The sequence below is a fragment of the Micromonospora sp. Llam0 genome (assembly GCF_003751085.1).
Taxonomy (GTDB): domain Bacteria; phylum Actinomycetota; class Actinomycetes; order Mycobacteriales; family Micromonosporaceae; genus Micromonospora_E.
Genome location: NZ_RJJY01000002.1, coordinates 1,875,426 through 1,989,815, shown reverse-complemented (window position 1 = coordinate 1,989,815; position 114,390 = coordinate 1,875,426). Strand labels below are relative to the sequence as shown.

Genomic DNA, 114,390 nt, shown 5'->3' with positions numbered 1-114,390 from the left:
ATGATCTTGTCACGTCCGTCCCGGAGCGAGATCACCGGGACCCCGACTTGCCGGAGATCAGAGTCCCACATATACCCTGTTATCAGTCGAATCTCCTCAAGTCCCTCTAGGGCAAGCTGCCCTTGGAACATGAACTCAAGCGCGGTAGGGGTCGGATAGGTCCGAACGACACCTGACGAGCTGTGGCGCTTGACTCGAAGCCGGTGCTGCCAGCCCACCGTGATCTCTCGTGTCGGTTCGTGGTCGTGGATGTTCACGTTCGGTATCCCATCCAGTTGCACTGTGAGGTGGTCCCACATGCGGTCGTGGATCCAGTTCGCGAGCCCGCGTTCGCTGCCTCGTGCCACCCAGGTAGGGAAGGTTCTGCGGTACAGGCGAAGGTCCTGTGCGGTTCCTGCTGCCGACTTGCTGATGCCCGTCAAGACCTTGTCTCCCAGGGAGTCGCAGACCTCACGGAAGGATGGGTACGAAAACATGCCAGAAAATATACCAGCGAAGCCGCGCGTCGGCCGCCGTACCCGACGGTGACAGCAGGTCCACCGGGTCGGCCATGATCAACTACGACAACGTCGGTACAAACGAGGCCCGAAGCGGCTGCGAGGGGCCGAGAGACATCGAGGAACCCGCCGCAGGCCAGCGAGCCGACCCGCCCGGTTTGACCCGATCCGCAGCCCGGACGCGGGTTAGGGGTTCGAGTCCCCTTGGCTCCACAGAACGCGACAGCAGGCACACGCACCCGTGTCGGTGACGGGGCGGTACCGCCCCGTCACCGGTGCCAGTGGTCAGTCGACGACGACCTCGCATTCGTTCGGGTGGCCGGTCAACCCGGACCGGATGGTGTCGTTGCCGCTGTTGCCGTAGCAGGCGTCGAGTTGTGCGCCGCTGGTCTCGGCCATGTTGATCCCGCCGAAGATGGTGTCGGGCCCATCCCCGCCGTAGATGTCGTCGTTGTCCTCGTTGCCACGCAGGGTGTCGCCCCCGACCTGGCCGTAGATGGTGTCGTCGCCGGTGCCACCCCAGATCTCGTCGGCGCCGCCGGTCACCACGACACCGAGGCCCTCACCCCACAGGAAGTCGGCTCCGCCCTCTCCGAAGATGCGGTCGGCGCCCTGACCACCGTAGACGGCGTCCACCCCACCGCCGGCACAGATGACGTCGTTGCCGCCCCGGCCGTCGATGATGTCGCTGCCGGACGAGCCTCGGATCACATCCCGTCCGCTCGTCCCGTTGATCGTGCCGGAGCCGCTGATGGTAACCGGCTCGCCGTCACAGGTGTGGGTGGCGGCGGCCGGTCCGACTGGACCGACTACCGCGACTGCCGTGGCGACCGCCACCAGGGTTCCGATACCTACGTGCCTTCGCACCGTTCCTCCTTCTGCTCTGCCGGTCGCGCCGTCCGTGACCGGCGTAATCAGGATCGGAACGGCGGTCACGGTCGGCTCAGCGCCGCGTCACAGCCGGATTGTCGACAGAGGTCTTGCCGCCGGCAGCGGGCCCGCGCAGCCTGTTCCTGCCGGAGAGGGACGAGCCCGTCTCTGCCGGAGAGGCAGGTGAGCAGCGGTGCGTTCGTCAGGGCCGGGGCGGCAAGGTCCGGATTGCCGGATCGTGGTCGCCGCCGCCGGTTACGGCAAGACCACCGCGCTGCGCCGCTGGTTTCCGCCGTCGGGCGTGCGCTGGTGGCGCGGGCCGGAGGTGACATCGCAACGGCTGGTCGATGAGATCCGGGCGTTCGTCGAGGACCGCCCGCTGGTCGTCGACGATTTGCCCCGGCTGTCCGCCGAGGCGGTGCAGGCCCTGGCAGCGGCTGTCGACGACCTGCCGTACGCCGCGACGGTGGTGCTGTCCAGTCGCTGGCCGCCGGCTGCCACGGCGCCCGGCTGGGTAGGTCGGTGCGGGTGGCAGGAGCTCGGTCCGGCCGATCTGGCGCTCACCCCGGAGGAGGTCGGCGACCTCCTCGCCGCTGAACACGGACTGTCCGATCCGGCCCTGGCCGACCAGGTGTACGGGGCGACCGGCGGTTGGCCGGCGCTCGTCGCGCTGACCGCCGAGACGCTACGGCTGGACGGGGTGCCGTCGGGCGACCTGGTGCCGACCGTCAGCCAGCCCGGCGGTCCACTACAGACGTACCTGGTGGGTGTGGTGCTGGCCGGACTGCCGTCGGCGGCGGTCCGGCTGCTGCGCTGCGCCGCCGACCTGACACCGTTCAGCGCCGAGCTGGGTCGGGCGCTCGGGCACCGGCAGGCGACGGAGACCGTACGGTTGCTGCGCCGCAGCAGCCGCCGACTCGGCAGGGTCAGTCGGCCCGGCAGCGGCAACCGGCCCGGCGGCACACCGATCTCGCCGCAGCCGCCGCCTGGTACGACCAACACGGACCGCCGGTGGCTGCGGCCCGCGCCTACCTGCAGGCCGGCACCGACGCGGCGGCCGTCCGAGTCCTGACCGAGCATGGCGACCGGATGCTCGCCGCCGGGCAGGCGGGCGAGGTCGTGGAGCTGGTCGCCGCGCTGCCCGAGCCTCGCGTCACCCGGCGACTGCGGCTGCTGCTCGGCGACGCGTTGCGTACCAGTGGCGATCTGACCGCGGCCGAACGGGCGTACGACGCGGTGGCCGCAGCCGGGTCCGACTGGGACGCCGGCCTGGCCTGGCGGGCGGGGCGGATCCACTACCAGCGTGGTGACGCCCAGGCGGCGCTGGAGACCTTCGCCCGTGGCCGGGACCGGCCGTCCCCGCCGGCCGAGATGGCTCTGCTGCTGGCCTGGACCGCGCACGCTCAGCTGCTGGCCGGCGCGGTGCAGACCGCCACCGGGTACGCCCGGCGGGCGGTGACGACGGCCGCTGCTGCCGGCAGCGAGGAACACTTCGCGCTGGCCCAGCCGATCGCCGAGCGTACCGGCGATGTCCTGCTGCTGACCCGGATCCACACCAACCGCACCTACCAGCTGCTGCGCACGGCGCGGTACGCGCAGGCGCTGGCGGCCGCGCAACTGTCCGCCCGGTACGCGGCCGTCGCCGCCTCGCCGAGCCTGCGCGCCATCGCCACCAGCAACGAAGCCGATGCGCTGGCGATGCTCGGGCGCTACGACGAGGCAGCGGCGCGGTACGAGACCGCAATGGCGCACTACCAGCGCAAAGGGTCCCGCCGGTTCGCGAACGCCGTACTGGGACTGGCTGAACTGTATCGCCGTCGGGGCTGGTGGGAGCAGGCCCGCGCCGGGTACGAGGAAGCGGTCCGGGTTGGTGAGGACACCGGTAACACCTATGTCCTGGTGCCGGCGCTGGCCGGGCTGGCGCTGGCGGTACTGCCCGACGACGTCAAGGCGGCCGCCGTCCACGCCGAACGGGCCAGGGACCTCGCCGCCGAGGAGATCATGGTGCCGGCCCTGCTGGCGCAGGGCTGGGTGGCGCGGTACGACGGCGACACCGCCGGCGCCGCAGCGTTCGCGGACGAGGCGGCCCGGGTGGCGGGGGCACAGCGGGACCGCGCCGGGCTGGCCGACGCGTTGGAGTTGCGCGCCGCCGCCGAGACCGAGCCTGCCCGGGTACGCGACGCGCTGCGCGAGGCGTACGCGATCTGGACCGGTGCCGGGGCGGAGGTGGAGGCGGCCCGCCTCCTTGTCGCCCTCGGTCAGCTGCCGGCCGTCAGCACCGACGACCGGCTCGGCGGGCTGTTGGCGGCGGAGCGGCTGGCGGCGGCCAGCGCTCGGGCGGACCGGCCGGCGATCCTGGCCGCGACCTACGCCCGGCCAACCCCCGGTGCCGGCTCGACCCCCGGTACCGGGCCGACCGCAGTCGGCGAAGTCGTCGTCCGGGCACTGGGCCGGTTCGAGGTCCGGCTCTCCGGACGACCCGTGCCGGTTTCGCGGTGGCAGTCCCGCAAGGCCCGGGACCTGCTTCGGATCCTGGTCGCGAGACGCGGCCGGCCGGTACCCCGCAGCGAGTTGAGCGAGCTGCTGTGGCCGGCGGACGACCCGGAACGCACCGGACACCGGCTGTCGGTGCTGCTGTCCATCGTCCGTGCCGTCCTCGACCCGGCGAAGGACTTCGGTTCCGACCGGTTCATCGTCGCCGATCAGGGCAGCATCGCCTTGGACCTGACGGCCGTGCGGGTCGACGTGGAGGACTTCCTGGCACAGGTGGGCCACGGCCGCCGGCTCCTGGAGCGGGGGATGACGGCGCAGGCGCGGGCGATGTTCCTCGCCGCCGACCGGGAGTACCGCGCGGACGTTTTCGAGGACGAACCATACGACGACTGGTCCCGTCCGTTGCGGGAGGAGGTGCGGGCGGCGTACCTGAGTCTGCTGCGCATGCTGGCCCGGACGAGTCGGACCGTCGCCGGACCGGCCGCCGCGACCGGCTACCTGCTGCGGGTGCTGGAGCGGGACCGTATGACGAGCCGGCCCACTGCGCGCTGGTCCGCGCCCTGGTCGCGGCGGGTCAGCACGGCGAGGCCCGCCGTGCCTTCGACCGGTACGCCGAGGCGATGCGGGCGATCGGGGTGCGGCCACCGGACCGGACCCTGCTGGTGCCGGCCCGGCCGCAGCCCCGCGTCGCTCGGTGAAACGTGGCACGGACGCAGTGGAATGTGGGACAGACTCAGTGAAAGGTGGGATGGAGCAGGATGCCGTAGCCGGTCAGCTCGCCCTCCGCATCGTCACCGAGCACACCGTCGCTGTGCCTGCCGTCCAGGTCGTGCCGCAGCGGCCCCGCTCCGGCCGGACCGGTGCCCCGGTCGGCCCGCGCACCGGCCAGGTTCCGCAGCGGGTCGGGGACGAGCGCGGTGAGGAACAGCACGCCCTGGCCTCGGACCGACGCGCCGACGCCGTACACCCGCTGGTCGGTGCCGGAGGCGTCGACGATGGCCGTCTTCGGCCAGGCGCCGTCGGTCGCGGTCGTCGCGGTCAGTCGGGTGCCGAGCGAGCCGTCGACTGCGGTCGGGCGTTTGCAGATCGCGTACGCGACGACCCGGGTCGGCGTACTGCCGCCGGCGTGTACCCGGACTCGGCGCAGATCCCGGTCGGGTGCCACCTCGTCGACGTACGACAGGTCTACGTCGGCGTCAACCCGGAAACCGGTACCGGTAACCTGCGTCCGGTCGGGGCAGGTGGCGGTGGCGGTGGCGCTGTCGACGGCGGTCGCCGCCGTACGCTCCGGCGGCTCGGACGAGACGTCGCAGACGGCGTACGCGGACACCGACCAGGCACTGTCGTGACCGGTCCGAGCGGCGGCCGCGACGGTGACCGACGACAGCGTCTGGTCGGGGGCCATCGCGGTGAGTACGACGCCACCAGCGCCGCCGATGATCCGGGCACCCGCTCCGTAGACCGACTGCCCCGGGTCAGGGCAGTGCGCGGTGACGGTCTTGACCCTGCTGCGGTCGTGGTCGCTGGTGAGTACGGCCAGGACCGGCAGCTCGCCCGGCCGGGCCGCTGCCGCCGGGCTCCCGGTTCCGCCGGTCAGCGTCCCGCCGGTCAGCGTCGTACCGGTCAGCGTGACTGCCGTGGCCGACAGGACGGCCATCCGCCGCCGCCACACCCTGCTGATCATGTTGCGCTCCTCGTGATCGGATCTCCGCTCGGGTGTGACCATGGTGCGGAGCTGCGTCACGGTGGCGTCATCAGAGTCCTTCCGTGGATACTCCGGCGTTGCGGCCGGGGAGGAAACGGAACTCCTGCGGAGCAGGGCAGGGAAAGCCGATCCGCCGCCAAGGCGGATCGGCGTCCACCCCACACGCCACCCCACGGCTCACGACCGAATCGCTAGACTGTGGACTGTGTCCAGGACCGTGAAGCGGGCGTTCAGGTACCGCTTCTACCCCACCCCCGGGCAGGCCGCCGAGCTCGCCCGGACGTTCGGCTGTGTCCGGCTGGTCTACAACAAGGCGCTGGCCGCCCGCACCGAGGCGTGGACCCAACGCCGGGAACGGGTCACCTACAACGCGACGTCGGCGATGCTCACCGCGTGGAAGAAGACCGACGACCTCGCGTTCCTCAACGACGTCTCCTGCGTCCCTCTGCAGCAGGCGCTGCGGCACCTGCAGACCGCGTTCACCAACTTCTGGGCGAAACGGGCCCGGTATCCGACGTTCAAGTCGAGGAAGCGGTCGCGTCGGTCGGCGGAGTACACCGCCAGCGCGTTCCGGTGGCGCGACGGCCGGCTGACCCTGGCGAAGATGTCCGAACCGTTGGACATCGTCTGGTCCCGACCGTTGCCGGAGGGTGCGGCGCCGTCGACGGTGACCGTGTCGCAGGACCCGGCGGGCCGCTGGTTCGTCTCCCTGCTCTGCGACGACCGGATCGAACCGGCCCCGGCCACCACCGCCGTGGTGGGGGTCGACGCCGGCCTCGACAGCCTGTTCACCCTGTCCACCGGGGAGAAGATCCCCAACCCGAAGCACGAACGCCGCGACCGCGATCGGCTGGCCCGTGCCCAGCGGAACCTCGCACGCAAGGCCAAAGGTTCGGCGAACCGGGCCAAGGCCCGCCTGACGGTGGCCCGGGTTCATGCCCGGATCGCCGACCGCCGCCGCGATCACCTGCACAAGTTGACCACTCGGCTCGTTCGTGAAACCCAAACGATCGTGATCGAGGACCTGACCGTCCGCACCATGATGGCCAACCACAGTCTGGCCCGCGCCGTCTCGGATGCGGCCTGGCGGCAGTTCCGCAGCATGCTGACCTACAAGACCGACTGGTACGGCCGCGATCTGGTGGTCGTGGACCGCTGGTTCCCGTCGACCCGACTGTGCTCCGCGTGTGGCGTACTGGCCGAGCGGATGCCGTTGGCGGTCCGGTCGTGGACCTGCCGGTGCGGGCAGGCCCATGACCGGGACGTGAACGCGGCCCGCAACATTCTCGCGGAGGGGCTCTCCGTGATTGCCTGTGGAGGCGGTGTAAGACCTCACCGGGAGTCCTCCTCTCGGACAGGGCGGTCGTCGGTGAAACAGGAACCCCCTGGGGCGACCCAGGGAATCCCCGTCCCTTAGGGCGGGGAGGAAGTCAAGGTGGAGGTGGACGCAGCCTACGCGGCCGCCGGCGATGGTCCGGCGGCCGGTAACGGGGTGCTCAGATCGCGAGCCTGGTCCGCCTGAACGACACTCCGGTATCCCGTCGCGGAGACCGCCAATCCGGTGCCGTTGCCCGGCGCGGCGGTGCCTCTGCTGGACGGTGCTCCGATGCCGCCGGACAACGATCTGATGTTCACCACGGACATCGGGCAGTCCAACGCTACCCAGGCCTGCCGGCGGGTGGGCCCGGGGAACCACGTGGTGTCCGTGGTCTGGCAGGTGGTTGACCAGGCAGCGGCGAACGTACTGACCGGACTGATCGACGACTACCAGTTGACTGTCCAGCTCAGCGCCTGAGCCGTGCGGCCCGGCGACAGTCTTGGGCAGGACAGCTGTGCCCACCGCGCGGTTGAGCGCGGTGGGCACAGCTGTGCGGTACGGAGGTGTCGCGGTCAGTGATCCCGGTTCGGGTAGCGGCGACGTTGGGTCAGGTGGACGAGGATCACTCCGCCGACGATCAGCACCAGGCCGACGACCAGGAAGTTCATGGTGTTCGCGCCGGTCAGTGCCAGCGGACTGGCTGACTCGTCAGCATCCGCTTCGTTTGCCAGGTTGTCCACGGCTGGTGCATTGATTCCACCGGCGGCGGCAGTCGGGCTCGGGTCCGCGCTCGGTTCTGCGGTCGGGTCGGCTTCCTTTTCCTCTTCGGCAGCGGTCTCGGTCGGCTCCGGCGTGGGCTCGGCGTCCTGCGCAGGCGGTGCCGGATCGTCGGTGACCTCCGCCTCGGGGCTGGCCGGCGCCGGTGTCTCCTCAGCCGGTGGTTCGTCGGCTGGTGGTTCCTCAGCGGGCGGTTCTTCCGCGGGCGGCTCTTCGGCCGGTGGTTCCTCTGCCGGCGGTTCTTCCGCGGGCGGCTCTTCGGCCGGTGGTTCCTCTGCCGGTGGTTCGTCGGCTGGTGGTTCCTCAGCGGGCGGCTCTTCGGCCGGCGGTTCCTCAGCTCCGCCGGCTCGCACCTCGATACGGACGGCGTCGATCGCCGGGGTCTGGTTGGCCCGCTGCATCATCGGGATCCGGTGCGATCCATCGCCGGCCCACGATGCGCACTGGGCGATCCCCTCCTGGGGCAGCCCGGGCACCTGGATGGTGACCACATCCGGCTCGGCACCGCCGCCACCGTCCTCGGTCGCGACGAAGAACGCCGGCACCGGCTCCGGATCGAGCGCCTCGGTGGTGCTGGTCAGCATCCGGCAGGCGGTGTGGAAGTGACCGCGGGTCAGCCCGTCTCCGGTCAGCAGCGCGGACTCCACGTAGTACCCGCCCTGAGCCGCCGGCAGGAAGCGGTCCCGGACCAGATTGCGGGTGCTGACTCGCAGTTGGAACGGTTCGCCGATGCCGACCGATTCCGGCGACTCGGTGATCAGCAGCGTCGGGTTCTGCTCTGCCGCACCGACCTCGCCGAACGCCGTCGAGACGCAGCGACTGCCCACCTGGAAACCGTCGTGCGGCTCCAATGAGCTGTCGTCGCAGCCGGTGCCGAGCACCTCGAGTCCGTTGACCTGCTCGCTGGCCTTGCGATCCGTTCCAGCACTGGAGATCTGGCTGACGGCGATCAGGACCCCGAAGGCGGACAGGGTCGCGACCGCGATGACGGCGCGGCGCGCCCGTCCGCCCTTCGCGGGTCTGGCGGCGCGTCTGTGAGCCGGTTGTCCCATGTGCACACCTTCCGAATGCTCACCGTACTGGGATGTCGGTATTAGGCTCGGGCACGACGGTGCCGGCGGGGTTCACCGGGAGCGGACGACTGGTCGCCCCGGGCCATACGCACACGTTAGGGAGCGGTTCAATCAAGAATCAACTTCAGCGCCAGAAATGATGATTTCTTGAGCCGCAAGTAAAGAAAACTTATGGCACCGACCTTGAACGCTCGACATCAGCCGTTCGGCTGATGTCGATGTGGTGACTGTCGGTAGTGGTCGGATGTCACCGGCGGTCGTCGTGCAGTAGCTTCTTCTGTACCTTACCCATCGCGTTGCGCGGCAGTGCGTCCACGATGCGCACGTCACGTGGCCGCTTGTGGGCGGAGAGTTCGGTGGCCACGAAGTCGATCAGCGACTGCGGGGACACGCCCTCGGCCACAACGTACGCGACGACCCGTTGCCCGAGGTCGGCGTCGGGTGCGCCGACGACCGCCGCCTCGCGTACCGCCGGATGGGTCAGCAGCACGTTCTCCACCTCGCCGGCACCGATCCGGTAGCCACCGCTCTTGATCAGATCGGTCGAGGCGCGGCCGACGATTCGGTGCCAGCCGGCCTGGTCGATCGTCGCTACGTCGCCGGTGCGGAACCAGCCGTCCGGGGTGAAGTCGCCGCGCCCGGCGGCGCCGAGGTAGCCGTCGAACACCATCGGGCCGCGAACCTGCAGTTCGCCGATGGTTTCGCCGTCCGCCGGCAACTGCTCGCCGGCCTCACCGGCCAGCCGGGTGTGTACGCCGGCGAGCGGCGTACCTACCCAGCCGGGTCGCCGCTCGCCGTCGGCGCGACTGCTCACCGTGATCAAGGTTTCGGTCATCCCGTACCGCTCGACCGGCGCCTGACCGGTGAGCTCGGCCAAGGTGTGGAAGACCGGGGCGGGCAGGGCCGCCGAACCGGAGACGAGGAGCCGGGCGGCGCGCAACGCCCGGGCGGAGGGCCGGTCGGCGCAGATCCGGGACCAGATCGTCGGTACGCCGAAGTAGAGCGTGCCACCAGCGGCGGCGTACGCCTCAGGGGTGGGCCGGCCGGTGTGCACCAGCCGGCAGCCGACGCGCAGCGCGCCGATGACACCGAGCACCAGACCGTGTACGTGGAACAGCGGCAGGCCGTGGACCAGGGTGTCGTCCGGTGTCCACGCCCAGGCCTCGGCGAGGGCGTCGAGGTCGGCGGCGATGTTGGCGCTGGTCACCGGCACGCCCTTGGGCGCGCCGGTGGTGCCGCTGGTGTAGAGGATCAGCGCGGGGGTGTCGGGCCCGACGGCCGGATGCTGGCCTGGCCCGCCCCGGTCAATGCCGCCTCCGGCCGGCAACGTCGGGTCGGGACCGAGCAGGAGCTGGGCGCCGGAGTCGCGCAGGATGTGGCCGCGTTCGACCGGGCCGGCGTCCGGCGGTACGGGGACCAGTGTGGTGCCGGCCAGCAGGCAACCGGTGAGCGCGACGACCGTGTCGAGGCTGGCGGTGGCGTCGACCGCGACGGTGCCGGCGCCGGCGACCTGCCCGGCGACGGCGGTCGCGGCTTCAAGCAGGTCGTCGCCGGACATCGACTGGTCGCCGACGGTGACCGCCGCCGAGCGGCCGGCCAGTCGCGTGAGGCTCAGCAACGCCATCTTCCCGACTCTCCTTCTGCCGGTGGGTGGACCGGCTCCGGACCATTGTCGGCTCTGTGGTTGAGCGGTGCCGAACCACGGTGGCCCGGAGTCTGCCGGCGCTGGATCGAGCTGGCCGGCCCTCCTGCACCCAGCCGACCAAGCGATTGACCAAACGGATGACTTATGCGTAAGCGACCCGGAACCCACCGCCGCTCTGGACCTGGTGAACGAGAGCCCTGCCGGCCAGGCACGTGGATCGCGGGTCTGCTGATGGGGGCGCCGATGAATCCACCCAGGACTGCGATCCGATGCCGGTCGGCTGCCGTACTCGCCGTGGCCGCGCTCGGTCTGCTCGCCGGCTGTGGCAGCGACCCGGCCGACGACGAAGGTCAGGCCGCGCCGAAGGCGGCGCGGCGGTCGCTCGCAGCACCCTCGCCCCCGGCGCGGTGTTCGCCCAGACCTTGACCGATGAGGAGATCGTCGTCTACAGCGTCACCATCGACGGCGCGGTGACCGAGAACTGGCGGTTCACCCCCAAGGTGTACGCCGACCATCCTGTCCAGGACGTGCTGAGCAGCCTGCTGCGGCAGGAGGACTTCACCCCCGACTACCGGCAGCTGGTGGTGGTCCGCAAGGAGCGCGCCGAGCCGATCGGCTTCGAAACCCGGGTCGGGCTGCACGCACTGGACGGATCCTTCACCGACCTGTCCGGCTACGGCGAGTCCGTACCGGACAAGGCCGTGCAGTCCCAGCCGGCCGTACACCACGGCACCGGGCGGCTCTGGTACTGGCAGTACCAGAACCGGGCGACCCGACTGATGTCGGTCGGGCTGGACGGTGAGGACCGTCGCCACGAGGAGCAGATCCAGGCGAAGATGCCCCGCGCTGTCGTCGGCCAGCCGTTCTACCTCCCCGACTCGGACGTGCCGGTGCCCACCTACGAGGACGGCAAGGTGCTGGTGGTCACCCCTGATGGGACCGTCGGCGCCAAGTACGTACTGGCCGGGGCCGGTGCGCAGATCGGCGACCCGTACCAGATCGCCGATGCGCCCAAGTTCGAGTCGCCTGGCTACGAGTTGGCCTGCTGGATCGACGAGGCGACCCTGCTGGCTACCGGCCAGGACCAGATCTACCGGCTGACCATCACCGGCCAGCGGCTCGCCGAGCAGCCCATGATCGCCGAGCAGACGCCGCCCTGGCGGCGGGCGATCGACGTAGAGGTGGCGACGGCCGACGGCGATCCGGTGCTGGTCGGGCCGGCCTACGGTTACGACCACCGGGTGACGACCGGGTCGGCGCAGCTGCTCGGCTGGAGTGTCGGCGAGGTGGCGCTCGCCCCGGGCGAGTACCGGGTGGCGCTGGCCGACGTCGAGCGGTACGCCGGTGACGGCGTCGCCGGGTTCGCCGTCGGCCCGCTGCCGCCCGAGCCGGATGGTCGGGCCGCCGCCGCAGGGTTGGTCGGCCCGGCTGCCGGACTGCTGGTCTGCCTCGTAACCCTGATCCTCCGGCAGCGGGCGACCAGCCGGGCAGCCCGACCGTGACCGTGAGGCCGTGACCGTGAGTGACCAGACCGGTAGGGGGTGACGTCGATGGATCCGGACAAGCCGCTTCAGGCGTTGAGTGAGTCCGAGCTCAGCAGCGCCCGGTGGGGTGGGCGGGCCGGTGCTGAGCAGGAGACGTACCGGCGCGAGCAGGAACGCCAGCGGCATGAAGATGCACGGCGGCTGGAGGAGCGACAACGGTCCAGCGGCACGCGCCGGCTGGGTGCCGGCCCGGCCAGCGGGGTCGGCATCGGCTGGCTGTGGGGCGGCGGTCCTGCTGGTGCCGGTGGTCTGCTACGTCACCGAGGTGACCGCCACCGCCGACCTTGTCCGGCTGCCGTCATGACGAGCGCCGTACTGAATCTTGTCAACCGGGTACGCCTACCGTTGCGCGGGCTGCTCACCGCCGGATCAGCGGCCGGCGGTGGACTGCTGCTGGTGCTCGGGTCGGTGCTGCCCTGGGTCGCCGGTCCGGACGCCAGCGCGGTCACCTACGGCGCGGTGGAGACCGCCGCTGGCGGGTCGGCGCTGGGTTCGCGGGCCGGACTCTCCGGCGGGGACGCGTTCGTGGCCCTGCTGGCCGGGGCGGGCGTGCTGGCCCTCGCCTGGGCAATGCTGAACCACGCCGAGATCGGCGATGTCGCCGGACCGGACGGTGCCCGCTTGGACATCGGCCCGGGTGTCGGCGTCTACGTCGCGCTGTTCGGGGCGTTGCTCGTCCTCGTCGCGGCCGGGACGGCACCCCGCGACGTCGAGCACGACCTGCGGGTACTGGCCCGCCGTGCCGAGCGGCTGGCTCAGCGGGGTCTGGGCTTCGAGGCGATCGAGAAGCAGCTGCTGCTGCGGGCCCGTCGCCATCCGGGCTGGCAGGATCCGCAGATCACCTTCGAGGTGCTGTTCCTGGCCCGGCTGTACCTGGCGGTCGGGCACGTGGACCGGGCGGTCCAGTTGGTGCACGACGTGATGGGTGACGCGCAGCGCCGGTTTGCCGACGACGAGGAGGGCCAGGCGGCGGCAACGGCGGAGGCGTCGGAACTCATCGGGGAGGCGAACGCCCAGCTCGCCGCCGTGCAACAGCTCGCCCACCCGTGGCAGTCTGGTCGGTGATCGGGACCGGTTCGTCGAAGCGGGGAGGCAGCAGGTGCGGCAGCAGGTTCACTTCGTCACCGTGGCCACCGCCGACCTGGCCGCCGCACGGCGCTTCTACCGCGACGGGCTGGGCTGGCGTCCGACGCTCGACGTACCCGGGCGAGATCATCTTCTTTCAGATCGGGCCGGGCCTGATGCTCGGCCTGTTCGACGCGGACGCCTTCGGTCGCGACATCGACCCGGCTGCGGCGGTGGTGACCCGGCCGGGCGGGTTCACGCTGGCGCACAACGTGCCGACGCCGGACGACGTCGACCGGGTGCTCGCCGAGGCGCGGGCGGCCGGCGGGACGGTCCTCAAACCGGGCCAGCGGGCCGACTTCGGCGGTTACCACGGGCACTTCGCCGACCCGAACGGCACGGTCTGGGAGGTCGCTTGCAACCCGGGCTGGCGGGTCGAGCCGGATGGCACCGTCGTGCTCGGCCCGGTCGCCCCGGACCGCCCGGTTGACCAGATCAACTAGATCGACCAGATCAGCTAGCTAGATCGGCCAGGCCGACCAGGTCGGCCAGGTTCGTTCGTGCCTTCCGTTGTCGACAGGCTCTTTTCTGACTGCTACCGGTCAGTTCTGAAACATGCCGTCGGACTCCTGCCACAAATGTTCGTCGCTGCGTCCGGAAACTCACATGGCTTGTATTTCGGACGTATTTCGCGATGCTTTGGGATAAACGCGACATGAAATCCCTTCTCCTCCGTGGTATTTCCCGCTCTCGTGGCGTCGAAGCGGTTCGGGAGATTTGGATCCAATGATTCTGATGGCCATCCATGCAGTTCAAGCGGCAGGTTTCGCGAGTGTCCGTGATCAGTCTCTTTTCTTCCGTTGTGATCAATAGAGATATGCCCATACGCTGCTAGCGCCCAGATGGGGTACCAAGACAAGGGAGGGTCTCTTGAAATCCACACTGCGCTGGTCGGCGATGGCCGGCCTGGCACTCGCGCTGGTGGTGACCGGCGCGCCGGCCGCCCAGGCGGAGTCGGCGCCGTTCAAGTCGGACGGCAACACGAGTGCCGTCGCCCGCACCCTCGACGGCCGGGCGATCACCAACGCGAAGATCGCGAAGGAGGTCACCGACTACTGGACCGAGGAGCGGATGGCGTCGGCCGTTGACCTGACCTTCGCAAGGTCGGCGAAGGGCACCGAGTCGACGGAGCGGGTCGCCAAGCCCAACGGGCCGGCGGGCGCGGTGGCGCCGGTCGCCCCGAGCATCGACACCGGCGGCGATGTCGGGATGCTGCTCAACGAGTCGCAGGCCGTCGGCAAGGTCTACTTCACCACCCCCACCGGCAGCCGGGCTTCCTGCTCGGCGAGCACCGTCGCCAGCGGCAAGCGTCGACTGGTGGTGACCGCCGGTCACTGCGTGCACCAGGGCTCCGGTGGGCAGTGGTACAGCAACTGGCAGTTTGTCCCGCGGTACCGCAACGGCTCGCGGCCGTACGGCACCTTCGTGGCGTACAGCCTCACCGCCCGTACCGCCTGGGTGAACAGCAGCAGCTTCGCCGAGGACATGGGCATCGCCATCATGAACAACGGCGGCTCCTACGGCCTGAAGGTCGTCGAGACGGTCGGCGGCCACGGACTGCGCTGGAACTACGGCTACAGCGTCTCGGTCACCGCCCTCGGCTACCCGTCCAACCTGGGCGGCGGCGAGAGCCAGTACTTCTGCCAGGGCACCACGTGGAACGCCGGTGGCCAGCAGATCCGGATGTACTGCAACATGACGTACGGTTCCAGCGGCGGACCCTGGCTGCAGGAATACAACGACTCGACCGGCTACGGGTACATCAACAGCGTGGTCAGCCACGGTGACAACCCGGGCAACGGTCAATTCGACGGCCCGTACTTCGACAACGACATCAAGAGCCTGTACGACTACGCCGAAGGCCTCTCTCCGGCCTGATCCGACCCGTCCAACTGATCCGTCCCGAACAAAGGTGGCCTCGGCCGATATGGCCGGGGCTACCCCCGCTCCCGGCGGGCTGGACGCTGTCAATTCGCTGATTGGCGTGGCGTGTCTCGCGCCGCGAACAGACGGTCATTCGCGGACAGCGGCTCGTTGAACGACCTCCTCAGTTGTCAGCGGGCTGCGTGGGTGGTGGCTCAGGCACATCGGTGCCTGGAGCTTGACGAACCGCGCGCCCTCCACCGCCGCGTAGAACTGTCCGGTGCGCATCCTGCCGACGTCAGCGATGTCGGCGCCCTTGGCCCGTGCGACGTCGCGGGCCGCCTCGATCTGCACCGGTGCCGTCAACAGGCCGAAGAACTGAGTGGCAGCGTTGCCGGGGATCTGATTGTGCAACGCCTTCGGGGCCTGGGTCGCGAAAACCAGGCCGAGTCCGTACTTGCGGGCCTGCGACGTCAACGCGAGGGTGCTCTGGGTGCAGGCGGTGACTGAGCCGGACGGTGCGAGGGTCTGGGCCTCGTCCATCACCAACAGCCCACCGAGTGGCCGGTCGCCGGCCGGATTTCGCTTGATCCAGGTGAACAGGGCGAGCTGCAACTGGTTGACGAAGCTCTGCCGCTGCTGGTCGTGCGGCAGTCCGACGAAGCTGATCACCGAGACGCGTGCACGTCGTCCCGGCGGCGGCGTGAGCAAGGTGCTCGGATCGACAGGAGTGCCGTCACCGCCGAACAGCGGATCGTCGATCAACGCGGCCTTCAGTAGTTGTGCCATGCCTGCTGCGAGCTTCGGTGCGCTGTCGAGCTGGCTGACCCCGTCCGGCAGTTCGTTCAACAGATCGGTGAACTCCCGCAGGTCGCTGCCGCCGGTTCGGGCGTACCCGGTCAGCGCCTCGCGCAGCACGGCTCGTCCGAGCCTCGCCTTGTCGGTACCGCCGTCTACCCGGGCATGTGGTGCGAGCGTGGCGACGGCTGAGTCCACGGCGGCGCGGAACCCGTCGGGATCGTCGAGCACGTCACGGAAGTTCGGCAGCGGTCGAAAACTCAGCGGGCGGCCGGCACGACGCCCCGGCGTCCAGACGACCACGTCGGTACCGGCCAAGTAGGCAGCAGCTCGATCCGGATCCGCAGGGCCCCAGCCGGTCGGCTGCTCCGGCCAGGCATCGCCGAGTCGGGCGAGATCGTTGTTCGGGTCCAGCACGATCGCGGACACGCCACGCAGTGCGCACTCCTCGACAAGCCGGCGGATCAGCACTGTCTTCCCGGATCCCGAGCCCGCGAAGATCACCGTGTGCCGGCGAAGTGACTCCAGACCCATCCGGACCGGGTCCGGCCGTCCGGCGACGGAACCGACCACCAACTCGTACGGGTCTATCCCGGCCAGCACCTGAGCCTGCTCAGGCGCTGGCAGCGCCACCGGCTGCTCGGAGGGTCCACCTCGACCAGCGGACGAGTTCTCGCTGGCCGCCGGCATCACCGATACGGAGGCCCGGCCGACCGCGCGCACCGGCGGGCCGACCGGTTGCATGGCCGGATCGGGCTCGGTTGGTGCCGTCGTGTCGTGACTGTCAGCATCGCTGTCCCTGCCGGCGTCGGCACCGCCATCGAGCGCGTCGCGCAGGGCAGCGATAGCGGAGGCCGGCTGCCGGGTGGCGAACCATGGCCGCAGCCGTTCCAACCCGTACTGCTGGATCAGCCGTTCCAGCGCGGCAAGGCGCCTGATGTCCGCTGTGGGGAAGGGAAGCGTCCGCCCGCCAGCTCTGGTGAACGCGTCGAGCAGTTCACGCGTACGCGCACCGGCGGACCAGCCCGCGCTGCGGAGCAGGAAGAGTCGCCGCTTGGTGACCCCTTCGGTCAACCCGGCGGTGGTCATGGCGTTGCGGATCCGGTTGAGCGCCGCGATGTGGTGCGGGGCGCAGACGGCCCGGAACGACCAGTGCTCTTCGTCCTCGGTCTCGTCGTCGAGCGTCCGCCGCAACCGGGCGTGCAGGGCCGGCTTGCCGCTGAACGGCAGCGGGTCGAGGCTGAACTCATCGGCCGATCCGCCCTGGGCGGCGATCCACGCGGTCAACCCGGCCTGTAGCAGCGCCGGCACCCTCAGGTCCTCGCTGGACTGCTGCACCGCGCTTACGGTCTCGGCTGACTCGATCAACTCGGCGTAGCTGATGTCGATCTTGGCGAGCTCGTCGGACTCGGCCGGCACCGGCTGCGTGTCCTCCTGCACCTCGGACTTGTCGGACCGATCGGGTGTGGGAACGGCATCGGACCTCGTGGCCGGGCCGTTGTTTCCGGATTGCGCATGCAGCAGGTGGGTGAGCTCGCGCACTTGCCCGTCGCCCAGGCAGGAGCGCACGTGGGTGTCGATCCGACGGAGCAGTTCGCGCGGCGTGAACTGGACGACCTCAGTGAAGGCTGACGGGTGGATCGGCCACGTCGGGTACGGCGGGGTGAAGCCCAGCTCGTCGAAGACCAGGCCGAACCGCTTCTCCACCAGCTCGCGGCCGATCTCCGGCGACGGGATCTCCTTGAGCCGCACCGCCTCCCGGAACCGGTCCTGCACGGTGTCGGTGGCCTGCACCTTGATGCTCTGCCAGGTCTGTGGCAGGCAGGCGACGATCGACAATGAGCGGCGGGTGTTCTCCCGGAGCGACATCAGCCCGCTGGCGATCTGCTCAAGCAGCAATGATGTCTGCCAGTCGACCTCGCCGCGTACCTCGCGACTGGTGGACTTGACCGACTGCGCGACCATCAGGTCGATCTGGTCGAGCGCGATCACGGTAGGCCCGACCAGGGCGAGCAGCCGGGACGCGTCGCGGACGATTTCCTGCGGTGCTCGCTTGCTACGTCGGATGCCCCAGGCGGCCAGCGCTCCCGGGCTTTCCTCGTCGCTGGATGACAGGAAATCGTGGCCGAGGTCCTGGGCCGTGCCGTCGTCGCTGGCGTACAGCACCAGTGCCCGAGCAGTGTCCTGGCATTCGGTGCCGATCTGGCGATTGGTCTTGCGTACCTGGTCCACGAGGGCATCGAGGGCGTGCCGGGTCAGCTCGGTGTCGCCGGTGATCGACCGACGGACGGCCCGCGGCGCGTCGACCTCGTCGGCCAGTCTGCGCAGGAAGGTGCGCAGCTGAGAGGTCCCGTCCGGTGCCGGTCGGACGAAATCCTCCAGCAGGGACAGCGAGGTGCTCCGCCAGAACGCGCTGGCCTCCAGGAGCTTGACAAGAAAGAAGAAGCCACCGGCGGTCTGTACCCGTTGACGCACCGCGCCGAGCAGGTGCGTCTTGCCGGTGCCGCGTTGCCCCAGGATCGCCAGACCCACCGGGCTGGAGTCGACGCTGTGATCCGCCTCGGCGACGCCCTCCATCACCATTTCGATGATCTGGTGATGCAGTCCTTCGACGTGGAACGGGATCGGCTTCCAGACATCGTCCGGGGTCGGTGCCCAGTTGAATCGTAGTGCGGCCAGCGCCCGCCGCTGCTCATCGGTCATCCCGGTGGGACCGGTCATGAGGGCGAGATCGAAATCAGATGCCGGAGCTGATTGCCGATGCTGACGGCGGCGTCGCGCTCCTGCGTTCTGAGTACCTTCTGGTTGGATTCCGGCACGATCTGCACGTCGGGGTCCTGGTTGAGCTTGATCAGCGCGGCGTCGAGATCGTCGCGAGACAGATCGGCGAGCGCGGCCCGCAGCGCGGCCAGCATGACGTAGTCGCCGGGCTGGTCGATCAGCTCCTGGTACGCCCGCCGGATCCGCGTGGCCACGTCGACCTGGCTCGCTCCGCTGCCGTTGGCCGTCGTCGCGGCCGGCTCTGCCGGGTCGATGGTGGAAGCGATCTCGTTGGGCTTGAACTGCATCCGGAACAGGTCGTCGGCGGGCACGCCCGAGTGGTCGATCAGCCGACGAACGAAGTCGAGCACCGTGTAGAGCGTCGCACCGGCGGTGCCGGCACCCTTCGGTGGCTCGTCCTTGCTCAACTCCGCCTTGGCTGCCTGCCACCCGTTGTCGGTCAGGTGCAGGGTGATCGGCTTCTCCGTCACCTCGATCAGCCCAAGGGTTTCCAGGGTGCGGCGATGGGTCGCCTTGAGCCCGGTGACGCCCGCGACGTTGATCAGGTAGCTCTGCTGCAGCGGAGCGGCCTTGACCATCAGGTTGATGAGTACGCACCGCTCGACGAGGGTGAGTTCCTTCTCCGACATGCGGTGCTCCTCAAGGGGCGTGAGCGGTCGCATCGACATGGCGATGATCAATAGCTCGGGGTGGCCGGGAAGATGAGGTGCCGGGCCGGGGGTGGCCTGGGCACTGGCCGATTCTGCCGATACCGCCGGATCGGCGCAAGGTTCGTCCGTACGGTGCAGATAGCTGACACTCCGCTATGAGTGGATCTTCAATGTCGCAGGGCAGGAGGTCGCCTGAAACACCTGTTCGCAGGGGTCGGAAGGTGATCATGAATAGAACCGTTGCCAAATCTCGTCGGTGAGAGGCAGCATGGCTGGTCGGTGCAACCCGGGTGGCGGTCCGCAAAGCGCGGGCTGCGGTCTTATGCCCGTTTCTGTCGGGCAGCGGAGGTGTGCGGTGCAGTCCGAAGTGGTCCGCTACCAGGTCGACGACAAGACGGTAGCGATGGTCGAGATCGATCCGCCGGTTGGTTTTCAGCCGGCCGGGGTCGGCGACGTCGTTGGCTGGGTACGGGAGTCCGCTGCTCCTGCCATCGCCGCCGCCAGTGTGTTGTTGGACCAGGTCAAGGCTGTCTCCCCGGATGCCGTCGAGGTGAAGTTCGGCATCAAGGCGACCGGAACGGCCAACTGGGTGGTCGCCAAGGCGGCGGCTGAAGGAAATTTCGAGGTCACCCTCGGCTGGTATCCGGGTGGGGCGCCGGACGCCGGCACCACGATGCGGCGCTGACCGGGACGGAGCGGCTGGTGACCGCAGGACCCGACGACTGCTCCTGGCTGGTCGCCCTGCACCGCGGGCAGCAACAGGACACCCCCGTCGGCACCGGCATCGTTGTGGAGAGCAACCTGGTGCTGACCTGCCACCATGTCGTGTTCGGCAACGACGGGCAGCTGCACGACGACCTCTGGATCTCGTTTCCACTGGCCGAGAAGGTCACCTGGTTCGACCGCCGCCGGATCGGCGGCTGCCCGCACGACGGGATGCGGGACGCCAAGGTCGACCTGGTAATGCTTGAACTCGTGGAGCCGGTGCCGGCCTCGGTGACTCCGGCCCGACTTCGTTGTCTGCCCGCCAAGCCACTGGCTGGAACTCCATACTGGACGTACGGATTCCCGACGTACGTGGTCGGCGGCTGCCATGCCGAAGGTAGTGTCGGCCAGCCCGGTGGGTGGGGCCGCGTCATGATCCACACCTCGCCGGCCACCCAGCTGAGCAAAGGGTTCAGCGGCGGTGCGGTCTGGTCATCCGAGTACCAGGCGGTGGTCGGCGTCGTCGTCACCGCCGATGCCCAGGGCGGCGGTCAGGCCGTGACCCTGCACTACGCCGACCAGCAACTACCGGACATGAAGCTGGCGACCTTGTCCGCCTGGCGGGCCGCCGACGCGGACGACGCCGCCCTCGCCGCCTGGGGATGGGCCCTGGCCACCGACGGCGAGGCTGGCCGGCACTGGCTGCCCAGGGCGCGTGGGGTCGCGGTCGACACCGAAGGCGGCGCGCGGTTCCGCGGCCGGGCCGCCGCTCTGCACCGCATCGTCGACTGGATCGACAGCGCCGAACCGGTCAGCCGGCCGTTGATCGTCACCGGGTCGCCGGGGGTCGGCAAGTCGGCCGTACTCGGGCGGATCGTCACCACCGCCGACCAGCAGATCAGCGGGGAGCTGGCCGACACCGACGTGGCCGTCCGAGCTCCGGTCGGTGCGGTCTCCTGCGCGGTGCATGTCAAGGGCAAGACAGCCCTCGAAGTCGCCGCCGAGATCGCCCGTGCCGTCGCCGTCGAGCTGCCCGGCGTACCGGCTGATCTGATGCCTGCGGTGCGCGATCAGCTGAACCACCGGCGGACCAGGTTCACCCTGGTCCTCGACGCCCTCGACGAGGCGACCGACCCGGCGCAGGCGCGCATGGTCATCGACGACATCCTGATGCCCCTGGCCCGTGACTGTGGCCCTCGGGGTCTGCGGATCGTGATCGGCACCCGGCGTTCTGACGACCACGGTGACCTGATCAGCCGCTTCGGCGGTAACGCGGAACTCGTCGACCTGGACGCGCCCGAGTACTTCGCCGAATCCGACCTGGCCGACTACGCCCAGGCGACGCTGCAACTGATCGGCGCCGAACGACCAGGAAACCCGTACGCCGATCCGGCCGTCGCCGCGCCGCTCGCCCGCCGCATCGCCGCTCTCGCCAAGGGAAACTTTCTGGTCGCTGGCCTGGTCGCCCGCGCTCACGCACTGCGCGACAACATCGCGATCGACCCGGACGAGGTGTCGTTCACCGCTACCGTGGCGCACGCCCTGGACACCTACCTGGCCGGGCTGCCGACCGCCGGCCGGACATCGGCCCGGCTGGCGTTGACCGCCCTGGCGTACGCCGAGACGCCAGGACTGCCGCTGCCGTTGTGGCAGACCGCGATCGAAGCCCTCGGCGGGGCGGTCACCGAACCGGAACTCGCCGACTTCGCGCGAACCTCGGCGGCGAACTTCCTCGTCGAGACCGGCGGCGGCGCTCAGCCCGTGTACCGGCTGTTCCACCAGGCGCTCAACGACGCGCTGCTGGCCGATCGGGACGCGCAGGCGGCGCGGCGTGACGACCACGCCCGGCTGCTCGCGAGCTGGACCGCCGCCGCGCGAGCCACCGGATGGGCCACGGCTCCCGACTACCTGCTGCGGTCGCTACCGCAGCACGCGTCCCGCGCCGGCGCCGTCGACGACCTACTCACCGACAACGACTATCTGCTGCATGCCCACCTGGACCGGTTACTCACGGTGGCGGACGCGGCCCAGACGCCGCTCGCGGTTGCCCGCGCCCGGCTCCTGCAACGGACCCCGCTGGCGGTGGCAGCCGCGCCGGCTGAGCGGGCCGCGTTGTTCTCCGTCGTCGACCGGCTCGATGGCCTGGACAACGGGATCACGGCGGCGGCCGCCCCGTACCGGGCAGGCTGGGCGCACACCCCGCCCCGGCAGGAACGCAGCATCCTCGACGGACACTCGCAGGCCGTCTACGACGTCGCGGCGATCGTCATCGACGGGCGTCGGCTGCTCGCCTCGGCCGGCGACGACGGCACTGTGCGGCTCTGGGACCCGCTGACCAACCAGGCCGAGCAGACCTTCACCGGCCACGACGACACGATCCACGGGGTGTGCGCGGTGCGTCTCGCTACAGGCGAGGTGCTGCTCGCCACGGCGAGTCACGACGGCACCATCGGACTGTGGGATCCACGTGCCGGGCACCGCCGGCACGAACTGCGTGGCCACGGCGACTGGGTACGCAACATCTGCGCGATCCCAATGCCCGACGGCGACCTGCTCGCCTCCGCCGGTGACGACCGGACGGTGCGGTTGTGGGATCCGGCCACCGGCAGACCATGCCATGTGCTGAGCAGTCACACCGGTTGGGTGACGGCGGTGACCCACGTGCCCGTCGGGGACCGACAGTTGCTCGCCTCCACCGGCTACGACGGCACGGTGCGGCTGTGGGACCCGGCAACCGGCGAACCGATCGGCGTCCTCACCGGCCACCTCGGCTGGGTCAACACCCTGTACGCCGTTCGTACCCCCGGCCGTACGCTGCTCGCCTCGGCCGGCTACGACGGCACAGTGCGGATCTGGGATCCACTGACCGGGGCATGCGTCCAGGTCCTGCAAACCGGGGGTCCGCTGACTGATCTGTGCACAGTTGACACCAATGATGGCTGCCTGCTGGTAACGACCGGTGAGGACGGGCTGATCCGGATGTGGGAGGTGCCGACCGGCGCCCCGCAGCAGACCTGGATTCCCCGACCGAGCTTGCGTGGGCATGCCAGCTGGATCCGAGCGGTCTGCGAGCTGCCGACGGCGAAGAACCGGATGCTCGCCACCGCCGGCGACGACGGCACCGTTCGGCTGTGGGACCCGGGCGGCGGACCGCCTGGGGCGGTCGCCGAGCGCGACCGGATCGGGGCGGTGACCGCAGTGTGCCCGGTGCCGGGCGCCGAGGGCCGGCTGGTCGCATCCGCCGGATTGGACGGGCAGGTACGGATCTGGGATGCGGTCACCGGTGCCCAACTGCGCGAGTTCCGGGCGTCGGACGGCCCGGTCAATGCGCTGTGTGTCGTACCCGACGAGGAGGAACCGCGCATCCTGACCGCTGGCGATGATCGAGCCGTCAAGCTGTGGGACGCGCGGGACGGGACACTACAGGGGGAGATGAACGGCCACTACGAGCGCGTCGCCGCCGTCTGCCCGGTGCAGCACGACGCGGAGCTGTTGGTGGCCTCTGCCGGCGACGACCAGACTGTCCGGCTGTGGCGTCCGTACTCGGGCGACGTGCGCGGGGTGTTACTCGGGCACGTGACCCTGGCCTGGGTGACGACGCTGGCCACGGTCGCCGGGCCTGCCGGCGAGCTGCTCGCCTCCGCAGACAAGAGCGGCACCATCATGCTCTGGGACACCGACGGCACGCAGCTCTGGACGCAGCAGGGGCATCAGGACGCGGTGAACGCACTCTGCGGGCTCGTGGTCGCCGACCGTCCGGCGCTGGCATCGGCCAGCGCGGACCACACGATCCGGTTGTGGGACGCCGAGCGGGGGCAGCCGATCCACTGGCTGACCGGGCACACGGGGCCGGTGACCGGGCTGAGCCTGGTCCGGGTGGGTGGGCGTGACCTGCTCGCCTCGACCAGCCACGACCGCACCGTCCGGGTCTGGGACCCACCGACCGCTCGCGCGGTACGCACGATCCCCGTGCTCCATCCAGCGCTGGCCTGCTGCACTGTCGACGACACGCTACTGATCGGGCTGGACCAGGGCCTGCTGGCGCTCACGATCACGAGCTGAGTTCATCGAGGACCCCGAGCCGTCGCAGCTCCGCTGCGATCGCGTCGACCTCGTGCAGGCTGCCGTCGGCGACTGCGAGCATGAACGCCTCAGCGCGGTCGACGTCGACGTCCGGGATCGTCGCACCGGTGTTGATGTTGATGAAGACCAGCGCGGCGGCCCAGGCAAGGCGTTTGTTGCCGTCGACGAGTGCGTGGTTGCCGCAGATCGAGTGCAGCAGGCTGGCCGCTTTGCCCGCGAGGTCGGGGTAGGCCTCCTGCCCGAAGACGATCGTGCTCGGTCGGGCGGCGGCGGAGGCGAGCAGCCCGTAGTCGCGGACCTTGGCTGGCGTACCGAAGACGATCGAGCCGATCTCCAGCAGGTCTTCGACGTCGAGATAGACGGTCACTGGGCCAGTCGGTCGAGCAGCTCACGGTGGCGCTCGGCCACATCTGCGGCCAACCCACGCACCTTGGACCGCTTGCTGTGCCTCGCGACGTACTCCTCGATCGCGACGACGATGGTGGCGTTGGCCGACCGGTGCTCGGTCTCAGCGATCTGCTTGAGCTGCGCGTGCAGATCGTCCGGCAGGTTGACTGTGGTAACCATAGGAAAATCATACGACATCCAAGTGCCATCCGTGCCCGCAGCCGGTTCGCACCTTTGTCGAGGTGACGCTGAGATACCTCACGCGTCCGTTTTAGGGTGCGTGGGCGTCACCTCGATGGGCTACGGGCGGATGAGGACGTCGTAGGTGGGGGAGTTCTCCCAGTTGGGGCGAAGCTGGGCGACGGTGCGCCAGCCCCAGGAGGCGTACGCGGCCTGCGCCGGGGCGTTCTTCGGGTCGGCAAGCAGGGTGGCTCGGGACTCGGCGCGGTTGCCGAGCAAGGCGTCGTGCAGCGCGCGGGCGATGCCCTGTCGCCGCCAGGATTCGCGGACCATGAGTTCGCTGATCGCGAAGGTGCGCTGCCCGTCCTCCTCGGTGAAGCCGTCCGGTACGGGCGTGAGCAGCCCGGCCCACCAGCGGTCCGACGACAGCGGGAAGCCGTACGCGTAGCCGACGAGTTCGTTGCCGACTGTGCCGGTGACGAGCTTCCAGCCGGGCAGCGTCATGTGCCCGTTGATCTGCCGGCGGTAGCGGTCCTCGCCGTGGAACGCGTCGGCCGGCTCGTCGTAGATCTCGACGTAGACGGCGACCAGCTCTTCAAGGATTGCCTTCGCCTGGTCGGCGTCGTAGACGTCGAGCTTGAGACCGTCGACCGCCATCAAGTCGCCTTCCTTCGAGTCCAGTCTCTAGTGGGCTAGGCCGCGAGAACCGCCAGCGGGTGGCTGTTGGTCCGCTGCCCCATGATCTCGCCGATGGTCGTGCTCTCCGAGATTCCCAGATCGACGAGAGAACGCGCGTCTTCGTCGAGTTCTTCGCTGTTGGTGAAGTGGAAGGTCCAGATGAAATTGTCTGCCACGCTGCAGACAATTACCGCAGCGTCCCCGGAGGGGTGGAGTTGCGCCGCCAGCTCGCCGAGCGTGTCGGAAGCGACCGCGCTGATGAAAAGAACTTCGCCCGTTCGGGTGCGGGGCGAGCTAAGGAGGTCGTACCGCTGCCGCTCATCCGTCAGTGCTGCCCGGAGACGGTTGGCAGTCGCCGCACGGTCCTTGTGACAAGGATCCTGAGCCACTCGAATGACGTAGTCGGTATCGGTTGATTCGTAGATCTCCTCAACGTGGATCCGGAGGTGCGCAGGCAAATCGACTCCGGCAAAGCGGAGGATTTCGGGTAGATCCTCGCGAAGTTGTAGAAAACTGTCGCGACCGCCCGCCAGCCCGGGGATCTGAGGGCTGTAGATGGCCCAGTCTTCCTCGTCGGTCTGTGGAGAAACCACAATCAGGTCGAGAACGGTCTCAGGCATCCTTCAACACCTCTCTCGCCTCGTCCAGTGACAGCCCTGCCTGCTGTACCAGGATGACTCTAACAGCCCGCGGAGACACGGTTGATCTGTCGTGGAAGGCGAACGTTATCGGGGGGCGACGATCACAAACGAGGCGGCGGTGCGAGCCCGTCTGTCGTTGGACTTCGTATCCAAGGTTGATCAAGATCCGCAGCAATGCACGCGCCTTAAGCGAAGGCCATTCACTTCCCATGGATCGTCAGGCGACCTTGGCGGCGTCGTACGCCTCGATGAAGTCACGAGCTGCCGGCACGTGGGGAGCCGTCCGCCCGAGGTCGGCTCGCAGGGTTGCCAGACGCTTCCGGGTACGTCGAGATTTGAGCGACGCGACAGCGGGCAGAACGTTGAGCGCGATCGAGCCGGATCCCGCATGGTCGCCCTGCTGGTTCAGGGCCGTAGCCATGTTGAGCTTTCCCAGGTACTCGTTCCGTTTGAAGACCGGATCGGGGTGTTCGAGCCGGCCGATGAAGCTGGCTGCGGCCCGGTCGGGGCGGTCGAGCGCCAGGTGGGAGAGCCCTTCGGCGGCATTGACCTCGTGGATGGTGACGAATCCGATGTAGACCGGATCATCGTCGTGCAGACCACGGTCGAACTGGATTTTGGAGTTCACCAACTCCCGTCCGAACCCGGAAACGTCGCCGGCCTGGGCGTGGGCGAGGGCGGAGCGCAGGTGCAGCAGGGTCTTCAAGCGCGGGGTGGCCCATGGTGCGGCAATTCGCTGAGCGGCCTCGGCGTACCGCGAAGCCTCCTGCGGGTCCGTCTCGCGGAGGAGCATCGAGAGCTGCTGGAGCGCACACACCTCAAGTCGAGGATCGTCGCGGAGCCGGGCACGGACGAAAGCTGCGTGGAGGTAGTGGCGCGACTCGTCGTGGCGCTCGGCGTCGAGGGCGAGCCAGCCGGTTTGCGCTTCCAGATCGCCGAGGCGGTCCTGCAGGGCTTCGCCGACCTGGCGGCTGTAGCTTGCCTCACGCTCCCAGCGGGTCAGGCGACGGTACATGGCGATGGCGACGTCGCACAGGCTGTCGCCGCCGACCGCCGCGTCGGCACGCCGGAAGGCCAGGATCGTCTCGGAGACCTGCTGCATGTGCTCCATGCCGAGGTGCTGCGGCACCTGCGGCGATGTGATCCAGTCGCGCAGCGGTGTGGCGATGCCGAGGCCGGCGAGAGCAGTGTTGATCGCGAAAGTACGGCGGTTCACAAGATCACCTCCATCGGTATCCCCAAATGCCACCGTACCGCCGGAATCGGTGCTGTCCAGAGCGAGATTCGTCGGCTCGGCGCTGAGCAGCGCGTCGAGCTGATCAATTGGCAGGTCAAGGGCCTCGGCGAGTCGCGCGCGTACCGCTGGGTGTGGGTCTGTCTCGCCGCGCTCCCATCGCGCGACGGTGGTGCGGTCGATGTACAGGTGCGCAGCCAGCCCCTCTTGAGTGAAACCGACGGCCTTGCGGTGTTGGATGAACCGGTGTCGCCGTGTCGTCACCTGGACGCCCTCCCGTCGCGTCGGATCTATGTCCACGGTGCACGTAGTACACACAGAAGAACAAGATCAATGCAACGGGCTGTGGATAACCTTCTGGCGTTGTGGATTTCGTGGAAGTTCCACGGCTCGATACCGAGGAAAACAAGGTAGTGCAGTTCGGCGCTGGTGCCGCTACAAACGTGCATCACGGTCCGGCGCAGCGTGTACCAAACATGCGCTGTTCTCCGGCCGTGTACGAAGGGCATTGTGATGGCACGGCCCGGGGCGGGTGCCCGGCAACGCGGCTCCCAGGTCTGCAAACTCGGTTGGCGTGATCCCGCCCGCCCCGGCGCCTCTCCACGATTCTCTCCCCCCAAGGAGGCACAACGTGTTCAGGCGCAACGCGGCGACCGTACGGCACCGGTTGGCGGCCGTGACCGGCGGCGACTACCGGAGCAACAGCGGGCGCAACGGCGTACGGCGATCGCGGCTGACCGGGCCGGCGGTGCGCGCCATGCGGTTCCTGCCGCGCCGCTGGCGCGGCGGGCTCGACCCCGACGAGGTGTACGGCTACCTGGAACGGGTCGCCGACGAGGTCGACGAGCTGCGCCGTGAGCTGCGGATGGCCTGGGGCGAGGCGGACCGGGTGCGTAACGCGCTGCGCGAATGGCAGACCGAGCAGTTCGAGGCCCGGTTCGACCCGCAGCGTCAGGTCAACGGCCAGCACCACTACTACGCGGGTGCGCGGTGAGCAGCGGGCCGTCCGTCGGGGAGGCGGTGCCGGTCCGCGAGGACCTCGTCGCCGTCTACCGGGACATGCTGGTCGCCCACACCGACTCGCCAACGCTCAAGGTCTGCGTGTCCTGCCTGCGGAGCCGCTGCGACGACTGGCGCTGGGCGTACGAGCGGCTCGCCGCCGCCGGCCGGCAGCCCGACGGAGTCACCGACGACGGACCCGCACTTCCTCTTCTCGACGGGGAGGAGTAGCTCCCATGAGCTTGTACGACGGCGCGACGTACCCCGGCATCCTGCTGCGCGACGGGCCGGCCGGGCAGCGGGCGGCGCTGGCCGGCGGCCCCGACGTGTGGGAGGTCATCGCCGCGCGACACGCCATCAAGGCCGCATCCCCGGAGCTGGACGGCGACGAGCTGGTTACCGAGATGATGGCCAGCACCGGGCTGACCCGGCACAGCGTCGACGTCGCGCTGCGCTACTACGCCGACCACCGGGCCGAGATCGACGAATGGATCGCCGCCAACGATCACGACGCGATCGGGACCTGCGGCGCCCGTCGAGTCATGGCGGCCGGAGCTGCGGCGCCGGAGAGGTAGCTTTCCAACATCTGGCGTCGCTGCGCGATCAGCTGTTCCTGGTGGGCCAGCCGGTCACGGACCTGTCGGACCCGGTCGACCAGCCCGGAGCAGTCGCCCGTCGGCTGCTCGCCGCCCGTGCAGGGGATGATCTCCCGGATCACCTCCGACGGTAGCCCGGCGCGGTAGAGGTCCTGGATGAAGGCGACCCGGGGCACCGCCTGCTCGTCGTACTCCCGATATCCGTTGCCGAGCCGCGCGGCGGGCAGCAGACCCCGCTCCTCGTAGTAGCGCAGTGCCCGGGTGCTCACGCCGGTGACCTTGGCGAGTTCGCCGATACGCATGCGGGACCCCCATCCGAGCTTGACATTCACGTCAGCGTCAAAGTTTACCGTCGTCTGCATGAGCGAACACAAGACCACCGCGCTGGTCACCGGGGCCGGTGCCGGGATCGGGGCGGCCATCGCCGCACGGCTGGCCAGGGAAGGCATCAACCTGGTCCTGGTCGCGCGTGACCAGGAGCGGCTGGACGACACGGCAGGGCAGATACGGGCCTCGTACGGTGTCGACGTGCGTACCGTATCGATGGACCTGTCGCTGCCGGGCGCGCCTGGCGACCTCGCCGGACGGCTCGGAGAAGCCGGAGTCACGATCGACGTGCTGGTCAACAACGCCGGTATCGCCCTGCCGGGGCCGGTCGCGGGCACCGATCCCGGCAGGATCCGCACGCTGGTCGACCTGAACGCGGGAGCGGTCGCGGAGATCACCGCGTTGTTCCTGCCCGGCATGCTCGCCCGCAAAAGTGGCGCGATCGTGAACATCGCCAGCACCGCCGCGTACTCCCCCGCGCCCAACAACGCGGGGTACGCGGCCTCGAAGGCCTTCGTGCTCTCCTTCACCCAGGCGCTGTGGGCCGAGACGCGGGGAAGTGGGGTGCGGGTGGTGGCAGTGAGTCCGGGGGCGACCGAGACACCGATGAACCCCGGCCACTTCCGGGGAAAGCGACAGCCCGAACAGGTGGCCGACACCGTCATGGCCGCGTTGGCCGGCCGGTCGGCGGCCGTGGTCGACGGCTGGCTCTACACCACCCAGACCTTCCTCTTCCAGCGCGTCCTGCCCACCCGGACAACCTCCCGCATCACCGGCGCGTACTTCGCCAAGGCGGCCGAGCGCAGCCGGTGACGAGGGACGTGACCGGCTGCCGGGCCACGAACCGGTGCCCGGCGCAGGTGGTCAGCTGTGTGCGGAGTAGGCCTGGGCGAGGAGTTGTCCCGCGAGTTCCATGCAGCGCGTCCGAGCCGGAGAGAATCCGTAGGGCATTTTGGTGGCCGCTTCGAAAGCGCTCATCTGCCTGTTCTCCTCCCCTTTCAGGTCGGCGTCGTCGGTCTCAAAGAGCTCCTCCTCGGCCTTGTCCAGCCCTGCTGCCTCGATGGCCCGGTCCAGGGCCAACTGTTGGGCGCATCGCTGTACGGCGAGCTCTTCGACACGCGGGTCATCGGGCTCGACGCCGTCGTCGAGGGCGGCCTCAGCCGCGTCGAGACGGTCCTGCTCGGCCCGCAGCTCAGGGTGCGTGGCCAGCACGATGAACACACTGGCCTGGATGGCGGCGCCCAGCGGCCCGAATATCCGCTCCGTGACCAGCAGGGCTTCCAGGTCCGACGCTCGCAGCACGCCCGGCGGCAGATGGCTGAGCCGGTCCGTGACCAGTTCGGAGAGCAGCCCCAGCGGGCTGCCCACTGCCTGCATGCGCTGGACCGCCGCACGCTGACGTTTGATCTCGGCCTCCTGTGCCGCCAAGGTCTCCTCCAGCCTGCTCAGGATCTCCTCGATGCGCCAGGACTCGTCGAAGGCGGCCCGTATGTCGTCCAGGCTGACGCCGGCCCCTGCCATCTTGCGGATCCACAGGATGCGGATCATGTCCTCGTAGCCGTAGCGGCGGCCGTCCACGCCTCGCTCGGGCTCGGGCAACAGGCCGATCTCGTGGTAGTGGCGGATGGCGCGCGGGGTGGTCCCGGCGAACGCGGCCGCGTCACCGATCTTGACCTGGCGGGGAGGCGTGAGGGAGGGAAACATCGCAGACAGAGCCTTTCGTGCCGTAGTGCCTCCACCACAGCACATGCCGCTACGGCAGGTGCAATACCGGCGCGTCCTGCCGTAGGCTCGACGTGCTCTACCAGCCCGCTGACCTGCTGACCGCCTGGCAACCGGCCGGCGGCTGATCAGTTGCCGGCACCGAGGCGCTGACGGTACGCCTGAAGCTGGTCACCGTCGCGGGTATGCCAGCACGGTCCGAGCTCCCAGCCGAGCCTTTCATAGAAGCCCGTCGCCCCGGCCGACCCGACCGGGGTGACCAGCTCGGCCTCCGCTGCTCCGGCGCGCCGGGCATCCTCGACGAACCGGCGGACGAGTTCCGCCCCGATTCCGCTGCCCCGCCACTGCGGTTGCACCGCCACTGCGACCATCACCGCGACCTGCGGATTCTCGCCCGGCCCATCCGCTGGGGCTGGCTGGCCGGACCGGCGCTGCGCGATCTGCCGTGCCCACGGCAGAGCGCGGGAAGCCAGCTGACGAGCCAGTCGTGGGCGGCGGATCAACGTACCAGCACCGGAGGCTGACAGTGAGGCCAGCGCCCGCCGATCGGCGAACAGCGTCGCCATGTGGGCGGCCTGGTCGGTGGTGCCCAGCAGGAATCCGACAACGTCGTCGTCGGATGTCGTCCGGTCGGTGACCACGTAGCCGACGCCGTGCCGGGGGTCGAGGTAGGTGCGGTGCCAGCGACGAACGAAGCCTGCCCCGAGCGACGGAAACAGCCCGACCGGCAGGAACTCCACATGCGTACGGGCCGTCGCCGCCAGATCGGCATACCCAGCCGGCCGCACGACTGCTTTGCTGCGACCCGACCTCGCCACCACGGCGCGGGACCGCGACAGGGTATTCGAGGTGCCTACCATGACTGAGGAGTACCCGCCGTCAGGGCGGTCATACCGGGGCGGGAACGGCCTGCGTCCGACGAGGTCAGGCCCGCAGGTCGAGGAGCAGGGCGCAGTGGTCGGAGACTTCCGGCTGACGCACGATTTCGAACCGTTCGACGGCGGCGACGTCGGAGACGAGCAGATAGCTCGCGTGCCGGACCGGCTTCGGATAATGCGACGTACGGGTGTCGACCGTGCCGACCAGGTCAGTCAGCCCGATGCCACCCAGTACGTCGAACGTTGCGCTGTCGGGCAGCAGGTTGAAATCGCCGCACACCACCACGAGATCATCCGGGTCGCGTACCCGCTGGACCAGTTCGGCCAGCCGTGCTGCCTGGGCCTGGCGGGCTGGGGTGTCCGCCTTGCCCGCCGGGTCACGCAGACCGTGCACCTGCACCACCCATACCCGCCGACCGGCGGTACGGCCGACGACGCCGACGGCGAGCGCCACCCGGGGACGGTCGCCAACCGTCCACTCGGCGTGCTCGACGAAGGTGCCGTGCACGAAGGCCGAGTCGACACCGACGACGGGCAGCCACTCGGCGGTCATCGTCGCCACGCCGAAGTCCTGTCGATGGCGCTCACCCGTCCCGTCGGTCACCGGCCCGGAGTCACTGGTCAGGAAGAATGCCTGGTGGCGGGGCAGTACGGCGCGGACATCGTCGAACAGGTTCGCGCGCTGCGGCAGGGTACGGTCGCCGTCGTCGAACCGGGTCCACCCGGTCAGGCCCGGCGTCCGGGTCACCTCCTGCAGACAGCGGACGTCCGCCCCGCACCCAGCCAGCCAGGGCAGCAACTCGTCGGCGAGCGCTCCACCCCAGACGTTCACACTCACGATCCGCAGCACGACGCCCCTCCGGGCCGGTGTAGAACCGTAGCAAGGCTTTCAATCCTTGCAACTCTTGCAAGGTTGGGGGCCTCCTGATCGGATGCGCGTCTTCTGACGAGTCGTCGGCGTGTCGAGTCGATGAAGCGCAGTGGATCATTGGCGGTCACCGATGGGGCCAGCGGCGATCCTCGCCGGCCAAAGACACCGGCAGGTGGACGTACAAGCCGAAGTCGAGGTCATCTGGCTCGCTGGCTCGCTCGTTGGAGACCGACATCTGATCAGGTGCCGGGATGACGCTGGGCCGACGCCCGGTACGCGGGTCGATAGAGTCAGCGGCGTGAACGCGGCGTACCTGGTGGTCCTCGGTGAGCGGGCGGCGATCCGCTGGGTGCTGGAGCAGCAGCGGATGGCATTCCCGGCGACCCCGCGGGCCGAGGTGGCCGCCCTGGCCGCCGGGGACCGGCTGCTGCTGTACGCGACCCGGGGCGCCTGGCACAACCCGACCCGTGACCGGGGCCGGGTGATCGGTACGGCGACCGCCACCAGCGCGGTTCGCGCCTTCGACGAGCCGGTCGAGATTGCCGGGATGCGGTTCGTCTCCGGCTGCACCTTGGACGTCGACGGTGTGGTGCCGTACCCGGGCGGGGCGGAGTTGCAGCCGTTGGTGCACCAGTTGGCGGCGTTCCCGAAGCCGCATGCGTGGAGCATCTATCTGCGCCGCCCGCTGCTTCGGCTCACCGCCACCGACGTCGAGTTGCTGGCCGGCGCGCTCCGGCCGATGCTGGCCACCCGGTCGGCGGCGCTGTCGACCTACCCGACGCAGCCGAGCTGAGCCGCTGAGCTGACACCGCCCTCCCGGGCGGCCGCCAGCCACCCTTGTCGATCTTGTCGCGACAACAGGGCCGATGCCGGGTTTGCGGCTGACATCGCCTACTTAACAGCAAAGATGACAACGAGTCGTTGTTACGCCCGGGTAGGGCGGTAATAATTCGGCCTGTGGGCATAGATTCATTTGCGGGACGATTATCCTCAAGTTCGGATTGAACGAGCCGCTGGTTGCTCCTGGGCTAACTTGAAGTATTGACATGCTTGCGCTCTGGTTGGGGCGCTGTTAGCCTTCTGTCCGTGGCCCGGTCAGGGGCCGGTAGGTTGATTTATTTCACCTGAGTTACGCCCGCCAAGACAGTCTCAATCAACCACCCCTTGGGACGTTCATGTCGACGATGTGGCCGAAGTGATGACCGCTGCCTCAACCGCTGATTCAACGCCGACTGATGGAAACCGTAAGAGGGATTTCCGGCTGTACTGGATAGCCGGAGCCGTCGATCAGCTCGGGTCGCAGACCTCCGGAATCGTCTTTCCGCTGGTCACCCTCGCGATAACCGGGTCACCGGCCGCCGCCGGTCTGGTGGGCGCGCTGGCCTTGGCCGGTCGACTCGTCGCCGCGCCGGCGGCCGGCGTACTGGCCGATCGGTTGCCCCGTAAGCGGATGATGGTGGCGTCACTGCTGCTGGCCGCCGCCACGATGGCGGTGCTCTTCGTTTCGGTCGCCAGCGGTACGGCGACCCTGGTGGTGCTCGCTGCCGCCGCCTTCGTCGAAGGGCTCGCCCAGAGCGGCTACGAGGCGGCCGGCGCGGGCTCGATTCGTCGGGTGCTGCCGGCCGACGACAAGAAGGCGCTGTCCCGGCTGGAGGCGCGCAATCACGCCGTACAGATCGTCGGTCCGGTTTTCGGCGGCGCGCTCTACCAGATAGGCCGGTGGGTGCCATTCCTGGTGGACGCCGTGTCATATGTGGTGTCCGCTTTCCTGGTCAGCGCGATCCGCACCGATCTCACCCCGGACCGTGCCGAACGCACGTCGTTCCTCACCGATCTGCGGGACGGCCTGCGCTTCGTGTGGCGGCAGCCGTTTCTACGATTCGTGACCATCTGGGCCGCCGGGATCAATTTTACCTTCGGCGCGCTCATCTACTACGCGATTCTGACCGCCGGGCAGCAGGGCGCGGCCGCAGCGTCGATCGGCCTGGTGCTGACGGTGGCCAGCGTCGGCGGGTTGACCGGCGCGCTGCTGGCTCCCGCCGTGTTCAGCCGGGTCCGGCCGATGACCGTGATCGTCGTGGCCTCCTGGGCGATGGTCGCCTTGGTCGCGGCCATGTCGCAGGCCCGGCAGACCTGGACGTACGGCCTGCTCTTCGGCCTGGTCTTCCTGCTCAGCCCGTTGCTCGGGGTCATCTTCCAGTCGCGGGTCATCGCGTTGACGCCGGACGAGCTGCAGGGCCGGGTCGGCACCGTGATGGGCACCGCCGGCGAGGTGCTGCAGACCCCGGCGCCGCTGCTCGCCGGCCTGCTCGTCGCCTGGTACAGCCCGACCGCCGTCGCGTTGATTTTCGCCGCCGCACTGGCCGGGCTGGCCGTCTACACCACCGTCAACCTGCGCCAACTGCGCGCCGGGGCGGAAGACCCACCAGACGACGCGATGACGACCGAACCCGGCGCGACAGCGACGGAGTCCGAGGCGACGCCGACCGAACCCGTGGCAGAGGAGGCACGCCGATGAGCCGTGAATACCGACTGTTCTATCCGGCGCTTCCGGTGGTCGCCGAGCACGCGCCGCACCGGGTGGTCTACGTCGGCGACGCCGACGGCCGATGCCAGATCCTGGCCTGGGACCGCCGAACGGACACGGTCACCCAGCTCACCGACCGGGCGACCGGAACGATCCGGGCCGCGTTGGACCCGGACGGCGAGACGGTGTGGTGGTTCGACGACGACCTCGCCGGGGTGGGTGTCTGGCGTACCCGCGACTTTCCGACCGGCACCACCGACCAGGCCGAGCCACCGGCTTCGGCTACCGGAGGGTCCGCCTCAGCCTCGGGGTCGGTCTCGGCTCCGGCGCTGCCCGGGGTGCCGCCGGCGCGGCACGCCGGGATCGCGATGGCCGACGACGGCACCGCCCTGGTCGGGCTCGCCGACGACGACGGCCTGACCCTGCACCGGCGCGACCCGCACGGGCGGATCACCGAGCTCACCCGGACCGCCGGGTACGCGTACCTGGTCGACCTGGATCCGACCGGTGAGCTGGCTGCGGTCGGCACCGACCCGGCCGACGCCGACGCCGTGACCGTGGTCGGCCGCGACGGGGCCAGCGTCGGGGTGGTGCCCGGCCGGCCGGATCGGCGGGTCTGGGCGCTCGGCTTCGCCCCCAGCGGCGGTGAACCCCGGCTGCTGCTCGTGCTGGAGCAGGACGACCGGTACTTCCCGGCGACCTGGACCCGGGCCGACGGTCTGCAGCCGCACAGCTGGTGCTGGTTCGACACCGAGATCACCGCGAGCTGGTACCCGGACGGCCGGCGGATCCTGATCCGTCAGGACCGGCACGCCCATACCATCCTGCACGAGGCCGACCTGACGGTGCGGGCCAGCGCGGTGCTGCCGAACCCGCCGGGCAGCGTGCTGGACGCGGCGGTCTGGCCGGACGGCGACGTCGTCTACATCTGGACCGACTCGCTCACCCCGCCGCAGCTGCGGTCGGGCCGCGACGTCCGGCTGCCGGACAGCGGCGGCCCGGACCCGGCGGCGTCCGCCACGGTCGACGATTACCAGCGGCAGGAGCTGTGGGTGCCGGGGCCGGGCGGGCCGATCCACGTGCTGCTGACGACACCGAACGACGACCGGCGTACCCGTCCCGCCGTGTTCCTGGTCCACGGCGGACCGTCGCAGCACGCACGGGACGCGTACGACCCGCTGGTGGAGATTCTGACCAGCACCGGCTGCGCGGTGGTGCGGGTCAACTACCGGGGGTCCAGCGGCTACGGCTCCGCCTGGCGTAACGACTTCAGCTCCGGCGTCGGGCTGACCCAGGTCGCCGATCTGGCGGCGGTCCGCGAGCATCTGGTGACCGAAGGGCTGATCGAGGCGGGACGGGTCGCCCTGTGGGGCACCTCGTGGGGTGGCTACCTGACCCTGCTCGCCCTCGGTGTGCAGCCCCAGCTGTGGCGTCTCGGGGTGGCGATCAGCCCGATCGCCGACTACGCCGCCGCGTTCCATGCGGCGTCCCCGGCGGTCCAGGCGCTCGACGTGATGCTGTTCGGCGGCACCCCGGACCAGGTTCCCGAAACGTACGCCCGGTCGTCGCCGGCCAGCTACGTCGACCAGGTGACCGCGCCGGTGCTGCTCGCCGTCTCCAGCGACGACGTGCGTTGCCCGCCGGCCCCGGTGGAGCGGTACGCCGGTCTGCTGGCCGCCCGCCGCGTTCCGCATCAGCTGGTCCGCCGCCGGGCCGGGCACGACGACTTCGACGCCCGCAGCCATCTGTCGCTGATGCAGACCGTGCTGCTGTTCATGCAGCGGCACTTCGACGGCGTGCAGGAGGAGGGTACGGCGGTCGCGCTCGCCATGGCGCGGCCAGTGGCCTGACCCTGTTCCCCGCACGTTGGCAGGTTCGGTCCGATCGGGAGAGGAGGTGAACGGCATGCGGAAGAACGTTGTCGAGAACGACCCGATCAACGGCAACCGCGACCAGCTTCGCAGCGCGAACATCACGGTCACGGTATCGGTCAAGATCAAGTTCTGATCTGGGTCGTACGGGGTGGAGGCGGGCGGGTCGCGCCCTGGCCGGCATCGCCTGACCGCCTCCATCCCATCGTCGCAGACCGTCACCATCCCACCGGTCGGTGCTGACCGCCTTCATCCCAACGGTCCCGACCGCCTCCGTTCTACCGGCAATTCTTGTCCACCTCCGACATCCGCGCTGACCGGGTTCGTCGGTCGTGGCTCGCATAGAAGGGAAGGGCACATGCGGATCCTGCTGGTCAACATGCCGTGGTCATCGATCGATGTCCCGTCGCTGGCACTGGGCATCCTCACCAACAGCGTCCGCCAGAAGATGCCGGACGCCGAGGTCGAGGTGATGCACGCCAACCTCGATTTCGTCGACTGGGTGGTCGACCGGCGCGAGTTCGGCCTTGGTGACTACTACTACTATTCGCTGTTCACCTACTTCTCCGGCTGCGGTGACTGGGTCTTCTCCTCCGCCCTCTACGATGACCCTGAGTGGCGGGTCAGCGAGTTCAGCAGCCGGGTGCAGGGCCAGATGTCCGAGCGGGACCTGAGCCGCAACGTGGACCTGCACCGGTCCGCGCCGGAGTTCATCGACGAGATCGCCGCCCGCATCGTCGACCGGGCACCCGACCTCGTCGGATTCACCTCGACGTTCCAGCAGAACACCGCAGCGCTGGCGACCGCCCGGGCGGTCAAGAAACTCGACCCCCGGATCCGCACCGCCCTCGGCGGGGCGAACTGCGACGGCGAGCAGGGCGCGGCGCTGCACCGCAACTTCTCCTTCATCGACTTCGTGGTACGCGGCGAAGGCGAAGCGGCGTTCCCCCAGCTGCTCGCCGCGCTGGAGGCCGCACCGGCGGACAGCCATGCCGACTTCTCCAGCATCGAGGGCCTGTGCTGGGCCACCCCGGACGGCCGGCACGTGGCCAACCCGATGAGCACCGCACCACTGCCGCCGGCGCAGATCGTCAGCCCGGACTACACCGGCTACTTCGAGCGGCTGGCCGCCTCCAAGGCGAACCACTGGGTCGAGCCCCGACTGGTGGTGGAAGGTGCCCGCGGCTGCTGGTGGGGCGAGAAGCACCACTGCACCTTCTGCGGGCTCAACGGGTCGTTCATGCAGTTCCGCAGCAAGCATCCCGGCCGGTTCTACGACGAGATCATCGGGCTGGTCGAGCGCCACCAGGTGCTGGACATGTTCGTCGTCGACAACATCCTCGACATGAGCTACGTCAACTCGCTGCTGCCCCGGCTGGCCGAATCCGACTACGACCTGCGGCTGCAGTACGAGATCAAGTCGAACATGCGCGGCCCGCAGGTGCAGGCGCTGGCCGACGCCGGCCTGGTCAGCGTCCAGCCGGGCATCGAGAACCTGAACAGCCGGGTGCTGAAGATCATGGACAAGGGGGTGACCGGCTGCCTCAACGTGCGGATGCTGCGCGACGCGGAGACCAGCGGCATCACCATCGCCTGGAACTACCTGTACGGCTTCCCCGGCGAGACCGACGCCGACTACCAGTCGATCATCGACCAGATGCCGGCCCTGCACCACCTCTGCCCACCCGACGGCAGCACCCGGATCGCCATCGAACGGTTCAGCCCGTACTTCGTCAAGCCGGAACTCGGCTTCACCGACCTGCGGCCGGCCGCCCAGTACCGGCTCATCTACGACCTGCCCGAGTCGGAGCTGATGGACCTGGCGTACATCTTCGACACCCCGACCCAGGGCATCGACGAGGATCTCGCCGAGACGCTCGACCGGGCCGTCACCGGCTGGCAGCACGAGTATGCCCGCAGCCGGTTGACCCACCACGACCTCGGCACCGAGATCGTGCTGGTCAGCGAGCGGCGGCAGTTCGACTGGCATGTGCTGCGGTTGACGGATCCGACCGAGATCGCCGCCTTCCGGCAGCTGGACCAGCCGCACAGCGTCGCCTCACTGGCCCGGCGGATCTCCGCGTCGGAGGAGGCGGTGGCCACACTGCTCGCCCGCTGGAGCGACCTGGGCCTGCTGTTCAGCGACGCCGATCAGTTCATCCAGATCGCCCCGCAGGCGATGAACCAGGACCTGCTCCGCATCGACCACCTGCACCAGGAGCGGGCCGCCGCGCAGGCGGAAGCCGCGTCGGCGGACCCGGCCACGTCCGCCGGGCACCCCACGCCCGAGCCCGCGCTCACCGCCGTCTGACAGGAGCACCGCGTTGATCAGCACCGACATCGAGGCACCGCCGACCGGGCCGGTCGTGGTCCGGCTGCACCGGGACCACGATCCGGCGGTCGCCGACATTCCCGGCATCGACCTGGGCACGGTCGAGTTCACCGGGTCCGCCGCCGACACCGTCGCGGACTGGCTGGACCGAGGGGTACGCAAGGTGGCGCTGCCCGGCACCGTCGATCTCACCGCCGCCGACTCGGTGGCGGCGGCCGACGCGGTCCGCCGGCTCGTCCTGGTCCGCGAACTGACCAGCTACGCCATCGAGGTGGACTGGTCGATACGGCTGCCGGGCGGCGACGGCGACCTGTGGCGGGTGTACGGGCATCTGCGTCCGCCAGCGACGGTCGAGATCGCCGGCGCGGCGGGTTCCGTTGGCAGGGCGGGTTCCGTTGGATCTGCCGGCTCCGTTGATGCCGCCGGCTCCGACCCTGATTCCGATCCGGGGACGGTGGCGGCTGCCGCCTGGCGGGACGCGTTCTACTTCGACAAGTGCACCTACCGGCGTGGCCCCGGGTTCGTCCAGGTCCGGGACCGGCGGGCCGGTCGGCTCAACCTGCTCACCATCGACGACCCGGCGTACCTGGCGGTGCTGGAGCAACTGCTCGACGGTGCCGAGATGACCACTGTCGACCTGGACATCGCCCGCGAGTTCGGCGAAGAAGGGCTGGTCACGAAGGTGGGTGACCGGCTGGTCTGGTTGCCGCACCGGCTGCGCCGCTGGCCGCTGCCGTCGATGGTGGTGTGACCTCGTCACCCATCACCTCCGGCGGGACGCCGGCCCAGCGGGAGTACGCGCTGTCCACGAAGTACGCCTCGCCCGGATCCCAGGTGTGCCCGGTGGGCCGCCGATGGTAGAGGTAACCGAGCGGATGGGTGCGGTAGATGGTGGCGCCCTCCGCCCGGAGCCGCTCGATCAGCCCGAGGTCGACCGAGCGGGGCACCGGGCGCCAGCCGCCGACCGCCTCCAGATCGCTCTTGGCGAGCAGCATCGTGCCACCGGCGACCACTCCGCCGTACGCCTCCGGGATGCCGGACCGTCGGCGGAGGGTGACGCCCTGATCGTCCAGGTGGACGAACTCGGCACCCTTGCCGACCAGGGTGGCCCCGGAGTAGTGCCGGGCCAGCATCAGGTCCCAGACGTGTTCGACGCCGTAGCTGTCGTCGTCGTCGAACTTGGTGATCAGGGTGCCGCGGGCGCGTCGGGTGGCCGCTGCGAGCCCGGCGCCGAAGTCGACCGACTCCGGCAGGTGCAGCACCTCGAACGGGCGGCCCGCGTCGGACAACGCCCGGCGGGCCGACTCCGGCAACTCGATGCCGTGCAGGCCCAGGATGATCTCCATCTCCGGGTAGGTCTGCGCGATGATCGCGGCCAGCGCGGGGGTGACCAGCTCCGGCCGCCGGGTGATCAGAACAGCGCTGACCGACGGCGGTTGGCCGAGTGCCGGCAGCCCGCCGCCGACGAGGCCGGGCAGCCGCAGCGCTACGGCGTGGCCGCGCATCGCGGCCCGGCGCTGCCGTACGCTGCGCGCCTCGACAGCCAACGGCCCGTCCGGCCCGTCCGGCCCGTCCGACCTGGCTGATCCGGCTGATCCGGGCAGCGGTCTGGTGACGAGCATGCGTAGCTGCGGGTCGAGCAGGTCGGCCACGGCCGGCGGCAGGACCGGGGCGTGCACGAGCACACCGGTCGCGGCGAGCTGCACCAGCAGCCCGGCGGTCTGCTCGGGATGTTCACCGGGCACCAGCCGACAGCGCACCGCGCGGACCTGCCGCAGCGCGGCCAGCGCCGCCGCGTCCAGCCCGGGGCCGGTCAGCGACCCGTATCGGGTCGACCCGCTGGCCGGTCCGCGGAACCTGGCCCGGGGCCGGTCGCCGCGGGCGAACTCCAGGGAGATCTCTGCCGCCTCCGGCCGGTACGCGGCCGCCAGCCGGCCACGCGGATTGATCCGCTCGGCGTCGATCAGCACGAGCCGCTCGCCAGCGGGCGTGGTGACCGCGTGCCCGGTGCCGGCCAACCGGACACCGTACGCCGCGTCGCGCCCGCCCTGCGGGCCGGCGGCATCCCGGCCGTCCAGCACCAGGTCGTGGGCGCGGATCTCGTCGCGCTCCGGCAGCGTTCCGGCGGTCAGTACGGTCGCCCCCGCCGGCAGGTATGCCGGCGGGGCACCGAGGGCGGTGACCTCGGCGGTGCCGGGGGACGGCATCGGCCGAGACCCGTCCAACGCGCGCAGCGCCGCCCGTACCGCCGACCGAAGCGGCACCGGGGCGGCGAGCGCCAGCCGGACGGTGGCCGCGCCTCGGCGCAGCCTGGGCAGCCCGACCCGGTGCCGGCGCAGCTGCGGCAACGTGCCGACGTTGCCGGACCAGCCGAGCCCCGGGTACCGCCACCAGACGACGACCACGGTGGCGGCGCGTACCGGCTGACCGGCCGACGGGTGGTGGGGCAGGTCGCGTAGCCGGTCCACGGTGCCGGCGATCACCAATGCCCGACGGGTGCCAGGTAGCCGCAGCACCCGCAACCCCACCGCGCGGCCGAGCCGTTCGGCGGGGTGGGGCGCCGGTAGCCCGGTGAGGCGCCAGGTGACCCGGCTGCCGGCCGGCGCGGAGGCGTCGGAGCCGGCGTCGCGCCTCACCTGATCGCCCCCTCCTCGGCTTCGTCGTCGACCGCACCACCCCGGGCGGGTACGGTGCCGGGCGGTGCCGCCGCTGGCGGCGGTGTCCGACCGGCAGCGACCGGCCGCCCACTGGCTCCAGCGGGGCCGGTTGCCCGGCCGGCCCGGTTGGGCAACCGCTTGCGCAGTGACCAGACGGCCATCAACGTCTGATAGAGAGAATAGGCGTTCGCCGCGACGAGGCGATGCTTGACCGTCTCGTTGCCGTTGCCCGGCACCGGGTACCCGCCGACCGGCCTATGCCGGTGGTAGAGCTCGTAGGCGCGCCGGAAGTAGCGCCGCCGGTGGGACCTGGGGACCCGGTGCGGGTGCCCGAGCACCTGCAGGCAGTGCCAGATCATCCGACCGAAGATCAACGGGCGCAGGGCGGCGGCCCGGCCGGGGTGGGCGTCGAGGTAGGTGAAGACCCGCTGCCACTGGTCGAAGACCTCGAAGTGCCGGTCGCTGACCGTCCGGGTGATCGCGCCGTCGTGATGCTGCCGGTACGCGTAGCAGTCGCGATCCAGCACGGCGATCCGGTCCACGGCGACCAGCAGCGGGATTACGAACGAGACGTCTTCGTACCAGCCGGATCGGAAGGTGATCCCGGTGTCGACCAGCCGGTCCCGCTTGATGATCTTGTTGCAGGCGATCCACAGCACGTCGAGTAGCCCTGGCTCGTCGGCGAAGCGGAAGACCTCCGGAAGTTGGCGGCCCGGCGCGATGCCGGTGACCGGATGTTCTTCCGCCCGGCCGTCGGGATAGACCCGGGAGTATCCGGTGATCAACATGTCCGGGTCGGTGCGGTCGAGCCGGTCGGCGACCGCGGCCAGCGAGCCGTCCGGCAACCAGTCGTCGCTGTCCACACACCATACGTAGCGACCGCTGGCGTGGGCGATACCCGCGTTGCGGGCGGCACCCAGCCCGCTGTTTCGGTCCAGGGTGACCACGGTGATCTCGGGGTGTCGCTGTGCGTAGCTGGCCAGAATGGCGCTGGACCCGTCATCGGAGGCGTCGTCCACCGCCACGATCTCCACGTCCGCCCGATGCTGCGTCAGGACCGAGTCGAGGCACGCTGCGAGGTACTTCTCGACCCGGAACACCGGGATGATCAAGCTCAGCAGTGCCATCCGTGCAGCGCGCCTTCCACGTACGTCGGTGCGTCGGTCCGGCGGCGGGGGTCAACCGTCGGTCCGACATCATCCGTCGGGTAGGGGAAGGGGGCCCTGTCGAAAGGCTAACAGCTGATGACCAGTTGGCGAACGTCCGGGACTTTCCCGCCCATGTCACCGATCGTCGCACACACGACGTCTATGTCAGCAGGGGTCGGACAACGGCAGGTCCACACCGGGGAGGGTGGCCCAGGCATGGGAGTGCAGTGTGTACGGCGCGGCTGAGGTGATCCTGCCCGGGGGGTATGTGGTGGGCAAACCGCGACCCGCCGTCGACCAGGCTGTCTCCGCGTCCACGGCCAAGGACGGGTCGAGGGCGGTGGACCGCGCCCCGGCCGGGGCGGTGGAGGAGGAGTTCGTCGCGTTCGCCTCGGCTGCTGCGCCACGGTTGCGCCGCACCGCCTACCTGATGTGCCGTGACTGGCATCTGGCCCAGGATTTCACCCAGACGGCCCTGGCCAAGATGTACGCCGCGTGGCAGCGGGTGTCCCGGTTCGACAACCTGGAGGCGTACAGCCGCAAGGTGCTGTTACGGGTGGTGCTCGACCACCGCCGCCGGCTCAGCGCGCGGGAGCTGCCGATCGCCAGCCCTCGTGAGGACGGGGATCCGGCCCGGTCCGCGCGGCCCGATCTGCGGGTCACCATGATCGACGCGCTTGGCTGTCTGCCGCCCCGCGACCGGGCGATCGTGGTGCTGCGCTACTGGGAGGACCAGAGCGTCGAGACCGTCGCAGAGACGCTCGGCGTCTCGGTGTCGGTGGTCAAGACCCAGAGCCGGCGTTCCCTGGCTCGGCTGCGGGAACTGCTCGGCGACAGCCGCGCCGACCTGCTGGCCGAGGACTCCTGAAGCAACGGGCGGCCAGACAGCATCAGCAGGCGGCCAACGGGCGGCCAGACAGCATCAGCGGGCGGCCAGTCTGCGCAGCCGTTGGCGGCCCTGGCGGGCCACCCGGACCCCGCGCCGCGCCGCGCGTCCGGCTTGGTAGCGGGCCATCCGGCTCCACCTGGCCGGCGTCGCGGCGGCGGTGAACAGCGGGTCCGAGACCACCAGACGCAGCCCACGGCGGCCGGGTGCGACCCACACGGCACGGCCCCGGGCGGTCAGCGTCGCCCGGGTGCCGGGCGCGCCCGGGGTCGGCGGGAGCACCAGCTCTGCGCCGTCGTCGCGGGCGACGACCCGCAGCGCGTACCGGCCCCGGGACAGCGTGGCCAGCGGTACGTCGACCCGCCAACGGAGCCGGCCGCCGCTGCCGTCGGCCACGGTCAGCGGCAGCCGCAACCGGGTGTCGCCGATCTCCAGCACCAGGTCGTTCCGCTGGTCGCCGGGCGCGCCGCCGGGGCCGGGCAGGCCGCACCACCCGGTCAACCGGACCACCTCGTCGCCGGCCGGGCCACTGCGGCGGACACTGTGCACACCGACGGTCGGCGCGGGTACCCGCAGCAGGTCCCGGTACCGGTCCCAGCGCGGATGGTCGAGGTAGAGCTGTCCACCGCACAGCCGGACCGGGCCGGAGTGCCGGGGCTGGCGTACTCCGTCCGGATCCTGCTCGTAGAGGGCCACCGCGCGTAGCCCGGCGTGCGGGTTCCGGCTGAACTCGGCGGCGACCGGCGCCGGTACGTCGGCCAGCAGCGCCGCCATCCGGCGGGTGAAATCGGCCAGCTGCCCGTCGTCGAGGACCTCGGCGGCCCGCCCGGCGTAGTGCAGCTGCATGTACGCGACCCACCGTCGGACCGCCCCGGCCACCTCGGGTGCGACGTCGGAGCTGCCGGCGACCAGCCGTTCGATGATGTTCAGATGCTGCATGATCTTCGCCGGCCGGAACCGGCCTTCCATGATCGACGAGCCGTTGCCGCGCTGCCGGTAGAGGTAGACCAGTCGCGGGCTGAGCGCGGTCAGCGGGGAGCGGACCAGCAGCGGGACGGTGAACAGGACGTCCTCGAACGCGCTGCCCTCGGTGAACTCGGCCCCGACCTGGTTGACCAGGTCGCGGGCGAACACCTTGTTGCAGGCCGACGGGTTGCCGATCAGCAGCGGCGCCTCGGCGACGGAGCCGATGGTGCGGGCCGGGCCGACGATCTCCGCCCGCCAGGGCGGGCTGGGCCGGGGTGGGAAGCCGTGCATGTCGCCGACCGCCACCTGCGCACCGGCCCGCTCGGCGATGTCGACCAGGTGGTCCAGCCCGCCGTCGGGGTAGAGGTCGTCGGAGTCGAGGAAACCCAGGTAGTTGCCGGTGGCCAGGCGTACTCCATGGTTGCGGGCGGCACCGAGACCGGCGTTGTCCTGCCGGACGTAGCGGACCCCCGGCGCCCGCCGGGCGTAGTCGCGGGCGATCTCGCTCGACGAGTCGGTGGAGCCGTCGTCGATGACGACGACCTCGATCTCGGTCCTTCGCGGCTGACGGTCGATCGACGCCAGGGCCGCGCCGAGCCAGGCCTCGGTGTTGTAGACGGGTACGACGACGCTCGCCCTCGGGGCAGCCACGATCACCTCTCGGCGGGTTGTCCGGCGGTGCCGCGCCGCTCCCGGCGGCGGGCCGGGTACGCGGTGGCGGCGGCGGTCAATCTACCGCGCCCGGGTGGCCGGTGCCCCTCGGCACGGCTCGCCGGCCGCCGGGTGCATGATGGCGGACGTGCTGGGGAAACTGCAGACCGAACCGGTCCGGAGCCGACTCGACCTGGTGGCCGGGCCGGTGGCCGCCGCCGTCGAGCTGTGGTCGGCCGAGGTGCCGGTCGACGTGGATGACGTGTCGGTGGCGCCGATCGATCCCGAACTCGCCGACACGGCCGCCTTCTGCGCCGCGTACGGGGTCGCGCTCGACGAGTCGGCCAACTGCGTGGTGATCGCCGGCAAGCGGGGCGGTGTCGTCCGGTACGCCGCCTGCATGGTGCTGGCCACCACCCGGGCGGACGTCAACGGAACGGTCCGCCGGCTGCTCGACGCCCGTAAAGCGAGCTTCGCCCCGATGGCCGACGCGGTGCAGACGACCGGGATGGAGTACGGCGGGATCACCCCGATCGGGCTGCCGCCGGAGTGGCCCATCCTGGTCGACGCGCGGGTGGTGGCGGTGCCGCACGTGGTGATCGGTTCCGGGGTGCGGGGCAGCAAGATCGTGCTTCCCGGTCCGGCGCTGGGGGTACTGCCCAACGCACGGGTCGTCGACGGGCTCGCGGTCCCAGCCGGCACCTGACCGGCTCGGTCGGGGACGAACCCTGGCGAGGTTCCGCCGGGGGTGAGCTCCGGTGACGCTCCGCCGGGGATGAGCCCCGGCGTCGGTGACGGTACGGTGATCGGCGGGCGTCGGGTCAGCGTGGACACCGGTGAATCAGTCGGCGGCATTCCGGTGACTGAACGGTCGTTCAATTCGGGTCGACACACGGTTAGGCTGGCCAGGTGACGGTAGATCAGCAGGCGGCAACGACGGACGGGGCGGAGCCGGGCGCGCCACGGCGACGCTCACGTCGCGACGAGATTCTCCAGATCGCGGTCGGGCTCTTCGCGGCCCGCGGCTACCACGGCGTGTCGATGGACGACATCGGTGCCGCCGCCGGGGTGACCGGTCCCGCTCTCTACCACCACTTCGCCGGCAAGGAGGCGATGCTCGCCGCCGCGCTCATCCCGGTCAGCGAGGAGCTGCTCGACGGCGGGCGCGCCCGGGTCACGGCGCGGCCCGGCGACGCCACCGCCGCGCTCGCCTCGCTGATCGAGTTCCACGTCGAGTTCGCCCTGGCCAACCCGGCGGTCATCGCCCTGCACCTGCACGAGCTCGACCGGCTGCCGGAGGAGCCGCGCCGGCGGATCCGGCGGCTGCAGCGGCTCTACGTCGAGGAGTGGGTGGCGGTGCTCACCGCGCTGCGCCACGATCTCGACGCGGCCGAGGCCCGGGTGCTGGCGCACGCCGCGTTCGGCCTGATGAACTCCACTCCCTTCCTCGGCGGTGAGGTCGACCGGGAACGGCGGGCCACCCTGCTGCGAGCCGCCACCCTCGCCGCTCTGCACGGCTGACCGCAACCCTGTCGCACCGGGTGTCACGACCGCGAGGAGAGGCATGATCGAGTCGTTGCTGGTGGCCAACCGTGGCGAGATCGCCCGGCGGATCATCCGTACCGCCCGACGGTTGGGGGTCCGGACCGTCGCCGTGCATTCCGAGGCCGACGCCGGCATGCCCTTCGTCACCGAGGCCGACCAGGCGATCTGTGTGGGTCCGGCCAACCCTGCGCAGAGCTACCGCGACACCGAGGCGATCCTGGGCGCCGCCAAGAGCAGCGGCGCCCAGGCGGTCCATCCCGGCTACGGGTTCCTGTCGGAGAACGCCGAGTTCGCTCGCGCGGTCGAGTCCGCCGGGCTGATCTGGGTCGGGCCGGACGGTGACGCGATCGAGGCGATGGGCGACAAGATCAACGCACGGAACCTGATGTCCGCCGCCGGGGTCCCGGTCGCCGCCGGCAGCACCGAGCCCGCCGAGACCGTCGAGGCCGCACTCGACGCCGCCGCGACCATCGGCTACCCGGTGATGGTCAAGGCCGCCGCCGGTGGCGGCGGGATGGGCATGGGCGTCGCGGCCGACGATGCCGCGCTGCGGACCGCGTACGACAAGGTCCGGGCGTTCGCCGCGCGGATGTTCGGCGACGGGTCCGTGCTGATCGAGCGCTACTTCCCCCGGGTACGCCACGTCGAGGTGCAGATCCTCGGCTGGCGTACGGCCGACGGCACCGACCGGGTCGTCGCGCTCGGTGAGCGGGAGTGCTCGGTGCAGCGGCGCAACCAGAAACTCGCCGAGGAGTCGCCGTCGCCAGCGGTGATTGACGAGATCCGGGCCGGGCTGCTCGCCGCCGCCGTGCGGGCCGGGGAGGCGGTCGGCTACCGCAACGCCGGCACGGTCGAGTGCCTGCTCGACCCGACCACCGGCGAGTTCTTCTTCCTGGAGATGAACACCCGGCTGCAGGTCGAGCACCCGGTGACCGAGCTGGTCTACGGCGTGGACCTGGTCGAGGAGCAGCTGCGGGTGGCCGCTGGTCTGGCACCGACGTTCGACCCGGATACCCTGGCGCCGCGCGGGCACGCGATCGAGCTGCGGATCAACGCCGAGGACCCGAAACGCTTCCTGCCCGGACCGGGCGCGATCACCGCCTGGTCGGAGCCGACCGGCGACGGGGTCCGGGTCGATTCCGGGTACGCCGCCGGCACCACCGTGACGCCTTTCTACGACTCGCTGATGGCCAAGCTGATCGTCTCCGGCACCGACCGGGCCGAGGCGATCGCCCGGGCCCGTGCCGCGGTCGCCGCCTTCGAGGTGGCCGGGCCGAAGTGCAACCTGCCGTTCTTCGCCGAGCTGCTGGAGCATCCGGAGTTCGTCTCCGGCGACTACGACACCGGCATCGTCGGCCGGATGCGGTGAGGACCGGCACCGACGGGGTACGGCGCGCGCCGGCGCAGTCCGGCGCGCCGACGCGACGGTGACCTTCACCGGATCCCATTGAGTGGACGGCGCGGGCGCGCGATGCTGGACGGATGGCAGCGACGCCCCTTCCCGAGTCCGTGTCGATCCGCGAGGTCGGGCCGCGTGACGGCCTGCAGAACGAGCAGCCGATCCCGACCGAGGGCAAGGTCCGCCTGCTGGACGCGCTGTCCGGCACCGGCGTACGCCGGATCGAGGCGGTCTCGTTCGTCCATCCGAAGGCGATCCCGCAGATGGCCGACGCCGACGAGGTGTGGCGGCGGGCCCGCCGCGCGCCCGGGGTGCGCTACTCGGCGCTGGTGCCGAACCTGCGCGGTGCCCGCCGGGCGCTCGACGCCGGCTTCACCGAGATCGAAGTGGTGGTGTCGGCCAGCGACACGCACAACCGGCGCAACGTCAACCGGGGCACCGCCGAGTCGTTGGACGACATCGCCGAGCTGATTTCGGTGCTGCACGCCGCCGGGGCGCACGTCGAGGTGATCGTGGCGACCAGCTTCGGCTGCCCGTACGGAGGGGACGTCGACCCGCGCCGGGTCGCTGACATCGTCGACCGGGTGGTGGCCGACGGCGCGGACCGGGTGGCGTTCGGCGACACCACCGGGATGGCCACCCCGCGTCGGGTCCGCGAGCTGGTCACGGCGGTGCGCGACCGGCAGGCGGCGGTGCCGGTGCTGCTGCATTTCCACGACACCCGGGGTACGGCGTTGGCGAACCTGCTGGCCGCCCTGGAGCTGGGGGTCACCGAGTTCGACGCCAGCGTCGGCGGGCTGGGCGGCTGCCCGTACGCGCCGGGGGCCAGCGGCAACGTGGCCACCGAGGAGGTGGTGCACATGCTGCACGACATGGGCGTCGAGACCGGGATCAACCTGGATGCCCTGCTGGTCGCCGCCGAGCTGGCCGAGGAACTGGTCGGCCGGCAGCTTCCGTCCGGGGTGCTGCGCGCCGGCCCCCGTACCCGGCTGACCCCGACCGGCTGACCCGCCGACGTCTCGCCTTCGTTGATCCATTGCGCCTCATCGACGTGACACGCCGGGCACCGGTCCGCTGGAGCGCATCGGATCGACGCCGTCCCGTCACCCGTGCGTGGTGGCGACGCTCGGTTGGTGTCGGGGTCGCGAGGGTGACCGTCGTGCGGTAGCCTAACGATCGTTTAGTACGGGCTGGTGCGAGGGGGCGGCGTGACACTGGACGGTGAGGCGCTGGATCGGCTCGACAAGCGGATCCGGGCCGGCGGCGCGGAGAAGTACCATGCGGCCAACGCCGCCCGGGGCAAGCTGTTCGCCCGGGAGCGGGTCGACCGGCTGGTCGACGCGGGCTCGTTCGTGGAGGACGGCCGGTACGCCAACGCCCTCGCCGACGGGCTGCCCGCCGACGGCGTGATCACCGGCACCGCCACCATCGACGGTCGCCAGGTCTGCCTGATGGCCAACGACTCCACGGTCAAGGCCGGCTCGTGGGGTGCCCGTACCGTCGAGAAGATCATCCGGATCATCGAGCGGGCGTACGACGCCGGCCTGCCGATGGTGTACCTGGTGGACTCCGCCGGGGCCCGGATCACCGACCAGGTCGACCTGTTCCCCGGCCGGCGCGGCGCCGGCAAGATCTTCTGGAACCAGGTCCGGGCCTCCGGCGCGATCCCGCAGGTCTGCGCGCTGTTCGGGCCGTCGGCCGCCGGCGGCGCCTACATTCCGGCGTTCTGCGACGTGGTGGCGATGGTCGAGGGCAACGCCAGCATGTACCTCGGCTCGGACCGGATGGTCGAGATGGTCACCGGCGAGAAGACCACCCTGGAGGCGATGGGCGGTGCCCGGGTGCACTGCGCCGAGTCCGGCGTCGGGCACTTCCTCTGCAAGTCCGAGGACGACGCGCTCGATGTGGTCCGCCGCTACCTGTCCTACCTGCCGGCCAACTGGCGGCAGCCGCCACCGGCGACGGCGGCGGGCGACCCGCCGGCCGGGGTCGACCTGGCCGCCCTGGTGCCGGCGAGCGAACGGCAGGCGTTCGACATGCGCCGGTTCGCCAAAGGACTGCTTGACGAGGGCAGCTTCCTGGAGATCCAGGCGCTGTGGGCCCGTGAGCTGACCGTCGGCTTCGGCCGGCTGGCCGGCCAGGTGGTCGGCGTGGTCGCCAACAACTCGATGTTCAAGGGCGGGGTGCTGTTCGTCGACTCCGCCGACAAGGCGACCCGGTTCGTGCAGCTCTGCGACGCGTTCAACGTACCGCTGCTGTTCCTGGCCGACGTGCCCGGCTTCATGGTCGGCAGCGCCGTGGAGAAACAGGGCATCATCCGGCACGGCGCGAAGATGATCAGCGCGATCTCGGAGGCCACCGTACCCAAGATCTGCGTCGTGGTCCGCAAGGCGTACGGCGCCGGGCTGTACGCGATGGCCGGACCCGGGTTCGAGCCGGACGCCACGCTGGCCCTGCCCACCGCGAAGATCGCGGTGATGGGTGCGGAGGCCGCGGTCAACGCGGTCTACGCCAACAAGATCGCGGCGATCGACGACCCCGAGGAGCGGGCCGGCTTCGTCGCCGCCCGCCGTGCCGAGTACGAGCGCGACATCGACCTCACCCGGCTGGCCAGTGAACTCGTCGTCGACGACATCGTCCGACCCGAACAGTTGCGCGCCGAACTGGTCCGGCGGTACGCGGCGGCGGTCGGTCGGGACCGGCACTTCTCGCGCCGCCGGCACGGCGTCACCCCGGTGTAGCGGCACCTCCCGGCACCGCCCGGCACCTCCAGAAAGGACCTGGACATGGACTTCAGGCTGACCGACGAGCAGGAGGCGCTGCGCGACAGTGTCCGCGAGTTCGCCCAAGAGGTGGTCGCGCCGGTGATCGGCGACTACTACGAGCGGCACGCCTTCCCGTACGACATCGTCCGCCAGATGGGCAAGATGGGGTTGTTCGGGCTGCCGTTCCCGGAGGAGTACGGCGGGATGGGCGGCGACTACTTCGCCCTCTGCCTGGTGCTGGAGGAGCTGGCCCGGGTCGATTCCAGTGTGGCCATCACGCTGGAGGCGGCAGTGTCGCTCGGCGCGATGCCGATCTACCGGTTCGGCACCCCCGAGCAGCGCGAGCGGTGGCTGCCGGAGTTGGTCAGCGGGGCGGCGTTGGCCGGTTTCGGGTTGACTGAGCCGGGGTTCGGCTCCGACGCCGGGGGGACCGCCACCCGGGCGGTGCTCGACGGCGACCACTGGGTGATCAACGGTTCGAAGGCGTTCATCACCAACTCGGGCACCGACATCACCTCGCTGGTGACGGTCACCGCGGTGACCGGGACCAGACCGGACGGGTCGAAGGAGCTGTCCACCATCATCGTGCCGGCCGGGACGCCGGGGTTCACCGTCGCACCCGGCTACTCGAAGGTCGGCTGGTGCGCCTCGGACACGCACGAGTTGACGTTCGACGATTGTCGGGTGCCGGCCGAGAATCTGCTGGGTGAGCGCGGTCGGGGGTTCGCGCAATTCCTCCGGATCCTGGACGAGGGGCGGATCGCGATCGCCGCCCTCGCGGTCGGCCTCGCGCAGGGGTGTGTCGACGAGTCCGTCCGGTACGCGGGCCAGCGCCGCGCATTCGGCCAGCTCATCGGCGGGTATCAGGCGATCCAATTCAAGATCGCGGACATGGAGGTACGGGCGCACACCGCTCGGCTGGCCTACTACGACGCGGCCGCCCGGATGCTCGCCGGTGACCAGTTCAAACGCCAGGCCGCGGTGGCGAAGCTGCACGCCAGCGAGTGCGCCGTGCAGAACGCCCGGGAGGCGACCCAGATCCACGGTGGCTACGGCTTCATGAACGAGTTCCCGGTCGCGCGTTTCTGGCGCGACGCGAAGATCCTGGAGATCGGCGAGGGCACCTCGGAGATCCAGCGAATGATCATCGCTCGTGATCTTGGACTTGCCGACGCTTGATGATCTTGTAAGGGTGCCTCGGACGGCGCCGCACCTCCCCGGTTGTGTCGGAAATCCGTTCCTTTCGGGTCGTCAGCCTGACGGAAAGCTGACCCGGGCACCCCGCAATGCGTACCCTCTCCTGCCATGAGTCCGGATCATGCTCCTGACCAGAGCAGGGTCGGGTTCGACGAACTACTCCGCAGCCGACGGCTGGCCGTCGGCCTGACCCAGGCGGAGCTCGCCGCGGTGGCCGGGGTCGGCGTCCGCACCGTCCGGGACCTGGAACGGGCCCGTACGGCCCGCCCGCAGCGGACCACGGTCGATCTGCTCGTCGCCGCGCTCGGGCTGACCGGAGAGGACCGGGCCGAGTTTCACGCGGCGGCGCGGGGCCGGCCGGCCGAGCCTCGTCCGGTGATCCCTCGCCAGCTGACCCCGGCACTCGCCACCACGGCGTTCCCGGCCGGGCCGCCCGGTGAGGCCGCCGGCGACGTCGAGACGTTGGTCGGGCCCGGCCGTAGCCGGGGCGTTCCGCTGCCCGGCGAACTGATCGGTCGCGACTGCGACGTGGCCGACCTCGTCGGCCTGCTGACTGCGGGATCCAGTGCCAGCGCCGGTGCCGGGGCAGGGCTGGTCAGCCTGGTCGGACTGGCCGGCGTCGGCAAGACCAGCCTGGCGCTCGCGGTCGCTGCCGAGGTGACCGACCGGTACCCGGGCGGCACCGGTGGCATCGTCGTCACCGAAGGTTCGACCGTCAGTGACGTACTGACCGCCACCGCCACCGTCTTCGGCGTCGGGCGGGTCAACGATCTGGCGGCCCGGCTCGCCGACGGCCCGGCACTGCTGCTGGTGGACGCGGTGGAACGGGCACCGGTGGCGATGGCCGACGCGCTGCACTGGCTGACCCGTACCGCGCCGTCGCTGCAGGTGGTGGCAACCGGCCGGCACCCGGTCGGGCTCCCCGGTGAACGGGTCTGGCCGGTCACGCCGCTGGAGGTGCCGCCGGCCGACACCGAGACCGACCTGGCCACGGTGGCCGGCTACCCGGCGGCGCGGCTCTTCCTGGCCCGGCTCCGGCAGGTACGCCGGGAGCCGGTGCACCCCGGGGAGGTCGGCGCGCTGGTCGGGCTCGTCCGGCGGCTCGGCGGGCTGCCGCTGGCCATCGAGCTGGCTGCCGCCCGGGGGCGGGCGCTCGACCTGAACGAGATCTTCAACCGGTACGGCGACCGGCTGCTCGACCTGGCCGTGCCACCACCCAGCAGGGAAGCCGTGGCGGTGACCCTGCGCGACGCGGTCGCGGCCAGCTACGCACTGCTCACGCCCGCCGAGCGGCGTGGCGTACGTCGGCTCTCGGTGTTCCGCAACCGCTGGTCGGTCGAGCTGGCCGAGGGGATGCTCGCCGAAGATCCGGTCCAGCCGGATGTTGGCCAACTCGACATCGGCCAGTCCGACATCGGCCAGTCGGATCAGGACGGTCGGGTCGATCCGGTGCCGTTCCTCGACCGGCTCATGTCGTTGGGGCTGCTCGGCGCCCGGGGCGCGGGTCCGTACCGGTTCCGGCTGATCGACGTGGTGCGGGACCTGGCCACCGAGCGGGCCGCCGCACACGGCGAACTGTCGGCGATCCGGCGTCGGCACGCCGTGCTGTTCGCGCGGCTCGCCGAGCGGTCAGCGGTCGATCTGGCCGGGCCGAAGCTGGTCACCGTCGTCAGCCGGCTCGACGAGGTGGCCAGTGACCTGTGGGCCGCGCTCGCCCATTCCGCCAACGACGATCCGCACACCGCCCTGCGTCTGGCCGCCGGCCTGCCCCGGTGGTGGCGGTTCCGGGGACGCGACGTGGCCGGCCGGCGTTGGCTGCGCCGGCTGCTCGACGACCCACGGTTGGCCGACGCGGACCCGGCGATCCGGGCCTGGGCCCAGATCGGCGTGGCCCAGCTCGCGCTGGAGCACGACGCCGGTCCGCAGGAACTGCCGGCCGTCCGGTCGGCGCTGGCCACGTTCATCGAGCTCGGGGAGGCGTCGGGTGAGCTGGCCGCGCGTACCGTGCTCAGCGCCGCCTGCCTGGCCGCCGGTCGGTTCGACGAGGCGCGGGCGCACTCCGAGGCGGTGCTCGCCCTGGCCGGCCGGATCGGCCGGATCCGGGAGATGACGCTCGCCCAGCACGCGTTGGCCCGGCACGAGATCCGGTCGGGTGATCTCCGGGCCGCCCGGCGCCGGCTGGCTGCGGTCGACCGGCTCGCGGCCAGGTCCGGCGAGGACCGGTTGCGGCTGCTGGCCCGGGCCAACCTGGCCGAGGTGGCCAGGCTGGAGGGCCGGTACGCGCGGGCAGCCGACCTGGGACGCCGGGTGTTGGCGGCGTTGACCGCCGTCGGTGATCCGAGTCATCGGCGGCAGGTGTTGGGCATCGTCGGGCTGGCGCTGGCCCAGGACGGCCGCCTGGCGGAAGCGGCCGACACCCTGACCGAGCTCCGTGGCCAGGTGATGCCGGTGGAGATGGTGGACCGGCCGGTCCACCATGCCGATCACACTGGGCCGGGCGACGATCCCCGGTGCGCGTTGATCGAGGCGACCCTCGCGGCGCGGCGCGGGGAACGGGAGCTGGCGATGGAGTGGTACGCCGTGGCGGCCCGTTCGCTGGGCAACGGCCCGGAGCCGCGGGACGCGGTGGAGGCGATGGTGGGGCTGGTGGTGCACGCCGAGACGACGGCATCGCGGGCGGCGGCCCGGGACCGGCTGGCGGCGGCCTGCCGCAGTGCCGGGATCACCTTGCTGCCCCGGGAACGGGAAGCGGTGGGTCAGGAGTGAATCAGGTCAGGACGCGGACGTCCGGCGGGGCCAATGACTGGCCACCCGCCGGACGTCGACACGCCCCCCGGGTTGGCGCGGAATCGCCCCCCGGCCTGGACCACGGTCCTGGCCTTCGCGCCGCACCCCCCGTTACGTTCCCGGTCGCCAGTACGCTATCCGGCCCATCCGAGCTCTTTGCGGCTTTCAGGGCCTTATGTCGTTGATCGAGGGTGCTTTCTGCCGGTCGTTCTGCCGGTGCCGGCGTCGGTCAACGGACGGACGCGGTCGCTTCGTCACTGCCGGCGGTCGCCTGCGGATGCACCGCGTCACGAAGGCGCCGGAGGGTGTCGAGTAGCGTCGTCAACTCCGCAGGCTCGAACTGACCGGTGAACCACTGCTCGATCAGCTGCAGGTGACCGGGGAGGGTGTCGTCGAGGCGTTGCTGACCGGCCCGAGTGAGCACCGCGTACGAGCTGCGCCGGTCGGACGGGCAGGCGCGCCGGCAGACCAGCCCGTCGCGCACCATCCGGTCGACCACCCGGGTCGCGCCACTGGTGGACAGCGCCGCCTGCGCGGCCAGGTCGGTCATCCGCAGCTGGTGACCTGCGGAACGACGTAGCCGCATCAGCACCTCGAACTCGACCGTCGACAGGCCGTGCTCCTCGAACTGCGCCGCGAAGCGGGCCGCGAGCCCGGTGTGGACTTCGAAGAGGAGGCCGATCGCGGTGATCCGGTGATCGTCGGCGAGGTTCTCGGTCACCAGGCCATCGTAGCAGTACTTGACATGAGGAATATTGCCTAGTCTATTGTTGCTGTCGCACATGTTCCCGTTCAACCGGATGTCCCGCGAGAGGCAGCAGCCATGAGCACCGACCAGACCACCCGCGAGTGGAACGGCATCACCATCCCCACCGCTGGCACCTACGAGCTCGACCAGGCCCACCGGCGGGTCGGGTTCGTCGCCCGACACATGATGGTCAGCAAGGTCCGTGGTGAGTTCACCGACGCCACCGCCACCATCACCGTCGCCGAGGACCCGCTGCAGTCGTCGGTCACCGCGGTGCTGCAGGCGACCAGCATCAACACCGGGCAGGCCGACCGGGACGCCCACCTGCGCGGCGGCGACTTTCTCGACGTCGAGAAGTTCACCACCATCGAGTTTCGCAGCACCGGGATCGCGTCGCACAGCGGCAACGAGTTCGTGCTCGCCGGTGAGCTGACGATCAAGGACGTGACCCGGCCGGTGGAGCTCGCCGTCGAGTTCGAGGGTGCCGGCCGCAGTCCGTTCGGCCAGGACATCTTCGGCTTCACCGCCAGCACCGAGATCGACCGCGAGGAGTTCGGCCTGACCTGGAACGTCGCCCTGGAGACCGGCGGCGTGCTGGTCGGCAAGAAGATCAAGATCGAGATCGAGGGCGAGGCCATCCGTCAGGGGTGAGCCCCGGCGCCCGTACCCGGCGCGACACAGCGGCACCCCGGTCACCTCGTCGGTGACCGGGGTGCCGCTGTCTGTAGTAACCCCAGTAGAAGACGCCCGTCGGATGTGAAAAGGTGAAACCGAGCGCTTCGGTCCGCTCACTTTGGGGCGATCAACGCCTGTCCCGGCTGGGGGAGCCGGCGACAGCCCGCGGTCGAGCAGGGTTGCATCACCACACAGTCGGAACGGTTCTGCCGCGCCGCTCGGCCAGCGAGCGTGGCGGCGGTCGTTCGGGGCGCGCCGGGGAGGGCATTATGGGTAGGGATGTCGGTTCACGCGCGTCGTTCAGTCGGGAGGATCGCGTACGCTACCGGCAAAAGGTTCGCCGCTGCCTCGACGTCTTCGCGCTGATGCTCGACGACTTCAAGTTCGACGCCGACCGGCCGACGACCGGGCTGGAGATCGAGCTGAACCTGGTGGATCCGTACGCGGAGCCGGCGATGCGCAACGCGGAGATCCTGGCCAACCTCGCTGACCCCACCTTCCAGACCGAACTGGGGCAGTTCAACCTGGAGCTCAACGCGCGCCCTCGGCTGATCGAGGCCGACGGGTTCGCCGACTACGAAGCCGACCTGCAGGCCAGCCTCGCTCGCGCCGGTGACCGGGCGGCGAAGGCCGAGGCGGCCATCATCCTGATCGGCATCCTGCCCACCCTCACCCCACAGCACCTGGTGCTGAACAACATCTCCACCAACGGGCGCTACCGGGTGCTCAACGAGCAGATCGTCGCCGCCCGTGGGGAGGACATCCGGCTGGACATCCGGGGTGTGGAGCGGCTGCAGGCGTACACCGACTCGATCGCCCCGGAGGCCGGCTGCACCAGCGTGCAGTTCCACCTGCAGGTCTCCCCGGACAACTTCGCCAACTACTGGAACGCGTCCCAGGCCATCGCGGCGGTCCAGGTGGCGCTCGGTGCCAACGCACCGTACTTCTACAGCAAACAGCTCTGGGCGGAGACCCGCATCGTGCTGTTCGAGCAGGCCACCGACACCCGGCCGGACGAGCTGAAGGCGCAGGGCGTACGGCCCCGGGTGTGGTTCGGTGAACGGTGGATCACCTCGATCTTCGACCTGTTCGAGGAGAATGTCCGGTACTTTCCGCCGTTGCTGCCGATCTGCGCCGACGAGGATCCGGTCGAGGTGCTGCAGGCCGGCGGCGTTCCCGAGCTCAGCGAGCTACGGCTGCACAACGGCACCGTCTACCGGTGGAACCGGCCGGTGTACGACATCATGCACGGTCGACCGCACCTACGGGTGGAAAATCGGGTGCTGCCCGCCGGGCCGACCGTCGTCGACATGCTCGCCAACGCCGCCTTCTACTTCGGCCTGGCCAGGGAGCTCGCCGAGGCGGACCGCCCGGTGTGGAGCCAGCTGAGCTTCGGCGCGGCCGAGGAGAACTTCCACCAGGCGGCGCGGCGTGGGATCGCCGCACACATGCACTGGCCGCAGCTCGGCGAGATCCCGGTCACCGATCTGGTGCTGGACGTCCTGCTGCCCAAGGCGTACGCCGGTCTGGACCGGTTCGGCGTCTCGGCACAGCAGCGCGACCGGCTGCTCGGCATCATCGAACAACGCTGCCGGTTGAGGCGCAACGGCGCGGTCTGGCAGACCGAGTCGGTCTGGCGGGCCGAGCGGGAGCAGGGCCTGGCCCGACCCGACGCGCTGCACCAGATGCTGCAGCGCTACGCCGAACTGCAACGCAGCAACGAACCGGTGCACACCTGGCCGGTCGACTGAATCGCGTCTGAATCGCGTCGTTCAGTTGCCGTCGGGGGTGGTTGGCGCGGGCCGGCCAGCGCCGGTGACCGAAGCCGTGCCGCGGGCCGGCGCGTCGGCCACCTGGCCACTGGTCGGCTGCTCCGGCACCGGCGCGTCGCTGCCTTCAGCGGCGGAGCCGGAGCCGGTGGCATCGTCCCGGCCACCGGCAGACCCGCCGGTAGCCGGGGCATCGGTGGGAGACGCGCCGTCGTGGTCGGTGGCGGCGGGCTGGCGGCGGGACATCTCCAGCCGCTGCGCGATCGCGGTGACCAGCACCGACCCGGCCAGGCCGGCGATCACCGCGTACGGGGCGAGCAGATGCGCCGAGAGCTGCTCCGCCCGCGGTCCCACCAGCCGGGGGGCGGCCAGGAAGTACGCGGCGGCGATCAGCACCGGGCCGACACCGCCGGAGATCGCGGCACCCACCCGGCGACGCGCGTCGCGGGCGGCCGGCCAGGCGGAGACCGCCCCGATGATGAACGCCGAACCCAGCGACAGCGCCGCCCCGGGCAGGTAGATGTTGCGGAACCAGTACTGTTCGCTGTCTGTGGTGATCTGCCAGACGCCGAGTTGGGCGCTGGTCAGCCCGGTGCCGGAGATCACCGAGTCGATCACGGCGACCACCGCCAGCAGCCATAGCCAGCCGACGGTGGCGATGGCGTTCGTCGCCGCCGCCCGGGAGGCGACCGCCCAGATCGCCATCAGCAGTCCGACGACCGCGCCCACCATCGCGTACCCGGCGGCGATGGTCTGCGGGGAGAAGGTATCGGCCCGGGTCGCGCTGCGCGCGGGTACGGCGATCAGGGCGACCGTGAGCATCCCGCCGATCGCGGCTGCTGCGGCCAGCGCGAGGCGCCACAGGCTCGCGGTGAGCAGGCTCTCCGGCGCTCGATCCGGATCGGCGCCGGCCGACAGTTCCGGGTTGGGACGTGACGGCGCGAGCCGGTCCGCGACGACGGCACCGATCACCACCGAGGTCGCTGTGATCCACGTCGCCCAGGCGAGGCTGGCGACCCAGGACGCCTCTCCTTCGCCGTCGACTGACGGTAACCAGGCGACTATGCCGAGGCCGTAGCCCAGACCAAGCTGCGCGGCACCTGCGCCCGCAGCGATGCCGGTCGCCGTCGCGACCGATCTTCCCCAGCCTCGTACGGCCATGCCGGGCACTGTAGCGGTAGTGGCGAAGTCCGGCGACTCGTGGGCGTGGGGCGCGCTGTCCGGCGGCCGGGTCGATATCTTGAGCCCTACCGAAAGTCACGCCCGGTGGTACGTACCGGTGGTACTGAGAGGACGAGTCATGGCCGACAGACCGAGGGATCCCGCGGAGGACGGCTCGGCAGGGCGTGACGCCGGGGACTACACCAGCCAGCTGCCCCGGCCGGTCGACCCCTGGGCGACCAGGGCCGGTGGGCCAGGTGACCAGGCCGGCGAGCCGACCGGTGGGTCCGACCAGTCGCCCGGTCGGCCCGGCCCGCCGGGTGGCGACCCCGGCGCGACGGTCGCCGACCAGGGCGGGCACCCGGGCTCGACCGCGCCCGACCTTCCGGCGGGTTCCGCCGCCGGTGGCGCCCGGGAGCCGGCGTGGTCCGGCCGGGCCGGGGTACCGGTGCGTCCGGCGGCGGGTGGCGGCGGCACCGGCGACTGGCCGGGACCGGGCGGTACGGCCGGCGGCGGCCGGCCGTGGTGGCTGCCGATCCTGATCGGTGTTCTGGTGCTGCTGCTGGTCGCGTTGGTCGGCCTGTTGATCTGGTGGGCCAGCACGCTGGACGACTCCACGGATCCGGGCGGGCCGACGCCGACGGCGGCGCCGACCGCGACCGTGCCGACCTCGCAGCCGGAGACGGAGCAGCCCGAGCCAACCGAGGAGCAGCCGGAGCCGACCGAGGAGCAGACCAGTGAGGCGCCGCTGGTGGTCGTACCGACGCTGACCGGGCTGCCGCTGGCGGACGCCCGTGCCGAGCTCGACGAGCGCGACCTGGTCTACCGGCTGGAACAGCGCGGCTCGGACCAGCCGGCCGGCACGGTGCTCGAGACCGACCCGCCGGCCGGGACGGAGGTGCCGCCCGGCACCGAGATCCTGCTGGTGATCGCCGCGACCAACACCGAGCCGACGGGTCCGGCTGACCCGACCGGGGCGGCCGAGCCGACCGGGGAGCCGGGCGACGGAGACGAGGACTGAGCCGGGGTCAGCTGGCCCGCGCCGACATCACCGCCGAAGCCGGCCGCCGGGCGGCTGCCCGACCCGGCCGGTCGGCCACCACCCGGAGCTGGCGTAGTCCGTCGATCTGGACGAAAATGGAGCGTCGGTCGACGGCCTCGCCGCTGGCGTTGAGTTCGTAGCCGTCCAGCCAGACCCAACCCTGGTAGGTCGGCCAGTCGTGGACCCGGATAACCCGGAATAGGAGCGGCTCGAGGAACTGCACGCTTGCCGCACGGGTCACGTGGAGGACGTCTCCTGAGCGGGGTAGTAGCACCGCTACTCCTGTTCCGAGCTGCCGTTGTCCGATTGCTGCCGGGCATGCGGATCCGCACCGGGCACTGTCGGATGCTCCACCGGTGGAGCCGGTGGTCAGACGGGCACGGCGTTGTGGGTGTCCGGACAGCAGACACCGTCGCGGTACGGCGCAACCGCGGCGGATACGATCTTGGGTGAACGCTGAGTGACCTTGGGCCTACGCAAAGAGTGCACCACTGTCGCCGCTGATGCAAGTTGCAAAGTGGTTTTGGCGTAGTGCGAAAATCGCTCGGTCGATTGCTGCTTGAAGTCCTACATGTACGGGCGGCAGACTGAACAGGCTTTCTTCCGCATCGGCCTTCCTCCCCGTCCACGCACGACCGCTCGCGACGTAACCCCCGTCGCCCCTCAACCGCGTGCGCGGGGTCCGGCCGACTGCCCCATACACCCCTGACCGGAGGTGACCGGTGACCGAGCGCCGAAGCCCAACCGTCCGTCGCCGCCGTCTCGGCGCCGAACTGCGCCGGCGGCGGGAAGCCGCGAAAGTCACGATCGATTCGGTGGCCGAACGACTGGAGTGCTCCGCCTCCAAGGTCTCCCGGATCGAGACGGGGCACACCACCGCGACTCCCCGGGACGTCCGCGACATGCTGGAGATCTACGGCGTGACCGGCGAAGAGGCCGAGGAGCTGGTGCAGATCGCCCGGGAGGCTCGGCAGAAGGGCTGGTGGCATCCGTACTCCACGGTACTCACCGGCGCGTACGTCGGGTTTGAGGCGGCGGCCCGGTCGGTCCGGGCGTATGAGCAGCAGGTGGTCCCCGGTCTGCTGCAGACCGCCGACTACGCCCAGGCGATGATCCGCTCGGCCCGGCCCGACATCACCGACGAAGAAGTTGCCCACCGCGTCCATGTCCGACTGAAGCGTCAGTCGTTACTGACACAGGAAGATCAGATCGATGTATGGGCGGTGCTCGATGAGGCTGTGTTGAGTCGGCCGGTCGGCGGCGACGCGGTGATGCGCGCTCAGCTGCACCGCCTCGTCGAGGCGGCGGATCTGCCGAACGTGACCCTGCAGGTCCTTCCGTTCGAGGTGGGGGCACACGCGGGGATGGACGGGACGTTCGCCATCCTCGACTTTCCGGAGCCCAGCGACGCGGACGTGGTCTACGCGGAGAACGCCACCGGTGGGCTCTTCCTGGAAAAGACCGAAGAACTACGCAAATACATATTTATCTTCGATCACATACGCGCGGCGGCGCTCACTCCCGAGGAGTCCGTCGCCATGATCGCGAAACGCGCAAAGGAGCCATTGTGGACATCGAGGTCAAGGGGCTTCGGGTAGACCTGACCCGTGCGGCCTGGCGAAAGAGCTCGCGCAGCGGGCCGAACTGCGACAACTGTGTGGAGATCGCGTTCGTCGACCAGGCCATCGCGGTTCGCGACTCGAAGAACCCGACCGGGCCGGTCCTGATCTTCACCTCCGACGAGTGGGACGCCTTCCTCGGCGGTGCCCGAGACGGCGAATTCGACCTGGACTGACCAACGGTTGAGCCCCGGGTGCGTCCCGGGGCTCAACCGTGCCCGGCCTCGACCGTCCCGCCAGCCTCACCGTCCCCCCGGAACGGCCGCCGGACCAGCCCAGCTCAGCTACTCGGCAGCCGGCCGACCAAGGCGTGCTCAGCCAGCGCGCTGTGCCGCAGCGCATGCCGCACCCCGACCGCGACCAGCAGGATCACCGCCACGGTCAGCACCAGCCCGTCGGCCACCACCCCCAGCACTGGCACACCACCGAAGTACCGCGCCGCCACCGCCACCAGCGTCACCGTCGTCACCTGCACCGGCAACGCCACCAACGGGTGCGCCGCGCGGGCCAGCAGCCCCGGCGGACTCGGCGCGGCGGGCGCGGTGACGAACGCCGCCGATCCGCCGTACAGCCGCCGTAGGCGCGGCAGGGTCACTACCGCGACCGCCACCGCCGGCACGGCGACCAGCAGCACCTGGGCGCTGGCCGCCCCGCCACCGATCAACCCGGCGATCCCGCCCAGGCCGGCCAGCACGAACGCGGTCAGCCAGCCGACCCGGCGCCGCAGGGCCGCCGGGCTGCCCGCCGACGGCAGCGATTCGGCGATTACGGCGGCGGCGAGCCAGCCACCGGTCAACGCCACCCAGCCGACCAGAGCGATGTCCATGCCCGAATCCTGCCGGCCGGTCGACGTCGGCGCCTCCGGGCGCAGCCCTGGTCGACCACCCATCGGTCACCCGTAGGGGTGCCGGCGGGCTGAAGCGTCCGCTGGCTACAGCGTCCGCAGGTGGAAGCCCCCGTCGACGTCGATCACCTGACCGGTGCTGAACGGCAGCAGATCGGTGGCGACCGCCACCACGGCCCGCCCGACGTCGTCTGGCTGACCCCACCGGCGGATCGGCGTGAGCCCCTGGTTGAAGATCAGCTCGTCGTACTTGGCCTGGACTGGGCCGGTCATGTCGGTGGCGACAATCCCGGGCCGGATTTCGTAGACGTTGATGCCGTGTTCGGCCAGGCGGGCCGCGTACAACTGGGTGGTCATCGCCAGGCCGGCCTTGGCCACGCAGTAGTCGCCCCGGTTGACGCTCGCCGTGTAGGCACTGATCGACGAGACAATGACGATCTTCGGAGCATCGACCACCCCGTCGGCCAGCTGGCCGATCATCGTCCGGCCGACCAGCTGGGTCAGGAAATAGGGACCCTTCAGATTGATGTCGATCAGCCGGTCGAAGGACTCCTCCGTCGCGTCGAGCAGGTCCGCCCGTACGTCCGGGGCCACACCGGCGTTGTTGACCAGCAGGTCGATCCGGCCGAAGGTCGCCACGGTCTGATCGACCAGCCGGTGGCGGTCGGCCGCGACCGACACGTCCGCGCCGACCAGCAGCGCCCGGCGGCCCATCGCCTCGATCTGCTCGCCGACCTGGCGGGCGGCGTCGGCGTTGCGGGCGTAGTTGACCACGACGTCGTAGCCAGCGGCGGCCAGCGACAGCACGATCCCACGCCCGATGCCCCGGGAACCGCCGGTGACGATGGCGACCCGCGCGGGGGCGGTCACCGTCCGCCCCCGATGGTGCCCACGCTGTCGGTGCTGTCGGTGCCGGCCGGGCCGAAGAACGTGTAGTACGGCTCGTCACGCGCTACCCGCTGCAGGTAGAGCGCCAGCTCACGGGCGTGGTAGTCGCCCCACATGCTCGACTCGCCGTTGGGCACCCGGCTGCCGGCCGGCACGTGGTCCCAGCCGTTGGGTCGGTGGTAGATCGAGTGCAGGATCAGTCCCTGGTGGCGGGTGTCGGTGCTCAGGTACGGCTCGCCGAGCAGCGTGCCGGCCACCGTCAGCCCGGCCTGCCAGTAGCGCCGACCGGCGTCGGGCTGCCCGGCGTCGGTCAGGTAGCGGCCGAGTCGCAGCAGCCCCTGAGCGCCGATGCAGGCCGCCGACGAATCGACCGGCTCATGATCGTTATACGGGTCCGCCGGCCGATCGAGGTAGTCGCCGAGGGCGGCCAGGCCGGGTGCGCCGGTGTCCCAGTACGGGATGCCGTCGGTCGGCGTATGTTCGAGGTAGAAATCGCAGGTGGCGGTGGCGGCCCGCAGCATCATCGCGGTCACCTCGGCCCGCCCGCCGTACGGTTCGAGGTCGGTGTCCGGCAGCACGGCCAGGTATTCCAGCTGCTCCGGGAAGCCCAGCATCGCCCAGGCCAGCCCGCGCGTCCAGGTGGTGAACGGCGAGTAACCCTGCTGGGTGCTCGGGCAGCGGAACCGGCCGTCGTTGACGTTGAAGATCGACTCGTGGGCGGTGCGGCCCCGGATGTCGTAGCTGTCCCGCCCCTCGCCGTAGAAGACGTTGTACCGGGCGGTGTTGGTGGCATGCTCGATCAGCCGGCCGAGCAGCGAGATCCGCTCGTCCTGCTCGCCCATCAGTGCGTGGCCGAGCAGGTGGGACACGGCCAGCGCCCGGCAGGAGCGGATCGTGTCGACGAACAGCGACTGCGGCCCGTTGAACGAGTAGATGTAGCCGCTGCCGTCGGCGGTGTCCCGCCAGCGGGCCGCCTGCACCGCGCCGGTCAACTTGAGCGCCAGCTCGTAGAAGTCACGCTCGGCGCGGTCGTGCGGGATCCGGCCCTCGGCCATCAGCCGCCACAGGTTGCCGTACGTGCTGACGTTGTTGAAGCCGTGGTCGTGCACGCCGATGTGGCTGACGTGGCTGGCCATCACGGCGACGGTCAACTCGCGGGCGGAGTCCAGGAACCGCTGCTCGCCGGTGGCGTCGAACTGCAGCAGCGCCGAACCGTACTGGAAGCCCTGGGTCCATTCGGTCCAGCCACGGGCGGCGTACCGGCCATCGACGGTGAAGACCGGCGACGGCGACCCGGGCGGGCAGGTCTTCTCGATCGAGTCGATCTTGTGGGCGGAGGCTTCCCAGAGGCGGTCGATCCTGGGTTGCAGGCTGGCCGGGGTCAGCGCGTCGTCGATCCGAATCATCGGATCAGCATAGGAAAGCGCTTGCCTAGGCGGAAGACCTTGGCCGTGGCGGAAGATCAGGCCGCCGAACCCGCGTCCCGCTACGCGACGAGTTCGACCCGGCAGTACGCGCTCGCCGCTCGGGCGAGTTTGCCGTCGGCGGTCACCAGCGTCAGTGCGCGGCGCTCCGCGAGGGCGACGTAGGGGGCGTCGTACGCGCTGATGTTCGCCTTGACCTGCCACATTCGCGTGAGCAGGTCGTCGATCGGGACGGTGTCGACGCCGAGGCGGCTGATCCGGTCGACCGCCCGCGCCGCCGTCTCGTTGGTGATCTTTCCGCCGAGGGCGAGCCCTCGCATGACGGAGAAGACCTCGACCTTCCAGTGCTCCGGTGCCGCCCACTCGGGATCGCAGCCCAGGACGGCGCGGGCCTTGCGGCCGCGGTCGTCGCTGTAGACGAGCACGCTCGCGATGACCGAGGCGTCGACGACGATCATGCGACGTCCCGCCCGGATGGCGCGGAGTCCGGGAAATCCCGTTCAGCGCGGGAACGGGCGAGCAGGTCGGCGGCGTCAGATGCGGTCGGTCCGGCTCCGCCGCTGCCGCCGTCGAGTTCGTCGCTGAGCTCAGCGAGGAGCTGCCGGTTGCGGCAGAAGTCGGCCTGCCGGTTGAGGACGGCCAACAGGTACGCCTGCAGCGACTGGCCGCGTTCGCGGGCCTGCTGAGCCAGCAGGTCCCGCACCTCCTCCGGCACGTCGCGGATCGTGAGCACCACAGCCATGACTGCATTTTGACTGCGCTACGACTGCAGAGTCAAGTCAACTCCTCGACTGGTCTGCGGCGGCCGCCGTACCGGCTCTTGGGCGCGGGGCACCTGTCACCGGCGGCGGGTATCGGTCTGCTTGGGATGGCCGGTGCCCGCCCGGGTGATCCAGAGCGTCCGACGCTCGTCGTCGATCGCGTACCAGATCCGACCACCGCCGGTGACCTCGTACTGCCACTGTTCGAGCGCCGCGCCGCCGACCTTGACCACGCCGAGCGCCCCTTTGAGTGGATGCTGGCGCTGGTCGACGTGCCGGGGATCGCTGGTCAACGCGACCCAAGCCCGGTCGAGGTTCTCCGGCACCATGGCCAGCAGCCGCTGCCACCCCTGGTACGCCTGCCGGTCAGCGGCCCGCACCAGCCAGGGCCGTGGCCGCAGGATCTGCTCACCCCGGCCGGTCACGCCGCCTCCGACATCGGCTTGTCGATCACCGGGCCGTCACCGTCGAACGGGCCCTGCAGGTCACGGGCGAGGCCCGGGTCGGTCCACGCCTCGGCCGTGGACCGCCACGAGGCAAGGTTGCGGGCAAACGGCGTCAACAGCCCGGTGTCGGCACCGGCGACCAGATCGGCGAGTAGTTCCCGTACGCAGGCCACACGCTCCTCCGGCGGGAGCCAGGTCAGCCACGGCAGCTCCTCGGCCAGCAACTCCTCGGCGAGATCGCGCTGCCGGCGGGCCAGCAGCGCCAGCGACCGGGCCGCGATCCGCAGCCCGGCCGCCACCGCGTCGAACCGCTCGGCCCGCATCAGTACGAGGTTCTCCTCGTCACGGCGCTCCAGGATCACGTCGGCATCCGCCAACGACGGCAGCACGTGCGACGGGCCTCGGAGGAAAGCGCTGTATGGAAAGCTCTGCACACTCACCCTCTCAGTGTATCTGAAGTAGTTCAGATCAACGCAGTGATGCGGAACCCGGACCGCCGAACGGCCAATGGTGGGATCAGCAGCTTGTGGTGTGGGTCCCGTCGGGGTGGATGCGGACGGTGGCGGGGGTGCCGGGGTGGCTGGCGGCTTGGTGGCGTACCTCGGTGATGAAGCTGGTGGTGTCGGGTGCTGGGCCGGCGGTCGCGGGCCGGCGGGGGACGGACATGGGCTTTTCGGGGTCGGTAGGGATGGTCGCGCGCAGCGCGCCGTAGAGGTAGCGGTGGCAGAGGGCGACAGCTTCGGGCAGGGCGGCGCTGGTGGGGACCGGGTCGACGGTCGGCGGGGTGGCCGGGTCGGCGACCTGGACCGACCAGGTGTGGCCCTGCATCAGCTCCGGCCGGCCGGTGCTGTGGCGGTGGTTGACGGCGGTGACGTCGAGGGCGAGACCGAGTCCGGTGACGAGTCGGGCCAGCTGGTCGAGGGTAGGGCCGGGCCAGTTGGTGGCGCGGGCGATGATGCGGGCGCCATCGTGGGCAGCGGCGGCTTCGGCGAGGTACGCGGCGAGCGGGTCGCGGCCGTGGTGGATCTGGCTGACCCCGTTGCGCAGGTGCTGGTCGATGACGTGTTCGCCGTCGATGTCGGTCAGGTCGGTGGGCTGTACGCCGAACTCGGCGGCGAGGGAGCCGATCCGGTAGTGCTCGGGGAGCTGCCACACGCTGGTGCCGGACGCCTGGTCGGTGTGCACCAGCGTTGGCGAGGTCGGGCCGTCATCGGGTCGCCAGTTGCGGTGCACGGTGCGGCCGCGCAGGTCGGTGACGGTGACGACGGCGCCGTGGCGGACCCGGCGGGTGCCGTAGCAGTCGGTGCAGTACGGCGGATCTGCCACATTGGTGCATTGTGGGCAGGGATGGGTGGGGATCGGCTCGCCCCAGTATCTCGGCGCTGGCGGCTCCCAGCCGCGCCGGAACCTGCCGCCGACCCCGCCCGGTTCGGTGTCGTCGGGTCGCAGGCTGGTGTGCCACCAGTGCCGGTTCCGCCAGATCGCCTGCGCGCCGCCGTGCTGCTCGGCGTCGGCGATCATGCGTCGTTCGAGTTGGTCGAGGTCATGGCCGCCGGGGTGACCGTCGAGCCCGACCGGCACCGGGTGCGGGGTGAGGGCAGCCTCGGTGAGGTAGTGGGCGGGCAGGTTCCAGTCGGCGACGGCCAGCCCGGACGCGGCCCGTTCCGGGCTGATTGAGGTGATCGCCGCCGGTAGGTGGGCTACCCAGCGGTGCGGGTAGTCGGGCACTTTCCCGCCGGCGAGTTCGTACCGGATGTCCCAGCTCAGCCCGCTCGGGGTCGACGCTGGTCGGGCTTCGAGGATCAGGTCGACGTGAAGTTGGTCGGCGAGCGCGCACAGCCGGCCGAGCAGCCGGGCCGGGTCGCCCGGTGGCGGCGGATCGCTGCTGCGGCCGATCAGGACCAGCCACGGCGCGGTGAGCCGGTTGGCGAGCGCCGACGCCTCCCACCGGTGGCGGTCCCGCTCCGGTGCACCGGGCTGCCACTGGATCGGCAGGGTCAGGCCGGACGACGGGAGCCGGCCGGGTTCGTCGGGGAAGTCCGGGTCGCACAGTGTCGCGGCGGCGACGCCGGCGCGGGTGGCGAGGTCGGTGACGATCGGCGCGTACGGCAGCCACCAGGTGCCGTTTGGTGTCGGTAGCGGCGTGAACGATCCCGGCACGAGGTTGGTCGACGCCACCTGCCCGGTGTCGAGGTTTGCGACGGTGACGACGAGCTGCGCCCGCCGCCGCTCGGACCCGAACCCGACGACGCGGACTGGCCCGGCCGGCACTCCGTTGACCCCGGTCATCCGGTCACCCCCGTCCCTGCCTGGAACTGTTGGAACTGCTGTGACTGCCAGTCCCGCAACGCCTGCTTGACCCGCACGTTTTCGTCCTGGGTCGAGCGCAGCTCGGCGCGCAGGGCGGTCAGCTCGTCGGCGACTAGGTGCAGGAAGGTGCGTACCTCGGTGGGGTCGCAGCCGCGCCGGACGCGGTCGCCGAACCGGCGGTCGCGGACCAGGCCGGGGCTGATCGACGGCCGCACCGGCCTGCCGTACAGGTGACCGACGTTGTTCGGTGCCCGCCGCACCGGCGGACGCGGCGTCGGTGTGCGCCGGTTGTGGTGGGCGATCTCGGCGAGCAACCGCCGGTTGCGCCGGCTCCGCACCGGCGGTCGGCGGAACAGGTCAAGGAATCTCCGCATGGCAGGGACCACCTTTCAATCGATCGAGAAACTTCAGGGGTACGGGTCGAGAGGGCGCGGATCGCGTCGCAGTTGTGCCGCCGCCCTGGTCAGCGGTGTCGGCGCGGGCGCGGTGCCCAGCGGAGACCGTCGCGCTGGACGAAGATCTCCCGCCGTTCGCGGGCTTCACCGTCGGCTGCCAACACGTACCCGGCCAGCCAAACCCAGTCCTGGTACGTCCACCGTTTGTCCACTGTCGTCACCCGGAACCGGAACCCTCGCCCAGCCGCGAACTGGACACTCGCCCGACCGTCGATGATCAACTCGTCGCCGGGGCGGGGATCGGCCGGAGACCGGTCGGCCGGCACGCTACCGATCAGTTGCCGGCATCATCACGCGGAGGAAGTCGAGGAGTCTACGCACGGCACCGCCTTTCAAGCTCGCAGATCGGGCACGGTCTGGGTAGAGCGGGTGGAAGGGCGGCCCGACCCCGAACGGGGGTGCGGAGGTCGGGCCGCCCGCCCTGCGCGCGCAGCCTCAATCGGCGGTACGCACACAGGGCCGCTGGGTTTGGATCTGGTGAGACATGGATCGTCCTCTCTGGTTTGGGACGTGTCCGGTCACTCGATAGTGGGGCCGCTCGGTCGTACTGGGCATGACCGCAGGCGTATACCTGCCATACATGCCGCGTATGCGGTGCAGCGCGTAGGCTGATCCCGCTCTAGAATTGCCGTACAGGACTCCGCTTCGAGGATCAGGACGATCATGGACGCGAACCGCCAGCCGCGTTACTGTCGTTGCGGAACGCGCCTTGCCCGAGACAACAAGAGCGGCCAGTGCGCGCCGTGTCAGACCAAGGCGCGCGAGTTCGCCATCCAGCCGCCGGAGTTGCCGGATGACTTCTGGTACACCGATCAGTTTCGGGACGCCTTCAGGGCGCAGCACATTGGCCCAATGCCACGTAGCCTAAGTTGATCTTGGGTTTGACCTGCGGGTTTGATGTGGACTCCTGGGCGGTGCGGCGTGGCGGGACGACCACGGCTCGGCTGACTGTTTTGATCACGGGTCATGTCGGTGGATGTGGTGGACCGTCCAGTGGTACGGCCGGATCAGGTGACGCTCGGGGTGCTGATCTCGCAGGTGTCGCGGGAGGAGGTCGACGCCGCGATCGAGGTGTGCGGGGTGCGGGAGCAGCGGTCGGACGGGAAACTGCCGGCGCACGTGAGCACCTACCTGACGTTGGGGTTGGCGTTGTTCCCCGACGATGACTACACCGAGGTCGCGACCAGGGTCACCGGGTCGTTGGACCGGTTCGGGTGCTGGGACGCGGCGTGGAGCGTGCCGACCTCGAGTGCCATCAGCCAGGCGCGGAAACGGTTGGGCCGCCGGGTGTTCGCCGAGCTGTTCGAGCGCACGTGCGGGCCGGTCGCGGGCGAGGCGGGCCCGACAGCGCCGGCGGGCGCGTTGGGGACCGCGCGGGGGTCGTTCCTACGCCGGTGGCGGCTGCTGGCGATCGACGGGTTCACCGTCGATGTGCCCGACAGCACGGCTAACGCGGCCGAGTTCGGCTACGCCGGGTCAGGGGGGAACCGTTCCGCGTTTCCGAAGGCCCGGGTCGTGGCCCTCGCGGAGTGCGGCACCCACGCCTTCGTCGCCGCCGAGATCGGCGCCTACCCGGAAGGGGAGAAGACCCTCGCGCAGCGGCTGTACCCACGGCTACGGTCCGACGAACTACTCACCGCCGACCGGGGGTTCTACTCCTGGCAGGCGTGGGACACCGCCGCCGCGACCGGCGCCGCGCTGCTGTGGCGGGCCCCGACCCAGCTCGACCTGCCCGTGGTCAAGATCCTGTCCGACGGCACCTATCTCACCGTCCTGATCAAACCGACCGTCCGTGGCGGTCGACGGGAACGACTGCTCGCGGCCGCCCGCGCCGGAGCTGACCTGACCGACATCAACAGCGTTCCCGACGCGTTCGACGACCGGGGCCTGCCGGTCGTCCACCTCGCCCGGGTGGTCGAGTACGACATTCCCGACCGCGTCGGCGACGGCACCGGCGAGTTGATCGCCCTGATCACCACCATCGTCGACCCCGCCGACGCCCACGCCGACGAACTAGCTGGCGGCTACCACGAGCGGTGGGAGGAGGAAACCGCCAACGACCAGCTCAAAACCCACCTCCGTGGTCCCGGACGGGTGCTGCGGTCCCGTCTGCCGGACCTGGCCCATCAGGAGATCTGGGCCTACCTGATCGTCCACCACGCGATCAGCGCGCTGACAGCGAAAGCGTCCGCCGCCGCCGACCTCGATCCGGACAGGATCTCCTTCACCAGAGCCCTGCGCCTGATCCGCCGCACCGCCACCGGCACGGCGGACATTCCCCCCTCAGGACTGGGCTGACCAGCTACCGACCCACCTCGCCCGGATCGCCGCTCTCCTGATCCCCACCCGACGCGAACGCACCTGCCCCCGCGCGGTCAAACGCGCCCGCCACAACCAGTACCGGGTCAAGAAACCCCACGAACCGGCCAGCATCCGCCACCAGCGTCCACCGACCATCCACATCCATCGGGTCCAGCCACCATCAAGATCAACCTAGGCTACGTGGCATTGCACATTGGCCAGGTCTCGCGCGCGTATCGCAAGCACCCGAAGCACATCGCCTTCTACGGGAAAGATGGCGTTCCGCAGAGCGTCGTCGGTGGGTGGCTCGGCCTGACGCAAGCCCAGATTAGCCGCATCGAGAACGGGCCGCCGGTTCGACACCTCGACAGCCTGACGCACTGGGTCCGTACGCTCCGGATTCCCGATCATCTATTGTGGTTCAAGCTGCCCAGCACATCGTCTGCGAGCGACGACTCTCGTATGGCCGTCACAAAGGTGGCGGCTGTACCGAGACAAGTCGTGCCGGCACCGGTCCCGCTTCAGGCTCCGCCGTTCGGACTGCCGCTGGGTGACGGCAATGGCTATGCCTCCGCGATGCAGTCGTTTCGGGCGGCGGACCGACAAGTCGGCGGCGGCCACCTCTACGCCACGGTCGTGCAGTACCTGCAAGCCGAAGTCGCACCATGCATGTTCGGAGTCGACCAGAGCAGCGATGGGCAGTTGGCGTTCACGGCCGCAGCCGCCTTGACCGAGATGGCTGGGTGGATGGCTCACGACGCCGGCCGGGACCAGGCCGCCGAACAGCACTTCGCGCGCTCACTCGAACTGGTCAAACTCGGAAACGACCGGCAGCTCGGCACGCACATCCTCGCCAGCCTGAGCCACCTCGCACAGCACCGGGGCAAGCCAACCGACGCTCTCCGGTACGCCCGGCAAGGCAGCGAGGTGCTGGCGCGTGGTCCGCGGTTGCCTGAACTCGAAGCTCGCCTCCTTGCAATGCAAGCCCGTGCCTTCGCCGCGCTGAGACAACCGGACGACTGCGCACAGCACCTCATCGAGGCAGAGCGGGTGCTTGAAGCAGAGGCGGCTGAGGAACGGTCGCCGTGGGTGAGTCACTTCGATGAAGGCTCGCTGGCCAACGAGGCAGCCCGGTGCTTGCGCCAACTCGGTGACCTAGGTCAGGCGAAACGGCAGGCCGAGCGAGTCGTCCAACTGCGACCGGGAGACCGGACTCGAAGCCGGGCATTCGGACAGCTTATCCTTGTGACTGTGCTCGTGGCCCAGGGCAGGCCTGAGGAGGCATGTGCCGTCGCTCAAGAGGTGCTGGACGCGACCCAGCAGCTCGGTTCCTATCTCGTCATCCAGCAACTCCTCGATCTCAGGCGCTTGCTGGAGCCGCACCGGGGTGCTCGGATGGTGGCCGAGTTCCTGAGTTGCCTTGATGAGGCGCTACGTGAGCGGGCGTGGCTATGCCAGTGGCGCACCCAGGCGGGACGTAGCGATCCATCGACGCTTGAGGAGAGATCGTGAACGCGGACGCTCCGCTGTATGAGCGTGACCCGGAGGCATGGCGGGCGTATCTGGCAGAAGGTAACTCCAAACAGCCACGCAAGCGTGTAAGTGCCGACGCGCTCATCCGGGACCGCAAGGGACAGATCCTCCTCGTCGACCCCCAGTACAAGCCGGACTGGGACATGCCCGGCGGCATGGTTGAAGCCAACGAACCGCCTCATGAGGCCGTCCGCCGCGAGCTCCGAGAAGAACTCGCCCTGGACGTGCATGTAGCCAGACTGCTGGTGGTCGATTGGGTATCACCACACGGACCCTGGGATGACCTGCTCTCGTTCATCTTCGATGGTGGCGAGCTGACCGATGAACAGATTTCCGGACTCAAGATTTCGGATACCGAGCTGTCTGCGTTCGAGTTTTGTGCGGCGGAAAAGGCACAGCAGCGGCTCCGCCCCTATGTATGGCGGCGCGTTGCCGTGGCGCTTGACGTACTAAAGAATGGCAATACTCGGTACTTGCATGACGGGCACGGGTCGCCGTTTTCGGTGACAGACCAAGGCCTTCTTGGATGAGCTACGAGTCCTCGGCACTCCAGCAGACTCGGTAGTTCAGGCACCGTCGGTCCGAGTTCAGCTGATGGAGGTTGTGCGTGTTCAAATAGTGGCAACGAATCAAGGGGATGAGCCATGCCCTCAGCGCCAGCCAATTACCGACGGATCGCGGACGAACTGACCGCGAAGATCAAAAGTGGCGAGCTACCGCCGGGCGCGAAGCTGCCCAGCACCGCCCAGCTTGCCGACCAGTACGACGTCAGCCCCGCGACCGTGTATCGCGCCGTCTCGCTCTTGCACGACCGAGCTCTCGTCGTCGGACATTCCGGTCGCGGCGTGTACGTAGCGGAGAAGTAGCGGGGTGAACGACCCGGCCCGGTCCCGGGGGACCTGGATCCGCGCACCGGCCCGACCTCGGTCCGCACCGTCTTCGCCCCGTGGCTGTTACGGATGTTGACCCGCCTGCCGGTGGCCTCGTCGACACCGGCGTCGTCGAGGTGGGCGTCCAACTCGGCGTCCAGCGCTGATTCCAGGACGGTGCGGGTGATCCCGGCGAGGAGCCCACCCGGTCCGACCAACGAGACTCCGTCGGCCTTGGCCCGCTCGACCAGTTGCTGGGCGAACTCCCGCTCCGCTGCCGACGGCTCCGGAAGCTGAACTGGATTCTTCTTGTCTGCCATGACGTGGTCCTTCCTGGACAGGATCGACGTCCTGTCCAACGGACCACACCCAGGTCAAACACGGAAATCTACGCAGTCCCGCGCCTCGGCTACGACGGCGGACACCCACGCCATGATCAACTAGTGCGGCTGCTTTGCAGCACGCTTACCGCTGCATTGTCAACCCTGGCGCGTTGCCCGGCGTCCACCAACGGTGGACTCGCGTTGTTTGCGGGAACGTTCCTGTTCTCCTACGGTCGTGGGCATCCAGATCGAAGTCCCGCAGGGGATTTGCTTTATGCACAAGGACCTAAGAAGGAAGGAGCTCCGATATGTCCAGTCGCCCGAACGCTCCGAGTCAAAGCTCGGACGATGTAGCACCCAAAAGCATTCCAGATGAATCACCGAGGACGGACAATGAACACGCGCGCCAGTCAAGGTCCACGAGTCGGCGGCGTTATCTACTGGCCGTCGCCGCTGCCGTAAACTTTGCCCGCCTCGTTGTTGACGTCCTTGGCTGGAAAGGATGAGTTTACCATGGAGTATCGAGAATCGAACACCGACAGCAACAAACAGGGTACCGACCAATCTTGGATCGGTGAGTCATGCGTAGCGTGGCTGTGGCCGCACACCCTAGGTAATAGCCGGTTTGAGGTGCCCCGAGGATTCCGGACAGGGAGCCAATAAGGTTACCCTGTAAGGAAAGTCGAGGGAAGAAGCGCGATGGCACGCATAAGCTCATACACCCCAGAGTTCCGTGAAGAAGCAGTGCAACTCGTTCTACAGTCGAACAAGCCAGTGTCGCAGGTTGCCCGGGAGATCGACGTTCATCCGGAGACGCTGCGTTCCTGGGTCCGCCAGTACCGGCGGGAAAACAGCGGCGCCCAGAACAGCCCACAGATCGGCGTCGACGAGCGCGCTCGACTGAAGGAACTCGAACGCCGCAACCGGGAACTCGAAATGGAGAACAGCTTCCTGAAAAAAGCCGCGGCGTACTTCGCGAAGGACCCTCGGTAACGAGCTTGTACGAGTTCATCGAGACGATGCGACTCGACACCGCGAAGTACGCCTACCCCGTCGACTTCATGTGCGAACAACTCGGCGTGTCCAGGTCCGGGTACTACGAATGGCGAACCCGGCCCGACTCCGCGACCGCCACCCGCCGCGCCCACCTTCGATCGGCCATCGAGGAGGTGTTCGCCGCGTCTGACGGCACCTACGGGCATCGACGTGTCCACGCGCAACTGCGGCGCCAGGGCGTGTCCGCCGGGCCGGAACTCGTCCGCCAGCTGATGCGCGAGCTCGGGCTCGTGCCGTGCCAGCCCCGCCCGAGGCGGTGGGGACTCACCCAGTCGTCGTCCGGCACGGTGCCTGACCTCGTCGGCCGGGAGTTCACCGCCGACGCGCCTGGGGAGAAGCTCGTCGGCGACATCACGTACATCCCGACCGGCGAGGGGTGGCTGTATCTGGCGACCGTCATCGACTGCTGCACGAAGGAAGTCATCGGGTACGCGATGGACGACCACTACCAGACGCCGTTGATCTCCCGCGCCATCCGTAACGCCGCCCGGAATCGCGAACTCAGGAAGAACGCCATCTTTCATTCGGACCGGGGCAGCAACTACATGTCGGACGACTACGGCAGAACGCTTCGGGATCTGAGGTTGCGGCGATCCGCTGGCCGGACCGGAATTTGTTTCGACAATGCGATGGCGGAATCGTTCTTCGGTGCGCTGAAGAACGAACGCGTGTCGCGTGTGAAGTATCCCACGCGTGAGGCGGCGCGCCGGGACGTTACTGCCTACATCGAATTCTGGTACAATCGTCAGCGTCTGCATTCAGCGGTGGGCTACCGACCTCCCCGGGAAGTCCACGCAGAGTTCGAGAACCTTCAAATCGCGGCGTGAAAGAACCGGCCGGACCACTGTCCGGAAAACGCGAGGCCCCTCAGTCTCGCGGTGCCACTTGGGAAGAAATCGGAGTCCGTCTCGGTGGCCTTAGCAAGACAGCTACCCAAAAACGTTTCGGACAGGGCCTCCGTAAAGATGCGAGACGCCGGCTTGCCGTCGAAAAGACGGCTCACCGGCTGGCTTTCCAACTATTCCTCGACAAAATACCGGATGGCGCGCCGCGCGCACTGTCGGAAGAGGATTGGGACGCCGCACCACCTGCGGTAGCTATACCGTACGCCCTCCGGAACCTGATCAAGACACACCGGTATCTTGAGGATGCCACCGATGAACAAGGGCGGTTCGGCGTCGAAGGTTTTAGTTCCGGTTTCGATGTGCTACGCCAGTCCGTGAACATACTGTTGAGCCCGAATGCGCTCTCGACCATCGAATCCACCTGGGAAAGGATCGAAAATCGGCGTCCGTGGTACGATGAAAATCCGAATACATACTTCATTCATTGCGGATGCATGGCTTCTGCTTCCTATTTTTCTTTTTACGAGTTCATCACTTGCGAGGATTCATTTAGCGACGAAGGTTTGCATTACTATGCCCAGGGGTTACTCCAGCTCGGTGACGCCATTACGGCGGCGGTGCGACCGGAGCTTGTGTTGATCAGAGACGCTCTCGACCTAAAGGCTCAGGAGGAGGGTCACGCCGTATACGCCAGGAACGATCACGATATGTCTGCCGACGTGGGCCGACAGGTGTTCGACGCCTACTGGCGAGGCGACGAAAATGCGATGGAGCAGCTAGAAGCCCAGGTAGGGAGTAGACCGGAGCGACGCCCGACAACACGGCCGTGACCAAATATATCCGTAGTGCCACTCACGTTCATTAAGGTTAGACGTCTCCTCGCATACATGATCACCCGCATGCACGACGTCGCCAGCATTCATCGATGGCCACGATGGATGCGGCGACACCAACATAGCGTCCGTGTCGGCCACTACCAGCGAAGATTCCAGCAACGCTAAAGCGCGGCTGCCCTACGATCGTTCTTTAACTACGGTCGGTGGTGGCCGTGGCAATCCTGTGTGGATGTCGGCGTGTCCTGTCCGACACGAGGCGGCCACCGCTTGATGATCTTCCGATTCCTGACAAGAACTCGAAGACCGAAGGCGTCGTCGAGCAGCGCAGGAAAGTCACGAGGGTGGCTCTGCCGTATGTCTCCTTCCGATACACCTACACGTTCGCCTCGGACGGCCTGGAAGTGTGGTCCGACTACCACGCTCAGGTTCCGCAGTAGAGCAAAGGTTGAGGAGACCCTGGCGACCAATGGTTTCACCGCCCTCGACGTTCGAGAGGCGCCAGACCGCCCTGGGCTGGAGTACGTCTTCGTGGCGCAGCAAACACACTGAACGCACCAACTCTGAGCGAGGGACGCGCTGTCATCGGCAAATCCGGACGCCATTGGGATAGTTAGCTCAACAACACCTGTCACCCAACGCCACCGACCTGGACCTACAGCAGGTGCGCGGCCAGCCGCCGAACCCAGCCAGGGGCTGGGCGCGCCGCGCCCAGTACATGTAGCCGAGTGGGCGGTGGCAGCGAACCGTAACTCTATGCTGCGCTTGACGTGGGTCGTGTAGTGTTTCGAGCGGCGATCTGTGAGATGCGTTGGGGTGACAGCCCCAAAAGGGCACCCGCATCCCGGACGGTGTAACCGTCGCTCAGCAGAGCCCGTATAGCCGTCGCGGTCGCTTGTTCGGCCTTCTCGTCAGCGTCCCGAGCGGCCTGCCTTGCGTCCAGTGCTGCCGTGACTGTTCCGGGCAGCTCCGGACGTACCTCAACGTCTACTATGGCTGGATTGACCTCGAACAGTAGAGCGATCGCCTCGCGAGCCATGGTGGCGACCTGGTCAAGGCGGCGGGCCTGGGTGTGAAGGCCTTTGAGCTCGGACACACTGATGGCCCACCAGTTACCGACCCGCCTACAGGACACGGAATAGCTCGTCATTTCCATGAGTCCTCCCCGAGTTGGTCGTCTCGGTCGTGTTTCCGGAGCCCGATCGAGTGGGGTCAGACGGCGAAGGTGGCGGGGCGGTCGGTGGCGGGCTGCGGCGGGGTGGCCTGCCACATGCCCAGCTTCTGCGCGCCCAGCCGGCTCAGGTACGCCGGGTTGAGGATCACGTACCGGCGCCACAGCCGCTTCGGCTCCAGCCCGAGCCGCCATAGCCACTCCAGGCCGGCACGTTGCATCCATGATGGCGGCTTCCGCAGCAGGCCGGCGTGGTAGTCGAAGGCCGCGCCGACCGCCATCAGCGGCATGTCCAGCAGCGGGCGCATCGCGTACGCGAAGACCTCCTGGCGCGGGCAGCCCAGCCCGACCAGCACCAGCCGGGCCCCCGAGTCCCGGATCCGGTCGGCAATTTCCACCTCTTCGCCAGGCTGGACGGAGCGGAACTTCGACGGCTCGACCCCGGCGAGCTTCAACGCCGGGAACATCTGCTCCAGCTTCGGCACCAGCCGGTCCAGCGTTTCCTCGGTGGAGCCGTACAGGTAGACCGGCAGCCCTTCGTCGGCGCAGCGCTGCAGCACCCGCAGCGTCAGGGTCGGCCCGTAGACACGGTCTTTCAGCCCTGCTCCATGCAGCAGGTTGAGGCCCCAGCGCACCGGTTGGCCGTCCGGGGTGACCAGGTCGAACGAGTTGAGCCGGGCGTTGTGCGCCGGGTCGAGCACCCCGGTCATCACCCCGTGTACGGCGAGCGCGGTCAGCGCCAGCGGGCGGCGCTCCCGGGCGGCGTCGACCACCCGCTCGGTGGCGGCCTCGTAGTCGACGGCGTCGACCAGCACCCCGAGCAGGTTGCGTTTGCCCTGGTCGATCATTTCTGGGGCACCCACTTGTCGACGTTGGCCTGGTAGATCTCCTGCAGGATCATCGGCACGTCGTAGACCTGCTTCCAGCCAGGGTAGTCACGCTGGAAAGCGGCGTTCGAGCCGATCCACCACTGGTGGTCGCCGACCCGGTTCGCCTCCTGATATTCGGTGATCATCTGCTGGCCGGTGATCTGCTCGGCCAGGGCGAACGCCTCCAGGTGCGAACAGTTGGAGTGCCGGCCGCCGCCGAGGTTGTAGACCGCCGCCGGGCGTGGGTCGCGGAAGAACGCCTCGAACGCGGAGACCACGTCGTGGCTGTGGATCGCGTCGCGGACCATTTTGCCGCCGTACCCGAAGATCTTGTAGGTCCGCCGCTCCATGTTGCAGCGCATCAGGTAGCCGAGGAAGCCGTGCAGCTCGGTCGCCGAGTGCGCCGGGCCGGTCAGCGTGCCGCCCCGGAAGCAGGCGGTACGGATACCGAAGTAGCGGCCGTACTCCTGCACCATGATGTCGGCGGCGACCTTCGACGCGCCGAAGACCGAGTGCAGGCAGGCGTCGATCGACATGTCCTCGGTGATCCCACCGGCGTACGGGTGGTCCGGGGCGATCTCCCAGCGGGTCTCCTGCTCGATCAGCGGCAGGCTGTTCGGCCGGTCGCCGTACACCTTGTTGGTGGAGCAGTGGATCACCGGCGCCTGCGGGCAGTGTTCCCGGACGTTCTGCAGCACGTTGAGGGTGCCGCCGGCGTTGACGTCGAAGTCGGTGAACGGGTCGCGGACCGCCCAGTCGTGCGACGGCTGCGCGGCGGTGTGGATCACCACGGCGATGTCCCGGCCGTACCGCCGGAACAGGCCCGCCAGTGCGTCGCGGTCGCGGATGTCGACCGCTTCATGGGTGTACGCCGCGCCGAGGTCACGCCGCAGCGTCTCGACGTTCCAGGCGGTGGACGCCTCGGGGCCGAAGAACTCGCGGCGCATGTCGTTGTCGATGCCCACCACGTCCAGGCCGAGTCCGGCGAAGTGCCGGGCCGCCTCCGATCCGATCAGACCGCCGGAACCGGTAACCAACGCGACGCTCACACGACACTCCTGAGCTGGGGGGTGGAGTAAACGGTCAACAGGATATCCGGGTGATATGTGAAGAAGGCCCCGCCGTCGGGCGGAGCCTTCTTGATCGTTGCTAGCTGGTCCGGGCGGCTAACACCGCCCGGCCTGCTGGTGGGGAAGGGGGGAGTTGAACCCCCACGCCCTTTCGGGCACACGGACCTGAACCGTGCGCGTCTGCCATTCCGCCACTTCCCCGGATGCTGTCCGGGACAGTCGGTAGAAGACTAACCCGGCCGGTCCTTCCCGATCCCGGTGGGGGTGTCGGTCGGGGCCACCCGCTGGCAGGTGCCGGGACATACTACGCTGTCCCTGGTCGCCCCGAGCTTGATATCGCCCGCGACGCCTGGCGAAGAGTAGCACGGGGCGGGTCGGTCGTTCGGGACAGGCCGGGAGCGGTGGTCGATCGGCGTGCGGGTGGCACGGGCGACGGCCGGATACCATCATGTCCTCGGAACCCGAGGAGGAGCCGGTGAGCGTGCTGCAACGCTTCGAGAAGCGTCTGGAAGGCCTAGTCGAAGGGGCCTTCGCCAAGGTGTTCAAGGGTGTCGTGCACCCGGTGGAGATCCTCAACGCGATGCAGCGGGAGGCTGAGGCCCACAAGGCGATCCTGGCTGGTGGGCGCACGCTGGTGCCCAACCGCTACGTGATCGATCTCTCGCCGTACGACCACAGCCGGCTGGCTCCGTACGCGGCGGCTCTGGCCCAGGAGCTCGCCCAGTCGCAGGCGGAGTTCATCGGTGAGCAGGCCTGGACGGTCTACGGCGACGTGATCGTCGAGATCGAGCGCGGCGACGGGCTGGACACCGGCATGTTCCGGGTGACCGCCGAGGTGTTCACCGGCGGCGACGTCGCGCCGGTGCAGCAGCCCGGGTACGACATGCCCGGCGGTGGTCAGGGCGGCTATCCGCCGTACGACCAGCAGGGCGGTGGGTACGGTCAACCGCCGCACTCGCCGGCCGGTGCCCGCAACGTACGGCTGGTCTCGGGTGACGGGCGGACCTATCCGCTGCAGATGGGTTCGACCGTGATCGGCCGGGGTGACCAGGCCAATCTGCGACTGCCGGACGTGGGGATCTCCCGCCGACACGCCCGGCTCGACTTCGATGGCGCCCAGGTGGTGCTGACCGATCTAGGGTCGACCAACGGGACCATGGTCAACGGGCAGCGGGTCTCCGCGGTGGCCCTGAACCCCGGTGACATGATCCAGCTCGGGACGACCACGCTCACGTTCCGAGTGGATGGCTAACCTTGCCCGAATTCGTCGTTGCCGTCGCCCGGGTCGGCTTCATCGTCCTGCTGTGGATCTTCGTGTTCACGGTGGTGGGGGTGATCCGTCGGGATCTGTTCGCCGGTGCCCGGTCCAGCCGCCTGGTCGCGGCTCCGCGCGGGGTCAGCAGCAGTACGGCACCGGCCCGGCCGGCCAAGGTCAAACGGGGGCGGGCCGCTCATCAGCTCGTAGTGACCGCAGGTCAGCTGGCCGGGACCAAAATTACTTTGGGTGAGTCTCCGATCACGATAGGTCGGGCGGAGGACTCTACCCTGGTCATCACCGATGACTACGCCTCGGCGCGACACGCCCGGCTCATGCCCCGGGACGGCCAATGGTTCATCGAAGACATGGGTTCCACTAACGGGACCTACCTGGACCGCGCTAAGGTCACCGGACCTACCCCCGTACCCCTCGCCGTGCCGATCCGGATCGGCCGCACATCTCTTGAGTTACGGCCATGACTCTGACCCTGCGCTATGCCGCCCACAGTGACCGCGGACTGATCCGTGACGGAAACCAGGACTCCGTCTACGCCGGGCCGCGGCTGCTCGCCGTGGCCGACGGCATGGGCGGGATGGCCGCCGGTGACGTCGCCAGCAACCTTGTCATCGGGGCACTGGCCCCGCTCGACGAGGACGTCCCCGGCGACGCCATGGTCGACGCCCTACGCGGCGCCGTCGGCCTGGCCAACCAGCACCTGCGGGACACCGTCGACGCCAACCCCCATCTGGAGGGAATGGGCACCACGCTGACCGCGACGCTCTTCTCCGGCAGCAAGATCGGCATGGTGCACATCGGCGACTCCCGGGCGTACCTGCTGCGCAACGGGGAGTTCGCGCAGATCACCAAGGACGACACCTACGTCCAGATGCTGGTCGACGAGGGCCGGATCAGCGCCGAGGAGGCCAGCAGCCACCCCCAGCGGTCGCTGCTGACCCGGGCGCTGGACGGCCGGGACATCGACCCGGAGTACTCGGTACGCCAGGTCGTCGCGGGCGACCGCTACCTGATCTGCAGTGACGGGCTGTCCGGCGTGGTCAGCCCGGACACCATCGCCGAGACGCTGCGCGAGTACACCGATCCGGGCAAGTGCGTCGAACGCCTGGTCCAGTTGGCGCTGCGCGGCGGCGGCCCGGACAACATCACCGTCGTCGTGGCCGACGCCACCGACCAGAGCATCCACGAGCAGGCGCCGATCGTCGGCGGTGCCGCCGCCCGCGACCGGGGCATGGCCACCGCCGCCGACGACTCCACCCCGGCCGCCCGGGCCTCCGCGCTGTCCGCGCCCCGGGCCGCCGCGCCGGAGCCGGTCGCCGCCGCTGCCGCGTCGGACGACGACCCGCAACGCCCCCGCCGCCGGCCGCTGCGCGCGGCGATCGTGCTGGTCGTGCTGGTCGGCATCCTCGGCGGCGGGGTCTGGGCCGGCTGGGCCTACACCCAACGGCAGTACTACGTCGGCGCCACCGGCGACGGTCAACTGGCGATCTTCCAGGGCATGCCGGGCGAGGTGGCCGGCGTCAGCCTCTCCACCGTGCACCAGACCAGCGACCTCGCCCTGGACGACCTGACCACCGTCGCCCAGGACCGGGTCAAGCGCGGCATCCACGCGGGCAGCGAAGCCGAGGCGCAGCGGCACCTGCTGGAACTTACCCGGGACGACCCGGGCAATCCCAACCTGAAGCCGATCTGCCCGCCGACGCCCACCCCGACCCCCACGCCCACCCCGACGCCCACGCCGTCGTCGGAGGTCGACGCGACCGGTTCGCCGGGTGCCGCGCCCGACGGTCTCGTCTCCGGATCACCGACCGGCTCGGCGAACAGCCCGTCACCGGGCGGCACCCCGAGCCCCTCCGGTGCCCCGGAGAGCTCCCCGGACGCCCCACCGGTCGAGCCGGTCCCGCCGGTCACCAACCCGGCCGGTTGCCGGACGGTCGGCTGAGGCCGGCGAGCGAGGTGAAGGAAACCCAGTGACCGCTTCAGTCGGACCCGCCCCGCCGGCCATCACCGGTGAGATGCCGCGGATCCGCCCCATCAGGACGCGGCGAAACGCCGAACTCGGCCTGTTGGCCCTCGCGCTCGCCGTGGTCGCGCTCTACTCGGCTGCGGCCGAAGCAGCCGTGCTCGGCACCATCCGGCCCGGCTTCTGGGTGCCGACCGCCGTGGTCGGCGCGGTCTTCGTCGGCCTGCACCTGGTCATCCGGTTCTTCGCCCCGCACGCCGACCCGGCCCTGCTGCCGGCGGTGGCCCTGCTCAACGGCATCGGCGTCGGTTTCCTGCGCCGCTACGACCTGGCGCAGGTGGCCGTTGCCGAACGGATCGACTACCCGATCTTCGCCGGCACCGGCGGGCGGCAACTGGCCTGGACCCTGGCCGCCGTGGTGCTCGCCGCCGGGCTGCTCATCCTGGTCCGTGACCACCAGGTCGTCGCCCGGTACGCGTACACCCTCGGGCTGGCCGGAATCGTGCTGGTGATGATCCCGGCGGTGCTGCCGGCGCGGTACTCCGAGGTCAACGGCGCCAAACTGTGGATCATGATCGGCGGCTTCTCCATCCAGCCCGGCGAGTTCGCCAAGCTGGCCCTGCTGTCGTTCTTCGCGTACTACCTGGTCCGCAAGCGGGAAGTGCTGTCGCTGGCCAGCCGGCGGGTGCTCGGGATCGACTTCCCCCGGGGCCGGGACCTCGGCCCGGTGCTGGTGGTCTGGCTGCTCAGCGTCCTGGTCCTGGTCTTCCAGAAGGACCTCGGGACGTCGCTGCTCTACTTCGGCATGTTCGTGGTGACGCTGTACGTCGCCACCGAACGGGTCAGCTGGCTGATCATCGGTCTGCTGCTGTTCTTCGGCGGGGCGTTCCTGGCGTACCACCTGGGCAACATCGTCGGCGGCCCGTTCGCCAACTTCTACCAGCGGGCGAACATCTGGCTCGACCCGTTCTCCGACCCGTACAACGACGGTTATCAACTGGTCCAGGGCCTGCTCGGGCTCGGCACCGGCGGGCTGTTCGGCGCCGGACCCGGCGGCGGCCAGCCGCTGAAGGTGCCGGAGGTGCACAACGACTTCATCTTCGCCGGCCTCGGCGAGGAGATCGGCCTGTTCGGGCTCTCCGCGCTGCTGGTCGTCTACCTGCTGGTCGCCGAGCGCGGGCTGCGGGCCGGCCTGGCGGTACGCGACTCGTTCGGCAAGCTGCTCGCCGGTGGCCTGGCGTTCACCCTCTCCCTGCAGGTCTTCGTGATCGTCGGCGGGATCAGCGGGCTGATCCCGCTGACCGGCCAGACCACCCCGTTCCTGTCCGCCGGCGGCTCGTCGCTGATGGCGAACTGGCTGCTGGTGGCGATGCTGCTGCGGATCTCCGACGCCGGCCGCCGGCCGGTGGTGGGCGCCGAGCCCCGGCCGCCCGGTACGCCGGCCGGACCACCTGCCCAGCTGCACGGCGCGCCGACGGAGGTGATCCGCCGATGAACGCCCCACTGCGCCGGGTCGGCATGGTCATCATGGTTCTGTTCGGCCTGCTCTTCGTGAACCTCAACTGGGTCCAGGGCTACAAGGCCGAGGAGTACCGCACCAGCGACTACAACGGCCGGGTGCAGGTAGCCGAGTACGACCGGCAACGCGGCAACATCGAAGCCGGCGCCCGGGCCCTGGCCACCAGCACCCCGACCGACGGCGAGCTGCAGTACCTGCGGACCTACCCGGACAACGAGCTCTACGCGCACGTGATCGGCTACAAGCCGGTCAACCTGGCCGCCACCGGCGTGGAGAAGGCCGAGAACGAGTTCCTCGCCGGCACCAGCGACCAACTCTTCGCCGACCGGGTCCGGGACCTGTTCACCGGCGAGGAGACCGGCGGCGGGAACGTGCTGCTCACCATCAACCGGCGGGCGCAGGAGACCGCGTACCGGCAGTTGCTGGAGAACCGGGTCGGCGTCGACGTGGGCGCGGCGGTCGCGGTCGATCCGCGTACCGGCGCGCTGCAGGCCCTGGTGTCGCTGCCTAGCTTCGATCCGAACCCGCTGGCCAGCCACGACACCGGGGCGGCCCAGGAGGCCTTCAACGAGCTGGACAGCGACCCGAACCGCCCGCTGAACAACCGGGCCCTCGGCGAGGTGCTGCCGCCTGGCTCCACCTTCAAGGTCGTCGTCGCGGCGGCGGCCCTGGAGAACGGCACCACCGTCGAGACGCCGATCTCCGCCGGCCCGGTCTACCGGCATCCCGACTCCGGCACCGACATCCGCAACGCCGTCGACTCCATCTGCCCCCAGGACGAGGTCACCCTGATCACCGCCCTGACCGACTCGTGCAACACCGGCTTCGCCAAGCTGGGCGTGGAGCTCGGCGCCGAGGTGGTCAAGGCCAAGGCCCGCGACTTCGGCTTCGAGGACGAGGAGCTGGTCGTCGGCCGGACCAGCGGCGACGACGGCCTGCCGGTCGCGGCCAGCCGGACCGGCGACATCACGAACCCGGACGGCAGCGAGGACGGCGCGGCGCTGGCCCAGTCGTCGATCGGCCAGAACAACGTCCGGATGACCCCGCTGGAAGGCGCGATGATCGCGGCGGCGGTGGCCAACGGCGGCAGTCAGATGCGTCCGTACGTGATCCAGCAGCTGCTGCACGCCGACCGGACCAGCAGCTACTACACCGCGGACCCGCGGGAGCTGCGCCAGTCGGTGAGCGGGTCGGTCGCCGCCGACCTGCAGGAGATGATGGTCAGCGTGGTGCGCAACGGCACCGGCCGCAACGCCCGGATCGACGGGTACACCGTCGGCGGCAAGACCGGCACCGCGCAGGCCGGCGAGGGCGACGAGGACCACGGGTGGTTCATCGGCTACGTGACGTCCGAGGACGGTGAGCCGATCTCGGCGGTCTGCGTACTGCTGGAAGGTGCCGGCAGCGGCGGCAGCGGGGAAGCGGCCCGGATCGCCGGGCAGATCATGCGGGCACTCGTCGCCGAGCGTGAGGGGCGATGAGATGCTGAGCTCCGGAGTCCTGCTCGGTGGCCGCTACCGGCTCGACGAGCGCATCGCCAGCGGCGGGATGGGCGACGTGTGGCGCGGCACCGACGAGGTGCTCGGCCGTACCGTCGCGGTCAAGAGCCTGCTTCCCGCGCTGCTGGAGGAGCCCGGCTTCGCCGAACGGTTCCGCGGCGAGGCCCGCACCATGGCCACCATCAACCATCCCGGCGTGGTCGACGTCTACGACTACGGCAGCGACAAGCACATCGCCTTCCTGGTGATGGAGTACGTCGAGGGCGACGCGTTGTCGCGGACCCTGTCCCGGGTCGGGCGGCTCACCCCGGCCCGCACCATGGCGCTGATCGCCCAGGCCGCCGACGCGCTGCACGCGGCCCACGAGAAGGGCATCGTGCACCGCGACGTCAAGCCGGGCAACCTGCTGGTACGACCCAACGGCACGCTGGTGCTGACCGACTTCGGCATCGCCCGCTCGGAGATCGTCGGCCAGTTGACCGCCGCCGGCTCGGTGCTCGGCACCGCCTCCTACATCTCCCCGGAGCAGGCGTCCGGTTCGGTCGCGACGCCGGCTTCCGACGTGTACGCGCTCGGCGTGGTCGCCTACCAGTGTCTGTCCGGTCGGCGGCCGTTCGAGGGCGACAATCCGCTGGAAATCGCCATGAAGCACGTGCGTGAGGTGCCGCGCGCGCTGCCGTCGGACATCCCACCTGTGGTCCGCAGCTTCGTCGAGCGCGCGCTCGCCAAGGATCCTTCGGCACGCTGGCAGACCGCCGCCACGATGGCCGCCGTCTCCCGGCAGGCCGCCACCACACTCGCCGGCCAGGCCCGGCCACCGGCCGGGCCGCCCCGACCACCACACGCCCAGCAGCATCCGGGCCAGCAGCATCCGGGCCAGCACCCGGCCGCGCCCCGGCCCACCTCGGCGGCGCCGGTCTCGCCGATGGCGTCCGGCCCCGCACCCATGTCTCCCGGGCCGATGTCTCCCGGGCCGATGTCGCCGGGGCCGATGCACCCCGGCTCGGTGCCGCCCAATTCGGTGCCGCCCGGTCAGCGGCCGCCGCCGGGGCAGCCGATGCCCGGACCACCCGGCTACCGGCCCGCCACCGCGCCGATGATGCCGGGCGGGTATCCGGCCGGATACCATCACCCTGCCACCCCGGCGCGGCAGCCCCTTCCCGCGTCGGGTCGTCCACCCAACCCGTACGGCTACAACCGGCCACCAGCCCCGCCCCAGCGGTCCGGTGGCCTGCACCGGCAAGTGTTCACCGTCCTGGCGATCATCCTCGGAGTGTTGATCGTGTTGCTCTGCACCGGGCTGGTCGCTTACCAGATCATCCAGAACGCCAGCAACTCGGCCGCCCTGGGGCAACCCGTGGTGCGATTGGTTACGGCTGAGAACCAGATGGCAGCCGGACACGTCGAAACCAGCGTGGTACCCGTACCGTCGATGGAAGCACCCGACTTGGTCCGATCCGATGACGACCAGACGAGCGAAGGACGACAAGGACGATGACCGCGCAGGCCCGCCTGCTAGGTGGCAGGTACCAGGTCGGCGAGTTGCTCGGCTACGGCGGTATGGCCGAGGTTCACCGCGGCCGTGACCTGCGGCTCGGCCGTGATGTCGCGATCAAGATGCTGCGCACCGACCTGGCCCGGGACCGGACCTTCCAGGAACGTTTCCGGCGGGAGGCGCAGAACTCCGCGTCGCTCAACCACCCGGCGATCGTCGCGGTCTACGACACCGGCGAGGAGTACGCCGCGACCGGCGAGACGCTGCCGTTCATCGTCATGGAGTTCGTCAACGGCCGCACCCTCAAGGAGGTGCTCGCCGCCGAGGGCCGGCTGCACCCGCGTCGGGCCCTGGAGTACTGCGCCGACGTCTGCGCCGCCCTGGAGTTCAGCCACCGGCACGGCATCATCCACCGGGACATCAAGCCCGGCAACGTCATGCTCACCCAGACCGACCAGGTCAAGGTGATGGACTTCGGCATCGCCCGCGCGCTGGCCAGCGGGGCGACCACGATGACCCAGACCTCGGCGGTGATCGGCACCGCGCAGTACCTCTCCCCGGAGCAGGCCCGGGGCGAGTCGGTCGACGCCCGATCCGACGTCTACGCGGCCGGCTGCGTGCTGTTCGAGCTGCTCTGCGGCCATCCGCCGTTCGTCGGGGACAGCCCGGTCAGCGTCGCCTACCAGCACGTCCGGGAGGACCCGCGGGCACCGAGCGAGATCAACCGGGACGTCACCCCGGCGATCGACGCGATCGTCTTGAAAGCGCTGGCCAAGAACCCGGTCAACCGCTATCAGAGCGCCGGCGAGATGCGCGCCGACCTGCTGCGCGCCGCCTCCGGCCGGCCGGTGCTGGCCACCCCGGTGCTGCGCGACGACGAAACCGTCGCGATGGGCGCCACCGGGCGTACCGGCTCGACCCAGCGGATTTCCGGCGGCGTCGGCGGCCCGCCGCCGAAGCGGACCTCGCCGGCGGTCATCGCCGGGCTCAGCGCGCTGGGCGTCTTCGCGGTGATCGCCCTGGCCACCGGGCTGATCTGGATGAACCAGGACCCCGACGAGCCGGTCACCGTCGATCTGCCCAACCTGGTCAACGAGCCGATCGAACAGGCCCGGCTGGCCGTCACCGACCTGCAGTTGACCTTCAATGAAACCCCCCGCGTCGACCCGAACTGCACGCTCAACACCGTCGTCGAGCAGTCGCCGGAGCCGGGTGCCGTCGAGCCGGGCACCGAGGTGGCCCTCACCGTCTGCGCCGGCCCGGGCACGGTCCAGGTGCCCGACATGGAGGGCTTCACCCGTAGCGGGGCCGAGCAGCAGCTCACCGACCTCGAACTGATCGCCGTCTTCGAAGAAGTCGACAGCTCGGCGCCGAAGGACCAGGTGGTCGAGGTGCCCAGCGCCGGCGAGATGGTGGAGGTGGGCAGCGAGGTCGAGGTGCACGTCTCGCTCAACAACCTGCGGGACATGCCGAACGTCGTCGGCTATACCGAAGCCCAGGCCGTTGCGACGCTTGAAAACCGCGGCTTCGACCCGCGGGTGATCGACGGGGAGGAAGTCGACCCGGCAGACGCCGGTATCGTCACCAGCCAGAGCCCGAACAACGGCGAGCATCGGGTCAACTCCCGGGTGGAGATCGTGGTCTCCCAGCCCCGGCAGGAGGAGCCGTCGCCGGACCCGACCGGCAGCCCGTCGCCGACCGGATCGCCTCCGACGACCAGCCCGCCACCGGGCGACGGTGACGGCGAGGGCGGTGGCGGCTCCAGCACGCCGGGTGGCGGTGGGACCGGCGGTGGGTCGGGTGGCCTGCTGCCCACCGCGACCGTCTCCCGGCTGTTCGACTGAGTCGCGGTCTGCGGTCCTAGCGGCCGGGCCCAGGCTCAGGCCGACACGAACGCGGCCCGCCGCCGGGTCTCCACCTCGGCGGCGAGTCGCGGTGCCCGCTGCCGGGCCTGCGGCAGACCGCACCCGGCCAGCCAGTTGGCCAGCATCAGATGGCCGCCCTCGGTGAGCACCGACTCGGGGTGGAACTGCACACCTTCGACCGGCAGGCTCCGGTGCCGCATCGCCATCACCACCCCGGACGCGGTACGCCCGGTGACCTCGATCTCGGCAGGCAGACTGTCCTCGCGTACCGCGAGGGAGTGGTAGCGGGTGGCGGTGAACGGGTCCGGCAGCCCGGCCAGCACCCCGACGCCCCGATGCTCGACCAGCGAGGTCTTGCCGTGCAGCAGCTCGGGAGCGCGTTCGACGACACCACCGAACGCGGCACCGATCGCCTGGTGGCCGAGGCAGACGCCGAGGATCGGCAGCTGTCCGGCGTACCGCTCGATGACCTCCAGGCAGATGCCGGCGCTGTCCGGCGCACCCGGCCCGGGGGAGAGCAGCACGCCGGCCGCGCCGAGCCGGCCGACCCCGTCGACGGAGATCTCGTCGTTGCGCCGAACGTCGCAGTCGGCACCCAGCTGGCCGAGGTACTGCACCAGGTTGAACACGAACGAGTCGTAGTTGTCGATCACCAGTACGCGCACGCGGACACCTGACTCTAGTCGCCGTTCTCATCGGGCACGGGGTTGTTCGTCTCGGTGTCGTACGGCAGCTCGTAGTCGTCGGCGCCGCCACCGTCCGGGTCGCCGCCGTCGCCGTCGGTGCCGCCGTCGGCCGGACCGCCGTCCGCGGGTTCGGTGCCGCCGCCGTCCTCGGTTACCTGGACGTCGTCGAACGGCAGCAGCGGCTCGGCCCACGGGAAGACCACGTACCAGAGCAGGACGACCGTCAGCCCGGCGAGCAGCGCCGAACCGATCAGCTTGCCGGGCGTGCCGAACGGGAGCTTGCGCCAGATCCAGGCGTACATGGCTCAGCCGCCGAGTTCCGCCGGTCGGCCATCGGCCTTGGGCTGGCTGCGGACCAGCGCCGCGTGCACGATCAGCCGCTGGTAGTTGTCGAACTTCGGGTGGCAGGTGGTCAGGGTCAGCATCGCCTCGGTCGGCTGCGCCCTGCGGTCGCCGGGTACGGCGGCGACCACCTCGGTCTGGTTCGGCAGCACGATGTGGTTGCGGGTTACCGCGTACACGTGCCAGGTGTCCCGGTCCTCGACGACGATCGTGTCGCCGTCGCCCAGCTCGTCCAGCCGCCAGAAGGTGGCCCGGTTGCGGTGCCCGGCCACCGAGAAGTTGCCGATCTCCCCGGGGCCGGCGCTGTCCGGGTAGTGACCCGGTGCGTACCGGATGTCGTCCTGGCCGACGCCCTCGACGACGATCCAGTTCTTGTCCAGCTTCGGGATGTAGAGCCCGGCGACCGGAGTGCCCTGCACCTGAATAGTGGGGGACGCCTCCGGCTCGGGCGTCGGGCCGTCGCTGACGACCGGTTCGGGCACTTCGGCCCACTGCTGGGCGAGCTGGTCGCTGAGCTCGTCCTGGTGGGCGTTGACGATGACCGACTTGCCCCAGATCTCGTAGCCGGCGAAGAGCAGCACCACCATGCCGAAGGTGATCAGCAGCTCTCCGGTGACCCGGGCGGTGGCGCGCAGCCCGGTCCAGATCGTCGGCCGGGTCAGTTCGGAGTACACGCTCTTGTAACCGGTGTCGGTGCGCTCCGGTCGCAACTTGACCACCCGCTCACCTCGGCGGGGGGCGGCACCGTCGCGCTCGCCGGGGCCAGGATCCCGCCCGCTGCCGGCCGGGGACTCGCCGTTCGGCGGCGGTTGGTAGCTGCTGATCACGACCGGTAGCACCGTGGTGGAGGCGGCCGGCTCGGCCGGGTAGGCCGGGATGACAGCGGTGCGGGCGGCATCGTCGCGCTCCGGCTGTCGGGGGCGCTGGTACTGGGCCAGTTGCTGTGGCGAGTAGCCGGGATGGCGCTGATGCGCCGGGGGCGTCGGGGCCGGGGCTGTCGCCGGGTTCGACCCGGTGAAGCGGGGAAGCACCGTGGTCGAGTCGTCGGTGTGGTACGCGCGGTGCCGGCCAGAATCATCCGGTTGGTCGGGATAGCCGGGCGATCCAGGATAGCCGGGCACCCCGGGCCGGGTCATCGCGCCGACTCCGGAACGGTGGTGTGCCGCAGCGCTGCCGAGCCGTCGAACGCCGGCACGGCCAGCTCGGCTTCGACGGTCTCCTGGTAGCCCAGCTGGAAGTGGGTCACGGCGTCCCTGAACAACTGCACCCCTTCGGAGTCGGCCAGCGCCTGCTGCAGGGCGCTGGGGTCACCGATCGCGGCGATCCGAAATGGGGGCGAGTAGACCCCGCCGTGCAACAACAGCGTGTTCCCGACACAGCGTACCGCGCTGGTCGCCAACACCCGTACATCCATGATTGACATCGCTTCGGCGCCGCCGGCCCACAGTGCGTTGACCACTGCCTGTACGTCGCTCTGGTGCACCACCAGGTCGTCGTTGCTGGCACCGTCCGGCAGATCGGTCAGCCGCGGCGCGTCGTCGAGCTCGATGATGACGCCCGGTCCGGCCAGCGCGGTGAAGCCGGCCGCCGACCGGTTCGCGTCGATCCGGGCCTGCTGTCGGGCGATCGGCTCGTCCGACCCGGCGACCAGCTCCGTCTGCCGGTCGACCTGGTCGCGCAGCTGGGCGGCGCGTTTCTCGGCGGCCGCGAGCTGGGTACGTCGATCGTCGATCAGCTGCGCGAGCTGTGGTCGACGGTCCTCCCGCAGGCTGGTGCCGCTGGCGGTGGTGGCGGTGGTGGTGAACAGCAGGCCGGCGAGCAGCGCGATCAGCGGTACGCCGGCGGACCAGCCGGGCTGCTCCGCGCCGCGCCGTCGACGTAGCAGCCCGCGAACGGCACGCCGGACCACGTCCCGCCAGGACGCGCTGCCGGAGGTGTACTCCACCTCGGCCCCCTCTCCGCCTGCCAGCCATCGACAAGTGTCCGCATAGTGGGCCACCTGGGCGGTCTATCGCACCTGGTGGACCTGGTTGTGCCCAAATGTCGCTGCTGCCGTGCTGCGGCCCGTGGCCGGATCGCGGCAACTTGACTACGCTAGCTCTTGAACATTATTGGCCATGGACCGTCGCCGCTGCGTCCGGTTGCCGGGCCGGATGATAGCCACCAGGAGAGCGTCGTGCCCAAGTCGCAGGTTCGCAAGAAGAAGGTCTACACCCCGCCGACCGACGTCCGCCCGACCCAGACGGCTGCCACCCGCAAGCCGAGTCCGGTCTGGCTGCCGATCAGCGCCGTCTCGTTGATCGTCTTCGGCATCGGCTGGCTGGTCGTCTACTACCTGTCGGAGACCGCCTACCCGGTCGCCTCCTGGGGCTACTGGAACCTGGCGATCGGGTTCGGCGCCATGGTGAGTTCGCTGATCCTGCTCTCCCGCTGGCGCTGACCCGGTTCGCAGTCGGTCCGCAGCCGGTACGTCATTGCCGCCCTGGTCGGTCGGTGTCCCCGAGGATGCCGGCCGACCTGCTGTTTTGTCGGGGGCCGGGCGGCGGCGTGGCGGCGGCGCTGCCATAGGGTGGCGAGTACCGGGCGCCCGGCTCGGTGCGACGCTCGTCACATTACCCATGGGTAACCTGACGGTAGGCTGAAGCTCCGTGGCCGGCCTTCCGGTCACTCTGCCGCTCGTCCGCAGCACACCGGGAGGCCAACGAATGGGTACGGTCCAGATCGTCACCACGGTCGTCGCCGCCATCGTCACCGCCGTCGCGGTGGTGCTCGCCGGCCGGGCGGTCTGGCAGTTCGTCTCGATCATCCGACTCGGCAAGGCCGACCCGCACCGCACCGGTGACCCGGCCACCCGGGCGAAGGTGATGCTGAGCGAGACCCTCGGCCACACCCGGATGCTCAAATGGAGCGTCGTCGGGGCGGCCCACTGGTTCGTCATGGTCGCCTTCATCGTGCTCTCCATCCTCGTACTGGAGGCGTACTTCGAGGTGGTCGACGCCGGCGGCGGCATCCCGGTGATCGGCGGTTGGCTGCTGTACGGGCTGGTCACCGAGCTCATCTCGATCCTCGGCATGCTGGGTATCGGCGTGCTGATCGGGATCCGGTTGGCGAACCGGCCGACCCGGACCGGCGGCCGGTCCCGGTTCACCGGCTCGACGATGTGGCAGGGCTACTTCGTCGAAGCCGTCGTGCTCGCCGTACTGATCTGCGGGTTCTTGATCCGCGGCTTCCGGGTGGCAACCGACCACTTCGACTTCCCGGTCTGGGCCACCCCGGTGAGCCACGCGCTCGGCGCCGTCCTGCCCGCCTCCGAGTCGGCGATCAGCATCACCGCCCTGATCAAGATCCTCATCTCGATGACCTGGTTGATCGTCATCGCGCTGACGCTGACCATGGGAGTGGCCTGGCACCGGTTCGCCGCCTTCTTCAACATCTACTTCAAACGGGACCCCGGCCGGCCCAACTCCGGCCTCGGCGCGCTGCGGCCGATGATGAGCGACGGCAAGCCGCTCGACTTCGAAGAGGCCGACCCGGAGAAGGACCAGTTCGGTGTCGCCCAGGTCGAACAGTTCAGCTGGAAGGGCCTGCTCGACTTCACCACCTGTACGGAGTGTGGCCGCTGCCAGTCGCAGTGCCCGGCCTGGAACACCGGCAAGCCGCTGTCGCCGAAGCTGCTCGTGCTGTCGCTGCGCGACCACGCCTACGCCAAGGCGCCGTACCTGCTCGCCGGCGGCGGCAAGGATCTCACCGGCGAGGAGAAGGGCACGGCCGAACAACTCGCCAAGGTCGACGCCCTGGCGCTGGCCGAGGCCGACCGCCCGCTGATCGGCGGCGCCGACGACGGCGGCGTCGTCGACCCGGACGTGCTCTGGTCGTGCACCACCTGCGGGGCCTGCGTGGAGCAGTGCCCGGTGGACATCGAACACGTCGACCACATCGTCGACATGCGCCGCTACCAGGTGCTGATCGAGTCGAGCTTCCCCAGCGAAGCCGGCGTGATGCTGCGCAACCTGGAGAACAAGGGCAACCCGTGGGGTGCTCCGCCGAACACCCGGGAGGACTGGACCAAGGGGCTCGACTTCGCGGTGCCCCGGGTCGGCGAGGCGGACGACTTCGAGTACCTGTTCTGGGTCGGCTGCGCCGGCGCGTTCGAGGACCGGGCGAAGAAGACCACCCGCGCGGTGGCGACCCTGCTGCACGAGGCCGGCGTCGACTTCGCCATCCTCGGCGAGGGCGAGACCTGCACCGGCGACCCGGCACGGCGGATCGGCAACGAGTTCGTCTTCCAGATGCTGGCCCAGCAGAACGTCGAGACCCTCAACGAGGCGTTCGGCGACCGGGAGCCGGCGAAACGCAAGATCGTCGCGACCTGCCCGCACTGCTTCAACACCCTCGGCAACGAGTACGGCCAGCTCGGCGGCCACTTCGAGGTCGTACACCACACCCAACTGCTGGCCCACCTGGTCGCCGCCGGCAAGCTCACCCCGGTCACCCCGGTCGACGGTGGGTTGACCTACCACGACCCGTGCTACCTGGGTCGGCACAACCGGGTGTTCAGCCCGCCGCGGGAGGTGCTCGGCGCCGCGTTGACCGCAGGTACCGAGGCGGGCGGCGACACGGCCCAGCTGCGGGAGATGCCGCGCAACTCGGAACGCTCGTTCTGCTGCGGTGCCGGCGGGGCGAGGATGTGGATGGAGGAGCGGATCGGCAAGCGGGTCAACGTCGACCGGGTCGAGGAGGCGCTCTCCACCGGGGCACAGACCATCGCGGTCGGTTGCCCGTTCTGCTACACCATGCTCGGCGACGGGGTCACCGGCAAGCAGTCCAGTGGCGCGGCGGACGAGAACGTCGAGGTCGTCGATGTGGCGACGGTGCTGCTCAGGTCGGTCAAGCCGGCGGTAGCATCTTCGGCGTCATCGTCATCGTCATCGTCGGCGTCGGCCGAGGAGTAGGGAGAAGCGGGTGCTGGGTTGGGCCCGCGAGTTCCTCGCCCAGCCCTGGCCGTTCCTCACCCTGGCGGTGCTTGCCGGCGTGAGCCTGCTGGTGCACCGGCCGCTCGCCGTACGGCTCGGCTGGGCACGCTGGCCGACGCTCGGGATGCTTCTCGGCGCCGCCGCGATCGCCGCGCTCACCCTGCCGCCGGCACCGGCCGGTACCGGCGTACCGCTCGCTCCCGGGGCCTCCGTTTCCGGCCCGAACGGTGAGGTCCTAACCGCGTGCCTCCGGTCGCTCACCGATCCGGCGGTGCTGTGGTCCGGGCTGGTCACCGTCGACTCGCTCGGTGAACGGGTCGGCAACGTGGCGATGTTCGTGCCGCTGGCGTTCTGTACCGTTCTGGCGGTCCGCCGGCCAGGGCTGGCCACCGGGCTGCTCCTGCTGGCCCCGGCCGGCGTCGAAGTCGCCCAGGCGGTGCTCGGCGTTGGCCGCGAGTGTGTCGGCTACGACTGGGTCAACAACGCGACCGGGGTGCTGATCGGGGCGGTCGGCGGCGGTGTGGTCCGGTTGCTGTGGCGGCGGTTCGCGCCGGCGCGTACCAGGGTCAGCTAGCTGCCGGTCGCGACGTCGGTGGCGGTGAAGACGCCGCGGGCGACCGTTGCCCGGTACCCGTCGACGACGTCGGTGGTCGCGGCGATCGGCCAGGCCGCCGGCCCGAGCACAGCGGACGGGTGGCGCTGCGCGTCCAAGGGCTGTGCGGCACCGGTGTCAGGTACGTCGAGTGCGTTCAGCAGGCAGGCCAACGCGGCGGTACGTGGTCCGACCGGTCCAGCACCGCGCTCGGCGGCGGCCAGCCGTCGCCGGGTCGCCGTCTCGGCGGGCGGTTCGACGCCGTCCGGCGGAGCGAACCTGGTCCGGGGCAGCACCCAGAGCACCCGGTCCCGTTCCCGGCGGAGCACTCCCGAGGCGACCAGCCCGCCGAGTACCTCGTCGACTACACCGTGGGACAGATCGACCACCCAGTCGCGGGTCGCGCGGCCGGGCTCGGCCTGGATCCTGGTCCGTGCCCGGTCGAGCAGCTTTCGACCCTGCCCTCGACCCGGGTCGCTGTCGGGTACGTACCCGCTGTCGGGTACGTACCCGCTGTCGGGCACGTCGTCGGCCGACACCCGGCCGTCCGCGTCGATCGAAATCTGCCCGCCGACGGCGAGGTCGCACAACACCGCCCCGGCGACCGCGTAGTCGAGCTCGGGGGAAGCGACGGTCGCGGTCCCAGAATCGTCATAGCTGAGCAGGACCAGCTCTTCCGCGAGGCTGAGCGACGTCATGCCACCACGCTAACCGCCCAGCCCGGTGACTGCAGGAGAACCGGTGACTGCAGGAGAAGTGGTAGCTGGGAGAGAAGCAGCGGCTGCGGGCGGCGACGAGCGGTTGCTTCCGATGAAGCAGAGACGGCAGGCGGTCTTGAACGAACACCGCGCTTTCCAATAAGGTGATGCACCGACCGCTGCGGATGTCGGCCTCCGTACCCCCGCCCGTGAGGCCCCAGCGATCAACCATTGAAGGAGTCGCTGCCAATGGCACGTGCGCTCGCCAATTCGCACAACCATCGTCACAGTGGGTCCCGATATCGACGCGGAGAGCATCGGCCTTTGCGGTTTTTGCAGCGTAGCGCGATCGCACTGCTGCTCACCGTAACTGCACTGGTCTCCCCGGCTGGGCCGGCCCACGCCGAGCCGACGCTGGCTGAGATCGAAGCCGAGTTGGACGCCCAGTGGCTCAAACTGGAACCGGTAATCGAGCAGTACAACAAGGTGCACAGCGAGCTCAAGGCCAACGAGAAGAAGGCGGCCGCGCTCGATGAGAAGATCCGCCCCCTGTCGCTGCAGGCCAACCTGGCGGCGGACGAGATCGGCGAGGTAGCCAACCGCTATTACCGGACCGGGCCGTCGAGCGAGCTGAATGCCCTGCTCCGGACCGGATCACCGACCAGCCTGGCGGATCAGCTCGTGGTCCTGGACCGGATCTCCAAGCGTCGACAGGAAAAGATCACCGCCGTTCTGGAGACCCGGGACCGCTATCTCGAAGAACGGCAGGCGCTGGACGAGTTGATCACGAAGCAGCAGGCACAGGACAAGACGCTCGCCGAGCAGCGCAAGACCATCGACGCCGAGATCAAGCGGCTGGAACGGGCGCGGAACGCCGCGTACCAGTCCACCGGCTACACCGGCGGATCCGGTGCCTCCGGCCCGTGTCCGGCGGTGTCGGTCGGCGGTGCCGCCGGAACTGCGGTCCGCACCGCGTGCGCGCAGCTCGGCAAGCCCTACGTCTGGGGTGCCACCGGGCCGAACGCCTTCGACTGTTCCGGTCTGACCCAGTACGCCTGGGCAAGTGCCGGTGTCAGTCTCACGCATTACACCGGAACTCAGTGGAATCAGGGCAGTTCGGTCAGTCGCGCCAACGCCAAACCAGGGGATCTCGTATTCTTCTTCAGTGATCTACATCACGTGGGAATCTACATCGGTAATGGCCTGATGGTGCACGCACCGCGTGCGGGTCAACCCGTGCAGATGGAGAACATCGACAACATGCCGCTTGCCGGATTCAAGCGGGTCGGCTGATCGCAGCAGGTCAGCCCGCTCGCCGAGGCAGTCTGAGTGACGCGTGTTGGTCGGCCGAACGTACGGGCGGACCGGTATGAACGGGCCGGTCCGCCCAGCAAGATTCGAACGCTTGAACGACAGCAGCCTATGCACGATACGCAATCGTCTGCGTACTCAATGAGATATTCCGTGTTCTCGCTTGCGTAGCGAGAACGCCGCTCTCTACCCTTGGGGATCGTCGAGTCGGGAGGACGTCAACCAACCGGGTTGACCTCGGCCTGACACCGCCTAATCGCCGCCTTGGCGGCGAGCCGGGGACCCACGGCACTCCCGGGGTGAATCCGCAGGCCACTGCGGTAGGGCGTCTCCTTTCCGCCCGAACCCGTCAGCTAACCCGGTAGGCGGTCTGGGGAGAAGGAGTCCGGTGGCTACGAGCGCCCCTCGGCGATACCTCCGGTGGTCCAGCCGCGACCATCGGCGAAAAACGCCGCACGACCCTCGACGAATACTCACCGCGTTGATCGCCGCCACCACCGGCGTCGGTCTGCTGCTGGTCGGAGCGCCGGCACAGGCGCAGCCGACCGTCGCCGAGATCGAGTCGCAGATCGACGAGGTCTGGGCCGAGCTCGAACCGACGATCGAACGGCACAACGCCGTACGGCAGGACCTCGCCGCCAAGAAGAAGCAGGCGGACGAGCTGCAGAAGAAGATCAAGCCGCTGCAGATCCAGATCGACCTGGCGATGGACCGGGTCAGCGAGTTCGCCGCCCGGTCGTACAAGGGTGGTAGTCCGTCGGTCTTCAACGCGATCCTGACCAACGGCAAGCCGACCCACCTCGCCGACCAGCTCGAGCTGCTGGACCAGTTCGCCCGGCGGCAGGCCCGCGACGTCCAGGCCGTCGTCGACCTCAAGAACGAGTACGCCGCGAAGAAGGCCCCGCTCGACGATTTGATCGTCGAGCTGACCGGCACCGAGGCTCAGCTGGCGGCGAAGGCCAAGGAGATCGACGCCGAGGTCGACCGGTTGCAGGACCTGCGACTGGAGGCGTACGGCTCGACCAACACCCTCGGCTCGCTGCGTCCCGCGCCCTGCCCGGCGACGTACCCTGGCGGTGCGGCCGGCAAGGCGGTCACCTTTGCCTGTGCGCAGATCGGCAAGCCGTACGTATGGGGTTCAGCGGGACCAGGCAGCTACGACTGTTCGGGTCTCACCTTGGCCGCCTGGGCGCAGGCCGGCGTCTCGCTGCCGCACAACGCGGCCCGGCAGCGTCAGGTGACCGCCAACGTCAGCCGGGACGAGCTGCGCCCCGGCGACCTCATCTTCTACTACAGCGGGCTTTCCCACGTCGGCATGTACGTGGGCAACGGCTGGATCGTGCACGCCTCCCAGGCGGGCGAACCGGTGCAGATGCGCAAAATCGGTTCGAGTGTGCACAGTTACGGCAGGCCCGGTTAGACCTCACTCCTCCCCATGGCCTGGCGCATGCCGCTGATCCCCCCGTCAAGCGGCAGCACCGGCCACCGGAAAGGCGCCCTCCCATGTCTCCCCCCGGCTTGGGAGGGCGCCTTTCGCCTCCCCCGCCGCCGTTGCGCCGGCTCGCCAACAGCCCAGCCGGTTCAGTTTGGTGGGCTGGTTCAGCTGGTCGGCCAGGTGCGCCACCGCTGCCAGGACCGGCTCGGAGTGGGGCCACGCTGCCCCTGGTACCGGGATCCGTAGACCGCCGACCCGTACGGATGCTCGGACGTCGACGAGAGCCGGAAGATGCACAACTGACCGATCCTCATCCCGGGCCACAGCTTGATCGGCAGGTTCGCCACGTTGGACAACTCCAACGTCACGTGGCCGGAGAAGCCGGGGTCGATGAAGCCGGCGGTGGAGTGGGTCAGCAGGCCCAGCCGACCCAGGCTCGACTTGCCCTCCAGCCGGGCGGCCAGGCCGTCGCCGAGCGAGACGACCTCGAGCGTGGAGGCGAGGACGAACTCACCGGGGTGCAGCACGAACGGGTCGCCGCTGGGCACCTCGACCTGGGACGTCAGATCGTCCTGCCGGATGGCCGGGTCGATGTGGGTGTACAGGTGGTTGTTGAAGACCCGGAAGTATCGGTCGAGCCGGACATCGATGCTCGACGGCTGGACGAGCGAGGGTTCGAACGGCTCGAGGGAGAGTCCGCCGGTCTTGGTCTCCGCGACGATGTCCCGGTCGGAGAGAAGCATCGTCACACGATAGCGACCGCGCGGCCGGTGCGACCGCGCGGCCGGTGTCCTGGCCGGAATGTACGCGGATCGGCGTGGCCGGGCGATCCCACTATCTCTTCGTACACATGTTCGATAGAATGATCGCATGGCAACCTGGTCCGAGTTCGCAGCCGACGAGCCCCGCCTGGCCACGGCGATCCGACTCCTCATGCAGCAGTACGGTCCCGGCCTCGGCTACCTCGCCACCGTCCGAGCCGACGGCGGTCCCCGGGTGCACCCGGTCTCCCCGGTGATCACCGACAGCGGGCTGTTCTGCTTCATCATCGACTCACCGAAGCGGCGTGACCTGGAGCGGGACGGTCGGTACGCGCTGCACTCGTTCCCGCCGGAGGAGAGCGACGACGAGGCGTACCTGGCGGGTCGGGCGCATCCGGTCACCGATCCGACCAAGGTGGGTCGGCTCGCCAGCGATCTCGGGGCCGTGCCGCACGTCGACTGGCGACTGTTCGAGTTCACCGTCGACGTGGCGATGGTGGCGCAACGCGGTGGCAGCACCGGCCACTACGCGGCGGCGCCCCGGCAACCAGCCGTCCAGGTCTGGCTCGACCCGACCAGCGGCAGTGTCTCCCACCCGGTGCCGACCCCGGTCGCCTGCTGACCCGCCGCGCGGCACCGGTCGAACCGTTGACGCCCTACCCGTCGACGTTCGGTCGACGGGTGTCGAGCCGTACCCCATGCTGTGCCCGGCCGGCGGCCGGGCCTGTTGTGCAGCGGCCGGGCGGACCGGGTAGAGTAGGGCCGCTCGCGGGTGTAGTTCAATGGCAGAACATCAGCTTCCCAAGCTGACAGTGCGGGTTCGATTCCCGTCACCCGCTCCACCTGCGGAAGACCCGCTCAGGACGTCGGTCCCGGGCTGCGGTTGATCAGCTCTGCCACCTTTTGGTCAATTCCTAGGTTCGGTCGTCAACCCGGACGCTGATCATGTGTTCGGGGTCGTACCCGCGCTCGGCTTCTGCGACCAGCTCGCTCTCCAGCTGCGACGTGAGCGCCGTACCGTCCTTGGTCTGTCGGCTGGCTGCCCGAGCTGCCCGACCGGGGACCCAAGATGCCTCCGCACACGTGATGCCGCAGGTGCATCCTGATTCACCTCTGGCATCAAGCCGAACAGGCGACCCTGGCCCGATGAGGTCGCACTTCGTGCAAGGACTGGCGCGCATCGTCACCGACCTTGCGGTGTGGACGACGTCGGGCCGATGCCCAGCCGAGCCAGCGCGGCGACCCGGCTCTCGATCACCTGGATCCGGTCGGCCCGTTCCGTCGGCGACCAGTGTGCCTGCTGGTTGGTCATCTGCCCGGGCCACTTCCGGTAGAGCAACCCCGGCTCGTCGATGAAGTGACCGTCGCAGACCGTGCTCGCGGCGAGGAGCAGCCCGGTGTCCTCGGAGGCGGGCAGCGCCAGCCAGCCGCCCAGAGCCAGCAGCAGATCCGTACGGATGCACAGCGTCGCCGGGTGCACCGGCAGTCGGTAGGCGTCCTCCTGCCAGGACCGGTGGACCGTACCGGCGGGCAACCGGCCGCCCGGTGGATCGGTGGCCATCCGTACCGTGCTGTGGTCGCTCAGCAGATCGAGCGCCGCCGCGGTGGTCCAGCCGACCGTCGGGTCGGCGGTGAGGACCGCGATGTCGCGGGCCAACGCGTCAGGGGTGAGCCGGTCGTCGGCGTCGAGCACCTTCACCAGCGAGCCTTCCGCCCGGGACAGCGCCATGGTTCGGGTGACGCCGGGTCCACCCGGCCGGTTGGTCCCCGTACTGATCCGGGGGTCGTCGGGTAGGGCGGCGGCGACCGTGCCGGTCTGGCCGTCCTCCTGGACCAGCCAACGCCACTGCCAGCCGGCGGGTAGTCGCTGGTCGCGTAGTGAGGCGTACGCGTCAGCGAGGTACGGGATGCTCGCGGGATGGACAGGGGTGACCACCGAGATGGTCTGCGGGGGCCGGCGCATCGCTTTGACTCTACTATGGGTTGTTGATCGTTGACCCAACGTTGTGGCGCGCCGGTCTCTGGTACGAATGTCCCATGCCGGAATCGTCGGACCCGCGCTCAACGGACGCCGTTCACTCCCGCCCTGCCGGGATGGACGATGCTACGGTCGCGGCGCTCGGCGAGTTGAGCAAGGCACTGGAGACGGTGCACCGGGCCCGGGGCCACCTTTACTCGATGCACCAGCTGATCGGCGGCGCGGACGCGACCCTGGACCGGGTCGTCCAGCTGCTGCGCGGAGCCGGTCACCAGGACATGGCGGACCGGGTCGAGACGGAGCTGATCGGTCGCAACGTCCTGCCGGGCCGCTGGACGTTTCAGATCGTCGAGGAGTTCGACGACGGCTACTACGCGACCTTCCAGGCGGTCGAGCGGGCGGCCCGTGACGCGCTGGCGGGCGGCCGTCGGCACATCCACGAGGCGGAGATGAAGCAGGCCCGGCGTACGGTCGGCCGACCGGGACACGAGGCGACCCCGTAGCCGCGCGCTGCCCGACGAGGGTCCGACCGCCGTCCCGGCGGTTCACAGGTCCTTGCTGTGGATCAGGCTGCGGATCCGGAGTTCGTCGACGACGGCGGGTGGACAGTCGGCGACGATCACGGCGCTGCCGACGACGACCGCCCCGCGAGCTGCGGCGAGCTGCGCCATGGCCCGCAGCTGCGCACCGCTGGTGACCCAGTCGTCGACCAGCAGGACCCGGTCGCCTGGGCCGAGGTGCCGGTCACGGACACCGAGCCGCAGTGTGCGGCCCCGGTAGTCGGGTGCCGTCGTGGTCCAGGTGGTCGCGTCGGCGATTGTCCGCTGCGGATCCTCCTTGTACGCGGGTACGACGCCGACGCCGAGCGCAGTCGCCACCAGCGGGCCGACAAGCAGCCCGGTGACCTGCGGCGTCATTACCGTGCTCGGCTGGTCCGCGTCGGCCAGATCGGCGCTGGCCAGCTCGGCGAGAGCCGGGCCGATCCCGGCGAGGACCCGGGGGTGTCGCCACCACCCGGACAGGTCGCTCACCAGATGGCTGCTGGTCGGGCCGGGATCGTGCCAGACGAAGGTGTCGATCAGCAGCCGCCGGAGTTCAAGCGGGTGCGGCACGTCGCCGGTTGCGGCCGGGCGCGGCACGTCGCCGGCTGTGGTCGCGCGGGACCGGTGCGGGTGAGCGGCTGCGGGGTCGGTCACCGGCCGAGTATGCCGGGATTCCTCGCTGGTGAATCTGCCGGGCACACTTGACACGGCACGGCCTGCTCCGGCTACGGTGCGGCGGCTAAATTATGTTGTCAGCTCGTCAGGAGACATCATGGCCGCGCGCCATCGCAACCCGCGTCCGTACCGCCTGCGGCTGGCGCCATGGTTGGCGGTGTTCCTGCTGGTCGGTGTGCTGGCGGGCGGAACGGCTATGGCGTTCGAACTGACCGCCGGTACGTCGACAACACCGCCAGCGGCGTCCACGGCCGCGCCGCCTACGGCCGCGCCGCCTACGACCACGCCGTCTGCGGCGGCGTCCGGTGCGGACCGCTCGACCGCGTCGACCCGGGCGGCACGTGGGGCCGACCGGGCCGCCTCCACGCCGAAACCGTCCCCGACGCCAGAGCCGCCCCCGACCCAGAGCGAGGACCAGGACGAGGACCAGGCTGCTGGCCAGGCCCAGGCCGGTGGCCAGGTGGTGGAGAGCGGCACCTGCGGTGCGTCGTACTACGCCAGCGGACACGTCACCGCGAACGGCGAGCCGTTCGACCCGTCGGGGATGACCGCCGCGCACCGCACCCTGCCGTTCGGCACCCAGGTGCGGGTGACCAACCCGCAGACCGGTGCCAGCGTGGTGGTCCGGATCAACGATCGTGGTCCGTTCGTCGACGGACGGTGCCTCGACCTGGCCCGTGCCGCTTTCGCGAAGATTGCGGCTCTTGACCTGGGTCACCTGCAGGTCCGCTACGAGATTCTCGGCGACTGACCGCATTCCTGAGCTGCCACTCAGTGTCGAGCTGCTGGTCAGCGGTGGGATGTGCCATTTCCAGGTTTGCCCACAGGTTGAGCAACCGCTCGCCGCCCGCCCGGGGGATAGCCAGGGTGCCAAGGTTGTCCAATACTCCGGGTGGCCATTTCCGGATCAGACGACAGGCCAACTCCGTTGGGCCACCGCCACCGATGAGTCATGCTGTTTCGCGTACCCATGCACATCATCCCGATGGGCGGTCGCCGCCCACTCAGCGCTGGTTCCCGCGTCGGCCTCGGCGCGGCCCTCGTGCTGCTCGCGCTCGTCTCCGTGGTGGAGATCGCGGACGGGTCCGGTGTCAACTACGTCGGTCTGGTCGCCGCTGCCCCGTTCCTCGCGGCGGCCTTCGCGACATGGCGGGTGGTGCTCTCCACCGGGGTGCTGGCCACCCTGGTCGGCGGCATCTTCGCGTTGACCGGTCAGATGCTCTCGCTGGCGACCGCGGTGAACGTGGTCGGTATCGCGCTGGCCACCGGGCTGGCGGCGGCGGTCGCGGTCATCCGGGAACGGCAGGCACAGCAGATCGCCGAGCTTTCGCGGCTGGCGTCGGTGGCCCAGCAGGCGGTGCTGCGTCCGCTCGGACCGCAGGTCGGCACGCTCGCCGTGGCCGGACGCTACATCTCCGCCACCGCCGCTGCCGACATCGGCGGTGACCTGTACGAGGCGCTCGACACGCCGTACGGCGTACGCATGATCATCGGAGACGTTCGGGGCAAAGGCCTGGACGCGGTCCGGTTGGCCAGCATCGTCCTGGGTTCGTACCGGCACGTCGCCTATGAGCGGGCCGACCTACGGGCCATCGTGGCGGACCTGGACCGGGCGGTGGCGCGCAGCGTGGGCGACGAGGATTTCGTCACCGCCGCCCTGGTCGAGGAGCGTGGTGGAACGCTGACCATCGTGAACTGCGGGCATCCGGCTCCGCTGCTGCTGCGCCGGGGCGAAGTGATCCCGCTGGAACCGCCGGCTCCGGCGCCGCCGCTCGGTTTCATGCCGGTGGTACGTCCCCGGGTCGAACGTCTCGAGCCGGGTGACCGGTTGCTGCTGTTCACCGACGGGCTGGGCGAGGCACGTCGGGACGGTGCCTTCTTCCCCACCGCGGACCGGGCCTGGCGGCTGCTGGGTCACGGCACCGTCGGCGACGGCCTGGCGTCGCTGGAGACGGCGTTGGTCGAGTGGGTGTACGGGCGGCTCGACGACGACATCGCCCTGGTCCTGATGGAGTACTCGGGCTCCGGGGCGGTGCCCGCCCCGTCCGTGCCGAGTTGGGAGGTCGGCGCGCCCGGCGGCTGACCGAGGTCCCGGGCGGATCAGATCGGCTGGGCGATCGCGAACAGGAAGCTGGTGCCGCCGAGGGCCCGGTGCCGGCCGACGTAGCGACGGCTGGCGATCGGTTCGACCAGTGCGTTGAGCAGGCGGGTGACGGACATCTGTGCCTCCTGATGGCAACTGCGGCGCTTCTTGGGTTTTGCCCAATTTTTGCCTCTTGCACCGGGCAAAACGACCGTATTCCGGACAGGTGACGGCTGGTGGGCCGTCAGTCGCCCGGTTGCTGTCCTCGGTTTGCCAGACAACGTGCTTGTCGCTGGCTACCCGGGAGTAATATAGTGGTGGTTACTGACCAGTAACAGCTGTCCGGAAGCGGGGCCACCACGCGATGACCCACTACAAGAGCAACCTTCGGGACCTCGAGTTCAACCTGTTCGAGGTTTTCGGCGCCGACCGCACCTTCGGCCAGGCGCCCTACGCCGACCTGGACGTCGACACCGCCCGGAGCATCCTCGGCGAGGTCGAGCGGCTGGCCCGCGAGGAGCTCGCGCCCAGCTTCGTGCCGGGTGACCGCAACCCGCCGGTCTTCGACCCGGCTACCCACTCGGTGACCTTGCCACCCGAGTTCCACCGCTCGTTCGAGGCCTTCATGTCGGCCGAGTTCTGGCGGCTGGACCTGCCGGAGGAGCTCGGCGGCACCAACGCGCCACGGGCGTTGTGGTGGTCGCTGGCCGACCTGGTGCTCGGCTCCAACGCGCCGGTCTGGATGTACGCCTCCGGGCCGTCCTTCGCGCACACCCTCTACGTCGAGGGCACTCCGGAGCAGAAGGAGTGGGCCAAGCTCTTCGTCGAGCGGCACTGGGCGTCGACGATGGTGCTGACCGAGCCGGACGCCGGCTCCGACGTCGGCGCCGGGCGCACCCGGGCGATCCCGCAGTCGGACGGCACGTACCACATCGAGGGCGTCAAACGCTTCATCACCAGCGGCGAGCACGACCTCAGCGAGAACATCATCCACTACGTGCTGGCCCGTCCGGTCGGCGTCGAGGGCGCCGGCGGTCCGGGCACCAAGGGCCTGTCGCTGTTCGTCGTGCCCAAGTACCACTTCGACGGGGCAACCGGTGAGCTGGGCGAGCGCAACGGCGTCTTCGCCACCAACGTCGAGCACAAGATGGGGCTGAAGGTCTCCACCACCTGCGAGCTCACCTTCGGTGAGCACGGCGTGCCGGCCAAGGGCTGGCTGCTCGGCGACGTGCACGACGGAATCCGGCAGATGTTCCTGATCATCGAGTACGCCCGGATGCTGGTCGGCGCGAAGGCGATCGCCACCCTCTCCACCGGCTACCTCAACGCCCTCGAGTACGCGAAGAACCGGGTCCAGGGCGCCGATCTGCTGCAGATGACCGACAAGTCGGCACCGCGGGTGACCATCACCCACCACCCCGACGTGCGTCGGTCGCTGATGCTGCAGAAGTCGTACGCCGAGGGCCTGCGCGCGTTGGTCTGCTACACGGCCAGCTGGCAGGACAAGATCAACATCGCCCGGGCGGCCGGCGACGAGGAGACCGTGCAGCTCGCCAAGCGGGTCAACGACCTGCTGCTGCCCCTGGTCAAGGGGTGCGGCTCGGAACGGGCGTACGAGCTGCTCGGCCACGAGTCGCTGCAGACCTTCGGCGGCTCCGGCTACCTGCAGGACTACCCGCTGGAGCAGTACGTCCGGGACTCGAAGATCGACACCCTGTACGAGGGAACCACCGCGATCCAGAGCCTCGACCTGTTCTTCCGCAAGATCGTTCGGGACAACGGCCAGTCGCTGATGGCGATCGCCGGCGAGATCCAGGCCTTCATCGCCGCTGAAGGCGGCAACGGCCAGCTCAAGGAGGAGCGCGCCGCGCTCGGCCGGGCGCTCGGCGAGGTGCAGAACATCCTCGGCGTGATGACCGGCTGGCTCGGTGAGGTGCAGAGCGGCGAGCCGCGCTCGCTGTACAAGGTCGGTCTGAGCAGCCGGCGACTGCTGCTCGCGCTCGGCGACGTGGTGATCGCCTGGCTGTTGCAGCGGCAGGCCGAGGTCGCCCTGACCGCGTTGGGCGGCGACGGGGTATCCGACGCCGACCAGAGCTTCTACCAGGGCAAGGTGGCCGCCGCCCGGTTCTTCGCCAGCGAGGTGCTGCCCCGGATCGGTGCCGACCGTCGGATCATCGCCGGAACCGGACTCGACCTGATGGACCTACCCGAGGACGCCTTCTGAGTAGCTGACCGGAGGTTCCGCCGCCACCGTTTCGGGCCCTCCCCGGCGGGTAGATCAGCAGGCGACCGCACAACTTGTAGCAACCGCACAAGGAGTGCACGCATGGGTATCGGCAGTGGAATCTTCCTCATCGCAATCGGCGCCATCCTGGCGTACGCCGTCCGGGCCGACGTCTGGTGGCTGGACGTGCGGGCCGTGGGCTGGGTGCTGATCCTGGCCGGGTTGGCGATCCTGCTCACCGTGCTCTGGTTCTGGAACGATCGTCGCCGCCGGGCCCGGACGGTCATCGTCGAGGAGAACAAACTGGCCCATCCGGCGCAGATGGTGCCGCCGCCGGCCGAACCGCCGCAGCCGCCCAACTGACCGCGCTGCGCGGTCAGCTGGTTCGGGCCGCCCGGGCGGTGTACGTGTGGGTCGCAGGTGCCGCCTGCGGCCCACACGCCGTCCACTCGCCGGTGAACTCGTGAACGGCGATCCCACAGGTCCGCAGTCCGCTGTCGCTGGCACCGACCGGGTCGAGCAGCGCCGAGGCGTAGGAAACCGTCGGGTTGTGCCCGACGATCAGCACCCGGGACACCGAGTCGTCCAACTGCCGCACCAGGCCGAGCAGGTCGACAGCGGTCCCACCGTACAACCGGGGTTCGAAGCGGGCGGGTGCCGGCGGACCCGCCGCCGATACCTGCTGCCAGGTCTGCCGGGTACGCCGGGCCGGCGAGCAGAGCACCAGCTGCGGCCAGAGCTGGTGTTCGGCCAGCCACTGCCCGGCGTGCGCCGCGTCCGAGTGTCCGCGCGGGGTGAGCCCGCGTTGCTCGTCTGCCATCTGTTCGGGCTGCTCCGCCTTCGCGTGCCGGAGCAGCACGATGCTGCGTCGGGTCATCGGTTCAGCTTGCCTGATTGAGTTCACAAGCGCCTGGGTACATCCGTGCCCGCCGCTACCTCACAAGCGGCATCCGGCCGGCACGACGGTGCCGGCAACAGCCAAGGAGGTACGAAGTGGGCATCGGCGGAAGCATCTTCCTCATCGCCCTGGGCGCCATCCTGGCCTTCGCGGTCGAGGCCGAACTGGGCTTTCTCGATCTGACCACGGTCGGCTGGGTGTTGATGGTGGCTGGCGTGTTCGGGCTGGCCCTGACGTTGTGGTTCTGGCAGAGCCGCCGCCGTACGGTGGTGTCCCGGACCGCGCAGGACGAGCCGGCGCCGGCTGCCCCGGTCGAGTCGGACCGGGTCGTGGAGGAGCAGTACCGGGAGGTGCGTGGCCCGGGCGGCCCGGTGCGGCGGTGATCCGGACCTCGAACAGACCGCCACCCCCCGACGGAACAGGATCGCCGACGATCCCGAACCGGGCGGTCCCCGTCGGGGTGGTGGCGGGTCAGGCGTAGAGCGCGAAGTAGATCGCGATGTGATGGCACAGCGCGGCGACGAGGGTGCAGGCGTGGAAGAACTCGTGGTGGCCGAAGACGGTGGGCCACGGGTTGGGGCGGCGCAGCGCATAGAAGATCGCCCCCACGCTGTAGACCGCGCCGCCGACGGTCAGCAGTACCAGCGCGGTGACCCCACCGCGGTGCAGGATGTCGGGTAGTACCACCACCGCGACCCAGCCGAGGGCGATGTAGAGCGGGGCGCCGGCCCAGCGCGGCAGATGCGGCCAGATCAGCTTCATCGCCACCCCGGCCAGCGCGCCGACCCAGACCACGGTCAGCAGGGTCACGGCGCTGCGCCCGGGTAGCAGGAGCAGGCAGAACGGTGTGTAGGTGCCGGCGATGAAGATGAAGATCATCGAATGATCTAGGCGGCGCATGATCTGGTACGCCCGTTCCGACCAGACCCGGCGGTGATAGAGCGCGCTGGTGCCGAACAGGCCACACACGGTCAGGCTGTAGACGACGCAGCTGACCAGCGCGGTCCAGCCGGGTCGGGTGGCGGCCAGCGCGCAGAGCACGATGCCGCTGACCAGGGCCACGAAGAATGCGTACGTGTGCAGCCAGCCGCGCATCCGGGGTTTGCCGATGTCGACCGGCTTGAGGCGAAGGGGCGCTTCGGTGGTCACCAGACAAGGCTACGGCACCGTAGGTTACCCGCTGGTAGTGAATCACCTCACGTCCGCCTCACGTCCACCTGACGCCCGGCGGCCGACAATGGACCCATGCGGATCTACCCGGTCGGCCGGCACGCGCTACTGCTCGAATGGGCGGCACCGGCTGGCGCCGTGCCACCCGGGGACGGCGAACCCGGCCCTGTCGACGCTTGGCGCGCCGAGCTGAGCCGGCGCCGCGAACGCGGCGAACTGCGGGCGGCCGAGATCGTCCCCGGAGCCCGGACCATCCTGCTCGACGGCCTGCCGGACCCCGCGCTGACCGCCAGCCAACTCGCCGGCTGGCGACCGGCGGCGGCCGAGGCGGTCGCCGACACCGGACGGCGGATCACCGTACCGGTCCGGTTCGACGGCCCAGACCTGGCCGACGTCGCCGGGCAGTGGGGCATCGCCGTGGCCGACGTCGTGGACCGGCTGACCCGGATCGAGTTCACCGTGGCGTTCTGCGGCTTCGCGCCCGGCTTCGGATACCTGACCGGCCTGCCCAGGCGGTGGAGCGTGTCCCGCCGGGCCACGCCCCGCCCCGCCGTCCCGGCCGGCTCGGTGGCCCTGGCCGGTGAATACGCCGGCATCTACCCGACCGCGTCGCCCGGCGGCTGGCAGTTGGTCGGGCGTACCCACCTGGTGCTGTTCGACCTGGACCGGGAGCCGCCCGCGACGCTGGCCCCCGGCACCAGGGTCCGGCTGACCGCAACCGGGCCGGCCATACCGCAGGCACCGGCCGGGACCGGGACGGACCGATGATCGAGGTGATCCGGGCCGGCGCGCTCACCACCGTGCAGGACCGCGGCCGGTACGGCTGGGCGCACCTGGGCGTACCCCGGGCCGGTGCGCTCGACCAGCCGGCGTTGGCGCTGGCCAACCGGCTGGTCGGCAACCCGCCCGACGCCGCCGGCCTGGAGATCACCCTGACCGGCTGCACGCTGCGGTTGCGTACCGGCGGCTGGGTCGCACTCGCCGGGGCGCCGGCAACGGTCCGGATCGCCGGCCGGTCCGGTGGCTTCCTCACCTCGACGCCGGTGCCGCCGGATGCCGTGGTCGAGGTCGGCCCGGCCCGGTACGGCGTCCGCAGCTATCTCGCGGTCGCCGGCGGGATCGCCGTACCGGCGGTGCTCGGTAGCCGGTCCACCGACACGCTCGCCGGCATCGGACCGCCGACCGTACGCGACGGCGACGTACTGCCGGTCGGCACCGCACCGCCGCCAGCGGCATTGGTCCGAGCCACAGCCGACGCGGTGCCCTGGTCCGCGCCGGCCGTCCCGGTCCGGCTCACCGTCCGGCTCGGGCCACGGGCGGACTGGTTCACCGAGGAGGCGGTCCAGCGGCTGCTCACCACCGGGTACGAGGTCAGCCCGCTGAGCAACCGGATCGGTGTCCGACTGACCGGCGCTCCGTTGACACGGACCGTGCGCGACGAACTACCCAGTGAAGGGTTGGTGCTCGGCGCGGTCCAGGTGCCCGCCGACGGACAGCCACTGGTCTTCCTCGCCGACCATCCGACCACCGGCGGATACCCGGTGGTCGGTGTCGTCGACGACGTCACCCCGCTGGCCCAGGCGCGGCCCGGTACTACTGTGCGGTTCCATGGATCTCAACGCGGACCTCGGTGAGGGCTTCGGCGTCTGGCGTCTCGGCGACGACGAGGCGTTGCTGGACGTGGTGACCTCCGCGAACGTCGCCTGCGGTTTCCACGCCGGCGACCCGGTGACGATGCGCCGTATCTGCACGGCCGCCGCCGAGCGGGCCGTCGCCGTCGGAGCCCAGGTCGGCTACCGCGACCTGGCCGGCTTCGGGCGGCGGCGGATCGACTACCGCTTTGACGAGTTGCGCGACGACGTGCTCTACCAGATCGCCGCGCTGGACGGCTTCTGTCGGGTGGCCGGGACCCGGGTCCGCTACGTCAAGCCGCACGGCGCGCTGTACAACACGGCCTGCGTGGATGAGGCGCAGGCCGCCGCCGTCGTCGCCGCGGTGGTCGACTACGACCCCGCGCTGCCGGTCCTCTGCCTGCCGGGCTCGGTCCTCGGACAGCTCGCCGCCGGTGCCGGGCTGCGGGCCGTCGCCGAGGGTTTCGCCGACCGTGGCTACCTGCCCGACGGTCGGCTGGTACCCCGATCGGACCCGGGCGCGCTGCTCGGCGACCCGGACAGGGTCGTCGGGCAGGCGGTGTCCCTGGCCCGGCAGCACAGTGTCGCCGCCACCGACGGCAGCACCGTTGCCTGTCCGGTCGAGTCGATCTGCCTGCACGGTGACACTCCCGGCGCGGTCGAGTTGGCCGGACGGATTCGCGCCGCACTGCGCGCGGACGGTCAGCGCCTCGCCGCCTTCGTCTGACTGCCGGCCAGCCGGCAGCGGTAACGGTCAGCGGTCAGTGTGCGTCGACTCCGCGCAGGATCAGCGGCAACCGACCAGCCCCGGCCGGGTCGATCCGTACCGGCACTCCCCAGTCCTGCCGGGTCAGGTGGCAGGCGGCGTGCTCGGTGTCCGCGTCGCAGGTCGCCGCCTGGGCGACCACCTGCAACACGCCGGCGGCCACCGTCGGGTCGACGACCAGCCGCCGGGTCAGCCCGGTGTCGCTGCCTGCCCCGTCGAGCAGCAGTTCCGGTGGGTCGGCCGAGACCTCCAGCCGGGTCGCCGGGCCGAAACTGGCATCCAGCTTCTGGCCGGGCGCCGGAGTGAACACCACCTCGAGCGACAGTTCACCCGGTGCGATCAGCGTCGGCGGACGCTCGGTGCGGCGCCGGGCACCGACGACCGTGGCGCCGGCCGCCGACAGGGCACCCGGGGCCAGCCGGGTGAGCCGGTGCGCCGCCGACTCCACCACCCACACGGTGCCGTCCGCGGTCACCAGTACGTCACTCGGCTCCGCCAGACCGTCGGTCACCGTGGACACCCGGTCGGTGGCCGGGTCGTAGCGGCGGACCGCGCCGTTGTAGGTGTCCGCCACCAGCACCGAGCCGTCCGCGAGTGCGCACACACCGAGCGGGTGCTGCAGCAGCGCGTCGGTCGCCGCCCCGTCGACCTGGCCGAAGTCGAACAGGCCCTGCCCGACGACGGTACGCAGCTCACCGTCGGCGAGCCGGCGCAGCGCACTGGTCTCGCTGTCGGCGATCCACAGCTGGTGGCCGTCGACGCTGGTGGCGAGGCCGGACGGCTGAGCCAGCCAGACGTCCGGGATCGGGCCGTCGCGCAGCGACTCCACGGTGGTGCCGGCGTACATGCCGGCGGTGCGGGTCACCGGGTCGAACCACCAGAGCTGGTGGATGCCGGCCATGGCGACGATCACCTTGCCGTCGTACCAGGCCAGGTCCCAGGGCGAGGAGAGGTCGACGGCGCGGGCGTCGTGCGGGTGGTAGTCCACCGTCGAGCGCCACTGGCGGCCGGAGCCGGCAACCGTGTGTACCTCCCCGGTGGCGTACCGCAGGCCACGCAGCAGATGGTTGACGGTGTCCGCGACCACGATGTCGTACCCGGCCACGGCGGCGACGTCGGCCGGTAGCCGGAGCAGCCCCTGCGGTTCGCTGAACGTCGCGGACCGGGCGGATCCGTCGGCACGGCCGCGCTCGCCGGTGCCGATCCGACGACGGACGGTCTCACCGTCCGGTTCGAGCTCCACCAGCTGATGCCGGGCCGAGTCGGAGACCAGCAGAGCGCCGTCGTCGAACGCCACCGCCTTGCCGGGGAAGCGCAGGGTGGTGTCGGCCGGCGTCGGCGGCAGGTACGGGCCGTCGCCCCGGCGCAGCGTGCCCTTCGCCTCGTGCGTTCGGATCAGCTGGTCGATCTCCCTGGCCAGACCGTCGGCGTGTCCTTCGCCGGCCATGGTGGCGACGACGTAGCCCTCCGGGTCGACCAGTACCAGGGTCGGCCAGGCCCGTGCGGCGTACTGCTGCCACATGTCCAGCTCCGGGTCGTCGAGCACCGGGTGGCTCACCCCGTACCGCTCCACTGCGGCCGCCACCGCCGCCGGATTCCGTTCGTGGGCGAACTTCGGCGAGTGCACCCCGATCACCACCAGGACGTCGGCGTACTTCCCCTCCAGCGGTCGCAGTTCGTCGAGCACGTGCAGACAGTTGACGCAGCAGAAGGTCCAGAAGTCCAACAGGACGATCCGCCCACGCAGATCCCGTAGGCCGAGTTCACGGCCGTCGGTGTTCAGCCACTGTCGACCGTTCAGTTCGGGTGCCCGGACGCGGGGTGCGGT

Annotated in this window: 105 protein-coding genes, 2 tRNA genes, 2 pseudogenes and 1 riboswitch (3 of these 110 only partly in view); of the genes and pseudogenes, 61 read left to right on the top strand and 48 right to left on the bottom strand. The window is 69.9% G+C overall.

The features are described 5' to 3' along the window. Positions 1 to 476, bottom strand: partial view of a hypothetical protein gene (locus EDC02_RS36295; protein ID WP_123606620.1) — the 5' portion only. The gene continues 139 nt to the left of window position 1, outside the view; only the first 476 of its 615 coding nucleotides appear in the window; the start codon lies at positions 474 to 476; its stop codon lies off the left edge, out of view. Between the two features lie 306 nt (positions 477 to 782). Next, positions 783 to 1,364, bottom strand: coding sequence for a calcium-binding protein (locus EDC02_RS36290; RefSeq protein ID WP_158632429.1), 582 nt, complete (start codon positions 1,362 to 1,364; stop codon positions 783 to 785). A 196-nt stretch (positions 1,365 to 1,560) separates the two neighbouring features. On the opposite strand from EDC02_RS36290, the gene EDC02_RS36285 reads away from it, so the two are divergent. The 4 genes from EDC02_RS36285 to EDC02_RS36270 all read left to right on the top strand — a co-directional run bounded on the left by EDC02_RS36285 (position 1,561) and on the right by EDC02_RS36270 (position 7,360). Continuing rightward, entirely contained in the window at positions 1,561 to 2,439 is an 879-nt protein-coding gene (locus EDC02_RS36285) for a helix-turn-helix transcriptional regulator (RefSeq protein WP_148083775.1), read from the top strand. Beyond that, complete coding sequence (locus EDC02_RS36280) at positions 2,379 to 4,781, top strand: BTAD domain-containing putative transcriptional regulator (RefSeq protein ID WP_123606617.1); 2,403 nt, start codon at positions 2,379 to 2,381, stop codon at positions 4,779 to 4,781. Before EDC02_RS36285 ends, EDC02_RS36280 begins: the two co-directional genes overlap by 61 nt. 989 nt (positions 4,782 to 5,770) lie before the next feature. Continuing rightward, positions 5,771 to 6,982 (top strand): RNA-guided endonuclease TnpB family protein, encoded by a 1,212-nt coding sequence (locus EDC02_RS36275; protein WP_123606616.1) that lies wholly within the window; start codon positions 5,771 to 5,773, stop codon positions 6,980 to 6,982. A gap of 189 nt (positions 6,983 to 7,171) precedes the next feature. After that, positions 7,172 to 7,360 (top strand): hypothetical protein, encoded by a 189-nt coding sequence (locus tag EDC02_RS36270; RefSeq protein ID WP_148083774.1) that lies wholly within the window; start codon positions 7,172 to 7,174, stop codon positions 7,358 to 7,360. Between the two features lie 95 nt (positions 7,361 to 7,455). Here EDC02_RS36270 and EDC02_RS43020 read toward each other — a convergent pair whose 3' ends face one another. Together EDC02_RS43020 and EDC02_RS36255 are read right to left on the bottom strand one after the other, a co-directional pair. Further along, positions 7,456 to 8,712 (bottom strand): hypothetical protein, encoded by a 1,257-nt coding sequence (locus EDC02_RS43020; RefSeq protein ID WP_370461600.1) that lies wholly within the window; start codon positions 8,710 to 8,712, stop codon positions 7,456 to 7,458. A gap of 268 nt (positions 8,713 to 8,980) precedes the next feature. Beyond that, on the bottom strand, positions 8,981 to 10,357 hold the full coding sequence (locus tag EDC02_RS36255) for an acyl-CoA synthetase (RefSeq protein ID WP_123606614.1): 1,377 nt from the start codon (positions 10,355 to 10,357) through the stop codon (positions 8,981 to 8,983). A gap of 428 nt (positions 10,358 to 10,785) precedes the next feature. On the opposite strand from EDC02_RS36255, the gene EDC02_RS36250 reads away from it, so the two are divergent. From EDC02_RS36250 to EDC02_RS36230, 4 genes are all read left to right on the top strand, one after another. Continuing rightward, positions 10,786 to 11,880: a hypothetical protein gene (locus EDC02_RS36250; RefSeq protein ID WP_123606613.1), complete on the top strand. Its 1,095-nt coding sequence runs from the start codon at positions 10,786 to 10,788 to the stop codon at positions 11,878 to 11,880. Between the two features lie 48 nt (positions 11,881 to 11,928). Then, complete coding sequence (locus tag EDC02_RS36240) at positions 11,929 to 12,987, top strand: hypothetical protein (RefSeq protein WP_148083773.1); 1,059 nt, start codon at positions 11,929 to 11,931, stop codon at positions 12,985 to 12,987. A 176-nt stretch (positions 12,988 to 13,163) separates the two neighbouring features. After that, entirely contained in the window at positions 13,164 to 13,490 is a 327-nt protein-coding gene (locus EDC02_RS36235; RefSeq protein WP_199758046.1) for a VOC family protein, read from the top strand. A 454-nt stretch (positions 13,491 to 13,944) separates the two neighbouring features. Beyond that, on the top strand, positions 13,945 to 14,925 hold the full coding sequence (locus EDC02_RS36230; protein ID WP_370461627.1) for a serine protease: 981 nt from the start codon (positions 13,945 to 13,947) through the stop codon (positions 14,923 to 14,925). A 135-nt stretch (positions 14,926 to 15,060) separates the two neighbouring features. On the opposite strand, the gene EDC02_RS36225 is transcribed toward EDC02_RS36230, so the two are convergent. Together EDC02_RS36225 and EDC02_RS36220 are read right to left on the bottom strand one after the other, a co-directional pair. Then, on the bottom strand, positions 15,061 to 18,429 hold the full coding sequence (locus EDC02_RS36225) for a helicase HerA domain-containing protein (RefSeq protein WP_233606618.1): 3,369 nt from the start codon (positions 18,427 to 18,429) through the stop codon (positions 15,061 to 15,063). Continuing rightward, positions 18,426 to 19,118, bottom strand: a complete 693-nt coding sequence (locus EDC02_RS36220) for a hypothetical protein (RefSeq protein WP_123606609.1) — start codon at positions 19,116 to 19,118, stop codon at positions 18,426 to 18,428. Before EDC02_RS36220 ends, EDC02_RS36225 begins: the two co-directional genes overlap by 4 nt. A 376-nt stretch (positions 19,119 to 19,494) precedes the next feature. On the opposite strand from EDC02_RS36220, the gene EDC02_RS36215 reads away from it, so the two are divergent. Together EDC02_RS36215 and EDC02_RS36210 are read left to right on the top strand one after the other, a co-directional pair. Then, on the top strand, positions 19,495 to 19,824 hold the full coding sequence (locus EDC02_RS36215; RefSeq protein WP_199758045.1) for a CU044_2847 family protein: 330 nt from the start codon (positions 19,495 to 19,497) through the stop codon (positions 19,822 to 19,824). 17 nt (positions 19,825 to 19,841) lie between these two features. Continuing rightward, positions 19,842 to 23,906 carry a trypsin-like peptidase domain-containing protein gene (locus EDC02_RS36210; protein ID WP_123606607.1) on the top strand — a complete coding sequence of 1,355 codons (4,065 nt, stop codon included), beginning with the start codon at positions 19,842 to 19,844 and terminating at the stop codon, positions 23,904 to 23,906. Here the strand turns inward: EDC02_RS36210 and EDC02_RS36205 are convergent. The 6 genes from EDC02_RS36205 to EDC02_RS36180 form a co-directional block, all read right to left on the bottom strand. Then, positions 23,896 to 24,294: a type II toxin-antitoxin system death-on-curing family toxin gene (locus EDC02_RS36205; protein ID WP_123606606.1), complete on the bottom strand. Its 399-nt coding sequence runs from the start codon at positions 24,292 to 24,294 to the stop codon at positions 23,896 to 23,898. The genes EDC02_RS36210 and EDC02_RS36205 overlap by 11 nt on opposite strands. Beyond that, positions 24,291 to 24,494 carry a CopG family ribbon-helix-helix protein gene (locus EDC02_RS36200; protein WP_123606605.1) on the bottom strand — a complete coding sequence of 68 codons (204 nt, stop codon included), beginning with the start codon at positions 24,492 to 24,494 and terminating at the stop codon, positions 24,291 to 24,293. The genes EDC02_RS36205 and EDC02_RS36200 overlap by 4 nt, the downstream gene beginning before the upstream one ends. 120 nt (positions 24,495 to 24,614) lie before the next feature. Then, on the bottom strand, positions 24,615 to 25,151 hold the full coding sequence (locus tag EDC02_RS36195) for a GNAT family N-acetyltransferase (RefSeq protein WP_123606604.1): 537 nt from the start codon (positions 25,149 to 25,151) through the stop codon (positions 24,615 to 24,617). A gap of 35 nt (positions 25,152 to 25,186) precedes the next feature. After that, positions 25,187 to 25,792: a hypothetical protein gene (locus EDC02_RS36190; protein WP_123606603.1), complete on the bottom strand. Its 606-nt coding sequence runs from the start codon at positions 25,790 to 25,792 to the stop codon at positions 25,187 to 25,189. Further along, the gene (locus tag EDC02_RS43015) at positions 25,785 to 26,024 is read right to left on the bottom strand and encodes a type II toxin-antitoxin system HicA family toxin (RefSeq protein WP_123606602.1); all 240 of its coding nucleotides are present in this window, start codon (positions 26,022 to 26,024) and stop codon (positions 25,785 to 25,787) included. Before EDC02_RS43015 ends, EDC02_RS36190 begins: the two co-directional genes overlap by 8 nt. Positions 26,025 to 26,030: 6 nt before the next feature. Then, positions 26,031 to 27,311 (bottom strand): helix-turn-helix domain-containing protein, encoded by a 1,281-nt coding sequence (locus EDC02_RS36180; protein ID WP_158632428.1) that lies wholly within the window; start codon positions 27,309 to 27,311, stop codon positions 26,031 to 26,033. A 367-nt stretch (positions 27,312 to 27,678) separates the two neighbouring features. On the opposite strand from EDC02_RS36180, the gene EDC02_RS36175 reads away from it, so the two are divergent. From EDC02_RS36175 to EDC02_RS36165, 3 genes are read left to right on the top strand one after another with little or no spacing between them, the layout of a single operon-like run. Continuing rightward, entirely contained in the window at positions 27,679 to 28,041 is a 363-nt protein-coding gene (locus EDC02_RS36175) for a hypothetical protein (protein WP_123606600.1), read from the top strand. Further along, a complete protein-coding gene (locus tag EDC02_RS36170; protein ID WP_123606599.1) occupies positions 28,038 to 28,277 on the top strand; it encodes a hypothetical protein in 240 nt (79 codons plus the stop codon). The genes EDC02_RS36175 and EDC02_RS36170 overlap by 4 nt, the downstream gene beginning before the upstream one ends. A gap of 5 nt (positions 28,278 to 28,282) precedes the next feature. Next, positions 28,283 to 28,621, top strand: coding sequence for a hypothetical protein (locus EDC02_RS36165; protein ID WP_123606598.1), 339 nt, complete (start codon positions 28,283 to 28,285; stop codon positions 28,619 to 28,621). Here the strand turns inward: EDC02_RS36165 and EDC02_RS36160 are convergent. Further along, positions 28,552 to 28,944 (bottom strand): MerR family transcriptional regulator, encoded by a 393-nt coding sequence (locus EDC02_RS36160; RefSeq protein WP_123606597.1) that lies wholly within the window; start codon positions 28,942 to 28,944, stop codon positions 28,552 to 28,554. The genes EDC02_RS36165 and EDC02_RS36160 overlap by 70 nt on opposite strands. 58 nt (positions 28,945 to 29,002) lie before the next feature. Here EDC02_RS36160 and EDC02_RS36155 point away from each other — a divergent pair, with 58 nt between their 5' ends. Further along, a complete protein-coding gene (locus EDC02_RS36155; RefSeq protein WP_123606596.1) occupies positions 29,003 to 29,782 on the top strand; it encodes an SDR family oxidoreductase in 780 nt (259 codons plus the stop codon). A 51-nt stretch (positions 29,783 to 29,833) separates the two neighbouring features. On the opposite strand, the gene EDC02_RS36150 is transcribed toward EDC02_RS36155, so the two are convergent. The 3 genes from EDC02_RS36150 to EDC02_RS36140 all read right to left on the bottom strand — a co-directional run bounded on the left by EDC02_RS36150 (position 29,834) and on the right by EDC02_RS36140 (position 32,419). Next, a complete protein-coding gene (locus EDC02_RS36150; RefSeq protein ID WP_123606595.1) occupies positions 29,834 to 30,673 on the bottom strand; it encodes a MerR family transcriptional regulator in 840 nt (279 codons plus the stop codon). A gap of 146 nt (positions 30,674 to 30,819) precedes the next feature. After that, positions 30,820 to 31,479 (bottom strand): GNAT family N-acetyltransferase, encoded by a 660-nt coding sequence (locus EDC02_RS36145; protein ID WP_158632427.1) that lies wholly within the window; start codon positions 31,477 to 31,479, stop codon positions 30,820 to 30,822. Between the two features lie 136 nt (positions 31,480 to 31,615). Then, a complete protein-coding gene (locus EDC02_RS36140) occupies positions 31,616 to 32,419 on the bottom strand; it encodes an endonuclease/exonuclease/phosphatase family protein (protein WP_233606617.1) in 804 nt (267 codons plus the stop codon). Between the two features lie 319 nt (positions 32,420 to 32,738). Between EDC02_RS36140 and EDC02_RS36135 the strand changes: the two genes are divergently transcribed. The 5 genes from EDC02_RS36135 to EDC02_RS36110 all read left to right on the top strand — a co-directional run bounded on the left by EDC02_RS36135 (position 32,739) and on the right by EDC02_RS36110 (position 39,921). Further along, positions 32,739 to 33,233: a hypothetical protein gene (locus EDC02_RS36135; RefSeq protein WP_123606593.1), complete on the top strand. Its 495-nt coding sequence runs from the start codon at positions 32,739 to 32,741 to the stop codon at positions 33,231 to 33,233. A gap of 405 nt (positions 33,234 to 33,638) precedes the next feature. Next, on the top strand, positions 33,639 to 34,958 hold the full coding sequence (locus tag EDC02_RS36130) for an MFS transporter (protein ID WP_148083772.1): 1,320 nt from the start codon (positions 33,639 to 33,641) through the stop codon (positions 34,956 to 34,958). Further along, positions 34,955 to 36,817 (top strand): prolyl oligopeptidase family serine peptidase, encoded by a 1,863-nt coding sequence (locus tag EDC02_RS36120; RefSeq protein WP_158632426.1) that lies wholly within the window; start codon positions 34,955 to 34,957, stop codon positions 36,815 to 36,817. Before EDC02_RS36130 ends, EDC02_RS36120 begins: the two co-directional genes overlap by 4 nt. Before the next feature lie 379 nt (positions 36,818 to 37,196). After that, complete coding sequence (locus EDC02_RS36115; protein ID WP_123606591.1) at positions 37,197 to 39,149, top strand: RiPP maturation radical SAM C-methyltransferase; 1,953 nt, start codon at positions 37,197 to 37,199, stop codon at positions 39,147 to 39,149. A 13-nt stretch (positions 39,150 to 39,162) separates the two neighbouring features. Beyond that, entirely contained in the window at positions 39,163 to 39,921 is a 759-nt protein-coding gene (locus EDC02_RS36110) for a DUF5825 family protein (RefSeq protein WP_123606590.1), read from the top strand. On the opposite strand, the gene EDC02_RS36105 is transcribed toward EDC02_RS36110, so the two are convergent. Then, entirely contained in the window at positions 39,845 to 41,806 is a 1,962-nt protein-coding gene (locus EDC02_RS36105) for a glycosyltransferase family 2 protein (protein ID WP_123606589.1), read from the bottom strand. The genes EDC02_RS36110 and EDC02_RS36105 overlap by 77 nt on opposite strands. After that, positions 41,803 to 42,954, bottom strand: a complete 1,152-nt coding sequence (locus EDC02_RS36100) for a glycosyltransferase family 2 protein (protein ID WP_123606588.1) — start codon at positions 42,952 to 42,954, stop codon at positions 41,803 to 41,805. The genes EDC02_RS36105 and EDC02_RS36100 overlap by 4 nt, the downstream gene beginning before the upstream one ends. 226 nt (positions 42,955 to 43,180) lie before the next feature. Between EDC02_RS36100 and EDC02_RS36095 the strand changes: the two genes are divergently transcribed. Continuing rightward, complete coding sequence (locus tag EDC02_RS36095; protein WP_233606616.1) at positions 43,181 to 43,843, top strand: SigE family RNA polymerase sigma factor; 663 nt, start codon at positions 43,181 to 43,183, stop codon at positions 43,841 to 43,843. A 54-nt stretch (positions 43,844 to 43,897) separates the two neighbouring features. On the opposite strand, the gene EDC02_RS36090 is transcribed toward EDC02_RS36095, so the two are convergent. After that, the gene (locus tag EDC02_RS36090) at positions 43,898 to 45,478 is read right to left on the bottom strand and encodes a glycosyltransferase family 2 protein (protein WP_158632425.1); all 1,581 of its coding nucleotides are present in this window, start codon (positions 45,476 to 45,478) and stop codon (positions 43,898 to 43,900) included. 151 nt (positions 45,479 to 45,629) lie between these two features. On the opposite strand from EDC02_RS36090, the gene EDC02_RS36085 reads away from it, so the two are divergent. The 7 genes from EDC02_RS36085 (at position 45,630) to EDC02_RS36055 (ending at position 55,150) form a co-directional block, all read left to right on the top strand. After that, positions 45,630 to 46,184, top strand: a complete 555-nt coding sequence (locus EDC02_RS36085) for a YbaK/EbsC family protein (protein ID WP_123607422.1) — start codon at positions 45,630 to 45,632, stop codon at positions 46,182 to 46,184. A gap of 203 nt (positions 46,185 to 46,387) precedes the next feature. After that, complete coding sequence (locus EDC02_RS36080) at positions 46,388 to 46,999, top strand: TetR/AcrR family transcriptional regulator (RefSeq protein WP_123606586.1); 612 nt, start codon at positions 46,388 to 46,390, stop codon at positions 46,997 to 46,999. 43 nt (positions 47,000 to 47,042) lie between these two features. Beyond that, a complete protein-coding gene (locus EDC02_RS36075) occupies positions 47,043 to 48,392 on the top strand; it encodes an acetyl/propionyl/methylcrotonyl-CoA carboxylase subunit alpha (RefSeq protein ID WP_123606585.1) in 1,350 nt (449 codons plus the stop codon). 113 nt (positions 48,393 to 48,505) lie between these two features. Next, positions 48,506 to 49,429 carry a hydroxymethylglutaryl-CoA lyase gene (locus tag EDC02_RS36070; protein ID WP_123606584.1) on the top strand — a complete coding sequence of 308 codons (924 nt, stop codon included), beginning with the start codon at positions 48,506 to 48,508 and terminating at the stop codon, positions 49,427 to 49,429. 201 nt (positions 49,430 to 49,630) lie between these two features. Continuing rightward, complete coding sequence (locus EDC02_RS36065) at positions 49,631 to 51,163, top strand: acyl-CoA carboxylase subunit beta (protein WP_123606583.1); 1,533 nt, start codon at positions 49,631 to 49,633, stop codon at positions 51,161 to 51,163. Between the two features lie 45 nt (positions 51,164 to 51,208). Next, positions 51,209 to 52,366 (top strand): acyl-CoA dehydrogenase family protein, encoded by a 1,158-nt coding sequence (locus EDC02_RS36060; protein ID WP_123606582.1) that lies wholly within the window; start codon positions 51,209 to 51,211, stop codon positions 52,364 to 52,366. Between the two features lie 126 nt (positions 52,367 to 52,492). Then, entirely contained in the window at positions 52,493 to 55,150 is a 2,658-nt protein-coding gene (locus EDC02_RS36055; RefSeq protein WP_123606581.1) for a helix-turn-helix domain-containing protein, read from the top strand. A 250-nt stretch (positions 55,151 to 55,400) separates the two neighbouring features. Here EDC02_RS36055 and EDC02_RS36050 read toward each other — a convergent pair whose 3' ends face one another. Then, positions 55,401 to 55,892 (bottom strand): MarR family winged helix-turn-helix transcriptional regulator, encoded by a 492-nt coding sequence (locus EDC02_RS36050; protein WP_123606580.1) that lies wholly within the window; start codon positions 55,890 to 55,892, stop codon positions 55,401 to 55,403. Positions 55,893 to 55,994: 102 nt separating this feature from the next. Here EDC02_RS36050 and EDC02_RS36045 point away from each other — a divergent pair, with 102 nt between their 5' ends. Beyond that, complete coding sequence (locus EDC02_RS36045) at positions 55,995 to 56,570, top strand: YceI family protein (protein WP_123606579.1); 576 nt, start codon at positions 55,995 to 55,997, stop codon at positions 56,568 to 56,570. 293 nt (positions 56,571 to 56,863) lie between these two features. Next, positions 56,864 to 58,345, top strand: coding sequence for a glutamate--cysteine ligase (locus tag EDC02_RS36040; RefSeq protein WP_123606578.1), 1,482 nt, complete (start codon positions 56,864 to 56,866; stop codon positions 58,343 to 58,345). A 21-nt stretch (positions 58,346 to 58,366) separates the two neighbouring features. Here the strand turns inward: EDC02_RS36040 and EDC02_RS36035 are convergent, their stop codons facing one another. Beyond that, on the bottom strand, positions 58,367 to 59,524 hold the full coding sequence (locus EDC02_RS36035; RefSeq protein ID WP_123606577.1) for a hypothetical protein: 1,158 nt from the start codon (positions 59,522 to 59,524) through the stop codon (positions 58,367 to 58,369). Between the two features lie 139 nt (positions 59,525 to 59,663). Here EDC02_RS36035 and EDC02_RS36030 point away from each other — a divergent pair, with 139 nt between their 5' ends. Continuing rightward, positions 59,664 to 60,545: a PASTA domain-containing protein gene (locus EDC02_RS36030; RefSeq protein ID WP_123606576.1), complete on the top strand. Its 882-nt coding sequence runs from the start codon at positions 59,664 to 59,666 to the stop codon at positions 60,543 to 60,545. Between the two features lie 7 nt (positions 60,546 to 60,552). Here the strand turns inward: EDC02_RS36030 and EDC02_RS36025 are convergent, their stop codons facing one another. Next, on the bottom strand, positions 60,553 to 60,840 hold the full coding sequence (locus EDC02_RS36025) for a hypothetical protein (protein WP_123606575.1): 288 nt from the start codon (positions 60,838 to 60,840) through the stop codon (positions 60,553 to 60,555). A 448-nt stretch (positions 60,841 to 61,288) separates the two neighbouring features. Here EDC02_RS36025 and EDC02_RS36020 point away from each other — a divergent pair, with 448 nt between their 5' ends. Both EDC02_RS36020 and EDC02_RS36015 read left to right on the top strand, forming a co-directional pair. After that, positions 61,289 to 62,164, top strand: a complete 876-nt coding sequence (locus EDC02_RS36020; protein ID WP_123606574.1) for a helix-turn-helix transcriptional regulator — start codon at positions 61,289 to 61,291, stop codon at positions 62,162 to 62,164. Further along, complete coding sequence (locus EDC02_RS36015) at positions 62,140 to 62,361, top strand: DUF397 domain-containing protein (RefSeq protein WP_370461626.1); 222 nt, start codon at positions 62,140 to 62,142, stop codon at positions 62,359 to 62,361. Before EDC02_RS36020 ends, EDC02_RS36015 begins: the two co-directional genes overlap by 25 nt. Before the next feature lie 104 nt (positions 62,362 to 62,465). Here the strand turns inward: EDC02_RS36015 and EDC02_RS36010 are convergent, their stop codons facing one another. The 10 genes from EDC02_RS36010 to EDC02_RS35965 all read right to left on the bottom strand — a co-directional run bounded on the left by EDC02_RS36010 (position 62,466) and on the right by EDC02_RS35965 (position 69,579). Beyond that, a complete protein-coding gene (locus EDC02_RS36010) occupies positions 62,466 to 63,011 on the bottom strand; it encodes a hypothetical protein (RefSeq protein ID WP_123606572.1) in 546 nt (181 codons plus the stop codon). A 105-nt stretch (positions 63,012 to 63,116) separates the two neighbouring features. Beyond that, positions 63,117 to 63,899, bottom strand: a complete 783-nt coding sequence (locus tag EDC02_RS36005; protein ID WP_123606571.1) for a 3-ketoacyl-ACP reductase — start codon at positions 63,897 to 63,899, stop codon at positions 63,117 to 63,119. Then, positions 63,896 to 65,323: a glycoside hydrolase family 88 protein gene (locus tag EDC02_RS36000; protein ID WP_199758043.1), complete on the bottom strand. Its 1,428-nt coding sequence runs from the start codon at positions 65,321 to 65,323 to the stop codon at positions 63,896 to 63,898. The genes EDC02_RS36005 and EDC02_RS36000 overlap by 4 nt, the downstream gene beginning before the upstream one ends. Before the next feature lie 80 nt (positions 65,324 to 65,403). Further along, on the bottom strand, positions 65,404 to 65,799 hold the full coding sequence (locus EDC02_RS35995; protein WP_123606570.1) for a type II toxin-antitoxin system VapC family toxin: 396 nt from the start codon (positions 65,797 to 65,799) through the stop codon (positions 65,404 to 65,406). After that, complete coding sequence (locus EDC02_RS42145) at positions 65,796 to 66,083, bottom strand: hypothetical protein (RefSeq protein ID WP_123606569.1); 288 nt, start codon at positions 66,081 to 66,083, stop codon at positions 65,796 to 65,798. Before EDC02_RS42145 ends, EDC02_RS35995 begins: the two co-directional genes overlap by 4 nt. A 96-nt stretch (positions 66,084 to 66,179) precedes the next feature. Continuing rightward, positions 66,180 to 66,527: a hypothetical protein gene (locus EDC02_RS35985; RefSeq protein WP_123606568.1), complete on the bottom strand. Its 348-nt coding sequence runs from the start codon at positions 66,525 to 66,527 to the stop codon at positions 66,180 to 66,182. After that, complete coding sequence (locus tag EDC02_RS35980) at positions 66,524 to 66,988, bottom strand: hypothetical protein (RefSeq protein ID WP_123606567.1); 465 nt, start codon at positions 66,986 to 66,988, stop codon at positions 66,524 to 66,526. Before EDC02_RS35980 ends, EDC02_RS35985 begins: the two co-directional genes overlap by 4 nt. 76 nt (positions 66,989 to 67,064) lie before the next feature. Beyond that, entirely contained in the window at positions 67,065 to 68,837 is a 1,773-nt protein-coding gene (locus tag EDC02_RS35975; RefSeq protein WP_123606566.1) for a hypothetical protein, read from the bottom strand. Then, on the bottom strand, positions 68,834 to 69,232 hold the full coding sequence (locus EDC02_RS35970) for a DivIVA domain-containing protein (RefSeq protein WP_123606565.1): 399 nt from the start codon (positions 69,230 to 69,232) through the stop codon (positions 68,834 to 68,836). The genes EDC02_RS35975 and EDC02_RS35970 overlap by 4 nt, the downstream gene beginning before the upstream one ends. An 89-nt stretch (positions 69,233 to 69,321) precedes the next feature. After that, complete coding sequence (locus tag EDC02_RS35965) at positions 69,322 to 69,579, bottom strand: hypothetical protein (RefSeq protein ID WP_123606564.1); 258 nt, start codon at positions 69,577 to 69,579, stop codon at positions 69,322 to 69,324. Between the two features lie 715 nt (positions 69,580 to 70,294). Here EDC02_RS35965 and EDC02_RS35960 point away from each other — a divergent pair. From EDC02_RS35960 to EDC02_RS35945, 4 genes are all read left to right on the top strand, one after another. Continuing rightward, entirely contained in the window at positions 70,295 to 71,611 is a 1,317-nt protein-coding gene (locus tag EDC02_RS35960) for an IS4 family transposase (protein ID WP_233605980.1), read from the top strand. 204 nt (positions 71,612 to 71,815) lie between these two features. Continuing rightward, complete coding sequence (locus tag EDC02_RS35955) at positions 71,816 to 73,126, top strand: DNA-binding protein (protein ID WP_233606615.1); 1,311 nt, start codon at positions 71,816 to 71,818, stop codon at positions 73,124 to 73,126. After that, complete coding sequence (locus EDC02_RS35950; RefSeq protein WP_123606563.1) at positions 73,123 to 73,677, top strand: NUDIX hydrolase; 555 nt, start codon at positions 73,123 to 73,125, stop codon at positions 73,675 to 73,677. Before EDC02_RS35955 ends, EDC02_RS35950 begins: the two co-directional genes overlap by 4 nt. A 114-nt stretch (positions 73,678 to 73,791) precedes the next feature. Next, positions 73,792 to 74,013 (top strand): winged helix-turn-helix domain-containing protein, encoded by a 222-nt coding sequence (locus tag EDC02_RS35945; RefSeq protein ID WP_123606562.1) that lies wholly within the window; start codon positions 73,792 to 73,794, stop codon positions 74,011 to 74,013. Positions 74,014 to 74,117: 104 nt separating this feature from the next. Here the strand turns inward: EDC02_RS35945 and EDC02_RS35940 are convergent. Continuing rightward, a pseudogene (locus EDC02_RS35940) lies at positions 74,118 to 74,336 on the bottom strand (IS256 family transposase); the annotation flags it as partial. Positions 74,337 to 75,038: 702 nt separating this feature from the next. Between EDC02_RS35940 and EDC02_RS35935 the strand changes: the two are divergent. Both EDC02_RS35935 and EDC02_RS39940 read left to right on the top strand, forming a co-directional pair. Then, positions 75,039 to 76,222 (top strand): IS3 family transposase gene (locus EDC02_RS35935; protein WP_123601332.1). Its coding sequence is split into 2 segments (ribosomal slippage): positions 75,039 to 75,306 and positions 75,306 to 76,222, totalling 1,185 coding nucleotides; the frame shifts between segments, so codons are not numbered across the junction. Further along, positions 76,219 to 77,070 (top strand): hypothetical protein, encoded by an 852-nt coding sequence (locus EDC02_RS39940; protein WP_148083771.1) that lies wholly within the window; start codon positions 76,219 to 76,221, stop codon positions 77,068 to 77,070. Before EDC02_RS35935 ends, EDC02_RS39940 begins: the two co-directional genes overlap by 4 nt. A gap of 1,215 nt (positions 77,071 to 78,285) precedes the next feature. Here the strand turns inward: EDC02_RS39940 and EDC02_RS35930 are convergent. The 3 genes from EDC02_RS35930 to EDC02_RS35920 all read right to left on the bottom strand — a co-directional run bounded on the left by EDC02_RS35930 (position 78,286) and on the right by EDC02_RS35920 (position 80,384). Further along, entirely contained in the window at positions 78,286 to 79,092 is an 807-nt protein-coding gene (locus EDC02_RS35930) for a WecB/TagA/CpsF family glycosyltransferase (protein ID WP_123606561.1), read from the bottom strand. Continuing rightward, the gene (locus EDC02_RS35925; protein ID WP_123606560.1) at positions 79,089 to 80,162 is read right to left on the bottom strand and encodes an NAD-dependent epimerase/dehydratase family protein; all 1,074 of its coding nucleotides are present in this window, start codon (positions 80,160 to 80,162) and stop codon (positions 79,089 to 79,091) included. The genes EDC02_RS35930 and EDC02_RS35925 overlap by 4 nt, the downstream gene beginning before the upstream one ends. Positions 80,163 to 80,298: 136 nt before the next feature. After that, positions 80,299 to 80,384: transfer RNA gene (locus tag EDC02_RS35920), tRNA-Leu, on the bottom strand. Between the two features lie 247 nt (positions 80,385 to 80,631). Here EDC02_RS35920 and EDC02_RS35915 point away from each other — a divergent pair. The 7 genes from EDC02_RS35915 (at position 80,632) to pknB (ending at position 89,776) form a co-directional block, all read left to right on the top strand. Continuing rightward, positions 80,632 to 81,435: a DUF3662 and FHA domain-containing protein gene (locus EDC02_RS35915; RefSeq protein WP_123606559.1), complete on the top strand. Its 804-nt coding sequence runs from the start codon at positions 80,632 to 80,634 to the stop codon at positions 81,433 to 81,435. Positions 81,436 to 81,437: 2 nt separating this feature from the next. Beyond that, positions 81,438 to 81,920 carry an FHA domain-containing protein gene (locus EDC02_RS35910; protein WP_123606558.1) on the top strand — a complete coding sequence of 161 codons (483 nt, stop codon included), beginning with the start codon at positions 81,438 to 81,440 and terminating at the stop codon, positions 81,918 to 81,920. Further along, entirely contained in the window at positions 81,917 to 83,398 is a 1,482-nt protein-coding gene (locus tag EDC02_RS35905; protein ID WP_123606557.1) for a PP2C family serine/threonine-protein phosphatase, read from the top strand. The genes EDC02_RS35910 and EDC02_RS35905 overlap by 4 nt, the downstream gene beginning before the upstream one ends. A 73-nt stretch (positions 83,399 to 83,471) precedes the next feature. Beyond that, positions 83,472 to 84,914, top strand: coding sequence for an FtsW/RodA/SpoVE family cell cycle protein (locus tag EDC02_RS35900; RefSeq protein WP_123607420.1), 1,443 nt, complete (start codon positions 83,472 to 83,474; stop codon positions 84,912 to 84,914). Next, positions 84,911 to 86,419, top strand: coding sequence for a penicillin-binding transpeptidase domain-containing protein (locus tag EDC02_RS35895; protein WP_123606556.1), 1,509 nt, complete (start codon positions 84,911 to 84,913; stop codon positions 86,417 to 86,419). Before EDC02_RS35900 ends, EDC02_RS35895 begins: the two co-directional genes overlap by 4 nt. 1 nt (position 86,420) lies before the next feature. Then, the gene (locus tag EDC02_RS35890) at positions 86,421 to 87,935 is read left to right on the top strand and encodes a serine/threonine-protein kinase (RefSeq protein WP_123606555.1); all 1,515 of its coding nucleotides are present in this window, start codon (positions 86,421 to 86,423) and stop codon (positions 87,933 to 87,935) included. Next, entirely contained in the window at positions 87,932 to 89,776 is a 1,845-nt protein-coding gene (pknB, locus tag EDC02_RS35885) for a Stk1 family PASTA domain-containing Ser/Thr kinase (protein WP_123606554.1), read from the top strand. Before EDC02_RS35890 ends, pknB begins: the two co-directional genes overlap by 4 nt. A 35-nt stretch (positions 89,777 to 89,811) precedes the next feature. Here the strand turns inward: pknB and EDC02_RS35880 are convergent, their stop codons facing one another. The 4 genes and pseudogenes from EDC02_RS35880 to EDC02_RS35865 form a co-directional block, all read right to left on the bottom strand. Further along, on the bottom strand, positions 89,812 to 90,462 hold the full coding sequence (locus EDC02_RS35880; protein ID WP_123606553.1) for an aminodeoxychorismate/anthranilate synthase component II: 651 nt from the start codon (positions 90,460 to 90,462) through the stop codon (positions 89,812 to 89,814). A 14-nt stretch (positions 90,463 to 90,476) separates the two neighbouring features. Next, the gene (locus EDC02_RS35875) at positions 90,477 to 90,785 is read right to left on the bottom strand and encodes a hypothetical protein (RefSeq protein ID WP_123606552.1); all 309 of its coding nucleotides are present in this window, start codon (positions 90,783 to 90,785) and stop codon (positions 90,477 to 90,479) included. Positions 90,786 to 90,788: 3 nt separating this feature from the next. After that, positions 90,789 to 91,568 (bottom strand): annotated as a pseudogene (locus EDC02_RS35870) (class E sortase); the annotation flags it as partial. A 389-nt stretch (positions 91,569 to 91,957) separates the two neighbouring features. Beyond that, complete coding sequence (locus EDC02_RS35865) at positions 91,958 to 92,770, bottom strand: DUF881 domain-containing protein (RefSeq protein ID WP_123606550.1); 813 nt, start codon at positions 92,768 to 92,770, stop codon at positions 91,958 to 91,960. A 231-nt stretch (positions 92,771 to 93,001) separates the two neighbouring features. Between EDC02_RS35865 and EDC02_RS35860 the strand changes: the two genes are divergently transcribed. From EDC02_RS35860 to EDC02_RS35850, 3 genes are all read left to right on the top strand, one after another. After that, on the top strand, positions 93,002 to 93,265 hold the full coding sequence (locus EDC02_RS35860) for a cell division protein CrgA (protein WP_123606549.1): 264 nt from the start codon (positions 93,002 to 93,004) through the stop codon (positions 93,263 to 93,265). A gap of 265 nt (positions 93,266 to 93,530) precedes the next feature. Further along, on the top strand, positions 93,531 to 95,777 hold the full coding sequence (locus tag EDC02_RS35855) for a heterodisulfide reductase-related iron-sulfur binding cluster (protein WP_123606548.1): 2,247 nt from the start codon (positions 93,531 to 93,533) through the stop codon (positions 95,775 to 95,777). A gap of 10 nt (positions 95,778 to 95,787) precedes the next feature. Beyond that, complete coding sequence (locus EDC02_RS35850; protein WP_123606547.1) at positions 95,788 to 96,372, top strand: VanZ family protein; 585 nt, start codon at positions 95,788 to 95,790, stop codon at positions 96,370 to 96,372. On the opposite strand, the gene EDC02_RS35845 is transcribed toward EDC02_RS35850, so the two are convergent. Then, positions 96,369 to 97,088: a GPP34 family phosphoprotein gene (locus tag EDC02_RS35845; protein ID WP_123606546.1), complete on the bottom strand. Its 720-nt coding sequence runs from the start codon at positions 97,086 to 97,088 to the stop codon at positions 96,369 to 96,371. The genes EDC02_RS35850 and EDC02_RS35845 overlap by 4 nt on opposite strands. A 249-nt stretch (positions 97,089 to 97,337) precedes the next feature. Between EDC02_RS35845 and EDC02_RS35840 the strand changes: the two genes are divergently transcribed. Further along, positions 97,338 to 98,381 (top strand): C40 family peptidase, encoded by a 1,044-nt coding sequence (locus tag EDC02_RS35840; RefSeq protein WP_123606545.1) that lies wholly within the window; start codon positions 97,338 to 97,340, stop codon positions 98,379 to 98,381. A 257-nt stretch (positions 98,382 to 98,638) separates the two neighbouring features. Further along, positions 98,639 to 98,782, top strand: a riboswitch (cyclic di-AMP (ydaO/yuaA leader). A 98-nt stretch (positions 98,783 to 98,880) separates the two neighbouring features. After that, positions 98,881 to 99,819 carry a C40 family peptidase gene (locus EDC02_RS35835; RefSeq protein ID WP_233606614.1) on the top strand — a complete coding sequence of 313 codons (939 nt, stop codon included), beginning with the start codon at positions 98,881 to 98,883 and terminating at the stop codon, positions 99,817 to 99,819. A 179-nt stretch (positions 99,820 to 99,998) separates the two neighbouring features. On the opposite strand, the gene dcd is transcribed toward EDC02_RS35835, so the two are convergent. After that, positions 99,999 to 100,577 carry a dCTP deaminase gene (dcd, locus tag EDC02_RS35830; protein ID WP_123607419.1) on the bottom strand — a complete coding sequence of 193 codons (579 nt, stop codon included), beginning with the start codon at positions 100,575 to 100,577 and terminating at the stop codon, positions 99,999 to 100,001. Between the two features lie 127 nt (positions 100,578 to 100,704). On the opposite strand from dcd, the gene EDC02_RS35825 reads away from it, so the two are divergent. Both EDC02_RS35825 and EDC02_RS35820 read left to right on the top strand, forming a co-directional pair. Continuing rightward, a complete protein-coding gene (locus tag EDC02_RS35825; protein ID WP_123606543.1) occupies positions 100,705 to 101,217 on the top strand; it encodes a pyridoxamine 5'-phosphate oxidase family protein in 513 nt (170 codons plus the stop codon). 146 nt (positions 101,218 to 101,363) lie between these two features. Beyond that, positions 101,364 to 101,437 (top strand) — tRNA-Gly (locus tag EDC02_RS35820). A 341-nt stretch (positions 101,438 to 101,778) separates the two neighbouring features. Here EDC02_RS35820 and EDC02_RS35815 read toward each other — a convergent pair. Then, positions 101,779 to 102,558, bottom strand: a complete 780-nt coding sequence (locus EDC02_RS35815; protein ID WP_123606542.1) for a glycosyltransferase — start codon at positions 102,556 to 102,558, stop codon at positions 101,779 to 101,781. A gap of 74 nt (positions 102,559 to 102,632) precedes the next feature. On the opposite strand from EDC02_RS35815, the gene EDC02_RS35810 reads away from it, so the two are divergent. Continuing rightward, entirely contained in the window at positions 102,633 to 103,076 is a 444-nt protein-coding gene (locus EDC02_RS35810) for a hypothetical protein (protein WP_123606541.1), read from the top strand. A 42-nt stretch (positions 103,077 to 103,118) separates the two neighbouring features. On the opposite strand, the gene EDC02_RS35805 is transcribed toward EDC02_RS35810, so the two are convergent. Then, positions 103,119 to 103,685 (bottom strand): phosphoribosyltransferase family protein, encoded by a 567-nt coding sequence (locus tag EDC02_RS35805; RefSeq protein ID WP_123607418.1) that lies wholly within the window; start codon positions 103,683 to 103,685, stop codon positions 103,119 to 103,121. A gap of 202 nt (positions 103,686 to 103,887) precedes the next feature. Here EDC02_RS35805 and EDC02_RS35800 point away from each other — a divergent pair, with 202 nt between their 5' ends. From EDC02_RS35800 to EDC02_RS35785, 4 genes are all read left to right on the top strand, one after another. After that, complete coding sequence (locus tag EDC02_RS35800; protein ID WP_123606540.1) at positions 103,888 to 104,541, top strand: septal ring lytic transglycosylase RlpA family protein; 654 nt, start codon at positions 103,888 to 103,890, stop codon at positions 104,539 to 104,541. A 219-nt stretch (positions 104,542 to 104,760) separates the two neighbouring features. After that, complete coding sequence (locus EDC02_RS35795) at positions 104,761 to 105,873, top strand: PP2C family protein-serine/threonine phosphatase (RefSeq protein WP_233606613.1); 1,113 nt, start codon at positions 104,761 to 104,763, stop codon at positions 105,871 to 105,873. 364 nt (positions 105,874 to 106,237) lie between these two features. Next, a complete protein-coding gene (locus EDC02_RS35790) occupies positions 106,238 to 108,097 on the top strand; it encodes an acyl-CoA dehydrogenase (protein ID WP_123606538.1) in 1,860 nt (619 codons plus the stop codon). A gap of 102 nt (positions 108,098 to 108,199) precedes the next feature. Further along, positions 108,200 to 108,460: a DUF6458 family protein gene (locus EDC02_RS35785; RefSeq protein WP_123606537.1), complete on the top strand. Its 261-nt coding sequence runs from the start codon at positions 108,200 to 108,202 to the stop codon at positions 108,458 to 108,460. Between the two features lie 13 nt (positions 108,461 to 108,473). Here EDC02_RS35785 and EDC02_RS35780 read toward each other — a convergent pair whose 3' ends face one another. Continuing rightward, positions 108,474 to 108,974: a histidine phosphatase family protein gene (locus EDC02_RS35780; protein ID WP_123606536.1), complete on the bottom strand. Its 501-nt coding sequence runs from the start codon at positions 108,972 to 108,974 to the stop codon at positions 108,474 to 108,476. 116 nt (positions 108,975 to 109,090) lie between these two features. Between EDC02_RS35780 and EDC02_RS35775 the strand changes: the two genes are divergently transcribed. Then, positions 109,091 to 109,378: a DUF6458 family protein gene (locus EDC02_RS35775; protein WP_123606535.1), complete on the top strand. Its 288-nt coding sequence runs from the start codon at positions 109,091 to 109,093 to the stop codon at positions 109,376 to 109,378. An 88-nt stretch (positions 109,379 to 109,466) separates the two neighbouring features. Here the strand turns inward: EDC02_RS35775 and EDC02_RS35770 are convergent, their stop codons facing one another. Beyond that, positions 109,467 to 110,144 carry a hemolysin III family protein gene (locus EDC02_RS35770; protein ID WP_123606534.1) on the bottom strand — a complete coding sequence of 226 codons (678 nt, stop codon included), beginning with the start codon at positions 110,142 to 110,144 and terminating at the stop codon, positions 109,467 to 109,469. Positions 110,145 to 110,240: 96 nt separating this feature from the next. Here EDC02_RS35770 and EDC02_RS35765 point away from each other — a divergent pair, with 96 nt between their 5' ends. From EDC02_RS35765 to EDC02_RS35755, 3 genes are read left to right on the top strand one after another with little or no spacing between them, the layout of a single operon-like run. Further along, a complete protein-coding gene (locus EDC02_RS35765) occupies positions 110,241 to 110,933 on the top strand; it encodes an allophanate hydrolase subunit 1 (RefSeq protein ID WP_123606533.1) in 693 nt (230 codons plus the stop codon). After that, positions 110,930 to 111,799 (top strand): biotin-dependent carboxyltransferase family protein, encoded by an 870-nt coding sequence (locus EDC02_RS35760; RefSeq protein WP_123606532.1) that lies wholly within the window; start codon positions 110,930 to 110,932, stop codon positions 111,797 to 111,799. The genes EDC02_RS35765 and EDC02_RS35760 overlap by 4 nt, the downstream gene beginning before the upstream one ends. Further along, entirely contained in the window at positions 111,774 to 112,523 is a 750-nt protein-coding gene (locus tag EDC02_RS35755) for a LamB/YcsF family protein (RefSeq protein ID WP_123606531.1), read from the top strand. The genes EDC02_RS35760 and EDC02_RS35755 overlap by 26 nt, the downstream gene beginning before the upstream one ends. 34 nt (positions 112,524 to 112,557) lie before the next feature. Here the strand turns inward: EDC02_RS35755 and EDC02_RS35750 are convergent, their stop codons facing one another. Next, positions 112,558 to 114,390: the 3' portion of an NHL domain-containing thioredoxin family protein gene (locus tag EDC02_RS35750; RefSeq protein ID WP_123606530.1), read on the bottom strand. 3 nt of this gene lie beyond the right edge of the window; only the last 1,833 of its 1,836 coding nucleotides appear in the window; the start codon falls outside the window, past its right edge; the stop codon is at positions 112,558 to 112,560. Next, position 114,390: a 1-nt sliver of a hypothetical protein gene (locus EDC02_RS39935; protein WP_148083770.1), read on the bottom strand. It continues 1,928 nt past the right edge of the window; just 1 of its 1,929 coding nucleotides falls inside the window; its start codon lies off the right edge, out of view; only part of the stop codon is in view: it crosses the right edge, with 1 base visible at position 114,390. The genes EDC02_RS35750 and EDC02_RS39935 overlap by 4 nt, the downstream gene beginning before the upstream one ends.

Coding starts and splice junctions, on each gene's coding strand:
- EDC02_RS36195 (WP_123606604.1), bottom strand. CDS start 25,151: ATGGCGGTCGACGGTCTCAAGCTCGACGTCTACGACGCCGACCAGGCG.
- EDC02_RS35890 (WP_123606555.1), top strand. CDS start 86,421: ATGCTGAGCTCCGGAGTCCTGCTCGGTGGCCGCTACCGGCTCGACGAG.
- EDC02_RS35795 (WP_233606613.1), top strand. CDS start 104,761: ATGCACATCATCCCGATGGGCGGTCGCCGCCCACTCAGCGCTGGTTCC.
- EDC02_RS36010 (WP_123606572.1), bottom strand. CDS start 63,011: ATGGACATCGCTCTGGTCGGCTGGGTGGCGTTGACCGGTGGCTGGCTC.
- EDC02_RS36070 (WP_123606584.1), top strand. CDS start 48,506: ATGGCAGCGACGCCCCTTCCCGAGTCCGTGTCGATCCGCGAGGTCGGG.
- EDC02_RS36240 (WP_148083773.1), top strand. CDS start 11,929: ATGGATCCGGACAAGCCGCTTCAGGCGTTGAGTGAGTCCGAGCTCAGC.
- EDC02_RS35790 (WP_123606538.1), top strand. CDS start 106,238: ATGACCCACTACAAGAGCAACCTTCGGGACCTCGAGTTCAACCTGTTC.
- EDC02_RS35855 (WP_123606548.1), top strand. CDS start 93,531: ATGGGTACGGTCCAGATCGTCACCACGGTCGTCGCCGCCATCGTCACC.
- EDC02_RS36155 (WP_123606596.1), top strand. CDS start 29,003: ATGAGCGAACACAAGACCACCGCGCTGGTCACCGGGGCCGGTGCCGGG.
- EDC02_RS35755 (WP_123606531.1), top strand. CDS start 111,774: ATGGATCTCAACGCGGACCTCGGTGAGGGCTTCGGCGTCTGGCGTCTC.
- EDC02_RS36255 (WP_123606614.1), bottom strand. CDS start 10,357: ATGGCGTTGCTGAGCCTCACGCGACTGGCCGGCCGCTCGGCGGCGGTC.
- EDC02_RS36160 (WP_123606597.1), bottom strand. CDS start 28,944: ATGCGTATCGGCGAACTCGCCAAGGTCACCGGCGTGAGCACCCGGGCA.
- EDC02_RS43020 (WP_370461600.1), bottom strand. CDS start 8,712: ATGGGACAACCGGCTCACAGACGCGCCGCCAGACCCGCGAAGGGCGGA.
- EDC02_RS36075 (WP_123606585.1), top strand. CDS start 47,043: ATGATCGAGTCGTTGCTGGTGGCCAACCGTGGCGAGATCGCCCGGCGG.
- EDC02_RS36035 (WP_123606577.1), bottom strand. CDS start 59,524: ATGGCCGTACGAGGCTGGGGAAGATCGGTCGCGACGGCGACCGGCATC.
- EDC02_RS35995 (WP_123606570.1), bottom strand. CDS start 65,799: ATGATCGTCGTCGACGCCTCGGTCATCGCGAGCGTGCTCGTCTACAGC.
- EDC02_RS35970 (WP_123606565.1), bottom strand. CDS start 69,232: ATGCGGAGATTCCTTGACCTGTTCCGCCGACCGCCGGTGCGGAGCCGG.
- EDC02_RS36000 (WP_199758043.1), bottom strand. CDS start 65,323: ATGATTCGGATCGACGACGCGCTGACCCCGGCCAGCCTGCAACCCAGG.
- EDC02_RS35915 (WP_123606559.1), top strand. CDS start 80,632: ATGTCCTCGGAACCCGAGGAGGAGCCGGTGAGCGTGCTGCAACGCTTC.
- EDC02_RS35810 (WP_123606541.1), top strand. CDS start 102,633: ATGCCGGAATCGTCGGACCCGCGCTCAACGGACGCCGTTCACTCCCGC.
- EDC02_RS35785 (WP_123606537.1), top strand. CDS start 108,200: ATGGGTATCGGCAGTGGAATCTTCCTCATCGCAATCGGCGCCATCCTG.
- EDC02_RS36270 (WP_148083774.1), top strand. CDS start 7,172: ATGCCGCCGGACAACGATCTGATGTTCACCACGGACATCGGGCAGTCC.
- EDC02_RS36045 (WP_123606579.1), top strand. CDS start 55,995: ATGAGCACCGACCAGACCACCCGCGAGTGGAACGGCATCACCATCCCC.
- EDC02_RS36225 (WP_233606618.1), bottom strand. CDS start 18,429: ATGACCGGTCCCACCGGGATGACCGATGAGCAGCGGCGGGCGCTGGCC.
- EDC02_RS35825 (WP_123606543.1), top strand. CDS start 100,705: ATGGCAACCTGGTCCGAGTTCGCAGCCGACGAGCCCCGCCTGGCCACG.
- EDC02_RS36165 (WP_123606598.1), top strand. CDS start 28,283: ATGAGCTTGTACGACGGCGCGACGTACCCCGGCATCCTGCTGCGCGAC.
- EDC02_RS35840 (WP_123606545.1), top strand. CDS start 97,338: ATGGCACGTGCGCTCGCCAATTCGCACAACCATCGTCACAGTGGGTCC.
- EDC02_RS35905 (WP_123606557.1), top strand. CDS start 81,917: ATGACTCTGACCCTGCGCTATGCCGCCCACAGTGACCGCGGACTGATC.
- EDC02_RS35975 (WP_123606566.1), bottom strand. CDS start 68,837: ATGACCGGGGTCAACGGAGTGCCGGCCGGGCCAGTCCGCGTCGTCGGG.
- EDC02_RS43015 (WP_123606602.1), bottom strand. CDS start 26,024: ATGGGAAGTGAATGGCCTTCGCTTAAGGCGCGTGCATTGCTGCGGATC.
- EDC02_RS36220 (WP_123606609.1), bottom strand. CDS start 19,118: ATGTCGGAGAAGGAACTCACCCTCGTCGAGCGGTGCGTACTCATCAAC.
- EDC02_RS36055 (WP_123606581.1), top strand. CDS start 52,493: ATGAGTCCGGATCATGCTCCTGACCAGAGCAGGGTCGGGTTCGACGAA.
- EDC02_RS36150 (WP_123606595.1), bottom strand. CDS start 30,673: ATGTTTCCCTCCCTCACGCCTCCCCGCCAGGTCAAGATCGGTGACGCG.
- EDC02_RS36040 (WP_123606578.1), top strand. CDS start 56,864: ATGGGTAGGGATGTCGGTTCACGCGCGTCGTTCAGTCGGGAGGATCGC.
- EDC02_RS36115 (WP_123606591.1), top strand. CDS start 37,197: ATGCGGATCCTGCTGGTCAACATGCCGTGGTCATCGATCGATGTCCCG.
- EDC02_RS35895 (WP_123606556.1), top strand. CDS start 84,911: ATGAACGCCCCACTGCGCCGGGTCGGCATGGTCATCATGGTTCTGTTC.
- EDC02_RS36030 (WP_123606576.1), top strand. CDS start 59,664: ATGGCCGACAGACCGAGGGATCCCGCGGAGGACGGCTCGGCAGGGCGT.
- EDC02_RS36130 (WP_148083772.1), top strand. CDS start 33,639: ATGACCGCTGCCTCAACCGCTGATTCAACGCCGACTGATGGAAACCGT.
- EDC02_RS36230 (WP_370461627.1), top strand. CDS start 13,945: ATGGCCGGCCTGGCACTCGCGCTGGTGGTGACCGGCGCGCCGGCCGCC.
- EDC02_RS36100 (WP_123606588.1), bottom strand. CDS start 42,954: ATGGCACTGCTGAGCTTGATCATCCCGGTGTTCCGGGTCGAGAAGTAC.
- EDC02_RS35945 (WP_123606562.1), top strand. CDS start 73,792: ATGCCCTCAGCGCCAGCCAATTACCGACGGATCGCGGACGAACTGACC.
- EDC02_RS35875 (WP_123606552.1), bottom strand. CDS start 90,785: ATGTACGCCTGGATCTGGCGCAAGCTCCCGTTCGGCACGCCCGGCAAG.
- EDC02_RS35780 (WP_123606536.1), bottom strand. CDS start 108,974: ATGACCCGACGCAGCATCGTGCTGCTCCGGCACGCGAAGGCGGAGCAG.
- EDC02_RS36060 (WP_123606582.1), top strand. CDS start 51,209: ATGGACTTCAGGCTGACCGACGAGCAGGAGGCGCTGCGCGACAGTGTC.
- pknB (WP_123606554.1), top strand. CDS start 87,932: ATGACCGCGCAGGCCCGCCTGCTAGGTGGCAGGTACCAGGTCGGCGAG.
- EDC02_RS36190 (WP_123606603.1), bottom strand. CDS start 25,792: ATGCCTGAGACCGTTCTCGACCTGATTGTGGTTTCTCCACAGACCGAC.
- dcd (WP_123607419.1), bottom strand. CDS start 100,577: ATGCTTCTCTCCGACCGGGACATCGTCGCGGAGACCAAGACCGGCGGA.
- EDC02_RS35845 (WP_123606546.1), bottom strand. CDS start 97,088: ATGACGTCGCTCAGCCTCGCGGAAGAGCTGGTCCTGCTCAGCTATGAC.
- EDC02_RS36120 (WP_158632426.1), top strand. CDS start 34,955: ATGAGCCGTGAATACCGACTGTTCTATCCGGCGCTTCCGGTGGTCGCC.
- EDC02_RS35900 (WP_123607420.1), top strand. CDS start 83,472: ATGCCGCGGATCCGCCCCATCAGGACGCGGCGAAACGCCGAACTCGGC.
- EDC02_RS36235 (WP_199758046.1), top strand. CDS start 13,164: ATGCTCGGCCTGTTCGACGCGGACGCCTTCGGTCGCGACATCGACCCG.
- EDC02_RS35930 (WP_123606561.1), bottom strand. CDS start 79,092: ATGATCGACCAGGGCAAACGCAACCTGCTCGGGGTGCTGGTCGACGCC.
- EDC02_RS35765 (WP_123606533.1), top strand. CDS start 110,241: ATGCGGATCTACCCGGTCGGCCGGCACGCGCTACTGCTCGAATGGGCG.
- EDC02_RS35760 (WP_123606532.1), top strand. CDS start 110,930: ATGATCGAGGTGATCCGGGCCGGCGCGCTCACCACCGTGCAGGACCGC.
- EDC02_RS35815 (WP_123606542.1), bottom strand. CDS start 102,558: ATGCGCCGGCCCCCGCAGACCATCTCGGTGGTCACCCCTGTCCATCCC.
- EDC02_RS42145 (WP_123606569.1), bottom strand. CDS start 66,083: ATGGCTGTGGTGCTCACGATCCGCGACGTGCCGGAGGAGGTGCGGGAC.
- EDC02_RS36200 (WP_123606605.1), bottom strand. CDS start 24,494: ATGGTTACCACAGTCAACCTGCCGGACGATCTGCACGCGCAGCTCAAG.
- EDC02_RS35800 (WP_123606540.1), top strand. CDS start 103,888: ATGGCCGCGCGCCATCGCAACCCGCGTCCGTACCGCCTGCGGCTGGCG.